Source organism: Winogradskyella sp. (assembly GCF_016744625.1).
In the GTDB taxonomy this organism is placed as follows: domain Bacteria; phylum Bacteroidota; class Bacteroidia; order Flavobacteriales; family Flavobacteriaceae; genus Winogradskyella.
On sequence record NZ_JADGDZ010000001.1, the window covers coordinates 1 to 115,343 of the forward strand.

Genomic DNA, 115,343 nt, shown 5'->3' on the forward strand with positions numbered 1-115,343 from the left:
ATAAATTAACACTTAAAAAAATCAGAGTTTTTATAAATTCTTACTTTTTTAATTAATAGCAGTTAACCTTAAAGACAAGCCCTTAATTTGCCAAGTTTAATTTATCAAATATCCACAGAAAGCATCATACTTTTTGGTCGTAATGTATAACTGGTAAAGAAATATGTATAACTGGATAGTCTAAATTTAGTTTTATTTTTCAGAACACATTATACATAAAACCATGCATTGCACACATAATTATATGCAATACATTCATTATATACATATCTTTATGACTATATATATTTACCATGTTAAAAGCTGTAATTGTTGATGATGAGCCTAAGGCCATTCAAAGTTTAATTTGGGAGCTCAGTAATTTTAGTAAAGAGATTGAGGTTACTGCCTCATTTACAAACCCAGATGAAGCTTTAAAATATTTAGATTCAAATACACCAGACTGTTTGTTCTTAGATGTACAAATGCCAACTATTGGTGGGTTTCAATTTTTAGAACAACTCAAAGACATTAATTTTGCAGTTGTAATTACTACAGCCTATGATGAATATGCGATAAAAGCCTTAAAACATGAAGCTATTGACTACCTCTTAAAGCCTATTGATTCTGACGATTTAAGAGAGTCAATTAATAAGATTCAAAAATATAGTGATCGCACCATTAATTCAATGAAATTTGAGCGCATGCTATCTAACTTTAACTCAAAGTTTGATAAAAAACGAATTACAATTAACACAGATGGCAAGCTTCTCTTTTTAGATTTGGATGATATTATTTATGTAGAATCCGACGGAAATTATAGCACACTTTTTTTACAAAATCAGAAAAAGATAGTAGTAACCAAAAAGTTAAAGGAAGTGGATGCAATTTTACCTGAACATTACTTTTTTAGAATTCATAATTCTTACATTATCAACCTAAATAAAATAAAAGCATTTATAAAAAATGAAGGCTATGTGATTATGGATAGCGATCATAAGATTCCTGTTGCGAGACAACGAAAGTCAGATTTTCTAGAAAAACTTTAACCTATGATTAGTCTGAAAAAAACCTCACATATTTCAAATAGACTTATTCGTTTTCTTATAGTTATTTCTCTATATGCTTCCTATAGCCATGCTCAAGAATCAGATTTTGAAACTGCGCTTACTTTTATAAAAAACACTCAACCTCTTAATCATGTCAGTATTGACTCTGTATTAAAACCATTTGAAAGAGACAGTCTGAAAATGAAACGTGTATTGGATGCCACTAAAGCTATTACATATAACGAAGGCATCACTTATGCACTTAACGCACTTGGCGTTATAAATAGAAATATCTCAAATTACGATGCATCAATAAAGCTTCACCTCGAAGCAAAAAGCTATGCTGATAAGCTTGATAATGACGAATTAAGAATTATAAGTCTAAATATGCTTGGCGTTGTTTACAGACGAATGGATATTATTAAACCAGCACTAGACTATCATACCGAAGCATTAAAAATAGCATATGCTGTCAAAGATCCTTCAGAAATAGTTAGCTATAATATTGCCGTATCGCAAAATAGTATTGGCAATATATACTTGGCTCTAAAGCAATACGATTTAGCCATAACCCAATTTAATAAATCACTTAAAATCGAAGAAAAAGCGGATAATAAATTAGGCCTAGCTATTAATTATCATAACATTGGTTATGCACAAGAATCAAAAGGATATTTAGAAACTGCCTTAATAAATTATAAAAAGTCATTAGCCTATAATGATGCCATTGATTCTGAAATTGGTCGAATGATATGCTATAATAGTATTGGTGGAATTTACCTTAAAAAAGAAAACTATAAAGATGCAGAACCTATTATTAAGGATGCATTAGAAAAAGCTATAGAACTGAAAGATCAATTTTACATAGCCTCTTCTTACATTAATCTAGGTCAATTAGAAATTGAATTAAAAAAACTTCCTTCAGCTGAAAAAAACTTAAAAAAAGCACTCGAAATAGCGGAAACATACAATTTGAGATCTTCGGTTGCCGAATCTAACAAGTTACTTTCTGAAGTAAATCAAAAAAACAAGAATTTTGATATTGCGTTAGACTATTATCAAAAAGCTGTAGAGATAGAGAATACTATACTTACAGAACAAAACCTTCAGTATGTTAATGACATTGCTGTTGAGTACGAAAATGAAAACAAAAATAATCAGATTAAAATATTAGCATCAGAAAATGAAGATGTACGATTGCGTTTAGAAAGAAATCAAAAGATTTTTTGGTATTCTATTTTAGCTCTTTTAATTCTAGGTATTACACTTTTTATTATCAATAGAACTAGAACTCTAAGGCAAGAAAAACAAATCTTAACCTTAGAGCAAGATATGTTGCGGAGTCAAATGAATCCTCATTTCATCTTCAATTCTTTAAATTCTATTAAGCTTTACATTATAAATAACGAAAAAGAAAATGCCGTTTACTATCTCAATAAATTCTCTAAGTTGATTCGCAAATTCCTAATTGCTTCAAAAGAAAAGGAAACGTCTCTAAATGATGAATTAGAAACCATGAGATTGTATATGAATATTGAAAATATTCGTTTTTCTAACGAAATAGACTTTACAATTAATGTAGATGAATCCATAAACACCGAAGTGACCAAAGTACCTTCTTTAATTCTTCAACCGTTTATAGAAAATGCTTTATGGCATGGTTTATCTTCAAAACCTGAAAACAAAAAGATTGAATTAAATGTACTCAAAAATTCTCCAAACTTTATTACATTCGAAATTATTGATAATGGTATTGGCCGTATTGCTTCTAAAAAAATAAAAGACAATAAAAGGTTAAAACGTAAATCTTTAGGCATAGACATTACCAAAGCAAGACTAGCTAATTTCTCTAAAACATTTCCTAATTCTTACACTTTAAAAATTGAGGATTTATACAATCAAGAAACACCTTCTGGTACAAAGGTATTACTTCAAATTCCTACAAATTAAAAGACAATATCGCTTACTTAGTTTAACCACCAAAAGCTCCCATCATAGAACCATATTTTGTGGTATCGATTGAGAAATCTGTTTTTTCAATACTTGTACATTCCATCGTCATATTGTTTTTAGATTTCTTCTTGTCTTCAAAAATCATTTCCATCATCAATCCGTTTTCCTCATACTTTTTCATTATCGCAGGATTGAAACCTTTTGGTAAACTCTTCATGTTAGCACCAAAAATTTGGTTAAAACTTACTGGGACATCATCAGTAATATAGAAAGTGATTTTCATTTTATCATTTTCACTTACAAAGCCTTCACATTCAAATCCGTTTATGGTTTTAGACTCTATCTCGGTAAATTTATAGTCAGACATGTTTTCGTCATCAGAATTAAAATCAGAGGCTTTCAGTTTTGTTTTCTGCACTATTTTTTTACCCATCATTTCCATAAACATTGCAGTAATGTTAAGGTTGTTGTCCATAACCATAAAGATTTTTGTATCTGGACTTGATTTGCTCATTTCGGCAGAATTAAAACCAAAATACTCCGCATTTTCCTTTAGATAATAATCAAACGTCATATCTCCTTTTTTATGAGTCATTTTTAGTTTGTAGATGTAATCGAAATCGTAAGTTGCAGGAAGTTTAACCTTACTTGCTTTTCCTAATTGAGCAGATACACATTGCAGTGTGAAACAACATATTAAAACGAATATTAAATTCTTTGTGTTTAAAATTTTCATAGCTTAAAAGTTAATGGTTAATTATATATTATTATATGTAATACTCTACAAAGCATCAAGAATTTATGTGTGCTTAGAAAGTAAAAATGTGTAATTGGGAATGTCTCGATTTATTTAACAATATGTTTCTTACTTATAATCCCGTTTTTCGTTTTAACCTCAAATTACACGCTTTTTTATTTAAGATCTTTTAAATTGAGTTCTTTAAGAAGATTCCATAACTCATCTGGTGTTACATCTATTGCCTCAGCTTTAATTACAAACCTTTCATTTGCATTATAGTTTAGTGTCGTTTTTACTTCTTTTTCATTAAAATCTATCATTACGCGATTATCATCCATTTTTGTAGCAGTACTATAACCTGTTTCGGTTTCATCTTTCCAATCTCGACTTGCCATATCCTTCATAAGTGTATAAACACCTGCAGCATCTTTATTATCTGCACAATCAACAATGGTAAGTTCTATTTTTTTTGAGCCTTTTTCAAAAAGCAGATATACATTATTAATGGTTGGCATACGCTCTATTGTTTTACCAATTTCATAATCCGTTCTTTTTAATTTCCCTAACTTTTTTGGCAACCAATTTTCGTACTGTTGTTTTGTAATTGGTGTTTGTATTGCAAGCTGATACTCTATTTCTAATAACTCATCATTTGCCCAATATTTTAAATACCAATTAATATTTGGAGGTATTTTCCGAACAATTGCTTTGCTAATTGTTTTAGGTAAACTCCCTTGGTCATTATTATTTTTCCAATCTTCTTTTTCTAATAATGTGTTTTGCACAATGTTCCAGCCCTTATTTAGATGCAGATTGTAGGTTGTTGTTTCTTTAAAGCTATAACTATTCTCCCTCTCCTGGTTTACCGTACAATTTGCGTTAAAAACAACATCACTATCACTATAAATCCATGAAATTGTACTTCCTAAAACCAAACTAGAGCTTCTATTTAAACCACTGTTGTCTTCAATCTCTTTTTGCGTCGCGGGAAACAAGCTACCAACCACTTGTCCATATTTATAAACTGATAACATATCAATTTTTACTGCTTTAGCATTTTCATTGTCTTGCACTATTTCTTTTTGATTACAAAAAGACATTCCTGCAGATTTTTTAATTGAATACATATAATAATTATCTTCATTTATGGTAACAATTGCGTTTTGCCAATTAAAATGGATAGTGCCATCTACCGTAATTTTTCCGACTTCGACTCCATTTTCCGTAGTACCATCTAGAGATGCTTTAATAAGTAATTCACCTTTGGTATAATTTTCAATTTTAGGTAAAGTTGTTGCTTTTTGTTGGGCTTTACAAGATTGTATAGCCAAGCAAAAAAACAGTAAATAAATAGTTGATTTAAAGTGATGCATATTTATTTGGTTTAGAGAATAATACTATTGTAGTATAATCTTTTTGTTTGTAATTCGTCCTTCAATTATTATTTTCAAAAGGTAAATCCCCTGTTCTTGGTTAGATAAATCTATTTCGTTTGTGTTTTTAAATGTTCTAATTTTTTCACCTAAAATGGAAAACACATCAACGCTATCTATTTGTAAATTCGTCTTGATATTGATGATACCATTTGTTGGATTTGGATAAATGCTTAACCTAGAACCAACTTTATGATCTTCGATACTTAACACATCGGGATTTGGAATATATTCTGCAGCTACATCATTATCTATAAGTTTAAATGCGTTTTGAGAAGCGTGTGTCCAAATACTTCCCTCGCTATCAATTGCTATAGCACCAGGTCTGTAATGGTCTAATGATGGCATAATTGCGTTAGTATTCTCTAAGCTAATATTTGTTACTATTGGGTTGGCATCTGTTGGGTTTTCAATGGTAGTGATAGAAGCACTATCATTATTGAGTAAATACGCTTTACCATTTGTATTTACAGCAATATCATATAGGTTATATATCTCGGTATAGTCTGCTGCCATAAAATCATAAAACACATCATTCTCTTGATATACAGCTCCTAATCTACCAAGAAACCAAACACCTCCATTTGGTGCAGAAACTATTTTACGCAATGTACTTAAACTTACATCTTGAACTTCAACATCATAGGTCGTTGTTGTTAATGTAGTAATATCAAATTTTTTAATAATTAAACTACCACTACTATTTTGCATAAACCAAGCATTTCCATCATCATCTACTGCAAAATCAAACACGTATTGATACCAATCTTCATCTAAGTTGTAAGTATGTATTAATGCATCACCTTTGTAAGCATCTATTTTTTTATTTCCACGATCAAAAACCCAAACCTGATCTAAAACTCGCTTCATATCATTAGCTTGATTAACTCCGTTTTGAATAGAATTCGCGTTTGGAAAATCAATTTTCCGCAACTCATTAGGGCTTCCTCCTCTAACAATAGCCTTACTATCATCATCTACTACTCCAGAAAAACCAATATTATCAATCAATATAGATTGATGATTATCATCACTATCTCTATATACTACAATATCATCATGGCCATTAAACCACCAAACACCTCCATTAGAGTCAGGTACATTATCCGTAAATCGCGAATTCATTCTACTAGATAAATTTCCAAGAGCGTTATCATTTCGTCCAGTCCAAACATCATTATCGTTAATAATAACTTCAAAATTATTATTAGACCCACTAGAGAAGTCTGTTGTTGTAAAATAAAATCTGCTGTTTCTGAAGTAAATATTATTTGGGTTGTAGGTTATCGGAACTCCTAATGTTGCTAAATCGGTTAATGGAAGCAATGTCCAAGTAGGTGAAGAGTTATTAAACGTTAATTTAACTAAGCCAGAATAATTATTACCAACTGCCCAAATTAAACCTGTTTCATCTAAAGCAAGTTTATTAAATTTAATAGTGATTGCTGGGTTATCTGGTCTTGGTGTTTGGTAAGAGATATAAGTTTCATTAGTAATATTGAATTTAACAATAGCTCCATCATTAGATCCATTATTTGCAAGCCACAAATCGTTATTAGCATCAAACTGTAAATCACTAACGCTATTAAAAGGTAAACTTGGAGTTGTTGAAGAATCGTAGTGCGTTACTGGAACTGAATTTACATAATCTGTAATATCTATTTTATAAAGCCCTTGGCTGTTTCCTAAGTAAATAAAATCATCATTATAAACTAGATTTATTGAGTTACCACCTATACTAATATTCCCTACATCTGCAACTTCGGTAAGCGCATTGCCTGTATCATTATACTTAAAAAGATAGGTTGTATTTCCGCTAGTGGCAAAAGCCCAAGTTAAGTTTCTATCTTGATCGTAAACCATTTGCTGTGGATACTTGTTATTCGGAAAATTAATAGGTGTAAAGGTTTTTAAATTTCTGTCGTAAATATTAAAAAGGTAACCTGCATTTGTGGCTTGTATAATAACTTTCCCGTTCGGCAATACCAAGCCTGTTCTTATGGTTGGCAGATACTGGTTTCCCCAAAAAGGAATCGCAATATTTGGTATATTTCCCCAAGTACCATCTGTATTTCTAATAGATAAGCCTTTACCTGTTACATAATACTCATCTTCATTAAAATGATTTGGAAGCATACGTTCTGCACGTCTATCATTAAGTCCATAACTACGCTCTACAACGCCTAGATTATTATCCCTATCGCAAAACGCTAATTTTCCGGTCGCTTCCGGAATTACATTTCCACATTGGTCAGGGTAAAATGCCAATTTCGTTCCAATTGTAAAAGCTTCTGTTTTTGTTATCTGAGCTTCTGCTAATATTGAAACAAATAAAGCACATATGAGTAATTTTAATTTCATGATTTTCGTTTTTATGTCTTATAAGATTTTTATTTAAGGTCTTGCTTCCAGTATTAGATTAAATGGTGTTTCTGTAGCACGTTTAAATTTTGAAAAACCTCCATTAGAAATTACCTCTTTTAGTTGTTTTTCTCCAGCTTGAGCTCCTAAAGCCATTCCGACTTCTTGGTTTAAAGAACATGGTGTACAGAGCATTGTTGAGAAGGCATAAAATGCTCTACCAACAGGATTTAAGTTTTCTTCTAAAGTGTCTTTCGCAAATGGCTCAACAATCATACATGTCCCATCTGGTTTTAAGGCTGCTTTTGTATGCGCACAAGCACCAACTGGATCTCCCATATCATGTAAACAATCAAAAAACGTAATAAAATCGTAATCCGTCCCTGGGAAATCTTTTGCTGTGGAGACTTGAAAAGAGACATTAGTCACACCAGCTTCCTTGGCTCTCTCTTTAGCTTGGTCGATTGAGGGTTTATGATAATCAAAACCTATAAATGTAGACTTTGGGAAAGCTTTTGCCATTATAATTGTTGAAGCAGCATGACCACAACCAATATCAGCTACTTTAGCTCCTTTTTCTAATTTTTCAACAACATCATCCAAAGACGGAAGCCAACTAGAAATTAAATTCCCTTCATAAGATGGGCTGAAAAATTTCTCTGTACCACAGAATAAACAAGAATTATGATCGCCCCAAGACACGCCTTCACCTGTTTTAAAAGCATTTTCTATTTTTGGCTCATCGTGATATAATGAAGAAATGGCATAGAATGCACCTGTCATAAATACTGGACTTTTTCTATTTCCAAAAACCATGGATTGCTCTGGCGTCATAAAAAATTTTTGACTTGAAGCGTCATATTCTACATATCCAGATGCTGCTTGAGCAGATAGCCATTCTCTAACATATCGTTCAGCAGTATTCGTTTTTGCCGCCAACTCATGAGAGGTTAAATGTCCAGACTCAGATAAGGTTGTATATAGACCTAGTTTGTCTCCAATTGTTACCAAGGATCCATTCGCCGCTGCTCCCATTTCGGTTACCACTTTTCCTAATAAGTCGTGCAATTTGTCTTCGTTTAACTCCATGATTTTCTATTTTATCGGTTAGTAATCTACTTGTTAGTACTTAATATTTTAAAAGGTAAACATGAACACATTTAATTGTTGAAATAGTTCTTTCGGAGATCCAACACTTCTTGGGCTTTGCTTCTTATAGACTCCTCCTTATTATTGTAAATAAGATGCTTTAAATAATCTAAAACGTCTATACCTTCAATAAGTAATAATGCAGAAATGGCCTCAATCTTAATTTCTATAGATGTTGCTTTAGTATCAAGCAAAGTTTTGATGTGAGAAAAAATTAAAGGCGAACCTGTGTTTCCTAACACCAAAAGAGATTGTATAGTATTTTTTTCGAGTTTCATTTTTTTTATAAGAAAGTGTGTTAACTCATTAGATTTTAATGAGTCTGATTGTCTTAATCTATTTGCCATACCTCCTAAAGCCAATTGTGCTGTAGACTTCGTAAAATAATCTTGAGACGCTTCGTTACTAAACGCAATAGCTTTTAAAACATTAATAGCCTTATCAGTTGGATATTTTGTTGTTGTTAATACAGGAATTAAAGTGCCTACTAAATCTTCATTATTTTTATTCTTTTCAATAACCTTTGCTAAAGCATCCGTTGAACTTGGTGTTTCCGTAATGGATAAAGCTTTGGTTAATACAATAAAGACATTTGAAGTATTTAATTCTTTATCAAGAACAGAAACAGCTTGATTACAATACTCGGAATGCAGGTAAAAAAGTGCTCTAAATTTTAAAATTAAATCATCTATAGCATTTTTAGTTAAGTTATCTGTTTTAGATAAATACCCAATTAGCGACTCCCAATCGTCAGATCCTAAAGTTCCTGAATAGGACATTTGTTTAATTTTTTCTTTCGATAACGGTTCGCTTAGAGTTGTTTTTCGAGAATATCTATTAGATTTCTCTAAGCGCAAAAGGTCTTCAATATCATCATTCTTAATTCGTTTTTCGGAAGTCTTAAAAACCGAAACCTTAGACCCTAATACACTAAGAGTATCATTATTATGAAGCACGATTTGGGCTTCGGAAGTATTTATTTCTTTTACAGACCCATAATTATCTGTTTCAATTGTTGTGTTATTATCTATTTTTATATTCTGATTTTCTTTTCTTGATTTATATGTTAAATACCTTAGGATTTTCTTGTGATAAACTTTACTCTTTTTATTTGTTTTTTTTGTGTCATATTCGGCTATAAAAGATCCAGTTGTATTTTCTTCGGTAGACTGCCATTTTGTGATTTTTTTAATGGGCTCAACAAACTGCATTCTACTTATCATTTCTTTATATAATCCTTTAGCTGTTTCTGTTATTTCAGAATTAAATTTTATATGCTCTATTTCTCCTGAAGTTTTGACTTGAACAAAAACAGGCTTCATCAAATCTTTAATAACTATATCCGATTTAATTGAGTCTTCTCCTCGTTTTATATCGACCATTGGATTTTGTAATTGATAGCTAATTAAAATGCTACCTCTAGTTTGTTTAAGAACTGTTTTTTTTATTTCACTTTGAATTTCCATTTCTATATACTGTAATGTCTCACTTTTAAAAAAGGACTTATTTGCATTTACAGTATCCAGACTATACATTTTTTTAATGTCGCTATACCCAAAGTTTTCTGAACTAAATTTATAAGAAGATTGTTTTGAAACGATAGCCTTTTTACTTCCTACACATCCAATATTTATGGATCCTATAAGAAGTAAAAAGCATAAAGTTCTTATTAACGTTTTCATTAATTTTGACTTAAAACGGGCTGCTCATCATATCTAGCAATGTTTGCTAATGGAATAAGTATATCACCTTCTACTATTGTACCAGAATCCTTAAACCCATCCCATTTAAAAAATTGATGTTCTACAGGACGATAGCATCCAATATATTTTATGCAAGCTTCTAGATAAGCATACATTTCACCACTTAACATTTCTACGTCATATCCGAAATAATATTTAATTCCAAGAACAATTTCTTCCGAATTCTGACTCCAAATACCTGTGTGTGCATTTAAATCAAATTCACCTTTAATGAAGGTTAACTTTCCTCCAACACCGCCACCAAGAAGGTCTAAAAATTCAACACCTGCTTCTGCATAGCCTTTTAAGTCAACTATTGGTTTTGCATGAACTGATGCTACAGTTCTTTCAATTTTCGCTTCATATTCAAACCCAACTTCACCCTTAACTCCAATAAGTCCTTTAAAATCTATACCTGCTATAATTGGTATTTCTATTTCAAACGATTTATCAAAAGTTTTGCCATGTGTTTTAGAAAATGATTTTCTTTGTGGATACGATTTATTTAAGCTAAAAAGAGTTGTTTCCATTGCTTTTACCGAAACTGAAGCTACCATGTTTTTTGAGATATTCGATGGCGCATAAAACATACAACTCGCATTGAGTATATCCATTTCATTACCAAAAAGAGCTCCTTTTGCTTTTCCTTTTGCTGTTACTTTAAACTCAGATTTATTTCTATCAGGATTTTTAGAATCAAACGGATAAATTATTGCAAAGCGATTAATAGAACCTTCTATTTTGGCTTGAAAAGTACTTGGGTTACCAAAACCCCAATCTCTTTTATTAGTTATATCAACTTTATATAGTTTTGAAAGATTTCCTAATTTCTTGAGTTTAAAATCTTTATAATTACGAAGTTTTGTTGTTTTTTGTGCTAAAACGTTTCCAGATGTATTTAAAAAATTATACGTATTTACTAACTTTTTTTCTCTCTCACTATACATACTATATGGTTTTAAGGTAATAGTCTTTCTTCTACCTCTTGGAGATCGTCCTCCAACTTTCACCTTCTTTTCTAAGCTCATAAAGTTTTTTACTTGAGGTTCGTTTTTAAAAGCTCCTATAGATTTTGGAGCTAATGCTTTTCTGTCATCTAAAAACTGCTTCCCAGTTACTGTGGTTGAGATTATTTTTTTTGAATTATTCCTTAAGGAATAGCCTTGTTTATTGAGTTTTCTTTCGAGATCATTAGTTTTATCTATAAGCTCTTGAGCTGTAATAATTTTACCTGTTTTTAACGTTATTTTTTCGTTGGGTGAGATAGGTTTTCCGTTATCATCCTCAAGTTTAAATGGTACAAATTCAATTTCTGTCCTCGATCTTGTTTTCCAGTTTGGGTTATTCGTAGTTATTTTTACCGATTCCATTTTAGACTTTTTAAGGACAGTTTTTTGTGCTTCTTTTTTTAGTCTTGTAAAAGGGTCTGAAATTTTTGTAATACTAGAATTCGTTGATTTTTTGTTATTTATTCTAATATAACCTTCAATTCTAACCTTTCTGTAACCAGCTGCTTCAGCAGCTTTCATTCCTTTAGATGTAGCAATTGTAAAATTATCTTTACGAGAATTATTATAATATAACCAAAGGGGTTTGTACAAATGTTTAAATTTAGAATTAACTGTTTGCAAGACATAACCCTCTAAACCAATTTTCACATATCCTGCTGAATTTGCAGACTTAATACCAACGGTTGTGGCAGTTGTAAAATAATCTCTACGCGTTTTATTATAATACAAATACAACGGAACAGACTTGCCTTCAACATTTGAGGCTTTGCTTAGCACGTAACCATCTTGTCGTACAAATCGATATTTAGCCGCTTTTGCTGCCTTTTTCCCTTTTTCAGATGCCGTAGTTAGATTATCTTTTCTGTCATTACTCCAGTAATGCTCTAGAACTGTGTATTGTTTTTCTTTTCTGTGATCTACTGTTTGCCTTCTTGTTTGTGCATTCATCATTGGTGCTAGAGAAGCATAACTTAAAACCCCAATTACCAATAATGCAATGAATTTTTGTGACATGATTTTCTGATTTATTGGTTAATAATCTACTTGTTAGTACTTAATATTTTAAAAGGTAAACATGCTATGTAAGTTTTTTCTATTTTTACTATTCATGTTTACTTTAAAAAAAAGCCAACACTAATATGACAGACAAAGCTGTTATTGAAGCCTTAAAAAATAGAGATCAAAATGCTCTTAAACAGATCTATTCAAACAATAGATTGGCTTTTATCGGTTTTGCTAAAAAATATCCGATCGCAAGAGAAGATGTTATAGACATCTATCAAGATGCGATTATTGCATTAAGAGATAATGCTGTAAATGGAACTATTGATGACCTGAAAAGTGAATTAAAAACCTACTTGTTTAGCATAGGCAAGTATATGATTTACAACAAAGTAAAGCAACAAAATAAATTGCATTTAGTTGAAGATAGATCTCATTTTATTAATAAGGAAATTGAATTGTCTGTTAATACATATAACAATGAACTAACTGATAAACAAAAGCAATTACAAACCGCTTTTAAGACATTAGGCCAAAAATGCAAAGATGTTTTAACCTTATTTTATTATAGAGGTTTTGATCTTGAAGAGATTATGAAAGAATTAAATTACAACACTAAAGATGTTGTTAAAAGCCAAAAATCACGATGCTTAAAAACCCTAAGAGACCTGATTTTTAAATCCTAATTATGAATAAAGACGAATTAATCGCAAACTATATTTCTAAAACGCTTTCCCTTGAAGCTAAAAAAGAATTTGATCATTTATTGGCTACAGATTCTGAGTTTGCAAAAGAAGTTGCTTTTCAAAACAACTTAAAAGCTGTTATTAAAAAAGAAGAGCGTAAAACTGTAAAACAACAATTGCGAAATTTCGAAGCAGAGGGAAATTCAAGTTTTAATTATAGAAACTGGTTTGTAGCAGCCACTGTAATCGCCCTATTAGGATTAACTAGTTTTTGGTATTTTAATAGTTCTATTGATGCTGAAAAACTCTATGCAGAAAATTTTGAACCTTATAGAAATGTTGTACAACCTATTGTAAGAGGAGAAACAAAAACCGATTTAAAAACAAAAGCTTTTACTGCTTACGAAACAAAAAAATACACTGAAGCACTTCTGTATTTTAATGAATTGCTAAAAGAAAATTCTGATGAAACTATTGCATTTTATAAAGCTAATGTGCTATTAAAATTGAATAAAACAGAGGAAGCAATCACAATTTTAGAAAATAATTTAAAAACTACAGATAGTCTCGATGCTAAAAATAATTGGTATCTCGCTTTAGCACATTTACGTTTAAATGATATTGAAAATTCAAAAATGATTTTAAACGAATTAGATACCTCAACTTTGTTTAAGAATAAAGAAGTAAGACACTTACTTAAACAACTTGATTAATTGTTTTCCAGACATAAACAACGCAAGAACTCCAAATAAAATCAACCCAATTAACCAGGTTTTAGAGTTTGACTCTAACGCAGATACATCTCCAGAAATCACAAATCCAGACCAATAAAAAGGATGTTTTAAAACAGCATCATCTGTTGTTTTTAGATACTCTATTTTTGCTTTCTTAAGCGCTTCATCCTTAGAGTTTCCCTCTTTTAAATACCTATAAAACGACTCCATAAGTTTAGCGGTTTCTTGATCAGGCACTTTCCATAAACTCATTACTGTACTTCTTACTCCAGCATACTGAAATGCTCGAGACATACTCATTACACCTTCACTTTTCTCAAGTTTCCCAAATCCTGTTTCACAAGCACTTAAAACAGTTAATTCGGCATTAATTGGTAACGTGTAAATATCTGAAGCCGTTAATACCGAATCTTGAGCAAAAAACAATTTGCTATATAATGGATTAACCTTGTCTATTTCTGCATGTGTAGCCAAATGCAAAATGGAAGAATTTTGAGCATAATTTTTAAAATTCTCTATTGACGCTTGCTCTCCTAAAAACGTATCTCCGTTCATTAACTTAGCTACAGATTCTATTTCTATTTTACTCGAGGTCAATGCGTTATTTGTTTTAAACTCTGGCGCAAAACCAATCCAATTAGCAGCAAATTTAAAGTCGAAAAAATCTTCTTGCTGCGTTTTTAATAAACTTGCAGAACCCGAATAACATATTATATAATCCTCGACCAAAAAAACATCGTCTTTTATTAAAGCTTCAAATGGTAAATGGTTTAATTCTTTATCAGGAATTATAATCAATCGCTTAGTGACTAAATTTAATTCTTTTACTAATAAATTATATAAGATCTTTGATTGTTGGGTAACATCTTCTCGTATTGCTAATCGCTCCCTATATACTTGTAAAACAGATTGAATGTCTTTTGCTTTTGGAAGTTTTATGAAGTTAATTTTAGATTTAGATATCGTAAATACATATAAATATTTTTCAGTTAGAAAATATTCAATTACAGTTTCATCATCTTTTAGTATAGTGTTTTGAAGCTTCTTGATACCTATTCCTTTCTCACTATATTTTAATTGGTAATACTTTGGATACTCTCTTTCAATTTTTGCGAAAAGGCTGTCTAATTTTGTTCTACATACTATCTGCTTACTTAACAACTCGTCTAAATAATCGCTATCAGGTTCTTCTGCATTTTCCTCGTAATAGGTTTCCTTTTTTAAACTAGCTAACTCATAATTAAGTTTGTTTTCTTCTAGTAATAATAGCTCAGGAACATTTGCCATTTTTTTAAACCGAACGTCTTGTATCCCAGTAACTAAAGCATTACTTCTATTGAGTTCAGACAACTCAAAAGCTCTTTCAACGAAACTAAAGTTTTGAGTTAAATTATATAATATGTAGGATGCTTCTATGGCCTTAGCTACAAAATCATTCATGCTATTATTAACATAGATTCTAGATTTACTGGTTGGGTAATCTTTTTTGATTTTGAATATTAATTGTATAGCGTCATCAATATTCTGAATACTTTCTTCGAGGAGTTTCAAGTCTTCAGTCTCATTATAATAATTTAAAGCAATGTCTAGCTCTAATGTTAAAGCATCTAGACCATAAAACAAATTAGAGTTTGAAGCATTAGTTTTAATATCATCAATAACTTGCAATGCGGTTTCATAATTACCTTTTCTAAAATAATTTTCTGCTTCTATTACCAATACACTTAAATGTGTTTCATGATAATTTCCATAAGAATTTATAAACTTTAGTTTGGCAGCTTTTAATTCAGATTTTGCCAAATCATACTGATTAGTTTCCATGTAAATAGTTCCTAATCCCATCTCTGCATAAGCTTCGATTAAATTATTTTTAATTGACTTTGCAATAGTAATGGCTTCGTTATAATTTTTTTCAGCTTCAGAAAAACGTTTAATCTCTACTTGACTTTCAGAAATAGACAACAAACTTTCTGCAGTCCATCTGTGATTGTTTCCATAGGTTTTTCGTCTTATATCAAGAGCTTTTTTCACATATTCAATACTCTTTTTAAAATCACCTTTTAATTCAAAAATATTTGAATACGCTATATATACAAAACTCGTATTTGGGCTGTTTTCTCCATACCTATTAATAGCGAATTGCAATGCTTTTTCAGCATATTCCTCAGCTTTCTCTAGGTCATTTTTTTTAAAATAAGTATTTGTAAGTGCTACATAAATATCTGACAGAAAACCGACCTCTTCACCTCTATCTAATAAATCGTGCTGTGCTGCTTTATTATAAAATACAATAGCTTCATCATAGTTTCCTAAATCTTCTTGTACAATACCAATATTGTAAGTTGTTATCGCAAGTTGGTAGTTGTCTGCTTTTATAGCTTGCTTTATTTTATAGGATTTATTGTAATAGTAAGATGTACTATCTAACTGATCCTTAAAATAAAAACCAACTCCAATAATATTTAAAAGTGCTGCTTTTCGTTCTTGACTTTCGTCGTTATTGAGTACTAATGCTTTTTTGGCCGAATTAATTGAACTATCATAATTACCTAAATCAATTTCTACACGACTTTTGATTTGGTAAGCATTAGCCAAATATTTTTTTGCTTCTTTATTTATTTTTAAACGGTTGATTAATGAATCGGTAATAGTAAATGCCTTCTGAAACTCGCCTAGAAATTTTAAACTCAAAGTTTTGCCAGACATTAACTCCGCATAAATACTATCATTACTAATCTTGTTATTTCTTAAATAAGACAAAGCCTCATTACTATAACTTAAAGAGGATTTATAATCGCTTTGAAGGCTTTTAATCTTTGAAATATAGGACAGACAGTTAATGACCTTAGGGAAGTCTTTCTGATTTAGAAATTCCTGTTTGGCTAATTGAAAATCATCTAACGATTGTTGATAATTTTTAGCTTCAAATTGAGCTAATGCAGTACTATAATAAGCTATTTCACTTTGTGAGAAACAAGTAAATATTGGGCTTAAAACAAATAAAATTACAAACCTGATTCTCATTTAGTTATAATATTTAATAAATATACTAAATGGAAATCTTTTAGCTAAATAATAATTTAACGATTCATTTTTTCTGCAACTTTCTCTAACTCCATATACCAATCTTCACCAAATTTTCTAATAAGTGCTTCTTTTACAAATTTATAAACAGGGACTTGAAGTTCTTTTCCTAATGAGCATGCATCATCACAAATTTCCCATTTATCATAATTAACACCAGAGAATTCAGTATACTCTCTCACTCTAATTGGATATAAATGGCAAGAAACAGGTTTTTTCCATGAGATTTCCCCTTGATTGTATGCTTCTTCTATAGCGCAAAGTGCAGTTTTTTTATCATCAAAAATAACATAAGCACAATCTGCTCCGTTAATTAATGGCGTTTCTAAATCACCAAGGACTGTAGTTACGGATGTTCCTTGAGTTTCAATGACTTCAATACCTTCTTTTCTCAAAAAAGGTTTTACTTTTGGGTAGATATCCTCAAGAATTTTCACTTCATCTTTTTCTAGAGGAGCACCAGCATCTCCATCAATACAACATGCACCTTTGCAAGCCGAGAGATTGCAGACAAAATCCTTTTCAATAATATCTTCTGAGACTATAGTTTTTCCAAGTTGAAACATGCACCAAAAATAAAGAAACTTAACCGTAATTTAATATTGAAAATCTGCAATAATATCGCACCTTTGCAAAAAATTTGAAAAAACCCAGATTATGCAACTAGATTTTAAACAAATATTTACAGCTTTCATGGTCCTTTTTGCAGTAATAGATATTATTGGAAATATTCCTATTATCATTGATTTGCGTAAAAAAGTTGGCCACATACAAAGTGAAAAAGCATCATTAATTGCAGGTGTAATTATGATTGTATTTTTATTTCTAGGAAAAAGCCTCTTAAATCTCATTGGTATTGACGTCAATTCTTTTGCTGTTGCTGGTGCTTTTATCCTCTTCTTTATCGCATTAGAGATGATACTTGGAATAACACTATACAAACAAGATGATAGTAATTCGCTAACAGCCTCTGTTTTCCCTTTGGCATTTCCACTTATCGCAGGACCTGGCAGTTTAACCACTTTGTTATCCTTACGTGCAGAGTTCGCTATAGAAAACATAATCGTTGCCGTAATTTGTAACGTCATCTTTATTTATATTGTATTAAAAACCTCTGCAAAAATTGAGCGCATCATTGGAGCAAATGGCATTAACATAATAAGAAAAGTTTTTGGTGTAATTTTGTTAGCCATTGCAGTAAAATTATTCGCTCACAACATAAAAGAATTATTAGCTTAAAAATTTGAACTATGAAGATATTCACACTTGCATTAACCGCTATAGCTATTGGTCTTATCATATTTAATGCGACTAAATTAAATTTTGAAGCTCTTTTTGAAGGAGAAAGCTTTATAGCTGTTATTACTATAATTGCTGCCTTGTGTGCTGTCATCTTGTTACAAATTCTTAGAATTTCGAAGAAAATCGAAAAACTACATAAGAAACGTTAATGGCTATTGATGCTTTAATAATTGGAGGTGGAGCTGCAGGTTTATCTTGTGCATTAGTCTTAGGATCTGCAAAAGGCAAAGTCTTTGCAAAAAATAAGCGCATCGCTATTATAACACATCAAAAAACATCACATCTTCAAAACGCTTTATTTAATAATGTGCTTGGATTAAAACCAGGCACTTTAGGTAGTAATATTTTAATAGATGGAAAGCAACAACTTAAAGAACTGTATCCTTATATAACACAAATTGAAACCGAAAAGGTTATTGCTATAAAAAAACATTCTGAAGGATTTACAATTACCACCAATAAAAACACCTACCAATCTAAAATTGTTGTTATTACTGTTGGTTACACGAATCTATTAACCATAAAAGGACTTGAACATTATATAGAACCTCATCCTAGGGCTGTTGAAGAAAAAAATAGAATCTGGTTAAAAAATACAGATCACCTTATTGAAGATAATTTATATGTTGCTGGTACTTTAGCTGGTTGGAGAAGTCAGTTTGCTATCGCTTGTGGTAGTGGATCACATGTTGCCACAGATATTCTCACACTTTGGAATGGTGGTAAGCACACTAAGGTTCACGATAAAGATAATTAAAGGTTACTGCTTAAAATTTGGGTACTCAGCACTTAGAAGTATCACTTCTTGTACCATTACATCTTCTTTGTTAATGATTTCTTCAAAGGCATTATCATCAAACAATTGACGTGCAAGGGTTGCTTTTATTAAGCGTCTTATTTCATCATTATAAGCAACGAAAGTGATATTAGTACGCTCCCGTTTGTTAACATACTCTTGAAAACGAATAACAATATCATCACTAACTTCAAAATTATTGATAAAATCGTATTTAGACACATCTTTGTATACGCTTCTATCTTTATCTAATTCTTCAAAAACGAAATAACCGAAATGACCTCTTCTCCTTAAGTAATTAATAGTTTCGTTATCAAACAAACGATCAACTGGTACAAACACATCTGGTATTATTCCTCCACCTCCATAAACCACTTTCCCTTTTGGTGTTGTAAATTTTAAAGAATCATCAACTTTTATACTCTCTTCATCAGCTAATTCACCTGTTCTTAGGCGCTTATAATAATCATTATAATAACTTGTATTATCACCATTAGTATATGGTCTTTGAATTGAGCGACCTGTAGGTGTATAATATCGAGATACTGTTAAACGTACCGCACTACCATCGCCTAAAGCCATTTCGCGTTGCACTAAACCTTTACCATAAGAGCGTCGTCCAACAATAATACCTTTGTCATTATCTTGTAATGCTCCCGCAATGACTTCACTTGCTGATGCCGAGTTTTCATTAATCAGAATATAAATCTCACCTTCTTCAAAATCTCCTCTATTGGTTGCATAGGTACGTTCTTCTCTTCCTTTTTTATCTTTTGTAAACAAAATAAGTTTGTCGTCTTCTAAAAATTCATCAGCAATTTGTTCTGCTATGCCTAAAAACCCACCAGGATTATCACGTAAATCTAAAGCCAATTTTGTAGCTCCTTGATCTTGAAGCTCGTCTAAAGCCAACTTAAATTCTTTAAACGTAGATTCGGCAAAACGGTTCATTTTAATATAACCCAATTGATCTGTTAACATGTAAGCTGCCTCGACACTTTTAATTGGTATGTCTTTTCGTTTTATATCGAACTCCAATAACTCATCTTCACCTTTTCTATAAACCGTCAGTTTAACCTTAGTGTTTTTATCTCCTTTGAGTTTTTCTGTTATAAAGTCATTAGTGATATTCCCTCCATAAATAGTGTCCCCATCTGCCAATAAGATGCGATCACCACTCATAATACCTGCACGTTCACTTGGTCCACCTTCAGTTGGTTTAACCACAGCTATGCTATCCTTATAAGGATAAAAATTAATACCTATACCAACAAAATCACCTTTCATATTTTCAGTGATACGTTTTAAATCTTCTTTTGGAATATATGTAGAATGTGGATCGAGATTGTCTAAAATACCATTCACTGTAACATCGACGATACTATCTGTGTTAATGTCATCGACATATTCGTAATCGATATAATCGATGAGACGGTTAAGTTTGTCCTTTTTACTATTCGTGGAAAAAAGGTTATCTGAAGTATCTGTAAAATTCAACTTTCCTCCAATAACAACTCCAGCTGCAATAGCAACACCAATAATAAGTGGTATGTATTTGTTTTTTGTTGCCATTAAGCTTTTAAATCTTCAATATACTCCAATTCTATACCAGCTTTTTTCAAGAAATCGATTCCTGAGCAATCTTTGTAGCCTTCAGAATACACAACTCTGACAATACCTGCTTGATGTATTAACTTACTGCACTCTTTACAAGGTGATAATGTAATATACAAGGTTGCCCCTTTACAAGATTGTGTTGATGATGCCACTTTTAAAATCGCATTGGCTTCAGCATGTAAAACGTACCATTTAGTATAACCTTCGTCATCTTCACAATAATTTTCAAAACCAGTTGGAGTACCATTATAACCATCAGAAATTATCATTCGGTCTTTAACAATAAGTGCACCTACTTGTTTGCGTTTACAATGAGATAGTTTTCCCCATTCTTTAGCAATACGTAAATAAGCTTTATCGTAACGTAATTGTTTTGTCTTTGGCATTAAAAATTATTCTTGTACAAACGTACATTGTTAACAACGAATATAAAAGGATAGTATTTTATAACCAATTTACTATCAGTTAAAGTTTTACCAAACTTTAAACTCTAATTTAACAAATCGCTTTGAATTACCATAGGAATGACAAGACCTATAACGATAGCTGATAGCACCATGACCCAATCACGTCGCGAAAACCTGAAAATAGTTTGACATAAGAAGCCTAGAAATAAAACCACGAATACAATAATAACTTGAGCTATTTCTATACCAAGTGCAAATTCTAAAAGAAACACTAAAGAATTATCTGAAATCATATTAAACTCCCTTGCAAAACCAAGGCCATGGATAAGACCAAAGAAAAGGGTTGTAAAAAAAAGTAATCCTATCTTATTTCCTCTATCCTTTTTCCCAGCTGTAAATACATTGTAGATTGCTGCTATTAATATGGTTATTGGTATTAGAAACTCTACAAGTTTTCCATTTACAGTAACAACATCGTAAGCACCTAAAATCAATGATATGGAATGACCAATAGTAAAAATTGATACTAAAACTAGAACACGTTTCCAATCTTTAAAAACATAAGGAACAGCTAATACCATCAGAAAAAGCACATGATCATAGCCATTTATATCTAAAATATGATCAATACCTATCTTAACATTAAACCAGAAGTTTTCTAACATAATTAATTCGTTTGGGATAAATCAAAGTTACAATTAAAAGGCAATATGTTTCTGTTAAAATAAAGTGAATAAAATTTGCTTATTCCTATTTTCTTTCGGAATATTGTGCTTCACAAAGTTCAAATAACTTATTGAAATGTTATCAAGAAAGGTGGAGGGATTAGACCCTGTGAAGCCTTAGCAACCCTTAAACTTATTAAGAAGGTGCTAAATTCTACGTAATTACCGATTCATTTATCGGAAAATTGGATAGATAACCAAACGAAATTACACTATTGTAATTCTTTTTTCTTTTTAATATTTTTCTATTTATACGTCTATTTTGGCGCATTTGTCTTTTGGTTTAACTGAAACTAGTATAACTATGAGTACACCTAAAAGTAAAATTGAAGCCGAACTTCTAAAACGAATTTTAGTTTTAGATGGAGCCATGGGAACCATGCTTCAACAATATAATTTCTCAGAAGAAGATTTTAGAGGAGAACGTTTTAAAGATTATCCGTCACCATTACAGGGAAATAATGACTTACTCTCATTAACACAACCAAAGGCGATTGCAGAAGTACACGCTAAATATTTTGAAGCAGGAGCAGATATTGTAGAAACCAATACTTTTTCTGGTACAACAATAGCAATGGCAGACTATGACATGGAGGATTTGGTTTACGAACTCAATTTTGAATCTGCTAAAATCGCCAAAGAAGTTGCAGATAAATTCACAAAAGCTAATCCTGAACAGCCGCGTTTTGTAGCTGGTAGTATTGGTCCAACAAATAAAACAGCGAGTTTATCACCAGACGTCAACAGACCAGAATATAGAGCCATTACCTTTAACGAACTACGTATTGCATACAAGCTACAAGTTGAAGCACTTATTGATGGTGGAGTTGATGTACTTCTGGTAGAAACTATTTTTGATACTCTAAATGCAAAAGCGGCTTTATTTGCTATTGAAGAAGTAAAAGAAGAAAGAAACATCACAATACCAATTATGGTTTCTGGTACTATTACAGATGCTTCAGGCAGAACATTATCTGGTCAGACGGTTGAAGCTTTCTTAACTTCAATCTCACATATTCCTTTATTGAGCGTAGGTTTTAATTGTGCACTTGGTGCTCAACAACTAAAACCCTATTTACAACGCTTATCTAACGAAACTGAACTTTACACCTCAGCGCATCCTAATGCAGGTTTACCAAATGCTTTTGGAGAATATGACGAATCCCCAAAACAAATGCAACAATATATCGAAGATTATCTAAAAGATGGTCTTATAAATATTATCGGAGGCTGTTGTGGTACAAGTCCAGAGCATATAAATGCTATAGCTGAAGTTTCAGCAAATTACAAACCTAGATTAAATTAAGAATTCGCATAATGGCAGAATCTGACTGTAAGAAATATTTAACCCTATCTGGATTAGAACCTTTGATTGTTACACCAGAAAGTAATTTTATCAACGTTGGCGAACGCACAAACGTTACAGGATCACGAAAGTTTCTTCGACTAATAAAAGAAGATAAATACGATGAAGCATTAGAAGTTGCAAGAAATCAAGTAGATGGTGGTGCACAAATTCTAGACGTTAATATGGACGAAGGAATGTTAGATGGAGTGTATGCCATGACTACCTTTCTAAATTTAATTGCATCAGAACCAGATATTTCTAGAATCCCTTTAATGATTGATAGCTCTAAATGGGAAATCATTGAAGCTGGCTTACAAGTAGCACAAGGAAAATGTGTCGTTAATTCTATAAGTTTAAAAGAAGGTGAAACAGAGTTCAAACGACAAGCAAAACTAGTTAAACGTTATGGAGCTGCAGTTATAGTAATGGCTTCTGATGAAACAGGCCAAGCAGATAATTACGACAGACGAATTGAAATTTGCAAACGCTCGTATGACATTTTAATCAACGAGGTTAATTTTCCTCCACAAGATATTATTTTCGATCCTAATATTTTCCCTGTAGCAACAGGGATGGATGAGCATCGCAGAAATGCACTCGATTTTTTTGAAGCCACTAAATGGATTCGCGAAAATTTACCTTATGCTAATGTTTCTGGTGGAGTGAGTAATGTGTCTTTTTCGTTTAGAGGAAATAACATTGTTCGGGAAGCAATGCATTCATCCTTCTTATATCATGCCATTAAGAACGGAATGAATATGGGTATTGTCAACCCAACGATGCTAGAAGTTTATGACGAAATAGATGAGAATTTATTGGAGTGTGTTGAGGATGTATTGTTCGACAGACGAGATGATGCGACTGAGCGTTTATTAGATTATGCAGAAGCAGTAAAAGGACAGAAAAAGGAACAAGAAAATATCATTCAAGAATGGAGAAGTGATCCTTTACAAGATAGAATTACGTATGCTCTAGTTAAAGGCATCGATGCCTTTATTATTGAAGATGTTGAAGAAGCACGCTTGGCTTCAGATAGACCAATTCATGTTATTGAAAGTCATTTAATGATTGGAATGAATGTCGTTGGAGATTTATTTGGAAGTGGTAAAATGTTCCTGCCACAAGTCGTAAAATCAGCAAGAGTAATGAAAAAAGCTGTGGCACATCTTCAACCCTTTATCGAAGCTGAAAAAGACGGGAAACAAGAATTTGCAGGTCGAATTTTAATGGCAACTGTAAAAGGTGATGTTCATGATATTGGGAAGAATATCGTGAGTGTTGTTTTGGGTTGTAATAATTATGAAATCATTGACCTTGGCGTTATGGTTCCACCAGAAAAAATTATAGAAACAGCAAAGAAAGAAAATGTTGACATTATTGGCTTGAGTGGTTTAATTACACCATCGCTAGATGAAATGGTGTATGTCTCTAAAGCACTTGAAAAAGAACAATTAGACATTCCTCTCATCATCGGAGGAGCAACAACCTCTAGAGCGCATTCAGCAGTAAAAATTGCACCTCATTATAGCAATACGGTTGTTCATATTAATGATGCCTCTAGAGCTGTAACAGTAGTTGGTAATTTACTTAAAAACGATAATAGAATTTACAAGAATCAGATTCGTGAAGAGTATGATTTGTTTAGAGAGCAATTCATGAAACGTGGTAGGAAGAAAGAATATCTTACTATTGAAGATGCACGAAAAAACAAGTTTCAAATTGACTGGAAAACTTCTGAAATTATAAAACCAAAAACCTTAGGTATCCAGATACTAGAAGATTTCGATATCACCAAACTTGAAGATTATATAGATTGGTCGCCGTTTTTTAGGAGTTGGGACTTACATGGTAAATATCCAGATATTTTAAAAGATACTATTGTTGGCGAACAAGCTTCAGATTTATTTTCTGATGCACAAATCTTACTGAAACGTATTTTTGATGAAAAACTACTAAAAGCTAAAGCCATATTTGGCTTGTTTGAAGCGAACACTGTAAATGACGACGATATTGAAATTTCTTCTGTCAGTTCGAGCACAGTCGAGAACGAAGAAGAAACCTATAAATTTTTAACCCTTCGTCAACAATCAAAAAAATCAGAAGGAAAACCAAATATTGCATTAGCAGATTTTATATCACCCAAAGCATCAGGCAAACAAGATCATATGGGTTGTTTCTGTGTTTCAACAGGATTTGGAACCCAAGAATTAGCAGCTCAATTTGAAGCCAATCACGATGATTATAATTCTATAATGATAAAAGCATTGGCTGATCGATTAGCCGAAGCTTTTGCTGAATATTTACATAAAGAAGTAAGAACAAAACATTGGAATTATGCCAAAAACGAAAACCTATCTAACCAAGAGTTAATAAGAGAAAGTTATAAAGGTATTCGTCCAGCACCAGGTTATCCAGCTTGCCCAGATCACTTAGAGAAAAACACAATATGGAAGCTCTTAAATGTTGAAGAAAACATTGGAGTACAGCTTACAGATAGCTTGGCTATGTGGCCAGCTGCAAGTGTAAGTGGTTACTATTTTGGAAATCCGGAAGCTAGGTATTTTGGTTTAGGAAAAATTACTGATGACCAAATAAAGGATTATAGTACGCGTAGAGATATTTCAATTGAAGAAGCCGAAAAATGGCTAAACCCAAACATTGCCCATTAATATGAAAGTTACAGAACATATAAAAAATGCCAACGGAAAAACACAATTTTCGTTTGAAATATTACCACCCTTAAAAGGACAACATATCCAATCTATTTTTGATAATATAGACCCTTTAATGGAGTTTAAACCCCCTTTTATTGATGTTACTTATCACAGAGAAGAATATGTTTTTAAGGAAGTAGAAAATGGACTTCTAAAAAAGCAAGTCGTAAAAAAACGACCAGGAACTGTTGGTATTTGTGCTGCAATTCAAAACAAATATGGTGTTGATGCTATTCCTCATATTTTGTGTGGTGGATTCACCAAAGAGGATACTGAAAACTTCTTAATTGATTTAGACTTCTTAGGTATTGAAAATGTTATGGCTTTACGAGGTGACGCTGTTAAAAGTGAAACCTATTTTAAACCCGAAAAAGAAGGTCATGCTTATGCCAGTGAGTTGGTAGCCCAAATCGCAGAAATGAATAATGGAAAATACTTAGACGAAGAACTACAGAACAGTTCAGCTACAAATTTTTGTATTGGAGGAGCAGCTTATCCAGAAAAACATATGGAAGCACCAAGTTTAGATAGTGATATTCATTTCCTGAAGAAGAAAATAAAAAAAGGTGCCACTTATATTGTAACTCAAATGTTCTTTAATAATCAAAAGTATTTTGATTTTGTTGCTAAGTGCAGAAAAGAAGACATCACTGTCCCAATTATTCCAGGATTAAAACCTATCTCTACCAGAAAGCAACTGAATTTGATACCGCACCGCTTTCATGTAGATCTACCTGAAGAACTCATAATAGACATCGTAAAATGTAAAGACAACAAACAAGTAAGACAAGTTGGAATAGAATGGTGTATTCAACAATCTAAAGAACTTCAAAAAGCAGGAATTCCTGTCTTACATTACTATTCTATGGGAAAAAGTGATAATATAAAAGCTATTGCTTCGGCTTTATTTTAAGTGTTGACAAATTGAAGTAAAGAAGTTGCAAAAATTGGAGTAACTTATCTAACTCTAATTCATTTGATATCAATTCAAAATTATGTGAACTATGCAGTAAAATTCTTATTTTTCTGATGATAGTACTGTAAGAAAGTCATTGTTTCTAACAATTATTATAGCTTTATTTGATTCTTTCCCAAGTGAAATCCGTTTCATTTTTTTCACATCACCATCTAAATAAACACCACTTTCAATTGCTGGAATAGAACTAAGGGTTGAATTTTTATTCCCTTTTAACATTAAGCCAATACTCGCATCATTTCTGGTCGTTTCTATTTCTGATTGGTACAAATTCCCCGCACTAATTACATCTAAAAATCCATCATTATCATAGTCGTCAATGCAGAAATCATTTATTGAAGATACTTGTGCTTGGTTTGGTAACTCAATTATTTTAAACGTATCATTTCCTTGGTTTTCTATGTAGACTGAAGCAAATGTATTTACCTTTAAATACTTAGCATTAGCTAACTTTTCTGCACCATATACATCTGCTAAATTTGCAGAGCCGAATGCATTATAAGTTGGAAATTTTTCCTTTATAAAAGGCATTTGATTGGATGAACATTCGCGTCCGCGAAGTGGAAATAAATCTCCTTGATTATAGTATCCAAGCACAACATCATTTGTTCCGTTATCATCAAAATCAGCACCATATACAGCAAAAGGTTCTAAAATAGATGCCTTATATTTATAATTTAAACCTAGGTTGCCAACTATATAATCCTCATCACCATCATTATCAAAATCTGCAGCCTCAATAGTATTCCACCAACCTGAAGTATTTTCTAAGTTGGTTTCAACTTTATCAAATTTCCCATTAATATTTTGCAAAAATATTATCTCCATCCATTCTCCAACTACTATTAAATCTGTTTGACCATCTAAATCAAAATCTGTCCAGACCGCATCTGTTACCATTCCTAAATCAAAATCATTTTGAGTGCTAATTACGAATTTCCCATCAATATTAGTTAGAATAACACTAGGCTGTGAATGTGGGTATTTTTGAGGGTGTAATCTACTACCAACAAAAAGGTCTAAATCACCATCGTTATCATAGTCAAATTCTCGCACACAGCTTCCACTAATATTGAATTTAGGTAATGCTTGTTTCGATTTTTTGAATACACCATTCTCATTTAGATAAATTCGATCTTGATATATCGAATGATTTACTTCCCATTCATTACCTCCACTCACAACATATAAATCTAAATCGGAATCACCATCTGCATCAAAGAAAATAGCATCAACATCTTCATAACCGCTTTCTTTTTTCCAAAGTGCACTTTGATGTTTTTTGAATTTCATTTCTTCAGTTTGAAGATATAACATTCCTGAATTCCCATTAGATCCTCCGACAAAGAAATCGTCTAGACCATCATTATTAACGTCACCAACTGCTAATGCAGGACCAAATTGAGACATTTTATGAGGTAACAAGCTTTCTAAGGCATAATCGTTATAATCATTTTCTATATGTCTAACATTATGAAGATCTAACTTCTCAGTAACATCTTTAAATATAGTTTTTTGATTCTGTGAGTTGATTGAAACTATTGTTGCAACATTATAATCTAAAACTAATTTGGTGTTAGCCTTAACGCCTTTCAAGAGCTGTTGTTTCCCGTCAGACCAAATCACTTCAACCTGATCAATTTCATTTAATTTCCCAATTCCAAAATGCAATCTAGGATCAACAGAAGACTGATATCCTCTTGTAGGATAGTTTTCTTGAACCTGAATACCCTTTTCAGTTTTAATTTTCACAGTTGCACCTACACCAAATCGATTAAGATTGTTTCCTTTAAAACCTATAGATAAATAGTTGTTTTCAGAATTATTTTTAAGTAAAGTAGCTGGTTCGTCTATATTATTAATAACTAAATCTAGATCTCCATCATTATCAAAATCTGCATAAGCAGATCCATTAGAATATGTAGGAACCTCAATTCCCCAATCTCTATTCGATTTACTAAAACTTAAATCTCCGTTATTTTTATAAATATAATTTATTGTTTTTCTTTGAGGTGTTTTCTTTACTAGTTCTAAAATGACATCAGATATTTTTTCACCATTCTTTTGAGCCTCTTCTAATCGTTTGAGTTTATGCTTTCTGAAGTCATTGTTTCTAAAATCACGTTTTAGTCCATTTGTAATAAATAAATCTTTTAACCCATCATTATCAAAATCTGCGAACAAAGGACTCCAGCTCCAATCTGTATTAGAAATTCCAGACATATGTGCTATATCACTGAACATATTTAGTCCATTATTCATCTGAAGTGTATTGAACATATACTGATAATGAAAACCTCCATCAACAGCTAATTCAAAGACTTCAGGATTCATACCGCTCATACTCGTTTTAATTCCAAAGTTATCTTCAGCAACCATATCTAGAGTCATCACATCTAATAATCCATCATTATTAAAATCTGCAATATCTGTTCCCATTGAGAAATTGGAAACATGTTTAAAAGAATCCTTTAAACCTTCTGTAAAAGTACCATCGTGGTTATTATAATATAAATAATCATGCTCTACATAATCATTAGAAACATAGATATCTGGCCAACCATCTGCATTTAAATCTCCCAAGGACACTCCTAAACCAAAACCTAATGGATTACCAATTATTCCTGCTTGTTTAGAAATATCTACAAATTTTCCGTTATCATTTCGGTATAACTTATCACCAACAAATTCATTCTCTTTATTTTTAAAACTTTCAGGATTATTTGTGTTTACTGGAGTCACATTATGGTTAAGAAGATACATATCTAAATCACCATCTTTATCAAAATCAAAGAAAGAAGCTTGGGTACTATAGCCAGAAAAATTTAATCCATATTGAATTGCAGATTCGGTAAATGTTCCATCCGTATTATTTATAAACAATTCATTTTGTCTATTATCAGCCTTTCCTTTTCCTGATTTACAAACGTAAACATCTAACCAACCATCAGCATTTATATCTACCATTGTAACACCTGTTGTCCATCCAAATGAGCCATTGACTTTGGCGCTTTCTGTGATATCTTTAAATTGAAAGTCTCCTTTATTTAAATACAGTTTATTACTCTTTAGGTTTGAAGTAAAATAAACATCCGCTAATCCATCATTATTAATATCTCCAACGGCAACACCACCACCATTATAAAAATACTCATAAACCATGCTATTCATAGCGCTGCTTTCTGGGATTTCATTTATAAAATTTAAACCACTTTCGTTAGAATTAACTTCGCTGAATAATGTAATACTTGTAGTTTTTGTTTGAAGGTTTTCTTTTTCTACACCTTTATTGCATGAAAATATAATCATGCTCAATATGAAGATTAAAAAAAATTTAGATTGGCAATATTTAATCATTTAATTAATGTTTTAACAAATATAAAAAACACCTAGAAATATTAATCCCTAGGTGAATTCTGCTATTAATCAATTGTAAAACAAACTCAAAAACTTACATAATTACCAACCTGGATTTGGATCTAAATTGGTGTTTATATTTATCTCTTGTAATGGTATAGGGAACACTACATGCTTATCTTGAAAACTCTCTGCAAATGGCTTGCTGTGATTAATTAACGTTGTGCCTATTGCTTCTGTAGCAGTACTACCACGATGCCATCTATACAAATCAAACCAACGAATCCCAAACTCCATAGCTAACTCTACAGGACGCTCATGATGACGTATTTGTGTACGTAGTTCTTCTTTTGTCATAGATCCTAATAGTGCAGCACCACCACGTAATCTTACAATGTTAACTTGCTCTATGGCTAAAGGTGTACTGTTGTTTTCGTTTAAAGCTTCTGCATACATTAATAAAACATCAGCATAACGAATCACAGAAATATTAGAACCATTATAAAAGTTTTCATCTGCATTAAATGCATACTTTTTAAAGTATTTAGGATGATTTAAATTTTCTGCAACACTAGCATATGTTTCATTTTGTTCTGAATCTCTGCTATACATTTCAGAATTAGGATCATCAAAGAAAATACTTTCATAAACTCTATCACTAATTTCACCTCCCACAGCTAAATCTGTTTGCATTTCGTCAACTATCCATTGTGAAGGATAAAATAATTCCCAACCTCCAAAGGCATAAGGTGACACTTGAAAATTAAGAACCTGACGCTCATCATTTCCGTTAGAACGATCACCAGTAAATTGAATTTCAAAAACACTTTCATTTCCGTTTTCAGCTAATCCGTTAAAGTTATCTGCATAATTTGGTAATAAGGAATAACCCATACCTGTAACTTCTTGTAATTTAGTTTCTGCTTCACCCCATTTTTCTTGGAATAAATAGACTTTTCCTAATAATGATTTAGCAGCACCTTTTGTAGCTCTACCGCTCCACTCAGCAGAATAACTTGTTGGTAAATCTACCTCTGCTTCAGAAAGATCTGTTTCTATTTGTGCCCAAACCGCAGATGGTGCAGCTTGATTTGGAAATAAATTTTCTAAATCGCCACTAAACGTAGTTACAAGTGGTACATTTTCAAAACCAGTTACTAACCAAAAATAATAGTATGCTCTTAAGAATTTAGCTTCTGCAACAAGTCCTTTTTTAGTATCGTCAGAAAGTGCTTCCATATTAGGAACTTGTTGTAGCATCTGATTTGCTCTACCAATTCCTGCATAACTAGCTTTCCACACACTAAATGGCCCACTTTCTTCTGTAGTATTAGAAAAACTTGCTAAAGAACGTCCATAGGTTTCTGCTGTATTATTTTCTATATCGTCTGCTCTGTAAGCCATTGACGTATATATCTCTTCAAAAAACTCCCATTTACTGCCACTTGCACTTTGCATTGCAGCATATGTTGCCGTTAGAGCTTGCATCGCATGATCCTCAGTTTGCCAAAAACTTTCTTCGGTCAGCACCTCTTTATTTTCAACATTAATAAAATCATCGCTACATGAATTTAAAAATCCAATAAAGATTACTGTTATAATTAGATATTTAATTTTTTTCATTTTACTTTTTTTAAATTTAATTTACATTGAAATATTTACGCCTAATATAAACGACTTAGATAATGGATAAAATCCTCTATCTACTCCTCTTGTAAAAGTTCCACCGTTTGCAAGTCCTGGATCGAACCCTGAATAATCTGTAATTGTAAACAAATTATTAGCTGTAACATATACTCTAGCATTAGTCATTGATAGTTTAGAAGCTAGAGATTCTGGAAGCGTATAACCTATTTGAATATTTTTTAATCTAAAATAAGATCCATTTTCTAAAAAATAACTCGAAGGACGAATATTATTATTTGGATCTCCAAACACATTTCTTGGTATATTACTTCCTGTGTTTTGAGGTGTCCAAGCGTTTAATAAATCCGACGACATATTATTTCTATCTGTTCTATACAACCACATTTTTACACCATTGTAGATTTTGTTGCCTTGCGTACCTTGAAAGAACATACTCACATCAAAATTTTTGTATTTGGCATTAAAATTTAAGCCATATTCGAAATCTGGAAGACCGCTACCCATATATCTTTTATCTTCATCTCCTAAAGTTCCATTTCCACTTATATCTTTAAATCTAAGGTCTCCAGGTTGTGCATCTGGCTGAGCTCCATGAGCATCAATTTCTGCTTGATTTTGAAAAATCCCATCAGCTTCAAATAAATAAAAACGTCCAATCTCACCACCAACCTCTGTTCTCGTTGTTGGGAAGTTATTAAACTCAATAAAACCATCTGTGAAAGACTCATTTGCTATACCAAGTTTTGTTACCTTATTTTTTGAGCTACTTATATTTGCTGACACATCAAAAATAAAGTCTTTATCCGTATCACTATTATAAGTAAGAGATAAACCCCATCCTTTATTTTCTAAATCACCTCCATTTGTTAATGGAAATGATGTAATACCAGATGAAGCAGGTATTGGCACAGATACTAACATATCTGTTGTTTTAGATGTATAGTAATCAAACGTTGCTGTAATACTATTGTTTAAAAAACCTAAATCTACACCAAAATTAGTAGTTGCTGTTTCTTCCCATTGAATATCTGGAGTTGGCAAAGAGTTGGCAATTGCACCAACCAAAACGTTTTGGCTAACACCTTCTCCAAAAGGGTAATTTAACTGTTGTCCTCCCGAACCAATTCGAGCTAAAAATAAATGCTCACCAATAAGTTGATTACCTAAAGTACCATAACTAAATCTAGGCTTTATTTTACTAAACAAATCTGATTCGAAGAAACCTTCCTTGTGTAATGCCCAACCTAAAGACATAGAATAGAAAGTACCATATTTATTATCTGGTCCAAATCTAGATGACCCATCTCTTCTTATACTAGTTTGTAAATAATACTTTTTATCGAAATCGTAATTTATACGTCCAAAATAAGACTGCAATGTGCTTGTTGAATTAAATCCATAAGATGATTCATCACCAATACCAGCACCTAAAGCCTGTAATTGGTCTGATGCTAAAGTATTGTTTGATCCACCAACTGATCTAAATTGACTTTTTTCTCGTGATATACCTAATAACACATCTACATCATGGTCTCCAAACTGCTTACGATAATTTAAAGTGTTATTCAGAGTCCATTCGTTAGTTCTTGATCTTGACTCATCTAACAATGGATTATCATTTGTAGACTGTGGACCAAAATCATATGTTGGTAAGAAAAATGAAAAATGCGTGTTCTCTACATTTGCTCCAAATTGAAATTGATAGTTTAAACCTTCTATAATTTCTAATTTAGCAGCTACATTAAACTGCATGTAATCATTTTGGTCTGTTCTATCAGTAATTTCAGCTTCACCAATAGGATTCCCAGACCCTAAACCATCTGCTGGAGTAGCATATCCATTAATAGAATTTGAATCATAAATTGCCTTATGTGGTAATTGAGAATAAATATTCAAAAATGGAGAGAAACTCGCATTACCACCTCCAATAGGTTCAAAAATACCACGTGTATTTTCTCTAGTATAACTTAGACCTGGAGAAATTTTCAATCTATCGTTAAATAGTTTGAAATCCATATTAAGACGTGTATTAAGTCTATCAAAATTCGTATTCACTACAGTACCTGAATTATCAAAGTATCCTGCAGAAAAGATATAATTCATTTTTTCCGTACCTCCTGATATTCCAATATCATGTTTTTGCTCAAAAGCGTTGTCTATATATTCCCCAACCCAATCAGAATCAGAATACTGTTCTCCGCTAGTTAAATAAGGGGCTGGTGTAATACCAGCGTTGTTGTATGCATTTAGTTTAATTTGGTCGTGTTGACTTCTATTCGCCACACTTACATTATCACTAACAGACTGCGTACTCATATAAGATCCAATTGTTACTCTTGGCTCACCAGATTTCCCCCTTTTTGTGGTAACAATTACCACACCATTTGAAGCTCTAGAACCATAAATGGTTGCTGCTGAAGCATCTTTTAATACGCTTATATTTGCAATATCTGCTGGATTAACATATGAAAGGTCTCCAGGAATTCCGTCAATAACAAATAATGGGTTGTTATTCCCAATTGTTCCTAAACCTCTAATTCTTATCACAGGATCACTTCCTGGAGCACCAGACGCAGAAGACACATTAACACCTGCTGCCTGTCCTTGTAATGAAGTTGCAACACTAGATGTCGGAATTTTTTGAAGTTCAGCAACATCAACAGTTGAAATTGCAGATGTTACTTCTTCTCTTTTTTGAGTTCCAAAACCAACTAAAACCACTGCATCTAAACTCTCTGCACTTTCTACTAAAGAAACATTTATGGTTGTTTGGTCACCAACTGTAATCTCTTGAGTTAAAAAACCCAAATAACTATATACTAATATAGATTGATTGTTTGGTACTTCAATAGAATAATTTCCCTCAAAGTCAGTTTGCACTCCAACACTTTGATTACTTTTGAGTATGACTGTTGCTCCTGGAAGTGGAGCTCCAGTATTGTCAGTAATAGTTCCGTTTACTATAATACTCTGAGAAAAAGCATTATTAGTAAACCCAAACGTTACAAACATAAAAAGCAATAAAAACAGACCTCTAAAAGTGCCGTTTTGATTTTTTGATTGTTTTTTTTTCATATTGATTAGTTTATTGATTAGTCTTACCTCAACGTTAATTTGAGCATGTGGTTTGTAGTTGTCTCAAATATGAAGTTATTTTAGGGTATTACCTTAAAAACCACCTTTACTTAACCTTTACATTACTCTTAATCCACTCTTTATTAGTGGAATTAAGATTCAATGCAATCCTATATAAAATAATTTATGAATGTGCTAATAAGAACACTATTTAAGCACTTTAGTATAATTAACAACAATTAAAAGAAGATCAAACGTTATTAAAAACTTAGATGTTTTCTAAAAAACTAACTAGATTCACTTTTTTCTCTAAACTTAACTTTTTTCTTAACCTGTGTCTTCCTATTTCTACAGAATTTAAAGAAATATTATTAAGATTTGCAATTTCTTTTGAGCTTAGTTTTAGTTTAACCTGCACTGCTAATTGCACATCTTTATCTGTTAAATGAGGATACTTCTTCTTAATTCTAAATAAAAAATCGCTTTGCAAGGTTTCTACATTTGTATGAAATCTCTGAATATCTTCATTAAAATCAAACTTAAACGTAAACTCTTTTATAAGATCATTAATGTCTTTTTTAAGTTGATTTATATCTGTAAAATTTAAACTCTTAAATGATTTTGTTAGATCTTTATATATTGATGTTCTCTGTGATATAAATAAAGCTAAGTTTGTTAATTCCTTTTTGCGGAACTCTAGTTTGTGTTCAAGGTTTTCTCTTAGTAAAGATTGTGTTTTTAATTTTTCTTTAGACAACCTATTACGTTGTGCATAGAAAGCTTTACGTTTTATCATATTACTCCATAAATATAGGATTATCAAAATTGCTATTACAGCCAATAAAATTGAACCTATTAATATGTATTTTCTCTTTTGCGCCTCTAAATTACGTTGTTGCTCTAATATCTTTATTTCCGATTCTTGGCGTTCTGCTTCATAAAGAATTCTCATTTCGGCCAGCTTCTCACTTTTATTACTTGAGAAAATTTCAGCTTTCCCATCTTCATATTTTTTATAAGATTCAAACGCCTTTTTGTAATTACCTATAGCTAAAAAATATTCAGAATGAATTCTATCATTTTCAACAATCCACTCCTTATTACCTACAAGACTATCTGAAATAAGACGAGCTTCTTCAATAAGTTTAAAACATTTATCATATTCTCCTAGTTCTAAATTAACAATTGCTAGTTCGTTTAATATCACTGCTTTATTTTGAACATCATTGATTTTGTTAGAAATAACTAATGACGAATCTAAAAACTTCTTTGCTGACACCATATCACCAGTTTTCCGGTAACAAAGCCCCATATTTGTCATAGTTTCAGAGATTCTATCCTTATTATTAAACTCTTTTTTTAATTCTAAAGATTTTCTAAAGTAAGACAATGCTAGATGACAATTTTTCTTTTTATCATAGATTAAACCAATACTATTGTAACTGTATGCAATGCGTTGTTTGTCATTTATTTTTTCATGTATACTTAGAGTTTCCATATGATACTCTAAAGCTTTGTCGTAATAACCTATATCATAATACAACCATCCTAATGTCCTTAATGTAAAGGCTAAATCGTAGTCCTCTCCTCTTTCTTTTCGTATTTCAAGCGATTGTAATCCTAATTGCAGTGCTTTATCATAAACATCATTGAATAAATGACCTTGACACAGATTAATAAGCGCAAGTCCTTCCTGATTTTTATTCTTAAACTTTTGAGACAACTGCAAAGCCTCTGTTGCATATACAATAGTGCTGTCTGGATTTATAGACCAATAGATTTCTGCTATCCTATTTAATAAAGGCACTCTTTCTTCACCAAAAGATTTTGGTAAAACTATTAAAAGGCTATCTAATTCGACTTGAGAGTCACTTGGGTTTTCATCCCAAATGTTAGTTTGAGCATAAGTTGAAAAACTAAAAAGGAATATAATAATTAGTGCATTCTTCATAATGATAACAAAAATGATAATTGTTCAATTTTTTAACCTGTAAGGTAAAGTAAAGGTATTTTTTAGAGTAATTATAAATTATTTTCGGAATTTGTTTCTTGAATAATTTAAATCTAAACCTCATATATTTCAAACCATCAAAATGAAAAGAATTTTTCAATACTTAATTGGAGTAATCATACTAACTTGTATAGGGTGTAAACAGCAGGCCAATGGTGAAACTATTACTTCGTTGGCGTATCTAAAGAATAGTGAGAATACTTTAGATTTTGGTATTACACCAAGACACAAATACGACAGAGATGGATTAATGTATTCTGACCAAGGTGCATGGTTTGCCTTTGGCATACAAGATTCTACTCAAGATGTTATTGGGTTTTCAGGTCCATTTTTAATGACTCAACAAAATGGCACTTGGAGTAGTAAAAATTTAACAGGGTTAAAAATCACAAACCAAAAACTAGAATTAAACACCACTCGTTCCTTCAATAGTCATTTAGAACAATCTTTTCAAAACAAAGAAATCAGTGTTACACAATATCTTACTTATATCTCAGGTCATACAGCATTAGTAAAGTCTGAATTTACTAATACTTCCAACACTAATTTAGAATTGCAAATAAATTGGGAAAGTCAATCTATATTAGCTGATAGTCTATCAATGACAAGTAGCAAAAATGAGTTGATAATTACATCAAAATTAAGCACTGCGATAGGACATATTCTTTTTCCTAAAAACATAGTTATTCCTAGTATAGGTAGCACCTATTTTACAAATCAGTATTTAATAAATTTAAAACCGAATGAAACCAAATCAGTTGTAGTTTCTCAATCATTTATTTTCCCAGAATACTCATGGGAGGACGAACTAGAACTCATCAAAAAAACCAATTTCGATTCAATTTTAAAAATTCGAAAAACAGAAAAAAGCAATCAACTCAATGCTTTAATAAAAAAACGGAAAACTCGATTTAAAGACAGCATTTACGCTCAAGTACTAACGAAAGCACATTTAACACTTCAAAATAATTGGCGTATTCCGGCAGGTGAAATAAAACACGAAGGATTATTTCCAAGTTACCATTATGTTTGGTTTAACGGTTTCTGGTCATGGGACTCATGGAAGCATTCAGTAGGACTTTCGCACTTTGATACAAGATTAGCCAAAGAACAAATTAAATTAATGTTTGATTTTCAATTGGACGATGGATTTATCGTTGATTGCGTATATAGAGATACACTAATTGAAGCACATAACTGGCGAGACACAAAACCTCCTTTATCTGCCTGGGCTGTAGCAAAAATTTATGAAAAAGACAAAGATATCGAGTTCATAAAGTATATGTACCCTAAACTAAAAAAGTATCATAATTGGTGGTACAACAAACGTGATCACGATCAAGATGGTATTTGCGAATATGGATCAACTGATGGATCTGCAATTGCTTCAAAATGGGAAAGTGGAATGGACAATGCAATACGTTTTGATAATATTGAAATGCTAAAAAATTCTGAAGGTGCTTATTCTATGAATCAAGAAAGCGTTGATTTAAACGCTTATTTATATGCCGAAAAATTATTCTTGGCAGATTTAGCAGATGCTTTAGAGTTAGATGATTCAAATACATATCGAAAGGATGCTGATGCTTTAAAAATTAAGGTGCAAACCCAATTTTTCGACACAGAAGATGGATGGTTTTACGATACCAACATAGAAGGAAATACATTTATTAAAGGAGAAGGTAGCGAAGGCTGGACAGCACTTTGGGCAAACGCGGCAACACAAGAACAAGCCGAAGCTGTTAAAAACCGCATGATGAATCCAAAAAAATTCTATACACATGTACCTTTTCAAACTATGAGTGCTGACCATCCTAAATTTGACCCATTAAAAGGTTATTGGAGAGGACCTAATTGGTTTGATCAATCTTATTTTGGCACAAAAGGCTTGCGTAATTATGGATTTAAAGAAGAAGCAGATAAAGCTACTATTCAGATATTGAAAGGAGCAGAAGGTTTATTAGACAAAGGAATGTCTATTAGAGAGAATTATCACCCGCTAACAGGAAAAGGTGGCAATGCCAAAAATTTTAGTTGGAGTGCTGCACATATAATAATGATGCTATTAGATGAATAATTATTTAGATATAAAAATATCAAATACACAAGCTGAACAAATATTGTTTAAGCTTTTTGGTTTTTCTGGAAACGCTTCAGAATTACCAGGTGAAGTCGATTTTAATTTTAGGATTAAAGTCGAAAATGGCGATGGTTATATTTTAAAAATATCACGACCTGATGAAGATGATAATTATTTAGATTTCCAACAGAAACTACTTCAATATGTTGAAAATCAAGGAGCAAATTTAATTGCGCCACAAGTTGTAAAAAATCTTAACAATAATGTGATTTCTGAAATTACTGACGATAATGGAACAATAAGAAAAGTACGTTTACTTACTTGGGTTCCAGGTCGAATTTGGAGAAGCGTTAATCCGCAATTAGATAGTCTTCGTTTTAGTTTGGGTGAACAATGCGGACTACTAACAAAAGCTCTTCAAGGTTTTGATCATCAAGAAGCGCATCGCGATTTTGAATGGGATGTTGCACAATCTACATGGACAAAAGATTATTTACATCTTTTTGAAGCTGAAGAAAAAGAGATAATTTCCTATTTCTTAAATCGCTTTGAATCAAATAAAAGTAGTTACAACAAACTTCGAAAAGCTGTGGTTCACAACGATGCTAACGACAACAATGTGATTGTTTCATCAGAATTAATTAATCCAAATGTTAAGGCTGCAATAGATTATGGTGACGCCATAAACACACAGGTTATTAATGATGTTGCCATTGCTTGTGCTTATGCAATAATGAATCACAATGATGCTTTAGATGCAGCATTGCCACTTGTTTCTGGATACCACTCTACCTTCTCATTACAAGAAGAAGAGCTCGTTCATTTATATAATGCTATTGCAATGCGCTTGCTAATTACAGTCACAAAATCTGCAATTAATAAGATTAAAGAACCTGATAACGAATACTTACTAATAAGCGAAAAACCAGCTTGGGAAGTACTAAAAAAATGGTTTGAAGTAAGCACAGATCTTGCTCATTTTAGTTTTCGTTTTGCTTGCGGTTATACAGCACACCCAAATGAAGAAATCTTTAAATCTTGGGCTGCGACACAAAAATTTAAAATAACAGATTTATTACCTTCAGCTTCAAGTGATGATATCAAATCAATCGACTTAAGTGTTTCAAGTACTTGGATAGGGCACGAATTTGAATTCAATGATATTGACTATTTTCAATTTAAAATAGAAAAATTACAGCAACAACATCCTAATAAAGTTCTTTCTGGAGGTTATTCAGAACCACGTCCAATATATACTTCAACTGCTTATGATAAAATTGGTAATAAAGGTCGAGAAAGTAGATCTATCCATTTAGGAATAGATGTTTGGCTTCCTGCTCACACAGCAGTTCATGCCATGTTTGATGGTAAAGTTATAACCGCAGTTAATGATGCTGGTGATAAAGAATATGGAGGATTAGTTATTCTTAAACATAAGACTAATGACTTCACATTCTACACACTTTATGGTCACAATACAGTGGAAAGTGTTACAAAACATAAGATTGGTGACATTATAAATAAAGGTGAAAAAATTGCCGAATTAGGTGATCCAAAGGAAAATGGAAATTGGGCACCTCATCTACATTTTCAAATCATGTTATCTACACTTAATTATAAGATTGATTTCCCAGGAGTTGCATATTTTAATCAAGTTGATGTTTGGAAAAGCATTTGTCCAGATCCAAATTTATTATTTAAATCGGATGCACTTGAAAACAACAACATTACCTCAAATAAAGATTTAATTTCTTATCGTAAACAACATTTAGGAAAAAGCTTGAGTCTTCAATATAACACACCAATTAAAATGGTTCGTGGCGCTGGTCCTTATTTAATAGATCAGTATGCAAGAAAGTATTTAGACACTGTAAACAACGTTGCTCATGTAGGACACGAACATCCTAATGTCGTAAAAGCAGGTCAACAACAAATGGCTTTAATTAATACAAATTCTCGCTATTTACATGATAACATCAACAATTTAGCGAAAGAAATTCTTGAAACACTACCTTCAGAATTAAGCGTATTACATTTTGTGAATTCTGGTAGTGAAGCTAATGAACTGGCAATTAGAATGGTGAAAGCGGTAACAGGTGAGCGAGATATAATAGCATCAGAAGTTGGTTATCATGGTAATACCAATATGTGCGTAGATATTTCTTCCTATAAATTTGATGGCAAAGGCGGTTCTGGTGCACCAGAGCACACTCACATTTTTCCATTACCTGACGCATTTAGAGGAAAATATAAAGGTGAAAATTCAGGCGAAGAATATGCAAAGGAAGTACAGAAATGTATTGATAAAATTCATGAAAAAGGACGTAATGTTGGCGCCTTTATAATTGAACCAATTATTAGTTGCGGTGGACAAATTGAACTTCCTAAGGGATTTCTAACAAAAGCATACAACTATATTCGAAAAGCTGGAGGACTTTGTATTTCTGATGAAGTACAAGTTGGTTGTGGTCGTATGGGTAAAACATTTTGGGGCTTTCAATTGCATGATGTTGTTCCCGATATAATAACTATAGGAAAACCATTAGGAAATGGTCATCCATTAGCTGCGGTGGTTTGCACACAAGATGTAGCAAAGAAATTTGCGAATGGCATGGAGTATTTTAACACCTTTGGAGGCAATCCCGTTTCTTGTGCTATTGGAACAGCTGTTTTAAAAACCGTTAAGAATGAAAAACTTCAAGAAAACGCTCTTGAGGTTGGAAACTTTTTAAAAGAAGAACTACAAAAACTTGCTAAAGATTTTTCAATCATTGGAGATGTTCGAGGTCAAGGTCTCTTTTTAGGAATTGAACTTGTCGATTCTAAAATGAATCCTTTAGCTAAACAAACAGATTATCTTGCTAACAGAATGAAAGATTATGGTATTCTCATGAGTACTGATGGTCCAGATTATAATGTCCTTAAAATTAAACCGCCAATTGTGTTTAATAAGCAACACGCAAAAGATTTATTGCTCTATTTAAAACAGGTCTTGTCTGAAGACTTTATGACAACTTTTAATTAAAAACTACAGAATGAAGTTAAAATATATACTCATACTCACTACCTTGTTTATTGTTACAAGTTGCAATCAAGAGCCTTTACCAGAAGTCGCTGAACAAACTTTTCATTTTAATCATGAAATTTTCGAGGAAAACAAATTAGCACCTAGAGCTACATTTTTTGCTTTTGAAGATGCTAGTTTACAGAATAAAGAAAAATCTAAACGTTATTTAAGTTTAAATGGAGAATGGACTTTTAATTGGGTTAAAAACCCTAAAAAAAGACCTACGACCTTTCAAAATAAAAATTATGATGATAGTGATTGGACATCTATTAAGGTGCCTGCAAACTGGGAAGTTGAAGGGTTTGGAAATCCAATATATTTAGATGAACGTTATCCTTTTACTACAAAATGGCCAGATGTACCAACTGACTATAATCCAGTTGGCACCTATAGAAAAACAATTGAATTAGATGATTCTTTTTTAAATGAGGATATTATTTTACACTTCGCTGGTGCAAAATCAGCTATGTACCTATATATCAATGAACAATATATAGGTTATTCTCAAGGCAGTAAAACACCTGCTGAATTCAATATTTCTAAATTTTTAAATGCAGGTGAAAATCTAATTGCCATGCAAATGTATCGATGGAGTGATGCTAGCTATTTAGAAAGTCAAGACTTTTTACGTTTAAGTGGTATAGAACGCGACGTATATTTATATACAAGACCAAAAACTCACATTGAAGATTATTATACTTACACATCTCTCGATGATTCTTATTCTGACGGAATATTTAATGGAAAAGTAACTCTTCTAAACGAATCAGAACAAAATGCAAAACGACATATTGCTTTAGAAATATTCGACGGTGAAACCAGTATTTATAAAACAAATAGTGATATTGAAATTGAGGCCAATTCATCAATTGAGATTGATGCTAATTATGAGGTTGAAAATGTTAAACAATGGTCTGCAGAAGAGCCTAATCTTTATACAGTAAATATTGTATTAGAAGACACAGAAAATTCTATTAATAATCAATATATAACTAGACATTTAGGATTTAAACGTGTAGAAATTAAAGATAGTCAGGTTCTAATAAATGGTAAGCCTATTTATATTCGAGGAGTAGATCGTCACGAAACTGATCCTTTTACTGGACATGTAGTATCGAAAGAATCTATGGAAAAAGACATTCTATTAATGAAGCAGAACAACATAAATGCAGTACGTTCTTCTCATTATCCTAATGACCCATACTGGCTAGACCTTTGTGACAAATATGGGCTTTATGTTGTCGATGAAGCTAATATAGAAAGTCACCCATTAGCAATAAATAAAGATACACAAATTGGTAATGAAATGTCATGGTTTCCTGCACATATGATGCGTACTCAACGAATGTATTATAGAGACCGAAACCATCCTTCAATATATTCATGGTCTTTAGGAAATGAAGCTGGTGAAGGTGAAATTTTCAAAACAACTTATAAGTGGTTAAAGGAACAGGACAACAATCGAATTGTGCAGTACGAACCTGCACACAAAGACGACTATACAGATATTTATTGTCCAATGTATCCGAAGCCAAAATATCTAATCAATCATGGTAAATCAAAATCTGACAAGCCTTCTATAATGATTGAATATGCTCATGCAATGGGGAATTCTGTAGGTAATCTTCAAGATTATTGGGATATTATAGAAACTTACGACAATCTTCAAGGAGGCTATATTTGGGATTGGGTGGATCAAGCTTTAGAATATAAAGATGATAACGGTAATCCATATCTTGCTTATGGTCATGATTATCATCCAGATTTACCAACAGACGGCAACTTTTTAAATAATGGATTAGTAGATCCTTATCGTAATCCTCATCCGCATTTATCTGAAGTAAAAAAAGTATATGAACCTGTTCAAATAAACTATTTAGGAAATGGTACTATAGAAATTGAAAACAAAAATTTCTTCTCGAACCTTTCAGATAAAACTTTAGAATTAAAACTGCTAGTAGATGGAAAATCACAAAAGTTAAAATCGAATATTGAATTAAATATCAATCCGAGATCTAAATCGGAACTCAGTTTTACTGAAATTCCTGACATATTTATTCCAGAAAGTGAATATATCTTAGAAGTGAGTTTGAAACAAAAGACTGAAACAAAAGCAATTCCCGAAGGACATGAAATTGCATGGGATCAATTTGTTCTTAATAAAGGTAAAAGCTTCAATTATAAAAACATTGGTAATAAACTTGAAATTATTTCTGGAAATCAAATTCAGATAAAAAATAATATTATCGATATAAAATTAAACTCAAAAACTGGAGAAATTGCAAATTGGCAACATAACGGCGCAGAAATAACTTCAAACCCTATTCGTCCAAATTTTTGGAGACCACCAACTGATAATGATTTAGGAAACCGAATGGACAAATGGGCAATAGTATGGCAAAATGCAACCTATAATTATGTTGCAAGTTTGACTAAAGGATCAGTGAAAAACAATAATCACGTTGAATATATTGTTGAGTACAAACTTCCAAATGATGAAGCCAAAGTTGAAGCAAAATATAGCGTATTTCCTTCAGGTCGAATAAATGTTAAACTTAGTGTAAAACCAAATGGTAGCGATTTACCAAATATTCCTCGAATAGGAATGTATATGACGCTTCACAATAAGTTTTCTGAAGTCGCTTGGTATGGAAATGGTCCTGATGAATCTTATTGGGATAGAAAATCGGGTCAAAAAACAGGATTATATTCGGGAATGATTACAGGTCAATTTCATCGTTATCCAAGACCTCAAGAAACTGGAAACAAAACAGATGTTCGTTGGATTAAGCTTGAATCGGATGAAATAAATCTTACTGCAAGTGGTAATGGACTATTAAATTCGAGTGTTTGGCCATTTACAATGAAGGAAATTGATTTTGATAGTTCTGAAGCAGGAGAATCCGCTTCCGGACTTGTACCTGTAACGAAAAGACATGGTGCAGATATTAAAATAGGAAAGACCGTTCAATGGAATATTGATATGCTTCAAATGGGTGTTGGAGGAGACAATTCTTGGGGAAGCCATGTGCATCAAGAATATACGATTCCTGCTAATAAAACTTATGAATACTCGTTTAGTATTGAACCAAATTCAATTCCTAAACAAAACTAAGAGTGCCTTATATTTACTACTCCATAAAAACAAACAAAAAAGCCCAATCGATTAGATTGGGCTTTTTTTCGTACTCAAGGCGGGAATCGAACCCGCACGTCTTGCGACATTGGATTTTGAATCCAACGTGTCTACCAATTCCACCACTTGAGCAATTTTGGACTGCAAAAATAGAAAATAATTTCTGCCAAGCAATTAAATTTAGTGGGTTTTATGCTTTTGCAAGTAAAATAATTCCCTAAATTTGAACTTTGAAATAAATTAAACAATTAGACACTAAACCATTGAAAACAAATGTCATACGAAACTACTGAAGCCAAAATTTTTACATGTAATCAAAGTCGAGATTTAGCAGAACAAATTGCTAAAGCTTATGGAGTTAAATTAGGCAACGTTATTACATCTACTTACAGTGATGGAGAATTTCAACCTTCTTATGAAGAATCTATTCGTGGTACACGTGTTTTCATTATAGGATCTACACATCCTGGCCCTGAGAATTTAATGGAAATGTTATTGATGATTGATGCAGCTAAACGAGCATCTGCAAGACATATTACGGCCGTTATGCCTTATTTTGGTTGGGCTAGACAAGACAGAAAAGACAAACCAAGAGTGCCAATTGCTGCGAAATTAGTAGCAAAAATGTTAGAAGTCGCAGGTGCAACTCGTATTATTACAATGGATTTACACGCAGATCAAATCCAAGGATTCTTCGAAAAACCTGTGGATCATTTATTTGCTTCAACTGTATTTTTACCTTATTTAAAAAGCTTAAACCTAGATAATTTAACTATTGCTTCACCAGATATGGGAGGTTCCAAACGTGCATATGCATACTCTAAAGCCTTAAAAAGTGACGTAGTAATTTGTTACAAACAACGTGCTAAAGCAAATGTGATTTCTCACATGGAACTGATTGGTGATGTTACGGGGAAAAACGTTGTACTCGTTGATGATATGGTAGATACAGCTGGCACATTAACAAAAGCAGCAGATTTAATGATGGAACGTGGTGCAAAAAGTGTTAGGGCAATTTGTACACACCCAATTTTATCTGGTAGTGCTTACGAAAGACTTGAAGCATCTAAACTCGAAGAATTAATTGTAACAGACTCTATTCCTCTTCAAAAAGAAAGTAAAAAATTAAGAGTTATAAGCTGTGCCGATTTATTTGCTGCAGTTATGTATAATGTACATCATAATCAGTCTATTAGTAATAAATTTGTGATGTAAATTACCTCTTATAAACTTCAATCTTCTTACTACTTTGCTCATTTTTATTTTTACGTATTTCTGTGCAAATAAAAAAGACAGCAAAACACTAGTAATTAAGCATAAAATTTATAAATTTGCAGCCCTCAAAATGAGGGAATTAAATATTTATTAAATAAACATTTTAAAAATGAAATCAATTACAATCAATGGATCTCAAAGAGAAAGCGTAGGTAAAAAAGCAACAAAAGCCTTACGTAATGCTGGTCAGGTTCCTTGCGTATTATACGGAGGAGACAAGCCACTACATTTCTCAGCACCAGAATTGGCTTTCTCAAAGTTAGTGTACACTCCAGATGCGCTTACTGTTGTGATTGCATTAGACAGTGGTGAATCACTTAGCGCTATTATGCAAGACATTCAATTTCACCCTGTAACAGACAGAATTCTTCATGTAGATTTCTATCAAACTTTCGAAGATAAAGAAATTATGATGGAGATTCCTGTACACATTATTGGTGCATCTCAAGGTGTTCTAAATGGTGGTGTATTAAGAAGAAACCAACGTAAATTAAGAGTTAAAGCTATTCCAGCTAACTTACCAGATTTTTTAGAAGCAGATATTACTCCCTTAAAAATTGGAAGTAAGCTTTATATTACTGAGTTAGAAAATGACGGTTTTACATTCTTACATCCAGATAACACGGTTGTATGTCAAGTAAGACGTTCTAGAGCTGCACTTGTTGAAGAAGAAGAAGAAGAGGAAGAAGAAGGAGCTGAAGGAGCAACAGCTGAAGGAACTGAAGGAGCAACAGCTGAAGCGGCACAAGAATAGATAAAAACTATTTCAAATATTTAAAAAGCATTCTTTTACAGAATGCTTTTTTTATTTTTACACAAAGTTGACTCAATGTGTAGGTTTTTAAAAAAATGGTTTGGTTTTGGTAATAAGATTGAAAAAGAGGAAATAGATATCATGAAAAAGTTCTTAATCGTTGGCTTAGGAAACATCGGTGCAAAATATGCTGATACCAGACACAATATTGGTTTCAAAATTCTGGATTATCTAGTCAAAGCAGAAGATACCTCGTTCGAAACATTAAAACTTGGTGACGTAGCTACTTTTAAAATAAAAGGACGCATACTTATACTTCTTAAGCCAAGTACTTATATGAACCTTAGTGGTAAGGCTTTAAAATATTGGTTAGAAAAGGAAAAGATTCCATTAGAAAATCTCTTAGTTATTACAGATGATCTTAATTTACCTTTCGGATCTCTTCGTTTAAAGACTAAGGGAAGCGATGGAGGTCATAATGGTTTAAAGGATATTCAAGATAAGTTGCAAACTACAAAATACAACCGTTTTAGATTTGGTATAAACGATACGTTTAGTAAAGGACGACAAGTAGATTATGTGCTTGGCGAATGGAATGAATACGAAAATTCAAAATTAGATGAGCGTTTAAAAATAGCCTCAGATCTTATAAAATCTTTTGCATTAGCTGGTGTAAATAATACCATGAATCAGTTTAATGGAAAATAAAAAGACTGCAATAAGCAGTCTTTTTATTTTAATCTTTCAATTTTACTAATTAGAAGTTTTCCTGTTTTTAAAATTCAATCTCAGTAAGATTTCATGAGTACCATTACTGTTGTTTGAAATTTCATCTCTAGTTGAGCTTTCATATGCATAACCTACATTCATCCAATCAGCAATACTTAACATTACTAATCCACTGATTGCTTCGTCTGTTCTGTAAGCCGCACCAATTTCAAATTTATCAAAAAAACGAAACGCTGCTGTTAGATCTAAAGATATAGGTGAACCACTAACGTACCTTATCATAGTTGAAGGTCTAAACTCGGTACTCTCACTAATATCAAAGTTATAACCTCCAGATAAATATACATGTGCTTCTTGAGTAGCTTGTGTCACCCTGCCTTCGGACTTATCAATTCTTTCACTAGAAAGAATACTTGGTACAGAAAGTGACAAGTAATACTTATCATGCATCAAATATGCTCCTGCTCCAAAATTTGGTCTAAAACCTGTATCTATGTTGTTTAATGCAGGATCAGATGGTAATCCAATATTAATCAGATTTTCTCTATCAATATCATAAGTACGTCCTCCAGCTTTTAATCCTAAGAATAAATTAGCAGTCTCTGACACTTGAAGTCGGTAAGAAAAATCAACATTAAAACTTGTTTGGCTCTCAACAAATACTTGATCGCTTACAAGTGACAACCCTAGACCTATTTTATTTCCAAAAGGTTGGGCATAAAAAAAACTTTGTGTTTCTGGAGCTCCTAGTACACTTATCCATTGACTCCTAAAACTAGAGGTTAAGCTAGTATTTCCGTCTGCACCAGCATAAGCTGGGTTTATAACGTTCATTGTATATCTATACAAGGAATAGTTGGGTTCTTGTTGAGCATATAATGACCCAAACAAAAGAAAAGCGACTATTGTTAAAGTGTTTTTATAAAATTTCATTGTATTCATTTTAAGTTATATGCTTCTATAGAGTTAAATAAATCCATCCTGTTAATATCGTTATACCATCACCAGTTTGGTCTATCTGGTAATAATATGATCCTGTTGGCAAAGTGTCACCACTAAAAGTTCCTCTCCAATCATTATTATATCCCTTGGTGCTAAACACCTCTTTTCCCCATCTATTAAACACTTTAATCTCCATGTTGGGATATCTTTCAGCATTTAAAATAAACCATGTATCATTTATATTATCATCATTTGGAGTTAAAACATCATTTACAATTATGCCATCACAAGCATCACCAATACCGTTGCCATTAACATCTGTTTGATCTGGGTTTGGATCAAATTGACAATTATCTTCAACGTCTAGAACCATATCATTATCATCATCATCATCACAAACATCACCTAAACCATCCATATCATTATCTGCCTGATCTGGATTTGGTGTAGTAGGACAATTATCACTATCATTTAACACTCCATCCCCATCAATATCGTCATCACATAGATCTCCTTGACCATCTCCGTCGATATCAGACTGATCTGTATTTACTGTTAATGGACAATTATCATTCTCATTTAAAATTGTATCACCATCTAAATCATTTGGGTTACGTGTACCACAAATATCTAATGAAACTGAATTGATAGTTCCTCCATCTAAATCACCAAAAGTATCCGTTACGGTTAATATCCATGAGCCACCAGAAATACCTCCATTAAAACCTGTTAAATCCCCTTCTGGAATAAAACTTCCTGTAAAAGGTGCTGTTCCAGATTCGATACCAGCGACAGCGTCTGCGTCAAATACTGTGTTACTATAGTTTTGACCACCGAATCCGCCGTTACCAGATGTTAATTCAACACTTACACCTTCTGGGCTAGTTAAAATAATATCTAAATCTGCAGCCCAAGTATGGGTTATATCAATCGTAACGTTTACATCATTTATAATAAAGCCTTCCATGATATTAATTGTACTCGTATAACTCAAACCATCATCAACAGAATCTGCTATAGTTATTGGAAGATCCATTGATAACCCAAAACCACATTCAATATCACAAGCATCACCAATACCATTACCATTAAAGTCGCCTTGGTCTGTATTTGCTGTTTCAGGACAATTATCATCTTCATTTAAAATGCCATCATTATCCATATCGTCATCACAAACATCGCCTATACCGTCATTATCTATATCTGATTGATCTGTATTCGCTGTCATTGGACAATTGTCTTCTCCATTAGGAATACCATCCTCATCATTATCATCTTGCACAAACCCACAAACTTCTAATGACCAACTATCAATAGTACCTGTATCTTGTCCAGCTCCATCTGCAACATTTAAGGTCCAAATACCTCCAGAATTTTCATCATTAAATACGGCTAATGCTTCTTCTGGCATGAAACTTCCAGTAAATGGTGCTGCTCCAACTTGAATGGATATGCCTGCATCATCATCAAAAACCGTAGTGATAAAATTATCCCCATTACCACCATTTTGAGTTGATAAAATTGCAGATGTTCCTAAAGGACTCGTAAGAATTAATGTTAAATCACCATCAAATGTATGCGTAATATTTACTGTTACATTAACATCTGTTATTATAAATGCTTCAGTAAAATCAATACCAGAATCAATACCATTGTTAAAGTTGTCTGGGATATCAATTGGTGTGTCTGTAGAATCAAATAATCCACATTCCGTATCACATACATCACCAATATTATTGCCGTTTACATCAGATTGATCAGGATTAGCAGTTATTGGACAATTATCATCATCATTCAATATACCATCTCCATCAATATCATCATCACATACATCACCAATACCATCGTTGTCTAAATCTTCTTGATCTGCATTTGCAATATCAGGACAATTATCTGAATCATCTGGCAAACCATCGTTGTCACTATCGGTTTGTGGTATTCCACAAATCTCAATTGACCAACTATCTAAAGTCCCTGAAATAAATAAAAGTGTATCTGATACATTTAAAGTCCAATCACCACCTGAAAAGCCACCATTAAGTTGAGATAAATCTCCATCTGGCTGAAAAGCACCAGTAAATGGTGCAGCACCAGAACCTATTGGTGTAGTTGCATCACTATCAAATACTGTATTAGTATAATTATCTCCATCATCACCATTACTGGCAGAAAGCATAACTTCTGTACCATCTGGTGCAATTAGTTTTATTGTTAAATCTTCCGTCCAATTGTGTGTTAGGTTGACTGTAACATTGACATCGGTTATAACAGTTGTCGTTGGAATATTTATAACAGAGTTGATACCAAATGGGTTTGAATCAGGAACATCTATAGGCGTATCTGTGGAGTCATAAAATGAGCATAAGATATTAGCAGTAGTAAAACTTGCCTGAGAATATACTCCAGTACCACAGTCATTAACTCCTCTAACTCGCCAAAAATATTCAGTTACAATATTTAAAGTAGTTACTGTAAAGTTTGGATTATTTGCTACTGTTCCTGCTACGATATTTGTAAATGCAGCATCAGTGGCAACATCAACTTCATAAGCTGTAGCATTAGGATCAATATCCCAAGTAAGTGTCGCATTATCTGCCTCTACATCTGTTGAACCATCTGTAGGTGTCAATAAATTTAATACTGCTAAATTGGTATCATAAACATTAAAATCTGCATCAGCCGTTTTAGTAATCGAACCAGAAGTTCCTACTAATTGAAAAGGGTAATTTCCTACTGCTAAACTTCCTGTACCAGAAATTGTAACGGTAACATTAGTGTCATCATCAGTTGCTGTGGCTGGCACAAACACAACTGTGGCTCCAGCAGGTAAACCTGTTGCGCTAAATGTAGTAATATCACTAAAGCCTAAGAAAGTATTATAAGTAAAATTATATATCGCATCATCAGGCGAACAAACGTCAACTGAATTATCAGATACATTTAAAACAAATTCTGATTCTTGCAATGAAAAATTCGTTGCGTTAATTGCATAAAAAACATTGTTATTCCCTTCAACTTTAACTCGCACTGTAGATGAATCACCTCCTGTAATAGGAACAGTTACACTATGTGAACCATCATTTGGTACATCTGTTGCCATAACGTAAGGATATGTAAATCCCCCATCAATAGACAACAAAATATTAACCGTTGGAGTATTCACTGCTCCTGTGTCAGTACCTGCAACATCCCAAGTTACAATCTGGGTAGAACCTGCATCCCATGTTTCATTTGTAGTCTGTGATGTCAATGTAAAAGGTCCTGCAGAACCTTCTACAGTAACTGCCATTGTATCGAAATCACTTTGAGGTGTTTGTCCAACACCATTAGCTTCACTTCTATCTCTGACTGTTAAAGCAAAATTTAAAGCTCTACTAACATTTGAAACCGTTTCCCATGAGGAATTATCAGCAGTTACAACAGGATTAGTTTCCGTTAATTGTCCGGAAATAACACGTTCAATAATTGGCATATAGCGATCTGTAACCGTGCTTGGCGGTCTCGATCTCCATACAGATCCAGATATTTTATCTGGTCCAAAATTCCCAGAAGTTGTTGTTCCATCATCTATTTGCTCCCATGTATAGGTTAATACATCTCCTCCATCTGTATCTGTAGCAGCACCTTTTAACACAAAAGCTGTACCTATAGGAATCGTATAATCAGATCCTGCATCTGCAACTGGTGGATTATTGGTTATTGCAGTACCTGTCCAACATGTTCTATTCTCTAAGTTATTTAATATTTGATTAATACTGAAATAATGAAAATAAGGATCTGAATGATTTTGCACATCATTTCCGCCAGTAATACCAGCATATCCCATTATTGTTGTTCCACTACCAGGTTCTAAATTAGCACCTGCTCCTTCATTGTTCATAGAAAAAGTGTGAGTTCCTCCCATTTGGTGACCAATTTCATGTGGTACATAGTCAATATCGAAGAAATCTGACATGTAAGGTCCACCATCGTTATCTGTAAATTGGTGTGCAGAAAAACCACTCCCTTTAGAGCCATCGACACAAACACAACCTATACATCCTGCGTTTCCATTATTACCCGCAAAAGTAAATAGATGTCCTATATCATAATTTGCTTCACCAGTATTAGCTGTTAAAGTACTTTGTAATTCACCATTTAGATTTCCACCATATGGATCACTACCTGCATCTGGAAAAATAATTTCAGTACCTGTTACCAAGGTAAAAGTTACTGCCATATCTACTTCAAAAACTTCGTTAACTCTATTTAATGTAGATACTACCTGTGCTAAAGCATCTTCCTGAGCATCTCCATTGCTACCATCACCATCGTCCCAAAAATTAGTGTACTCACCTGTTGTAGAAATCGCTATTCTAAAGGTTCTTAAAGTTTGGTCGTTAGCATCTCTATTTGCAATTCCATTGGTGTCAATTGGAAAAAACTCATCTTCAGTTAAACATTCAAAATCTTTTAACACCTCTGTTCTCACTTCTCTACTGTAAACAATATATGATGAGCTATCCGTTTTACTTAATGGAACCATAAAATTAATCGGAGCATCCAGATACGAAATCATGGTTTGTAATCCTTGAGGTGTAACGCTAAAACGTGCTCTAGTACCAGAATGTTCTGCACTAAACCCTAAATAAGTTTTAATATTGGGATATAATTCAGATAATTCATCTGATAATATTGGTGCTTCAACCACTATAAATTGTTCTAATTCTCCTTTTACATTTGGAAGATAAACTCTAGAATTAGATAGTGTATTTGTAGAAGAACGCAAAGGTGCGTTTGCAAGTTGCGCTTTAAACGCATCCATATCTAACTGATACGTTTGATAAAATTTTTGATTAAGGGTAGTTTGTTTGCCATTAACATTCAAATCTGTTCTATTAGTTTTCTGCCAATAACTCTGCTGAGCTATTGCGGAAAACACCGTTAAAAACATGGATAATGACAAAACAAAATGTAGCTTTGTTTTCATAAGTTTTTGTGTAGAAAATTAAAATTTTCCGAATTTAAGATTTTTTTAACAAATACGAATTATAATCCTAATAAAATATTGAAAATTAACAAAACACACGATTTAATTGCGAATTCAGCAAAAGTTACAACTATCGGAACCTTTGATGGTGTCCATATTGGTCATCAAAAAATTCTGAAAAAAGTCGTGAAACTTGCTGAAAAACAGGCTTATTTGCCTGTTGTTTTAACTTTATTTCCTCATCCAAGAATGGTCCTTCAAAAAGATGATTCTATAAAGTTGTTAAACACTATAGATGAGCGCATTGACATTTTAAAATCTCTGGGTATTAAAGGTGTCATTGTAAAAGAATTCACAAAAGAATTTGCTAACCTTTCCGCTAAAGATTATGTAAAAAACATCTTAGTAGATGAATTAAACACGAAACAAATTGTAATTGGCTACGATCATCATTTTGGAAAAAACAGAAGTGCTAACATTGAGGATTTAAAAATATTTGCTCAACACTATGATTTTAAGGTTGAAGAAATTTTAGCACAAGATATTAAAGACGTTACTGTAAGTTCTACAAAAATTAGAAATGCACTAGATAAAGGAGAAGTTGCTTTAGCTAATTTATTTTTAGGCTATAACTATTTTATTACTGGTACTGTAATTAAAGGAAAAGGTTTAGGGAGAACAATCGATTTCCCAACAGCGAACATACATATTAAAGAGTCTTATAAATTAATTCCAAATGATGGTGTTTATGTGGTTAAATCTCAAATTAAAAATGAGATTATCTATGGTATGATAAATATCGGAACCAACCCAACAGTTGATGGAAAAACACGTTCTATTGAGGTTCATTTTTTTAATTTTAATGAAGATATATATGATTCTAAATTAAAAATTGAATTTCTTAAACGTCTAAGAAGCGAGGAAAAGTTTAAAAATATTGAAGCTTTAAAGACTCAACTTAAAAGAGATAAAGTGAATGCTTTAGATTATATTAACACTTTAAATGAATAAGCTTCTATTTAAACATATTGACAATTCGGGTCTTATTGTTTTTAGAATCGTCTTTGGGTTACTTTGTTTTTTAGAATCTTTTGGTGCTGTATTTACAGGTTGGATAAGACGCACACTCATTGAACCAGAATTCACATTCTCGTTTATTGGTTTTGAGTGGTTACAACCCTTACCTGGAGATTGGATGTATGCATATTACATTGTCATGGCAATTTTCGGATTGTTCATTATGGTTGGTTATAAATACCGATTTAGCATATTAATGTTTGCTCTTATGTGGACTGCAACATATCTAATGCAAAAATCATCTTACAACAATCATTATTATTTACTCATGTTATTGAGTTTTTTAATGGTGCTGTTACCTGCAAATAAGTATGCATCTTTAGATGTAAAATTCAATTCATCTTTAAAAAGAATATCCATGCCGAGTTGGTGCAAATGGGTTTTTGTGTTACAATTATTTATCCTTTATACTTATGCTTCTATTGCAAAATTATATCCTGACTGGTTAGATACGTCTGTGATTGCCCTACTCCTAAAGAGTAAAGCTAGTTATCCATTAATTGGAGAACTTTTACAACAAAAATCGGTACATTATTTTATTGCTTATGGAGGTATTTTATTCGATGGTCTTATAATCCCGTTACTACTTTTCAAACAGACAAGAAAGTTTGCATTTTTCGCATCCATATTTTTCCATCTTTTTAATTCTATTGTTTTTCAAATTGGTATATTTCCTTATTTGTCTTTAGCGTTTAGTCTGTTCTTTTTTGAACCTAAAACAATTAGAGACTTATTCTTAAAGAAAAAAGAGTTTTATAATGCTGAAAGAATCATTACTCCAAAATATAATACTGTTTTAGTAAGTCTATTCTCAATCTACTTTTTAATTCATATTGCACTTCCGCTACGTCATCATTTTTTTAAAGACGACGTACTTTGGACCGAAGAAGGTCATAGATTATCTTGGAGAATGATGTTACGTGCAAAAAGCGGTAGTGTCAACTACTCAGTAATAGACGCAGAAACTAATAATCCTATCCCTATAAAATTAAACGATTACCTCACTAAAAAACAAAAGCGCGGAGCGAGTACTAAACCAGATATGATTTGGCAATTTGCGCAACATTTAAAACAAGATTTTGCTCAGAAAGGTAAAACAGTAAAGGTATACGTCAGAGCTTATGTAGGCATTAATGGAAAGCCATCAAAACAACTAATAGATCCAAATGTTAATATTGCCAATGAAGAATGGCACCACTTTAAACATCACGATTGGATATTACCTTCAAAATAGAGGTCTTTTTATTTTTATCTGGTTAAAATCTTTTTACATTTGTTTCTTGTTTTTACTGCACTATTTGGTGCAAAATCAAAATCAGAGATATGTTACAAGTTGCATTTATTAGAGAAAATAAAGAAGACATCATTACACGTTTAGCGAAGCGAAACATCGACGCTACAGAAATGATTAATGAGGCTATTAATTTAGATGAAGACCGAAGAGCACTACAAACTAAATTAGACAATACAAAAGCTGATTCAAATACTTTATCTAAAGAGATTGGCAACTTATATAAGTCTGGCGAAGCTCAAAAAGCTAATCTTCTAAAAGAAAAGACCACACAATTAAAAGAAACTACTAAGAGTTTAGAACAAGAGCTTAATGACAAGGTTGATGCATTGACTGAATTATTGTATAAAATTCCTAATGTACCGCACGCATCTGTACCTAGTGGCAATTCAGAAGAAGACAATGAAGAAATCCATAACGAAGGGGATATTCCTACTTTACATAGTGATGCTTTACCACATTGGGAACTTGCCAAAAAATATGACATCATAGATTTTGAACTTGGTAATAAAATTACTGGAGCCGGTTTCCCTGTTTACAAAGGAAAAGGTGCAAGATTGCAACGTGCTCTAATTGCTTACTTTTTAGATAAAAACACAGAAGCCGGCTATACAGAATACCAATTACCGCTTCTAGTAAACGAGGCATCTTGCTATGGTACAGGACAATTACCAGACAAAGAGGGACAGATGTATCACGACTCACGCGACGATCTATACTTAATACCAACCGCAGAAGTACCTGGTACAAATGTATTTAGAGATGTATTACTGAGTGAAACCGATTTACCTATTGGTATTACAGGTTACACACCATGTTTTAGACGTGAAGCAGGAAGTTATGGCGCACATGTTCGTGGACTAAATAGATTGCACCAATTTGACAAAGTAGAAATTATTCGTGTGGAGCATCCTGATAATTCATACAAAGCTTTTGATGGTATGATAGAGCATGTTAAAGATATTTTACGCGAGCTTAAATTACCATTTAGAATATTAAGATTATGTGGTGGAGATACCGGTTTTCCAGCGGCAATGACCTACGATTTTGAGGTCTTTTCAACAGCACAAGATCGTTGGCTCGAAATTTCTTCGGTTTCTAATTTTGAAACTTATCAGGCCAATCGTTTAAAACTACGTTTTAAAAACAGTGAAGGTAAAAATGAATTATGCCATACTTTAAACGGAAGTTCATTGGCTTTACCAAGGGTCTTAGCTGGGATTTTAGAAAATTATCAAACCGAAAATGGTATTGAAATTCCTGAAGCTTTAGTGCCTTACACTGGTTTTAGCACTATTTCATAACAATTGATTTCACTCCTTATTATTTCTATTATGTTAAAAAAATAGGGTTTTTGTCGATTTTATATGTATTTCTTCGTTTATTTTAATTATTTTTATCAAGTTAGTAGTCCCAATCTAGAACTAACCTAATTATGAAAAACATTAAACGCATTGTATTACTCATTGCATTAGTTGTTATGGTAACCAAAGTTTTGTTTTAACTATAAATTAGAAATAGTATAATAGTAAGACACCAAACAAAGTAATTGAATCATATTTATAACGAATAATGGTTAATAGCACATTTATTTTGCTGGTCAAAATGCCTAAACGTAAAGTTTAGGCATTTTTTATAAAGTGATTTAACTAACATTTACAATATCTAGGTTTAGCATTTGTTATATTTACACAAACGCTCACATGCAGAAGACCTTTTTAATCATATTCGCTCTATTCGCACTCAATTTTGGCTTTGCTCAAAATAGTGAAGTCCTTGCTGATAGCTACTACAAAAAAGGAGAGTTTAAAAAAGCACTAATTATTTACGAAAATTTAAATAAAGAAAAACCTTATAGTTATAAATTCATCTATAAATTAGTAGATACTCATCAGCAATTAGAACAATATGACGCAGCTGAAAACATCCTAGTTCAACACTTAGCAAAAAGACGAAATCCAACATTAATTATTGAGTTAGGTTACAATTTTCAACTTAAAGATAGTATAGATAGAGCTTCAATATTATATGATGAAGCGATTGCCTTTATTGACGAAAAGCCAAACTATATTTATAGTATTGCTAAAAAATTTGAAGATCATTCCTTGTCAGAACAAGCCATACGCGTCTATGACAAAGGCAAACTACTGACTCCAGATAAAAATTATAGCATTCAGTTGGCACGTATCTATGGAGACCAAGGTAATATTGAAAAAATGTTTGCCAACTATATTGATTATATCGCATATAAGCCAAATTATCTCAATAATATAAAACGTGCCGTAAGTGATTTTATTTCCGAAAATAGAACTAATGAAAACAACACCTATTTAAGACGTGCATTGTTGAAAAAAATTCAGCAAGAACCAAATGAATATTGGTACGAAATGCTCAGTTGGTTGTATGTACAAGAGAAGGCATATAACAAATCCTTTATTCAAGAAAAAGCACTTTACAAGCGTAATCCAGAAAGTTTAGACCGCATCATAGAATTAGCTGTTACGTCACTTAATGATAATGATGACGAAACTGCTAAAGACATTTTCAATTACATTTTAGAAACTACACAAGATGCTGGTACAGCTTTAACAGCACATCAGTATATTTTAGAGATTGACACTAAAAATGCAAGTGCCAAAGAATTGAAACGTATTGATGAAACCTACAATAGCTTATTAAATGAATTTGGGAAATCAGAATTAACACTTCCTTTGCAATTGGCTTATGGTGAGTTTTTAGCCTTCCATCAAAAAGACACTAAAAGTGCTACTTCATTTCTGAGAAAAAGTTTAAAACTGAATATTTCCGATTTTCAAGAAGCAAAAGTGAAGTTATTGTTGGCTGATATTTTAGTGCTTCAAGAAAAATTCAATGAAGCTTTAATATTCTATTCTCAAATTCAGGCGAATTTAAAGAACAGCACCATTTCTCAAGAAGCACGATTTAAAGTCGCAAAAACAAGTTACTACAAAGGAGATTTTGATTGGGCAGAATCTCAACTAAAGATTCTGAAATCTTCGACATCGCAATTGATTGCAAATGATGCTTTAGATTTAAAGTTGTTGATTTCTGATAATAAATTTGAAGACAGTACACAAACTGCTCTTAAATATTATGCCAAAGCAGATTTGTTTAACTTTCAGAATAAAACAGATGACGCCATTTCTCTTTTAGATAAAATACTAGAAGAACATAAAGGCGAAAGTATCACAGACCAAGCCTTATACCAACAAGCAAAACTTTTTGAGAAAAAAAAACAATACAACAAAGCAGAGGCTAACTATTTGCAAATTATAAAAGACTGGAGAGAGGACATATTAGCTGACGATGCACACTACTATTTAGCTGAACTTTACAACACTCATATAGCAAAGCCAGAAGACGCCAAACAACTCTACGAAAAAATCATCTTTGAGTTCGAAGACAGTATCTATTTTATTGAAGCGCGGAAGAAGTTTAGGATGCTGAGAGGAGATGCCATTAATTAACTTCATATTCTTACTTTTGCCATATTACCAATTCCACACAACATGATCATATACAACGTCACTGTAAACGTAGATAAAACCATAAAAAAAGAATGGTTAAACTGGATAAAAGAGCACATTCCAGAAGTATTAGCTACAGGGAAATTTAAAGAAGCGAAATTGACCAAAGTCTTAGTTGCAGATGATGAAACAGATACGTATTCTATTCAATATAGAGCAAATTCTAGAGAAGCTTTAGATGCATATTACGCAGAAGATGCGGAGCGCTTAAGAGGTGATGGATTAAAACGCTTTGCAGACAAGTCATTGGCATTTAGAACAGAATTAGAAGTTATTGACGAGTATTCCGTTAACTTCAATTAATTTTGTCATTCCTATGCAGGCAGATAACCCTTTAAGTTCAGCGTGGCAAATTCATAATTAAATATCCAAATATTCGTGGCAAACCATAACCAAGTAAAAGCAAAAAAACATCTAGGTCAACATTTTTTAGAAGATGAATCTATTGCACAAGACATTGCGGATAGTTTATCGTTAGAAGGCTATAAGGATGTTTTAGAAATTGGCCCAGGAATGGGAGTATTAACCAAATATTTACTTAAAAAAAACACCACAACATATGTTATTGAAATTGACACAGAATCTGTAGAATACCTAAAAAACAACTATCTCAACCTTGCGGATCGCATCATAGAAAAAGACTTTTTAAAATACGATTTAAATCTAATATTTAAAGACAAGTCTTTCGCCATCATTGGTAACTTTCCTTACAACATATCGTCTCAAATTCTATTTAAAACTTTAGAACTAAGGCATCAAATTCCTGAATTTTCAGGCATGTTTCAAAAAGAAGTTGCTAAACGTATCTGCTCTAAAGAAGGCTCTAAAGTCTATGGAATTTTATCTGTGCTAACTCAGGCATTTTATGATGCCGAATATTTATTTACAGTGCCTCCAACAGTTTTTAATCCACCACCAAAGGTAGATTCTGGTGTATTATTACTAAAAAGAAAAGCCGACTTCAAATTACCATGCGATGAAAAACTATTCTTTAGAGTTGTAAAAACTGGCTTTCAGCAACGTAGAAAAACATTGCGCAATAGTTTAAAAACATTCAATCTGTCGGATAATTTAAAAGCAAATACTATATTTGGGCAGCGACCAGAGCAATTAAGTGTTTCTCAATTTATTGAGCTGACGTCGCTAATTGAAAATGACATTAACTAACAACGTCATTGCGAACGCAGTGTGGCAATCTGTCTCTAATTAAAGAGATTACCACGTCCTTCGTCCTCGCAATGACGGAAAGCATCACGTGGAAGAAACCCAAGATAACATACAATTTCAGCTTACTGATGAACTCATTGATAAAGTAGAGATTCTTGTCGAAAATGAAAACGACCAAGAACTCAAAGTCCTTTTAAATGAATTTCACCATGCTGATATTGCAGAAATTCTAGATGAATTAGATCTCGATGATGCAGTTTATGTTATTAAACTTCTAGATTCTGAATTGACCTCAGACATCCTAATGGAGTTAGATGAAGATGACAGAGAAGACATTCTTAAAAACCTTTCCGCTAAAGAAATTGCTGAAGAAGTTGAAGAGTTAGATACTGATGATGCAACAGATATCATTTCGGAACTTTCTGAAGAGCGTCAGGTAGCTGTAATTTCTCAAATTGAAGACGAAGAGCATAAAGCAGAAATTCAAGAACTTCTTACTTATGATGATGATACAGCTGGTGGTCTTATGGCAAAAGAACTCGTTAAAGTTTACGAAACTTGGACCGTTGCTGGTTGCTTACGTCGTATTAGAGGGCAAGCGAAAGAAGTCACTAGAGTGCATTCTATTTATGTCGTCGATAAAGAAGAAAAATTAATTGGCCGCCTGTCTTTAAAAGATTTAATTGTTGCCAAAAGCGAACAAAAAATTGCTGATATAGCTAAGGACAGTGTCGATTTTGTTAATGTAAATGACGATGCAGAAGGTGTTGCAAAAGTGATGACGAAATATGATTTGGAGGCCATTCCTGTAGTTGATGAGAACCAAACTTTATTAGGTAGAATTACTATTGACGACATTGTAGATGTCCTAAAAGAAGAAGCCGATAAAGATTACCAATTGGCTGCTGGTATTACCCAAGATGTAGAAGCTGATGATAGTATTATAGAATTAACTAGAGCTCGTTTGCCTTGGTTATTTCTCGGATTAATTGGTGGTGTTGGAGCTTTCATTATTATGGAAGGCTTTCAAGAATCATTTAATAAATATGCTGTTTTATTCTTTTTCACACCTCTAATTGCTGCAATGGCTGGTAACGTTGGTGTGCAATCTAGTGCCATTATTGTACAAGGTTTAGCTAATGATGATGTTAAAGGAAGTATTAATAGTAGATTAATAAAAGAGATGTTACTTGCTGCCCTTAATGGAACAATCTTAGCCTTATTCCTATTCTTATTTGTTTGGATCTCTAAAGGTGATTTTTATACAGCCTTGGCGATTTCTGTTTCCTTAATTGCTGTGATTATTGTTGCTGGACTTATTGGCACATTCGTCCCTCTATTTTTAAATAAAAGAGGTATTGATCCCGCTATTGCAACAGGACCTTTTATTACAACAAGTAATGATATCTTCGGAATCTTAATTTACTTCTGGATAGCAAAAATGATTTTAGGAATTTAAGTTTTAGATGCTCGCTCTAATTTGTCATACTGAACTTGTTTCAGTATCTTTTTATACTTAATTTTATATTATGAAAGCATTAAACATTAAAGAAAAATTTACAAAATTTAGTAAAAACTGGCATCCACATCAGATTGCTGTAGTTGATGATATGCAAGTGATTCTCGCTAAATTAAAAGGTGAGTTTGTTTGGCATAGCCATGATAATGAAGACGAGTTATTTCAGGTTATAAAAGGCACTCTTTATATGCAGTTTAGAGATAGAACCGAAATAATTAATGAAGGTGAAATTATTGTTGTACCAAAAGGTGTTGAACATAACCCTACCACCAAAAATGATGAAGAAGTACACGTTCTTTTATTTGAAAAGCTAAACACCGCTCATACAGGAAATGTAAAACACGAGCGCACTCAAACTGAATATCCTAAAATCTAAATAAATTGTCAGGTTGAGCGCGCAGTCGAAACCTAAAAATAGATTATGAAAATCCTTCACCTAGATTCTAATCATCCCTTACTCATAAATCAACTCAACGATTTAGGCTTCACTAATCATGAAGATTATTCCTCTCCTAAATCAGAAATTGAAGCTAAAATTGCTGAATACGATGGTATGATTATTAGAAGTCGTTTTAGCATTGACAAACAATTCCTAGACGCAGCAAAAAACCTAAAATTCATTGGACGTATTGGTGCTGGCTTAGAAAATATCGATTGTGATTACGCAGAAGAAAAAGGCATTTATCTTATCTCTGCACCAGAAGGCAATAGAAATGCTGTTGGAGAACATACTTTAGGAATGTTGTTATCCTTATTCAACAAACTCAATAAAGCTGATAAAGAAGTAATCCAAGGTAAATGGTTGCGAGAAGCTAATCGTGGATTAGAATTAGACGGAAAAACTGTTGGACTTATTGGTTATGGCAATATGGGAAAAGCCTTTGCTAAAAAACTAAGAGGTTTTGATGTCGAAGTGCTTTGTTATGATATTAAGGGCAATGTTGGTGATGAAAATTGTAAGCAAGTCGCATTAGAAGAACTTCAAGAGAAAGCTGATGTTTTGAGTTTACACACACCGCAAACTCCTTTAACTTTAAATATGGTGAATTCAGAATTCATTAATAATTTCAAAAAATCATTTTGGTTGATTAATACTGCTCGTGGAAAAAGTGTTATCACTCAAGATTTAGTTTCTGCTCTAGATTCTGGGAAAATTTTAGGTGCTGGATTAGACGTTTTAGAATATGAGAAATCATCATTCGAGAATTTATTTAAAGTAGAAGAATCTAAATTTAGATGGATGCGAAAAGGCAAAAAATCAAATTTACCAGAAGCATTTCAATATCTTATTAATGCAGATAACGTATTACTGACACCTCATGTTGCTGGTTGGACCATTGAGAGCAATATCAAATTAGCCCAAACCATAGTAGATAAGATTAAAGCAAAATTTTGCTAATTTTATAACATGAAGAAAACCGTTCTTGTTTTTGGATTACTAATATTAGCATTGCTATTATTATTCCAATTTAGTAAGTACACGCTAATAAGTGGAGACTTACAAATCGAATACATTATGGCATTTGTTGCCCTTGCCTTTTTGGGTATAGGACTATTCATAAATAAAAGAACTCAAAAACAAAGACCTCTTCCTAATCGTGAAATTGATTTAAACAAAGTGGAAGAATTAGGTTTAAGCAAACGCGAATATGAAGTCTTAAAAGAAGTCGCTCTTGGATTATCTAATCAAGAGATTGCAGGGAAATTATTTGTTTCAGAAAGCACTATAAAAACACATGTATCTAATCTTCTTGTAAAACTAAATGCTAAACGACGAACTCAAGCAATTCAAATTTCAAAAAACTTAAATATCATTTAAATTCTTAGTTTTACGACTAAAGTATCATCTATTTGGTACTTTAGTATGAGCCTTCCATCTCTCCTTCTTCCTACTTTTGGCAAACTAATCAAAACATAAATAAAAATGAAAAACACAGTAATTAAGTATGGTCTTTATGCACTATTAAGTGGCTTTGTATTATTTGGTTTGCCCTTCATGTTTGGAATGGGTGTTGACTTTGACTACGGAGAACTTATTGGCTATACGTCAATGATAATCTCTCTATTGTTTGTTTATTTCGGCATTAAACATTATCGCGATAAAGTCAATGGAGGAAAAGTATCTTTGGGTAAGGCAATCGGAATTGGTATGCTCATTGCTTTATTTTCTGCGGTTGGTGTTGCTATCTTTGATTATATATACACTACTCAAATAAATCCTGATTTTGCAAGCGAGTATATAGAATATTCAATTAAGAAAATGGAAGCCACTTTATCTCCAGCTGAGTTAAAAGTGAAAAGCGCTGAATTAACACAACAAATGAAAGATTATGGTAGTCCTTGGATTATGGCGCTAATGATGTTTGTAACGGTTGTAATTCTAGGATTTATTATATCTTTAATTTCAGGATTAATTCTACAACGCAAAAACTAAGCATTATGACATCAGCAGCAACAACTCCAGAAGAATACATCGAACAGCTTCCAGAAGATAGAAAAGCACCAATAACTAAATTAAACAACCTTATAAAAAAGCACATGCCAAAAGGCTTAGAAGCTGGTATGGGTTATGGTATGTTAGCTTATTATGTACCAAAATCAATTTATCCAGCTGGCTATCATTGTAAACCGTTTCCGCCTTTACCTTTTATAAATTTAGCATCACAGAAAAACTTTATTGCTTTATACCATTCTGGTATGTATGCAAAAAAAGAATTATATGATTGGTTTGTTTCAGAATATCCTAAACATTGCAAGTACAAATTAGATATGGGTAAAAGCTGTGTGCGTTTTAAAAAAATAGATGATATCCCTTATAATTTAATAGAACAGCTTATGAGTAAAATGTCTGTTGAAGAATGGATAGGTATTTATGAAAACGCATTAAAAAAATAAAGTTTATGAAAAAACGAGTTACAGGAATAGGAGGCTTATTTTTTAAAACCAAAGATCCAAAAGCTTCAAAAGACTGGTATAAAAAACATCTAGGTTTTAACACAGATGATTATGGATGCACCTTTTGGTGGAAAGATAAAGAAGGGAAGGACTGCTCAACACAATGGAGTCCGTTTGCTGAAGATACTAAATATTATGAGCCTTCGAAAAAAGACTTTATGTTTAACTATCGTGTTGAAAACTTAAAGGAATTACTAGTGACTTTAAAAGAAGAAGGTGTCACAATAGTAGGAGAAATGGAAGAATACGATTACGGTAAGTTTGGCTGGATACTCGATAACGATGGCAACAAAATAGAACTTTGGGAACCTATGGACAAGGCCTTTTTATAATACTGTAACTAATTGCACTATTTTTATACATATAATTAAATACTTATTTCATGACTGAAGACAACAATAACTTAGAAGAAGAAACAACAAACGCGGTAGAACACACTGCAGAAGCCGTAACTGATTCTGCAGATGCCATTACAGATAAAGCTGATACCTTAAAAGAAAATGCTTCTGAAGCTTTCGATACCGCAAAAGAGAAAGCTAGTGAATTAGCCAATGACGCTAAAGAAGTTTTAGGTAATGTAAAAGATAAGGCGACAGAGTTTATTAATGAAGATGCTAAAGAAATGTTGGGCAACGCAAAAGAAAAAGCAACTGAATTTGCAGATGCTGCTAAGGAAAAGGCGTCGCATTTAGCAGAAGATGCTAAGGAAACTTATACTGAAGCAAAAGAAAAAGCCCAAGAGTTTGCTGAAGAAGCTAGTGAAAAATTGAGTGAATTTGCAGATGAAGCAAAAGAAAAGGCTTCTGAATTTACTGATGCTGCCGAAGACAAATTAGAGGATTTAGCAGAAGATGCTAAGGAAACTTATACTGAAGCAAAAGAAAAAACTAAAGGCTTTTTTCAAAAGTTATTCGGAAAGAAATAAAAGCATTTCGAGCATTTTTATTAACTTTAAAGTTCTAACCAAAACGACAAAAAGATGTCAGACGACAATAAAGATTTAGGCGATGATCTTAACGATATGTTAGGTGATGCTAAAGAAGGAACAAAAAAAGCAGCAGATAAAGTCAGCGAAAAAGCAAGTGAATTAGCAGATGACGCTAAAGAACTTGCAGGTGAAGCTAAAGAAAAAGCCGCTGAGTTTGCTGAAGATGCTAAAGAAACGGCTACTGAATTTGTAGATAATGCTAAAGAAGCTTTTAACAGTGCTTCTGGTGATAATAAAAAAGTTTTAGCAGGTGTTTTAGGTATTATATTAGGCTGGGCTGGAGTACATAAATTTATTCTAGGTTACAATAAAGAAGGGTTTATTCTTCTTGGAATTTTCCTCTTGTCTATTCCTCTCACATGTGTAATTATCGGTGCTTTTACTATCTACATACCAATGATTATTGGACTTGTTGAAGGCATTATTTATTTAACAAAATCGGATGAAGAATTTTACAATACTTACCAAGCTGGTAAAAAACCTTGGTTCTAAAAAAAATAAAAGATTTTAATTATTAAAACCCAGAACTCACATTCTGGGTTTTTTGTTTTTTACAATTTCATTAATTATTAAGCCCATAATCCGAAGGCAAAGAATCACCAACACGCTGACTTCCCATAGCTCCACTAAAATACACACCTATAATTGGTGTATAATTGCCATAAGTATCCACAAGAAACTCATCAATCTCTAATTGTAATCCCGATTGAAATTTGTTGTTATATAAAATGGCAACCTTATCACTTAAAATTACTTTTTTAAAGTCAGAATCCTTTATGTCTTCTACTGTGAAATGATCCCATTCTTCAACTCTAAATCTCTTATGGTAGATCTCATAGCCTTCATTTCTAATATTTGCATTAAACAATGAACGCATAAAATGTTGTACAGAACCTCTATAAGCTAATTCTCTATTCTCAATAATTTTATTTTTTTCAGATCCTTTTATATTTTTATAGAATGACGTTCCTATATAGGTTACTGAATTTGGTATAAATGTTCTTGTTGCTACATCCACATGACGATAATTGACTTCAAAATCTATCATATTATAAGCAATCTCATACCTCAAAGCTTTATTTTTTACTTTAACAGTTACTTTAGAGCTTACATACAGTGCCTTGTTTTGCTTATCATATTTTAATATTAAATCCTCTTCATTTAATATTTTGCAAGATTTACCAAACTTAGAGATGCCTAAAAACTCTTTTCTAAATAATCGTAGCTTTTGCCTTCGAGTTAGTCCATCATCGTATTCTATATAAACTTCATCTAATGCGACATTTGCTTCAACAAGTTCTATGATGATATTATTTCTAGTCCTATAATCAGGTATTAAAATCACTTGATAACCTAAGTAAGAAATCACTAAAGAAGACTGAACAGCATCTGTATAGGTGATTGCAAATTCGCCTTTTTCGTTTGTTGTGGTTCCTATTGTTGTATTATCAAAATAAACAGCAGCAGTTTCAATTGGTTGCTGTGTCATTTTATCAATTACACGTCCAGAAAAAGTTTGCGAAATACAAAATAAAGGTAAAATTAGACTTAGAATACAAACTCTACTTATCCTCATGATTATCCATGAATTTGCGCTCTAATTCGGCTTGGAATTCTTCCATTACAGGTCTTACTGTACTTTCTGGAAGATCGGCAATTTTAATATACATTAGCCCATCTACCGCATTATTGAATAAAGGATCTACATTAAAACCAATAAGTTTGCAATTTTGCTTAATGTACTTTTTGAGTAAAACAGGAAGACGTAAAGCACCTGGCTCAACTTCATCAATAATCTTGTCAAATTTATTTAGGTCAGCTTCTGTAGCATCGAATACAAAGTCTTTATCTGCATCTTTAAGCTTTACCTTAAACTCCTTTTTAGGATGTACATATTGCGCCACATACGGATCGTAATAATGTGATTTCATAAACTCAATCATCAAACTCTTAGAAAAATTTGAAAACTGATTACTGATACTTACTCCACCTATTAAGAATTTATGCTCAGGATAGCGCAAAGTGGTATGTACAATACCTTTCCAAAGTAAAAAGAGTGGCATTGGTTTTTGCTGATATTCTTTAATAATAAAAGCCCTTCCTAACTCTAAAGATTGACTCATCATTTTATAGAGTTCAGGTTCAAAACGAAACAAGTCTTGAAGATAAAATCCATCGATGCCAAAACGTTCAAAAATTTTAGAACCTAATCCCATCCTGTAAGCGCCAGCCAATACTTTCTTATCGTTATCCCATAAAAACATGTGATGATAATAGGTGTCAAACTTATCTAAATCTATAGCCTCGTTAGTGCCTTCACCAACTTCTCTAAATGTAATCTCTCTAAGCCTACCAACCTCTCGCAAAATATTAGGCATATCTTCAGCAGCAGCTAAATAAACCTCATAATTTTTACTCGTTAAAAGTTTACAGTCTTTTACTTTCAAAGCCTCTACCTCAGCAATCATAACCTCAGGATCAATAGGAGTTACTATACGCTTTGGCGGTTTAGGTACTTTTAATTGAGATTGAAGATTATCTAAAATCTTTGGCTTATCCTCAAAAGTCTTAGATAACATGTACGTTTTTATCCTCAGAAATTCTGAGAAATCTGAAAGACTTGGATGTTCTTTTTGAGCTTTTACAGAGATAGGCTTACCAACTCTAACCTTAATAATGCGACGTTTTTGAGTTAGTAATTCCGACGGTAACTTTGCTGTTCTCAGCGTATCGCTTAATTTAGAGAGTCTGTAAAATAATCGACTGTTTTTGGCATGAAAATAAATAGGAACAACAGGAACATTAGCCTTTTGAATTAGCTTCATAGCGGCTTCTTCCCATTCTTTATCTACAACTAACTTTCCATCTTTATACGTAGAAACTTCACCAGCCGGAAAAACACCCAATGGATGCCCTTCTCTTAAATGTAATATGGCATTTTTAAAACCAGCAATGCTACTTTTCACATCCTTTCTGTCTTCAAAAGGATTCACTGGCATTATATAAGGCTTCAATGGCTCTATACGATGTAATAGGAAATTAGCAATAATTTTAAAATCACTGCGCTGTTCTATCATCAACTTTAATAATAAAATACCATCAATACCACCTAGAGGGTGATTAGAAATCGTAATATAAGGTCCTTCTTTAGGTAAGCGTTTCATATCTGCTTCAGGAATTTCAAATTTAATCTGAAATTCATCCAAAATGCCATCTAAAAACTCAAGATTATTAAGGTGCTTGTTACGATTGTAGATTTTGTTGAGTGTAGAGATTTTAAGGACTTTCATCAATATCCAACCAAAAAAAGTACCTAAGAAACCGTACTTATCAGCATGGATTGCCTTAGCGACTTCTTTAGCGGTTACTAATCCAGTATCAGATGATTTCCCCATAAAACAAATATAACAACTATTTACTCGCTAAGCGAGGTTTGAATATTTCAATGCGACATCAAAATATTAAACATTAATTTAAAATAATACCTTACAAAATTGCTTTTAAGGTTTTTATTTGGTGACAACTTGAACCGTTCCTTGCGTTAACTGCTTCAATAACACAATTTTATCTTTTTCAAGTTCTTTTATTGCAACGTCGTTATAATGCCTAATAGTATAAAGACTCACATTATCGTGACATGTTACATTGAATTTTGCTTTTAAATGCTGTAGCAATTTTTCGAGATTATTATACAAATTATCTATACATACTGAAAAGCTAATTGCAGAATTCTGAATAACATCAACCTTCATTTTATATAAATGTAGTAAGCTAAAAATTTCACTTATATTCTCTTCCATTATATAAGAAAAATCTAAAGATGACAAGGAAATTAAAATCTGATTTTTCTTCACTATAAAACATGGAATTTCTGGCTCTAGAGCTTTACCTTTACTTACACAAGTCCCATCTGCTGTAGGATTTAAAAACGATTTTACATACAAAGGAATTTCTTTTCTCTGCAATGGTTGAAGTGTTTTTGGGTGAATTACAGAAGCTCCATAAAATGCCAACTCAATGGCTTCTCTATATGAAATCTGATGCAACAACTTTGCGTTTTCAAAATAACGTGGATCTGCATTTAGTACTCCTGGTACATCTTTCCAAATAGTAACATTGTTGGCATTTAAACAATAAGCAAAAATAGCAGCTGTATAATCACTACCTTCTCTACCCAAAGTTGTTGTAAAATTATTCGCATCACTGCCTAGAAATCCTTGCGTAATATTAAGAATCGATGTGTTAAAATTTGACGCAATGTTCTCTTGTGTCTGCTCCCAATTAACATTAGAACGTCGATAATAATTATCCGTTTTTATAAATTCCCTTACATCAATCCAATTATTTTTTAATCCTATTTCATTAAGGTAATGACTAATAATTGTAGTCGAAATTAATTCGCCAAAACCAATAGTCTGGTCATAAACAAAGTTATAATCTGGTGATTTGTTACTTTTAAAAAACAAATTAAGCTCATCAAAAAGCAGTTTAACATCTGTAAAAACTTGATGACGCTTATTTTCAAATAAATCTAATAGTATATCATTATGGCATTTTATTACTTCATGAATAGCACTTTGTAACTCAGTTTTATTTTCAAAATAGTTTTTAATCACCAATTCCATTCTGTTAGTGGTTTTTCCCATTGCAGAAGCTATCACTAAGGTATTATCATATCCTGTGGTTTTTAAAACCGTTGCTAAATTTTTTACACCTTCAGCATCTTTTACAGACGCACCACCAAATTTGTAAACTCGCATTATATATTTTTTAAATAATTTTCAATTCCGCTTTCATCTAAGTGTACTACATCCCAATCGCGCATTACATTAGCGCCTTTACTTTCATAGAACTTTATGGCTGGTTCATTCCAATCTAATACTTCCCAACTTACTCGTTTTACTCCTATTTCTTTTCCATAAGAAATAACAGTATCTAAAAGTTTTGTTCCTAATCCTTTGCCTCTAAATTTTTCACTCACAATAAGGTCTTCTAAATGCAAAACTTCACGCTTCCAAGTAGAGTATCTTTTATATACTAGCGCTATTCCTTCTACAAAGTCATCAACTTCTAGTACAAAACAGACAAACTTAGGATTGTTGCAAAAACCGTCTTTTTCTAAATCAGAAAGCGTGACTTCTACAGCATCGGTTTCCTTCTCAAAAGTTGCCAATTCTTGGATAAGTTCTAAAACTCTTGACATATCTTGCTTAACTGCTAATCTTGGTTGATTCATATTCGATTTAAAAAAGAAATCAAATATAATCTAAACTCGCCCTATATAACAACTTATTTAAAGTACGAAAACGTTATAGTTTGTTAAAAAATGCGATATTTGTGCCAACTAATCAATATCGTACTTCATGTCGCAACGCAATCAAACTTTAGGTGAATTTATTATTGAAAATCAATCTTCTTTTAAATACACTTCTGGTGAACTCTCTCGACTTATAAATTCAATCCGTTTAGCTGCTAAAGTGGTCAACCACGAAGTAAACAAAGCCGGATTAGTAGATATTATTGGCGCTGCAGGTGATACTAATATTCAAGGAGAAGATCAGCAAAAATTAGATGTATACGCTAATGATAAGTTTATACAAACCATGACAAAAAGAAATATTGTTTGTGGTATTGCTAGTGAAGAAGAGGATGATTTTATTGCAATTAATAGTCAAGATGAAAATCATCAGAACAAATATGTGGTTTTAATTGATCCCTTAGACGGTTCTTCTAATATCGATGTAAACGTTTCTGTTGGTACAATTTTTTCGGTTTATAGAAGAGTAACTCCTGTAGGAACACCTGTTACAATTGACGATTTTTTACAAAAAGGAAATCAACAAGTTGCTGCTGGTTATGTCGTTTACGGAACCTCCACAATGCTAGTTTATACAACTGGAGATGGCGTTAATGGTTTTACATTAAACCCAGCAATTGGTTCGTTTTATTTATCACATCCTGATATGCAGTTTCCAGAAGATGGAAATATATATTCTGTAAATGAAGGAAATTATATCCATTTTCCTAGAGGTATTAAAGACTATATAAAATACTGTCAAATGGAAGAAGATAATAGACCATATACATCTCGTTATATTGGTTCTTTAGTCTCTGACTTTCATAGAAACATGATTAAAGGAGGTATATACATGTATCCTAAAAGTTCTAAAAATTCTAACGGTAAACTTCGTTTATTATACGAATGTAATCCTATGGCTTTTATTGCAGAACAAGCTAATGGAAGAGCAAGTGACGGATTTATACGCATTATGGATGTAGAACCTACAGAACTGCACCAACGCGTGCCATTTATTTGTGGTAGTAAGAATATGGTAGAAAAAGCCGAAGAGTTTATGCGCAACGCGTAAAAATACTACTTTAAAAAGTCTCTAGTTTGTTATTCTAAATTCATTTCAGAATCTAAAAGTTTTAGAACAGAATGACAAATCTTGTAAAATCTCAAAACATAAAAAAAGCGAACAGAAATGTTCGCTTTTTAATTATAATTTAGAATCTATTACTGATTCATTTTTTTCATTTTATCAGTAAACTCATCTACATCTACTTCATAATGCACTAAAGTCAAAGCTTTATCTGCAATGTATTTTACATTGTCTTGGTTAAAACCTAATCCAATACATAGTTTTTCTAATAAAGTTACTTGCTTAGGCCCCTCAATATGATCTGCCCAAACCATACGCGCTAAATCATATAAACGTTCTAAACGCAAATCGTATGAAATTGGTGCATTTATTGGGTGACCTTTATAATCTTTAAGAATCTCTTTGTACTCGCGTTCTGTAATATCTAATCGTGTTGCTAAACGATCTAAAAACGCCTGTTCAGCTTCATTAATAATTCCGTCGCTCATAGCAATTCTTACTATAGCTGCAAAATGATCTTCATTACGCTTTTTAAATCCGCTTTCGAATAAATCTGAAAATGACATATATATTGTTTTTATGTAGGCACAAATATAAATCTAATAATAGATTATTTCAATTAATAACACTTCAAAAATTATATATTTGCACCTTCAAATAAAGGAACTTGAGTAAAGCCTTCATTTCCCAAACCTATTTACAGACTTTGCAACTGCAAAATCTGAAAAATTCTATTGCCCAAACTGAAACAAACGTCCATTTAAAAGGTCTCGTTGGTTCTTCTTTTTCGATAGTTCTTTCTGAAAGTTTTAAAACAGCTGACAAACCATTTTTAGTCGTTTTTGATGACAAAGAAGAAGCCGCTTATTACCTTAATGATTTAGAACAACTCATCAACGATAAAGATGTATTGTTTTATCCTGGAAGTTATCGCAGACCATATCAAATTGAAGAGACTAATAATGCTAATGTTTTATTGCGTGCCGAAGTTCTAAACCGAATTAACTCTCGTAAAAAGCCATGCATCATTGTTACTTATCCTGATGCTCTTTTTGAAAAAGTAGTTACAAAAAAGGAACTCGAAAAGAATACACTTAAAATTTCTATTGGTAACGAACTCAGCATCGACTTTGTAAATGAAGTGTTGTTTGAATATAAATTTAAACGTGTCGATTTTGTTACAGAACCAGGTGATTTTTCAGTAAGAGGAGGAATCGTAGATGTATTTTCTTTTTCGCACGACGAACCTTACAGAATAGAGTTTTTTGGTGATGAAGTTGATAGTATTAGAACCTTCGATGTAGAAACACAACTATCAACTGAGCGCATTAAAAAGGTTAGCATTATTCCTAATGTAGCCAATAAATTAATTGCTGAACAGCGTGAAAGCTTTTTAAAATATATTTCTAATAAAACTGTTGTCTTTGCTAAAAATACACCGCTTTTATTTTCGAGAATTGATGAGTTTTATGGAAAAGCCGTTGAGGCTTTCAATGCACTATCTAAAGAAATACAACATGCGTCTCCTGATGAGTTGTTTTGTAATTCTGAACTATTAAAACGTCAGTTTTTAGAGTATAGTTTGGTTGAGTTTGGGTCTAATTCTTTATTTGTAAATGTCATTGCGAACGAAGTGAAGCAATCTGTTTCTAACAAAGAGATTGCCATGTCACAAGTTCCTCGCAATGACGTAATAACCTTCAACACTGAACCTCAGCCAGCATTTAATAAGCAATTCAATTTATTAATTGAAGATTTAAATAAAAACCATACAAATGGTATTACCAATTATATTGCATGTGTAAGTGATCAACAAGCCAAACGTTTTCATGATATTTTTGATGATGCCGAACAAGAGGAAATTCATTATAAAACCGTTGTACTTTCGCTTTATCAAGGTTTTATAGATACTGAGCACAAAATTGCCGTTTATACAGATCATCAAATTTTTGATCGTTATCATAAATTCCATCTCAAAAATGGTTATGCTAAAAAGCAAGCCATTACTTTAAAGGAACTGACTAATTTAGAAGTGGGTGATTACGTCACTCATATCGATCATGGTATAGGAAGATTTGGCGGCCTTCAAAAAATTGATGTTGAAGGTAAAAAGCAAGAAGCCATTAAACTCGTTTATGGTGAACGCGATGTCTTGTATTTGAGCATTCATTCATTACATAAAATCACCAAGTTTAATGGTAAAGACGGAAAGCCTCCTAAAGTCTATAAATTAGGAAGTAAAGCTTGGAAAACCTTAAAGCAAAAAACCAAGTCGCGTGTTAAGGAAATTGCTTTTAATCTTATTAAGTTGTACGCAAAGCGTAAGCTTAAAAAAGGCTTTCAATATGCGCCAGACAGTTATATGCAACATGAGTTAGAAGCTTCTTTTGTATATGAAGACACACCAGATCAAATCTCTTCTACTGCAGATATAAAAGCAGATATGGAAAGTGAGCGACCTATGGATCGTTTGGTTTGTGGTGATGTAGGTTTTGGTAAAACAGAAGTTGCCATAAGAGCCGCTTTTAAAGCCGTAGATAACGGTAAACAAGTTGCAGTCTTAGTACCAACAACCATTCTTGCCTATCAACATTCACGTACATTTAAAGAACGTTTAAAAGACTTTCCTGTAACGGTAGATTATGTTAATCGTTTTAGAACTGCAAAGGAGAAGCGCGAAACATTAGAAGGTCTAGAAAAAGGACGAGTAGATATCATTATTGGCACACATCAACTCGCCAATAAAAATGTGAAATTTAAGGATTTAGGTTTGCTTATTGTTGACGAAGAACAAAAATTTGGAGTTGCAGTAAAAGAAAGACTAAAAACTATAAAAGAAAATGTTGATGTATTAACATTAACCGCAACTCCAATACCAAGAACGCTTCAATTTAGTTTAATGGCTGCTAGAGATTTATCAGTCATCACAACTGCTCCACCAAATCGATATCCTATAGAAAGTCATGTCATTCGTTTTAACGAAGAAGCTATTAGAGATGCTGTGAGTTACGAAATTCAACGTGGCGGACAAGTCTTCTTTATTCACAACCGAATTGAAAACATTAAGGAAGTTGCTGGTATGATTCAACGTTTAGTGCCAGATGCAAAAATTGGCATTGGTCATGGACAACTTGATGGCAAAAAACTAGAACATTTAATGCTCGCTTTTATGAATGGTGAGTTTGATGTTTTAGTAAGTACGACCATTGTAGAAAGTGGATTAGATGTCCCAAATGCAAATACCATCTTCATTAATAACGCGAATAATTTTGGGTTAAGTGACTTACATCAAATGCGCGGACGTGTTGGTCGAAGTAACAAGAAGGCTTTTTGTTATTTTATTACTCCAGAGTATTCTGCAATGACAACAGATGCTCGCAAACGTATCACGGCCTTAGAACAATTTACAGAGTTGGGTAGCGGATTTAATATTGCTATGAAAGATTTAGAGATTCGCGGAGCAGGAGATTTGCTTGGTGGAGAACAAAGTGGATTCATAAATGATATTGGTTTCGATACATATCAGAAAATATTAAATGAAGCGATTGAAGAATTGAAGGAATCTGAATTCTCTGATTTATATAAGGACGACGGAAAGCCAAAACAATATGTTAAGGATATTACCATTGATACTGATTTTGAATTACTTTTTCCAGATGATTACGTTAATAATATTACAGAACGTTTGATTCTTTATACCAAATTAAACGAATTAAAAACTGAAGAAGAACTAGCAATATTTGAAACTGAAATTATTGACCGTTTTGGTGAATTACCAACACAAGTTTCAGATTTATTAGATAGTGTAAGACTGAAGTGGATCGCTACTAAAATGGGAGTTGAAAAACTCATTATGAAACAAGGTAAATTGATTGGCTATTTTATTCAAGATCAGCAAAGTGCTTTTTATCAAAGTGATGACTTTTCTAAAGTATTACAATTTGTTCAAATGAATGCTGGTAAATGTAAAATGAAGGAGAAGAAAACCCGAAATGGATTGCGATTACTCATTACATTCGAAAACATTAAATCTACTAAACAAGCATTTGCTGCACTATCTAATATTAAATGAATGAAAAAAGTCATTTAAATCACCTCTTGTGGCTTACAGTAGCTACAATCTTCATTAGTACTTCAGGAGCATTAGGTAAATTTATAGATATGCCAACTCCAGTTATTATTTGGTGGCGTTCTATACTGGCTACTCTATTTTTATTGGTATTCTGTCTTTATAAAGGAATTAATCTCAAAATCAATAGTAATAAAGATCGTTGGACATTCGTTATAGCTGCTGCATTAATTGGAGCCCATTGGATTACTTATTTCTACGCCTTAAAGTTATCTAATGTAGCAATTGGTATGCTTTCGCTTTTTACATTTCCTGTAATTATAGCCTTATTAGAACCTTTATTTTCAAAAACAAAATTTGATCCTATTCATATCGTATTGGGAATTCTGGTCCTTATTGGTATTTATTTTTTAGCTCCGGATTTTGATTTAGAAAGCAGTCAATTGCAAGGAGTTTTGTTTGGTCTACTTTCGGCTTTATGTTATGCTTTAAGAATTCTAATTCTTAAAGGACAAGTAGTACAATACAACGGTACAATGCTCATGTTTTACCAAGTAGCGATATTGTCTGTTATCTTGACACCAATATTATACTTTAAAAGTACATCTAACATTACAACACAATATCCTTATGTAATTTTACTAGCTTTATTCACTACAGCTATTGGACACACCTTGTTTGTAAATAGTCTTAAATATTTTAAAGCAAGTACGGCCAGCATTATAGGAAGTACACAACCCGTTTTCGGAATTATAATTGCGTATTTTTTCTTGAATGAAATACCAACAATACATACATTTGCTGGAGGTGCTTTAATATTGACTACAGTCGTTATTGAAAGTATTAGATCTAAAACAAAATAATGGCTTAATTATTGAAGTCATTGTGCGTATAAAAACATATAAAATGAAAAAAATCATCTTCGTTCTATTCGTAATCCCTTTTCTAGGGTTTTCTCAAACTGTAAAAGGAAACTTTTCACCAGCAGAAGATTTTTCATATGCTTTTCTGTATCAAGCCACACCACAAGGAGCAAACTATGTCAATAGAGGGAAATTAGATAGTTTAGGGAATTTTAAAATTCCTATAGATTCTACAGTAACGCCAGGTATTTATAAGATTGTGTATGCGATTCCTCCAGAGGAAAACAATTTTGATTTTATCTACGACGGAAAAGAAACGGTTGCCTTTAATTTTAATTACGAAAAAGGTGTTGATTTTACTGAATCCGAAGAAAACAAACTTTGGAATTCGTATCTAAAAAGCATGGACATGGTCAACCAAACCATAAGTAATTATTATTCTAAAGAGACGATAGACAAAAAAGGTTTCAACTCTATTTTTAAGGTTTTAAAAGACACCCAATTGGCTTATGAGGAATCCGCTAATGGAAAATTGGTGTCAGCATTTATTACAGCAAATAGACCTTATATTCCAATAGAATATGAAGACATTAGCACGTATTCTAAAAATCTAAAAAAGCAATACCTAAGTCAAATAGATTTTAGTAACTATTTATTACAAAGCTCTTCATTTTTAGTAGATCGTGTAACAGCTTATGTATTTAATATTGTAGAAAACCCAAGTGATGCAACTTATAAAAAACATGTAGATGATATTGCTGCTGCGATTAGCAATGATGACTTAATTATTAAAACCAGTCTTTTAGAAATTGTTTGGCAACGCTTTGTAACTTTAGAGAACCATGATTTAGCAAACTATGTTACAGAAAAGCACTTATTAGACTTAGCGAATGCAACAAATAACAAAGTCTTAGCAGAAACCATTACATCTTATAAAAACACTTCTATTGGGACCAAAGCACCAGATTTTGATATCCTTTTAGAGAACAAAAAAACAAGTTTGCATCAACTAGAAGGAGCAGAGAACTATCTTGTTATTTTTTGGAGCAGCGGTTGTGGACATTGCTTAACTGAACTCCCAAAAGTAAAAGACATGGTAGCTAACAACCCAAATCTAAAAGTGGTCGCTTATGCTTTAGAAAAAGACAATAAAAAATGGTCTGAAGAAATTAAAAACTATCCCAACTTTACACACGTGATTGGTTTAGGTAAATGGGATAACCCAATTGTAAAAACTTATGGAGTAGCTGCGACACCAATGTACTTTCTTTTAAGTACATCTAAAATCATTATGGCTAAACCTTATGATTATGAAGATTTAGAAGTTGTATTGAAGAGCTTATAGCATCCTTAATTAACTAAATATATTCTTCTATAAAGAACAGGATATTAAAAAACAAAAAACCAGCGAAGTTGACTTCGCTGGTTTTTTGTTCTACATCTAAATTAAGTACTTAATCTAAGTGAGGAATACGTAACACTTGCCCTGGATAAATCTTATCAGGATCTGTAAGCATTGGTTTGTTTGCCTCAAAAATTTCAGGATACTTCATCGCGTTTCCGTAGTAGTGCTTTGCGATTTTCCCTAAAGTATCTCCACTAGCCACTGTATGAAATTGTGATTCTGGTACAATATGCTCAACTGTCATTTCATCATCAACAGTTGCAATACCTGCAGTATTACCAACAACTAAGATTACTTTTTCTTTCGTAGCTTGGTCATAAGCCATACCAGAAACTTTTGCCATATCATCATCTACAAATACACATAAGTTTTCTACCTGCAATTGTAAACCGTTAATTGTTTCTTCTAGATTTCTAGCAGCAGCTTCTTCTAGTTTAAGTTCTGCAACCTCAGCTTTTGCTCTTGCTTCTGCTTCTTCTTCTTCTGTTGTTTTTCCGATTCCGAAAACTTTTGCTCCGGCATTTTTAATAAAAGAAAATAGTCCCCTAATTATATATTTGATTTAAAGTTAATCTCTAGTAAAGTTGGCGAAAATTCATCTTTTTTCCTACTAATTTTCAGAATAAAGGCTTATTTCTAACTCTTATTATTTAGACACAATTTATATGTAAAAGTTACATTTATAATTAAAATAGAAAACGCCCAGAAAAGCAAGTGCTTTATCTGAGCGTTTTGAAACTAAATAACCAACCAAAATTTAGCTTCATGTGTTCCTGTTTTATTGTTTTTCAAATGTCACATGGAACACCTAAATTTATATTCTTCCTTATAATTTAAATTAATTATTAGGTGTTTCTCTTATTTTCTCTAGGATTATCTATCCTTTTTGTTTTTTGTTTACGTTTTTTAGGCTTATCCTCTTGCTTAAATACTCTTCCTTCGGTATTAGAAGTTCTGTAATAAGCGATGTAACCTTGTCCTTGAAACTCATATACTGTACCTGAGTCTGCATGGAACAACTCTATCGTTCCATCATCAATAACGCTGAGTTCAAAGAATTCATTGTCAAAGAAATCATAATCTAATGTTAATGTTTTTAGGTACATATTTCCTGTAATATCTCCAACACCATAGACTCCTGTATAATCCCAGTATATATTATTTGGATTGCTTATGTTTCCATCTTGAGAACTTCTAAAAGTAGAATCATTTCCACCAGATAAGAACTGTAAATAGTTTTCGTTATCAAATTCATTTAAGGCACCAAACTCACTAGTATAGGTTTTCTCCCAAGCTTCATATTCTTGTAAAAAATAATGAATGTTATCATAGAATATAAAATCGTAATCAAACGTTGAACGCTGATAACCATCTAAAAAATAAGAGGTATCATTATAAGGGTTGTACAATTCAATTGTGTTATTATCAACTTGGTAAACATCAAAACTATCAAAGCCATCAATTATATGATCTACATCTAATATCATATCATAAGCATCATAGTTTCCAATCTGTACACCATAACCTCCACCTTGGCTTCCAAAGCCAACTAAATTATTATTAGCATACATACGACCATTATCAAAAGTCAGCGTAAACGCAATTTGTAAAAACGGAGTTTCACCATAACCTTGAGTTGCATTAATATCTACATACCACAAATCGTACGATTGTAATAACTGATTTAATGAAATAGATGGTCCATTATCGTTTATATGTTGTTCCTCTACATAACACGAGGTGAATAGTGTTGCACTTATTGCAAATCCTAGTAATAATTTTATCGTCTTCATAATCTAACGGTTTTTAGGGTTAATACTTATAGATATTCAAAACGTATGCCAAAGTCCGAATCGTTTATCATTCTGAACTTGTTTCAGAATCTAAAATAACCTTAAGAATCTTCATTTTATTATACTTTACGTGCATATCATATCATTAGTCATTCCATAAAAGTTTCCTTATTTTTGATATACCTAATTGACAACAATTCTATGAGTGATACTACAAAATATGCTGTGTTTGGAGCCGGAAGTTGGGCCACTGCCATTGTAAAAATGCTTTGCGAAAACTTAAATGAAGTTGGCTGGTATATGCGAAGTGTATATGCTAAAGAACATATCTTAAAAGAACAACATAATCCTAGTTATTTGAGTTCTGTTGAATTTCATACAGAACAGTTAAAACTGAGCAATGACATCAACGAAATTGCAGATTGGGCAGATGTTCTCATTTTTGTAATTCCTTCTGCTTTTATACATGCTGAATTAGAAAAGCTCAATACAGATATTAGTAATAAAACAATTGTATCTGCTGTAAAAGGTATTTTACCAGAAACAGGAAAATTAGTTGGTGAGCATTTTCATGATGAATATAATATCCCGTTTGAAAATATTGCCGTTATTGCTGGTCCTTGCCATGCCGAAGAGGTTGCTTTAGAGCGTTTATCTTACCTAACCATTTCTTGTGCTGATGCTGAAAAAGCACAAGCCATAGCAGATAACTTATCTAGCAATTACATTAAAACAAAAATCAGTGATGATATTATTGGAGTAGAGTATGCTGTAATGTTGAAAAATATTTATGCTATTGCTGCCGGAATTGCACATGGATTAGGATACGGAGACAACTTTCAGAGTGTATTGATGAGTAATGCGATTCGCGAAATGAAACGTTTTATTAAAAAGATGCATAAGATGAAGCGCAACATTAATAACTCAGCTTATTTGGGTGATTTATTAGTAACTGGATATTCGGTGTTTTCCCGAAATAGAATGTTTGGGAACATGATTGGTAAAGGTTATACTGTAAAATCTGCTCAAATGGAAATGAATATGGTTGCTGAAGGCTATTACGCTACTAAAAGTGCGTTTTTACTGAATGAGAAAAACATTAAGAAAACGCAAATGCCTATTATCAATGCGGTTCATTCTATTCTTTATGAGAACAAAAATCCTAAGAAAGTATTTAAGAAGTTGACGGAGAAGCTCGACTAAAAGTTCGAAGTTGGAAGAACGAAGCTTGAAATTTTCCGTCATTGCGAAGTTGACTTTTTTTGTCAACTGTGGTAATCTCATAATCTATAGACAGATTACCACGTCACTGCGTTCCTCGTAATGAAATTTCCATTACTTCACCAAAACTCCTTTGAATTGCATCAAAGGTAGATTCTGTAAAGCCTTTTCATTAATAGTATTCTTTCTAAACAAATACGTTTTGTCAAACATTTGGTTGCCTTCAAAAAACGTAATCTTAAATGAGTTGTTCAGTTCTAATACTTTTTCTTGGATGTATTCAATCTTAGCGTAGCTTCTTGCTGGTAGTTTTGTAATTGTATGACGCATAGGAGGCGTCATTTTTTTATCTGTATAGCCTTGAGAAACTATGAGAACCGTTTCTAAATCTGTTTCACTATTATTAATGATATAGGCATTCCAATCTTGAGTTTTATATTCTGGATGCTCTTCGTGTACCACAGCAACGTGCACATCTTTTACTTCTGGAATTTTTATGTCTTTTTTCAAAGCTTATAATGCTGACTTAAACTGCTCCAAGAAACGCACATCATTCTCACTCAACAAACGAATATCACTAATTTGATTAAGCAACATCGCAATACGATCTATTCCCATACCAAAAGCAAAACCTGAATATTCTTTAGAATCAATTCCGCAGTTTTCTAAAACATTAGGATCTACCATACCACAACCCATAATTTCTAACCAACCTGTTCCTTTTGTAATCTTATAATCAGTTTCAGTCTCAAGTCCCCAATATACATCTACCTCAGCACTTGGTTCTGTAAATGGAAAGTAAGATGGTCGCAATCTGATTTTAGACTTCCCAAACATCTCGGTTGTGAAATATTGAAGTGTTTGCTTTAAATCTGCAAAACTTACATCCTTATCAATGTACAATCCTTCTACTTGGTGGAAGAAACAATGCGAACGTGCGGAAATAGCTTCGTTACGATACACACGGCCTGGTGAAATTGTACGAATTGGTGGTTTATTATTTTCCATATAACGCACTTGTACCGAACTGGTATGTGTACGTAATAAAATATCTGGATTAGTCTGAATAAAGAAGGTATCCTGCATATCTCGTGCTGGATGATATTCTGGTAAATTCAAAGCTGTAAAGTTATGCCAATCATCTTCAATCTCTGGACCTTCACTCACATTAAACCCAATACGAGAAAAGATATCTATAATCTGATTTTTAACAATGGAAATTGGATGACGTGCACCTAAAGCAATAGGTTCGCCAGGACGAGACAAATCACCATAAACTCCTTTATCCTCTTCTTGATTTTCAAAAGTTTCTTTTAGAGTATTAACTTTATCTTCAGCTGTTTTCTTTAACTGATTAATGGTTTGTCCAAATTCCTTCTTCTGATCGTTTGCAACATTTTTAAACTCAGCAAAACACTGCTTTAGTAATCCTTTTGATCCTAAATATTTAATTCTAAAAACTTCAACCTCTTCCTTGGATTGTGCTTTAAAACTTTCTGCTTCTGCTATAAGTTCTTTTATCTTGTCTATCATGATATGCTTAATTCAATCTGCAAATTTATAAAATCTTAATTGATATATTCTGTTTCCACAAAATAGTTCACAATAGCTTCCTTCATTAAAACACTCTGTTCTCCTGCTTTAAGATGTGGTAATTGTGCTAATACTTTATAATGTGGCCAACCATCGTCATCAACAAAATCAAATTCATAAAAACCATAAGGCTCTAATACTTTGCAAATAGCAATATGCATTAAATCTAGTTTGTGATCTTTTTTATACTCGCGGTGTATTTGCCCAAGCTCCTGAACACCAATAAGATAAATAATAGAATCTAAATCTAAACGGTCACCATCAGCGAATTGATTAGAGAGTTTTTCTACTACCAAATCCCATCGCTCTTTTAATTGTTCGTCTCTTGCCATAATTTATCTAACACTTTCTGCGTTATAGAATTGGCAAAGTTAATGTACTTTTGCCTAAACCGCTAGTATTATGAGTATCATTGACATTGTTTTAGGAGCCTTATTGTTATTTGGACTTATTCGTGGAGCCATGAAAGGCCTTTTCGTTGAAGTAGCATCATTAGTTGCCTTAGTTTTGGGTGTTTATGGCGCAATTCATTTTAGTGGTTTTGCTGCTGGATTTTTAGAATCTAAAGTAGATTGGGCCGAAAAAACCATCAATATCGTAGCTTTCGCTATCACCTTTGTGATTATTGTTTTAGCTATTAGTTTAGCAGGGAAAGCATTAACCAAATTGGCAGATTTTGCTGCTCTAGGAATTATAAATAAGCTTGCAGGTGGTGTTTTTGGTGTGCTTAAAATAGGATTGATACTTAGTGTTCTTCTTATTGTTTTCAATAAATTAAATAATACCCTTCCTTTTATGGATAAAGAAGATTTAGAAGAAAGTATTCTTTATAAACCTGTGAAGTCCTTAGCACCAATGATTTTCCCAAATCTCATTAAGAGTGAAACAGAAGAAAATCCTGAGGAAGAGGCATAAAAAAAGCCACTCTAACGAATGGCTTTTCCAATTTATCATTTTTTCAATTATAGCATTTCTACTTTTCCAGTATGAAGGCTATACACTCCTCCAACAATAGAAATTTCTCCATTATCTTCCATCTCTGTTAAGATCTGGCTTTTCTCTCTGATACGATCTATAGTCATTCGTACATTATTCTCAACAGTTTTAGCTACAAATTCTTTATTAGAAGAATTGGCTTCACCATCAACCTCATCTGCAGATTTTCTAACTGCAGGCATAATGTTATTTAGCATTGCTGTAATATTGCCTAACTCTACTCCATCACAAGCTGCTTTAACAGCTCCACAACTTTCGTGACCTAACACAAGAATTAATTTACTACCAGCAACATTACATGAGTATTCTAAGCTTCCTAGAATATCTATATTTTCAAAATTGCCTGCTACTCTTGCAACAAAAATATCGCCAATAGCTTGGTCTAAAACTGTTTCTACTGGTACGCGAGAATCTATACAAGATAAAACCACTGCTTTTGGGAATTGCCCCTCTATTGTTTGGTTTACTAATGCAGCATTATCCGCACCTTGTAAACTTCCATTTACAAAGCGGTTATTCCCTTTTAATAAATCTTGTAATACATCATTTGGTGTTAATGCTCCTTGTACGTCTTTTGTTATTGCTATATTTTTCATGTTTGTTTTTGTTTTATTCTCAATACTGAGAGTTTGTTAATATTTGTCTTCTACATTTGTTTTAATCCACTGTAGACAGGATTTGAAATCTTCAAAAATGTGTTCATTCGGAATAAAATCTGGAATAATATCAATACGCTCCATCATATAACGCGGTTGTTTTAAAAGGCCAACGAATAAAACTTCAACATCATTCTTTTTAAGATCTTGAAGCATATCTTCCATAGCATATAAACCAGATTGATCCATATACTGCATACGTCCTAGTCTTAGAATAACCGTTCTTGCTGTTTTTGGAATCTGTTCTGTTAACGCTTGAAAATCGCTTGTTGATCCAAAAAATAAAGGCCCTTTAAGATGTTTAATAAAAACTTCTTCTTTTAAATTCTTAGGAAAATTCCCTTCATCTGGCCAAGCTTCTTCTTTTAACGATTTCACATCAGAACGTTCTGCAGTTAAGTCACCTATTTTCTTCATGAACATTAAAGACGCTATCACTAAACCGATACCAACTGCATAAATTAAATCCCAAAAAGTTGATAACACTAATACAACAAGCATTATTAATACTTCTGAGCTAAATTTAAATGGTAAAAATTTAAATTTAATGTCTCTTGGTAAACTTGGAATTGCTTTTAGCCCTTTATAATCCATAACACCTATTCCAACTGTTATTAAAATACCTGCTAAAACTGCTGCGGGAATTTTAGATGCTATAGGTCCTAATGCAAGCATAATAACTAATAACATAATACCGGCAATCATACCAGATAACTTTGTCTTACCACCAGCATTAATATTTACAACCGTTCTAATTGTAGCTCCTGCTCCAGGAATACCACCAAAAACAGCTGCAATACTATTACCTATACCTTGACCAATTAACTCCTTATTTGGCTTGTGCTTGGTTTTAGTCATATTATCGGCAACCACACTTGTCAATAAAGAATCTATTGCCCCTAATAATGACAATGCAAGTGCTGTAAAAATATATGGTGTAATACTCCCTAAACTAAAGCTTGTAAACATTTCTAGTTTTGGAATTGGAATACCTCCAGGAATTTCAGAAATTGGTTCATATCCTAAGTTAAAACCATAGGCTATCCCAGACATAACGACCAATGCAACTAAAGTACTTGGAACCACTTTAGTAATCCGCTTAAAACCGTAAATAATAAATATGGTACCTAATGCTAAAAACAATTCTAACCACTTAATATTCTTTAAAGCTCTTGGCAATACTTTAAGTGCGCCAAGAGTACCAGACGCTTCTTTTGCTGCCAGAGTTTTAGATTCATTTAAAATTTGTTCTGGTGAAATTTTATGAGCTCTATCAATGGTTTCTTTAAAGTTTTCAAGGACTAAAATTCCTTCACCAGCTTCTTCTTTTAAAATATTTTCAAGAATTACCTCTTCTGCTTGTGGTTTAAACTGCTCTACATATGCTTGGTCTTCTTTTGGGTAATAACCTACAGATGGTAATATTTGAGTTAAAAGAATTATTAAACCAATAGCAGTCATAAATCCAGAAACTACTGGATAAGGGATATACCTAATATATTTACCTATACCAATTAGTCCTAATCCAATTTGTATTAAACCTGCTAGTAAGAATACAGTTAATATGGCTGGTAATGCTTTTTCTACACTACCATCATTTGCTGCTACGATACCTGCAATAATGACCATACTTACTGCAGTCATTGGTGCGGTTGGTCCAGAAATTTGAGTTGCTGTTCCACCAAATAATGCTGCGAAAAAACTTATGAATATTGCGCCATATAATCCAGCTTCAGGTCCTAAACCAGAAGACACTCCAAATGCTAAAGCTAAAGGTAATGCGACAATTCCTGCAGTAATGCCGCCAAATGCATCGCCTTTGATATTTGAAAATAAGTTCTTCATAGTTTAGTTTTTAGTGGTTTTTATTAATTAACTTAAATTTAAAAAAATTAACCTTTTTAAATTCATCTTTAGCTTAGAAATTAACGAACGCAATCAGATTAATTTGATCTCTTCCTGAGGTTTCAAAAAACTGATTCATATAACCTAGTTCTAGCCTAAGGTTTTCTGAGAACTTATATCCCAAACCACCATAGACTCTATTTCTATCAAATACAAATGATCTCGTATTTAAAAATATCTCATTATAAATTGAAAGATACAAAGGATTTTTTCTCTCTTCTTTATATTGCAATGGGATATTAATTCCTAGAAAATAACGCAAACGCATTTTAAAATCATCTTCTACAAAACGCTGTTCAAAACGGTAACGATGGCTTAAACCTACTTTACCTAGACTTTGCTTTGTTGCAAATTGCTGAAAAATACGATGTTCATTTACAGTTACTTTATCATCAGTTTCACTTATATAATTTTTAGATAAAATATAGCCATAACCTAGTAATAGGTTACTATTATCAGTAATGTTATAACCTAATCCTGTGCGCAATAGCAACTGCTCTAAATCACCAGCAGCATTGTAATTTCTGTATTGCACTTCGTTGTGGATATTCCATTTTTTATTGAGCTTTTTATTACCAATATAAATGAGCCAATTGCCCAGATTATTATCTTGAGCCTCTATCTTATTTGGGTGAAAAAACATCAAAAGCATTATTGACAGAATACCTAACTTTAAAGATTTCATAGTTTTGATATTATGCGATTTTTGGTCTTAGTTTAAAAAATTCAATAAAACTATCTGGGTTTTCAACAATTCCTCTTTCTGAAATTAAATTTATATCAATATTTCGTTCTTTAGCTTTAAAAGCAAAATCATCTAAAATTTCAATAATATCATTATCTAAATATCTTGTTTTAGTAACATCGAGTTCTAAATAGGAATCTTTAGGTAATGCATCTAATTCTTTAAGAATTGCTCCTTTATTAAAAAATGTTACTTCTTCAGCCAAGGTCATTTTTATTTTTCCATCATCAATATCTTCTCCTTCTTTATGCAAGAAGTGTGAGTTTTGAAAACTTTTAATCAAAATCACAACAACTCCAACAGTTAAACCTAAACCAATTCCCCATAATAAATCGATAAAAACAATCCCAAAAACTGTAACTGTAAACGGAATTGACTGTTTCCAACCTAAGTCGTACATCTTTTTAAATAATGATGGCTTTGCTAATTTATAACCGACGATTAAAAGTACTGCCGCTAATACAGACAATGGAATCATATTTAATAACCTAGGAATTAATATCACAGAAATTAATAATAAAAACCCATGAATAATAGCAGACATTTTACCTCTACCACCAGATTGTATGTTAGCAGAGCTCCTCACAATAACTTGTGTAATTGGTAGTCCTCCAATTAAGCCCGATAAGACATTTCCTGTTCCTTGAGCCAATAACTCTCGGTTGGTTGGTGTTACGTTTTTATGAGGATCTAATTTATCTGTAGCCTCAACACACAATAGCGTCTCTAAACTAGCAACTAATGCAATAGTAAAAGCCACAATCCAAACTTCAGGATTGGTAATAGCTGAGAAATTTGGAAAACTAAATTGCCCAATAAAAGAATCAAAACCATCTGGTACTGGTACGCTAACTAAATGTGATTCTGCGATGGCTAAGCTTTCATTAGATTGTGTTACAACAAAGAAAATAATTCCTAAAACAACTGCTACTAATGGTCCTTGTACTATTTGAAAAATTTTCCCCTTTTCAGAAAGCACATTACTCCACAACAACAAAATTCCCAATGCTATTAATCCTATCAATGCCGAACCTGGTTGAATATGATTTATTGTATTTAGTATTTGAGATAGCGTACTTTCTCCACTCCCTTTAAAAAGTGTGAATGCTTTATCATAACCGAAAAAGTGAGGTATTTGCTTTAGGATTATAATAATTCCGATACCTGTAAGCATCCCTTTAATTACTGATGACGGAAAATAATACCCAATGATTCCAGCCTTCAAGACACCAAAAAGCAATTGAATAATTCCACCTAAAACAACAGCAACCAAGAAATTTTCATAACTCCCTAAAGTGCCTATTGCTGTTAATACGATGGCTGCTAAACCGGCAGCTGGACCACTTACACCTATTTTAGAACCACTTAAAGATCCAACTACAACACCTCCAATAATTCCGGCTATTAAACCCGAAAATAGTGGAGCTCCACTGGCTAATGCAATCCCTAAACATAAGGGTAATGCAACAAAGAATACGACAATGCTCGCTGGCATGTCATTTTTTAAAGTTTTAAACATTTATAAATTCATTTAAGCTAAAGAGTAATCTCAATAGCAAATTTTCAATAATTTTTTTTAGACAGATTTTGTCCGATTTCTAAAAATTATGAAATGAATTCGGGAGGTGGTGAAATTAAATTAAGATGTGGTTTAGGATAAGTTTTAAAGGTATATCCTATAAGATTACCATTTGTTTTAATAACAAAATGATTATCGGAAAGCTCTAAGTTGTTTTCGAAAAGAAGTTTTAGATTTTCACTTTCTTCCTCTTCTTCACCTATGCCAAAAAAACAAGAAATATCTACAGAGTCATCAATAGATGTAATGACTGTAGGAGCTGAAATTATTGCCATAAATAATATGGTAAAAAAAATAGCTGCTCTATATTTGGTGCTTTTCTGCATAAGCGGCAAATATAGTATTAAGAAATTAACAAACTGTTAAATAATTTCTAAAAATCCCTCAACAATTTAATGTCTTTTGAAGCTATCCATCCTGTAGAATTATCTGGTAACTGTATCTTTTTCCAATCGTCATAAGTTTCTAAAACCTGAATTTTAGTGCCTTCATGAAGCCTAAATATTTCTTCTGAAGTCTTATTAGCTTCAGATTTTACTCTGCTTTCTTGAACAAATACTATTGCAGGATTGTCTTTCTTATCCAAGTGCTCCTTTTGAAATGCCATTGCAACAGAAAAGCATGCGATTAATAAACTTAAAACGCTAGTTACAAATGCAATTCGCTTTTTTGATGTTGCATAAGAGAAATGGTACATTAAAAAAAGTAACACAAACAAAATGACTCCGCCAATTGCAATTTTTGCCCAAGTATCTTTTTTGAAGGTCTTAACTACATTATTTATAATTCTTGCAAAACCAACTTTTGGCACTTTATCAATAGCATCAATCGTCATGTTTTGCGCAAAGACCAAGTTGTTTTCTATTTCTGTATCGTTTGGATTGAGCTGCAACGCTTTTTCATAATAATAGATGCTTGGCGCAATATTATTAAGCTTGTAGTTAGCATTAGCAAGATTGAAATACAACTCTGAAGAATGCATATCTGATTCTAAAATAGATTCATACTTATCTATTGCTTCAGCATATTTGCCTTCATTATACAACCCATTAGCTTGCTCAAAAACCTGATCATTTTGAGCGAATCCCAATAGACTAACACAACATATCAAAAGACCTATAATCGTTCTCATATTATCTTAATTGTTTATCTATTAATGAGATTGTTGTTGCAGATTTCTCATAATCATTCTGCATAGTTACTTGCGTTATTGGTGTATAACGTGCCAATTCGCAATTCTCTAAAATTGAAATAAACTCTAAAATTACATTACTTTCAACATTACGCTCTGTGAGTAGTTTTTCAATCTTTTCTTTATTAAAATCGCTAGTCTCAATATTTAATTTGGCTTTTAAATAATTATGCAATGCTTTTTCTAAAGCAATATAAAAAGCTTCTTTTTTTCCTAGTGCTTTTTTGGCTGCACTTAAATATTTTTTAGCCAATCGATCTGCTTTTCTAAGACGATTTCCTTGTACATCTGCATTGCGCTCATCTAGTTTCTTTCTAATTATAATAGCTAAAGGAATTGCTAAAAATGGAAATAACAACAACGACCAAAATTTTGTTGATTTAAAGAACGGTTGACTAGTAATATTAGACCAATTTGATGATGTTTTTATAAAGGCAAATGCATTTGTGTTTGGTCTAACTATTTGTTTGGTACCTGATGATGGTTCATCATTAGCTGCGGTAGGACCTTCTAAAACATTGATAATAATTTCATCGGAAGAGATACGCTTATAACTTTCAGTCTTTATATCAAAATAAGAGAAAGAAATTGTTGGCACAGGATATTTCCCTCTGTATTGTGGAACAATGGTATATGTATCTGAAATAGTCCCTTGCATTCCGGCTAAGTTGGTGCGTACATTTTCTTTATGCTCAGGCTCATAGACTTCTAGAGAACTTGGCACTGTTAACTTTGGCAACTCAAATAGTTTAAGATTTCCTTTTCCTGCGACTTGTATCTTTGCTTGAAGTGATTCTGTTGCATTCAATTGGCTCTTGGTTGTATTTACTCTAAAAGAAAAATCACCAACTGCGCCCTTAAAGTCTGAAGGCTTACCTTCTTCAGGTAATGCTTTCACATGTATTGTTCTACTACCAGCTGTTACCGTTTTAGGTACTTTTGTCATTAATTGACGACCAAAGATATCTGCTCTGCCAGATGGCACTTCTACTGTAATATCTAAAACTAGAGGTTCTAATTTTAGTTTACCTGTTTTTTGAGGATATAATACCGTTTTACGGAGCACTACATAGCGGTAATCTTCGCCTTTATATTTCCCTTTCTGAATATTATGTCCCCTAATTTCTATATTCTGACTCCAAAAATCATTATATCTTGGATTGTCCTTTTCTCTCCAATTACTCACACCTGTTTCTGCCGAAACATATAACTTATAAACAACCGTTAAAGCTTCATTTAAATACGGATTTGTTTTAGATACTTCAGCAACCAAATGAATGTTTTCTGATGCGACATCTGAAGCATCTGGAGGACCATTAGGTCTGTCAACAGCAGCCGTAACATTGATTGTTATCGGAAAGGTCTTATACGTTTCTCCACCAATCTCAATTGTAGCTTGTTTAATTGTGAATTTTCCACGCTTTTTAGGTGCTAAAAAATAACTGTAGGTTTTAGCATAAGATCGTTTTCCGTTTGCCCAAGAATTACTCACTGACGTATTTGGACCTCCAACAACTGTAAAACCTTTAAAGCTAGGCGGTACAAAGTTGTCTCCATCTTGGTTCATTTCAAAATCTATTCGCAAACGTTCGTTTACTCCTAATTTCTTCTTACTCACTTTAGCTTCAAACTTAACTTGTGCTGAAGCTATACTTGTTGCAAGTATTAGGAATAGAATTGATATGTGTTTTGTGAATTTCATTACATAAAATAATTTTCAATAATCAAATAACATTAATTATGACATTTTCTGTTTTAATTGTTTTAATCACTTTTTCCATTATACGACGACCAAATTCATCTTTTCTATGAGAAGGAATTTCTGCTTTGATTTTGAGAACATATGGTGGGATTACAAATTTTCCCTTTTGCTTTGCCTTTAATATCAGTTTTTTTATAACGGTTGATCTATACCTTGCTTTTTTATAAATTTTATTTTTTATTTTAACTTCATGAGACTTAATATACTCAATATCAAAATCCTTATTTTTAGATTCTTTTTTTTCTTGAAAACCAGAAATACCAATTTCTGGAGATACATAAAGCTTATAAACAATAATGCATGAATCTTTTACTTTTATCATTGATTCTGATGCTTCTGCTACTATATGAATTCCTTTATTAAATTTTGAATCTACTGTTTCTTCATCTTTTGTTTCCTCGACTTCTACTTCTGAGTAATAGAAATCCTCTTCTATTACCTCAATTTCTATAGTCTTGGTCTTGTATAAGTTTTTATTAAAAATTAAACAAGCTTCACCAATTAAAAACTTGCCTGCTCTCTTAGGAACAACCCGATAATAAATAGCTTTTTCATATCCATTTATTATTGCTTTTATAGAATCATTTGCGACAGCTATCCTTTTATTCATTATTATAAACTCCTTGAAATCTGGAGGAGTAAATTTGGCTGAATCAATATTAGTTACAAAATAAACATCGAAATACTCATTCATACCAACTTTTTCCTTACTCACTTTAGCTTCAAACTTAACTTGTGCTGAAGCTATACTTGTTGTAAGTATTAGGAATAAAATTAATATGTGTTTAATAACTTTCATTTTTATTTAATGCCTATAAAATTTAAAGAATATAGTAACTGAATAACTACAAGCTGAACACTAAACTGTAACTGATTTTACCAGTCTTTCTCTGTTTTTATTTTAGTCCCTTTTTGTTTTTCGGCATTTATCTTTTGCTGAACTTTTTGTTCTTGATTTTGCATAGCATCTAAAATATTCTTTATCTGCTGAGGAGACATTTGCCCAGGTTTTGGTTTGGGTTTTTGATTCTTATCTTTTTTCTTGTCATCTCCTTTACCATCATCTTTTTTATCATCCTTAGGCTTCCCTTTTTCATCTTCTTCGTCTTCACCTTCCTTCTTATCCTTATCTCCTTCGTCCTTTTTATCTTTTTCGTCTTCTTTCTCGTCTTCTTTCTTTTGCTCCTCTTCCTTATCCTTTTCTTCTTCTTTATCCTTGTCTTTTTTATCGTCTTCACCACCACCATCTTCTTGTTGGTTGGCACATTCTTTTGCTAAGGCATAATTATAGCGTGACTCTTCATCATTTGGATTATTCCTAAGTGCATTTTTAAAAGCTTCTACAGCTTCTTTACATTTTTTGTTCTGCATTAGAATGTTACCTATGTTATGAAAAGCTCTGTGTTTTTCATCTTTAGTTACTGCATTTTTTGCAGCCTCTTGACTTCTAAATAAAGATTCATTAAAGCTTCCTTTTCTAAAATAAGAATGCGCCAAATTATACGCTCCAACAGCTTTACTTGGGGCTTCAGAAATGGCTTTTCTATATTCCATTTCTGCCTCAACGTAATTGTCTTCTTCAACCAATTCATTAGCTTTGTAAACCAAATTAGTTGCTTTTTTTTCTGCTTTTAATTGTGCTTTCTCATCTTGTGAGAATCCCGAAAACCCAATTAAAAATGCAATAAGTAGTGTGTAAATTTTCATCTTACTCATTTTTTAATTTAAACACCGTTTGTAGATAAATCGCCTCCCATTTATCATTAATATAACTGCCTACAGTGAATTTATATTTGGAATCATCCATGTACTCCCAACAATCTGTAACTGTTGCGTCTCCATACTTATATTGATACCATATATTTCTATCTTTTATTTGAACTGTGCCTTTGGTCACTCCTCCAAATACATCAAATTCCCAAAATTCAATTTTGTCTTCTACAGAGTTATATTGTCTAATTCCATGATTTCTATTACCATACTCCGTTTGCTCTTTGTTGATATACCCTTTGGAATCTGCTACAACAATAGATTTATTTAAGTTAAACGTATAACTTACTTCTTGTTTAAACTTACTTCCATTAGACCATTCTCCTTCAGCAATCCATGTCTTGTTCACTAAATTTTCAAAATCCAGTAATTGATTGTTTTGACCAACTCCTAAAAGTGGTATTAAAACCATTAAAAACCAGCATTTCTTTATTTCAATCATTATTCATTTTAAAATTAGCAAACGCCTTTGTTAATTAGCGTTAAAGAAAATCTAAAACTTAAAAGTTTTAATTCGTACGACAATAATCTTTATATATATGTTTCATTAAAAAGGTTCAACTTCTTAAGCCATTCTGTTTTTCTTTCTAAAAAGAATATATCTATAAACAGCAACAGAATTCCCAACCCTAAAAACCATTGAAACTGATCTTTAAAATCTGCAATTTGTTTAGATTCAAATTCTTTTTTGTCCATTTTAGCTAACACATCTTTAATTGTATCAACTACTTCTGCAGTATTGCTTCCATTAATATAAACTCCATCGGTTTCTTCTGCTATCTCTTTTAAAGTCGTTTCGTCTAAACGTGTAATTACAGTTTCACCTTTATTGTCCTTCTTATAATTTAATACAACTCCATTTCGTTTTATTGGGATTGGACCACCTTTAATATTACCAACTCCAATAGTCAATATTCTAATCCCTTCATCATTAGCTTCTTCTGCGATATCTACGGCTTCACCACCATGATCTTCACCATCTGAGATAATAATTAGGATTCTATTGGTTTGCTCTTCGTCATCATAATACGTTTTTGCTAATTGAATCGCTTCATGAATTGCTGTACCTTGTGAAGACAACATATCTGTATTCATGTTTTGTAAAAACATTTTAGCAGACGCATAATCCGTTGTAATTGGTAACTGCGGAAATGCTTTACCTGCATAAGCAATAATACCAACGCGATCGCTAGCTAAACTATTAATAATTTGAGTAACAAGTTGTTTTGATTTTTCTAATCGATTTGGTGCAATATCTTCCGCAAGCATACTTTTAGAAACATCAACCGCAAAAACAATATCTACTCCTTGACTTCGAACAGTTTCTAGTTTGGTTCCTATTTTAGGATTTACCAATGCCAATGACAAACATGCAAATGCACCACACAATACTAAAACCTTTAAGACACTTTTAAAAAAAGACTGATTAGGACTTAAACGTTTCAATAATCCACTATCTGCAAACTTTTTTTGTGCAGAACGCCTCCATATCTGAAGAAATATAAACAACAAAATAATCACTGGAATAACCAGTAATGTCCAAAACCATATTTTTTCGTCGAGTCTAAACAAAGCTTCTAAATATTGTATTTCTTAATAGTAATTCAATTAATAAAAGTAAACCAGCTAAAAGTACTAGAGATCTATATTTCTCATCGTAGTTGTAATACTTCTTTTCTTCTATTTCTGTTTTTTCTAGCTTATTTATTTCGTCATAAATCTCAGCTAACTTCTTGTTGTTCGTTGCTCTAAAATACTTTCCACCTGTAACCTCGGCAATTTCTTTTAGCAGCTTCTCATCAATTTCTACTTGCTGACGACCATATCTAAATGATCCGTTTGGGTTTATCGCAATTGGAGATAATGCCATTCCATTAGTTCCTAATCCTATCGTGTAAACCTTGATTCCATATTCCACAGCAAGTTCACTTGCAATTTTCGGGTCAATAAATCCAGAATTATTAACTCCATCAGTAAGAAGGATAATCACCTTACTCTTAGCTCTACTGTCTTTTAAACGGTTTACCGAAGTTGCTAATCCCATACCAATGGCTGTTCCTCCTTCAATTATAGTATTGTATTTTATGTCTCTGAGCGATCGTTGTACAATAGATTTATCGCTTGTAATTGGTGTTTTTGTATAAGCTTCACCTGCATATTCAACCAAACCAATTCTATCATTTGGACGACCATCTATAAAATCTGCGGCGACTTCTTTTAAAGCCTCAAGTCTATTTGGTCGTAAATCCTTGGCTAACATACTTGCTGAAACATCAATAGACATCACAATATCTATTCCTCGAGTTGTTTTGGTTTTTGTAGACACATCAACTGTTCTTGGTCTTGCCAAAGCTGTTATTAATAATCCCAAAGCAATTAAACGTAATGCAAAAAGCAAATGCCTAAGTTTTGACCATATTGATGATGATATCTTAAATCCTTTAATACTCGATATTCTTAACTCAGCGGTTTGCTTGTTATGCTTAAAAACGTACCAAACTACTGCTATTGGCAAAAGCAATAACAACCAGAATAACTCTTTATTTAAAAATTCTATATTCTCAAACATCATTCTTCACCTTCGTTAGCTACTTGTTCATCTGACTTAAGTTCTATTGAATCTATAATACGCTGTACCATTTCATCTGCATAAGTATCGTCTGCAGGCCATGTTAAGATAATCTGTTGAAGTACATTTTCATTTGAAAACATAAATAATGCATATTCAGCATTCATCACGTAATCCGTATTTGGTACTTTAATATTTAATGTTCCATAAGTCTTTAAGCCTTCGGCTGCATTTGGTGTATTAAACTTTTCTCTTTTTACGGTTATATCAGTTGCTCCTTTAGACTCAAATCCTTTAATGCTTAATTCTGAAACTTTTAATAAATCGAATGTTGGGTTTTTGGTCTCCTTGGTTTGAGCTTCTTGCTTAGGTACATTAAGTGTTGTAGTATTAATGGCTACACTAAAAACATCTAATAAGGTTCCATAAACAAATGTTGTCATTGTCATTTGTTCTTTTGCTTCTTCTGGAACTGGCGAATCCACACGTTTTAAAACTTTTGGCGTTTCTATCCAAACTGGCGGAAATCCATAAGCACTTTCTACCCAATTACCTTCTAAAAGCTCTTTACTTTCGTGGCCTATAATTGTATCTTTTACATAACTAAATCCGTACTTGATTCCGAAACCAACGAAAGTTGCAATAAGGAGGAAAACAGAAATAGCAACCGTTAAAATGACTTTTCGACGCTTCTTTTTACGCTCTTGATCTTCTTTGTATTGTTGATTTAATAATTTTTCTTCTTCTGTTGGCTCTGGTAAACTTTCCTTTACATGATCTATTTCTTTATTAATAGTCGCTTTATCCATTTCAGCAAGTGCTGTGTCTGGTGCTGACTTCGCAAATTTTACCAAATCGGCACGCTTTAAAATAGATTCGAGGTTTTTAATTGTATCTTTTGACAATGGAATCTGGTTACCATCTTTTAACAAAATCAATCTACTTATTAATTCGTCTGTAGTACTTTCTAAAGCGCGATCATAAACTTTTTCGTCTAAATATTTTCTTATTATAAAAGTCAATTCAGAATAATAGTCTTTTACTTCTGAACGGATTAGATATTGACTTTCATCTAATTTTTGTAAGGCTAATTTTGCTCTGTCGTAAGGTGGTAATAAGGCTATCTCTTCTTCCTCAGTTAAAGGTTTTTTTCGCCATATAAACCAATACAATAAGAAAGCAACTAAAGCTATTGCTAACAATATACCAAGCAACCATTTCCACCAATTGCTTCCAGTTTTTTCAACTTCAATGATAGGCTTAATGTCGTATAGCTTCTGCTTTGTGGTATCAACTACAATGGTATTAACATCTATACGGAGAGAATCTGTAAAAAATGATTTCTCGTCAATGATGATTTTTTGTCTTGGAATAATATATGAACCAGAATCAAATTGCGTGAGTTTATATATTCTCGATAATAAAAACTTAGCGTCCTTTTTAGTAGTATCTATTTTTAAGGCTTCAACGGCTTCTAGTGGCATAAAGGTTTGCCCTTCGGGAAAGACAACTAAGGCAGATGAATCTGCTTCAACTTTTATTTTATAGTTGATTTGCTCACCGATTCGTATTTTGGTCGTGTCAATTTCGGTTTTTACTTGAGCAAATGCTGAAAAAGAAAGGAAAAAAAAGAAAAGAGAGAATAAACCAAAGACGGATGACCGAAGACGGATGACCAAAATTCTATTATTATATCTAAAATCGTATTTCATTAACCTAAAACCGTTTATCCTCTTCCTTTAAAATATCCTAATAACTTCTTTACGTAGCTTTCATCTACACGACAATCAATTGTACCTGCGCCAGATTTTGTAAATGTATCTTTAAAGTAATTCACTTTATCAGCATAAAACTTACCATAATTCTGTCTCACTTTTTTAGAACTTGTATTTACTAACATTAACTCACCACTTTCTTCATCTTCCATCTGTACCATTCCAAGATTTGGAATTGCTTCTTCGTGCTTATCGTAAACTCTTATTCCTGTAATATCGTGTCTGCCTGCAGCAATTTTTAGATTCTGCTTATAATCGTCTGCAATAAAATCTGATAACACAAAAACAATCGCTTTCTTTTTCATCACATTAGATAAAAACTTAAAGGCTTCAGCTACATTAGTGTTTTTGCTTTTTGGCTTGAACTCTAATAACTCTCTAATAATTCTGAGTACATGAGAGCGTCCTTTCTTTGGTGGAATATATAATTCAATCTCGTCTGAAAATAAAATCAATCCGATTTTATCATTATTCTGAGTCGCAGAAAACGCTAAAGTTGCAGCAATTTCTGTAACAATCTCATCTTTAAACTGATTCTTGGTTCCGAATAACTTACTACCAGAAACATCTGCCATCAACATCATCGTCAGCTCGCGTTCTTCCTCAAAGACTTTGATGTATGGTTCTCTAAAACGTGCAGTGACATTCCAATCTATATTTCTTACATCATCACCATATTGATATTGACGGACTTCAGAAAAAGTCATACCACGACCTTTGAAGGTTGAGTGGTATTCGCCTCCAAATATATGATCAGACAAACGACGTGTCTTAATCTCTATTTTTCGTACTTTTTTTAGAAGTTCTTTAGTATCCATTTTCTGTTTCGTCATTCCGCAATTGATGCGGAATCTATCAAATTAAACTTTTGACAAATAATAATGAGATTCCTGCCTGCGCAGGAATGACAATACTATGGTACTTCGATTTCGTTTACAATCTTGTTGATAATGTCTTCTGAAGTAACATTTTCAGCTTCGGCTTCATAGGTAATACCTATTCTGTGACGCAATACATCGTGCACTACAGCACGAACGTCTTCTGGAATTACATAACCTCTTCTTTTAATGAAGGCATAACATTTTGCAGCAGTCGCTAAATTGATACTACCACGAGGAGATGCTCCAAAAGAGATTAAAGCTTTTAAATCACCTAGTTTATATTTTTCAGGATAACGTGTGGCAAAAATGATATCTAGAATATATTTTTCAATCTTTTCATCCATATAAACTTCGCGAACTGCTTCTTGAGCACTCAAAATCTGAGCTACTGAAACTACAGGATTCACTTTATCATATGACCCTTTTAGGTTCGCTCTTACTATTTGCTGCTCATCATCTATTGTCGGATAATCAATAACAGTTTTCAACATAAAACGATCTATCTGAGCTTCTGGCAAAGGATAAGTTCCTTCTTGTTCAATAGGATTTTGCGTTGCCATTACTAAGAAAGGCTTATCTAAAATGAACGTTTCATCTCCAATAGTCACTTGCTTCTCTTGCATCGCTTCTAGTAAAGCCGACTGCACCTTGGCTGGTGCTCTGTTAATCTCATCTGCTAAAACGAAATTAGCGAAAATCGGACCTTTCTTAATCGTAAAGTCATTCTCTTTTATATTATATATCAGTGTACCAACAACATCAGCAGGCAATAAATCTGGTGTAAACTGTATTCTACTAAAACTTGCGTCTATGGCTTTAGAAAGTGTATTAATTGCTAAAGTTTTTGCTAATCCAGGTACACCTTCTAATAAAATATGACCTTGACCAAGCAATCCAATTAGCAAACGTTCTATCATGTGTTTTTGCCCTACAATAACCTTATTCATTTCCAAGGTTAATAAGTCTACAAATGCACTTTCTTTTTCTATCTTTTCGTTAATTGACTTTATATCAATTGTACTCGTTGCTTCCATTATTTTAAGGGTTTATGAACGAAACTATTTTTAGTAACTTTTTCGAGGATGCAAAATGTTAAAATTATTCGTTAGTTGCTGTTAACAATTGGTTAAAAAAAAGAGTAATACCGAAGTATTACTCTTTTATCTTTCAGAACTCGCCTAAGCGAGTTCTATTAATCATGGATTAGGATAATTAATATTGAATTTGTCTTATTTCTGTATAAAGTTTTGGGTTTAAAATCATCATACTTTCATCTTCATTATAACTTACCGATTTATCGATATCAATGTCAATAATAAAGTCATAAAAACGATTCTTAACCAATTCTGTTCTTACCAAATTTGAAGGTGTTGCATTCCCTAAATTTGAAACATCTAAACTATGTAGTGTATTATTTAAATCTATAAAATTATTATCACCAAGTACTAATCTAATTTCGTAGATGTAAGTTGATTCTATTTCAAAATTATCGGCTAATAGTAATTCTGAATCTTCTATTAAATCATAAACGTTATAAGTTCCACTATTAATAGCATTTAAGCTTACCCAAGCATTAGATGTACTACCGTTTTCTTTTACTCTTAACTGAACATCTTCTATTTCTACATAGACTTTGTCTAGCTCGCCAGTTGTACTTTTCAATTTCACAGTAATCGCTGTCAAATTATTGTCTGCATTGACATTGTCTTTAGTACAGCTTGTAAAACAAACTAAAATAATAAGGGTAAAAACCAGTGATTTTATAGGTTGTAAATGCTTCATGATTTGGGATATGGAATAATTACAGATCAATGATACTGTAATCCTTAGGTTTTGAGTATTTTTATACACCAATTGCAAAAAAATCCATATAAACAGAAAAAAAAGTGACATATTCTCGATTAATTGCAGGTACGATGACCTGGGGAAGTTGGGGCAAACAGCTCTCAAAAAAAGAAATGGCAGCTTTAATGCACCATTGCATATCTAATAACATCACAACCTTTGACCATGCGGATATTTATGGCGCTTATACCACAGAAATTGATTTCGGAAAGTCTTTTATCGAATCTGGTATAAAACGTGAAGACGTTCAGCTAATTTCAAAATGTGGTATTCAATATGTTTGTGATAATCGCGACAATAAAGTAAAACACTATAACTATAGTAAAGATTACATTATTTGGTCCGTAGAGGAATCTTTAAAGAATCTAAACACGGAGTATCTAGATTTATTGTTGTTACACAGACCTAGTCCATTGATGGTTGCCGAAGAAATTGCTGAAGCTATTACCATTTTAAAAAAAGACGGAAAAATTAGAGACTTTGGTGTATCTAATTTCACACCTTCGCAAATGGAAATGATTAGTTTGCGAATGGATATTGATGTCAATCAGATTGAATTTTCACTCACACAACATTCTGCAATGCATGATGGCACTTTAGATTATATGATGACTAGTGGCATAAAACCAATGGCTTGGTCTCCTTTGGGATCTGTATTTAAAGAAGATAACGAACAAACCAGACGCATCCATAAGCAACTCGGAGAATTAATGGATAAATACAATGCTACTGAAGACCAGTTATTATTAGCTTGGACTTTAAAACATCCATCTGGTATTCATCCTGTGGTTGGTACTACAAATAAAGATAGATTAAAATTAGCAGTCGAAGCGCAAAAAATTGATTTAGAATTAGAAGATTGGTTTTTAATTTCAGTCGCTTGTCAAGGACATAAAGTGCCTTGATTTGGTTTGTCGTTGTTTATTAAATTGATTGCATTAAAGATTTCAAAATAATAAAACTCCTGCTTTCGCAAGAAGTGTCATGATTAACAAAAGGCTTCTCATAAAACATCTACTAGCTCACAACGATGAGAACAGTTTCTACGACAAAAAACGAAAAATAGATATTGGTTTTAAAGAAGGAAAAGCTAAGTTCTTAAAACATATTTGTGCGCTCTCAAATAGCAACCCTAAAAACAACTCATATATTGTTATTGGAGTGCAAGACGAGGATAACAAAATAATTGGTGTCGATTTTTTTGACGACAGTAAAATTCAGAATCTTATCAATGCATATCTCTCTAATCCACCAATAGTACAATACGAAAATATTCCGTTTCCACATTTACCAGATGATAAAGTCGTTGGCTTAGTCACCATAAGACCTATTGATCAAATTACCTCACTAAGAAAAAACATTTGGAAATATTTCGGAGGCTCAGTATTCTTTAGAGACGGCAGTATGAGTATGCCAAAGGTTTTTGATATCGAAATTAAAGACGTTAACTCTAAGATTGTTTCAGCTATTGAAAATCATGCACAGAATAATATTAAACTCACTTTAGATGGTGTCTTTGATTTTATGAATAAGCGGCAAGATTTTAATCCACAATACAAAGTATTTAAAGAATATTTTGTATTGTGTTGGTCTGGAGATAAAAAGCACATTAAAGATGAAACCTTCTTTTCTAGAGTAGATATAGAATTAATTAATGAACAAGTGCGTCTATTTTATTCAGCATTAGATGAAGTCGCAATTTCCTATACAGAAGATTCCTTTAAGATTGTTGAATATGTGAGACTTGGCCTTCAGCAATCCTATAAATATTATAAGTTAGAAGAAAAAACGATTCACTTTGATAATAATGCTAATTATTCTATTGAAGCACATTTAATTTTTGAACCACCTCAATTTGATAAAAAGGTGTTGCATCACATTTATAATAGCAATAATGCAATTCTAGAAAAGCTTGAAAAAAATAGCTCTCTTGCAGAACATGAGATTAATGATTTACAAAATCTAGCTGCAAGTTATTTAATATGCTATCTCAATGGTTTTGAAGATGCTTTACCAAAACTCGAATATGCTAAACCGTATATTAAAAAGCGAGGTTCTAGTCTTTACAACTCTTATAAAGAGACTATTAGAATTTTAAGAAAAGTGAAGTATAGCTAGTTTATCGGAATTTGATGAGATTTTACCCTTGTTTTTTGCATCTTACCGAAGGTTGTATCAAAACACTACAGATTATACATTTTTTTTGACCATTCATCATAAATTTTGTGGACGATAGAATTTATTCTAGATATTTGTAGTGCTATTAATCAATTATATAACCTTGTTTCACTCGATTTAACTTCGAATCTGAAACAAGGTTTATTATTTCAATTAGGTTACGTTATATAAAATTAAGCTTGTCAAAAGAATTATTTAAAATCGTAATGTCATCTGCTTTTAGCCATTCACTTAAAATAGTAGCATAAATAGTTCTAAAATCAATTTCGTACTTTAAATCTCCATTATCATCTAAATCATTAAGACTTGTCAGATTATTATAGAAACCAGCTTTCTTTAGGTTTTTACCCATAATAAATACATTGTTTGCTGCTCCATGATCAGTACCAGTAGCTGCGTTTTGTTTAACACGTCTTCCAAATTCAGAGAAGGTTAAAATCAAAGTATCTTCAAAAGTGTCATTACGTTTTAAATCTTTTACAAAAGCTGAAACGCTATTAGCATACTGAGATAATAGTCGCTTTTGCCTGTTAGGTTGATTTGCATGCGTATCAAAACCACCTAATGATGTATAAAAAACTTTCGTTTCTAAACCAGAATTAATGAACTGCCCAACATTTTTAAGCTGCTTAGCAAATTTGTTTTGTGGATATTCTTCTTGAGATAATTTTACCTTGGTATTCTCATAAATATAGTTGGCAGAAGACTTTGCTTCTATCATCGTTTGGTATAAATAACCTAAATTATGCTCACTCAAATGTGCATCGTTATAACGATTGAGTACATTTTTAAAATATGGATCTTTAGAGGTATTGTATAATACTTTATAATCGCTAGTTGCGATGCCATTAAAGTGCTCTCCCTTCATGGCTAAGCTTAATTGCTCATCCATTTCTATGGCGTTGTATGGGTTTTCTCCATTCGCATCTAAATAACGTCCTAACCAGCCACTTTGAAGATATTCGTCCGAACCACTAGCAGTTTGCCAAATATCCATAGATCTAAAATGTGATCGAACAGGATTTGGATAACCCACATTATTTATAATAGACATTTCACCATTATCAAATAATGATCGTAAAGGTGCTAAACTTGGATGAAATCCTAAATCGTCATTTAGTTTTATAATATCTTTTGTAATCGCTAAACGTGGTCTAGCATTATAATAAATATCATTATTATGCGGAATTATAGTATTTAATCCATCATTACCTCCTGCGAGTTGAATGATGACGAGTCGCTTATAACCTAAGCGTTCTGCTGCAACAGATTCGAATGCCTTTACAAAACTAGGAACAAAAAATAAGCTACTAGCTAATGTCGAATTTTTTAAAAATTTACGTCTATCCATAATTAACACATTTGATATTCTGGTAATGACATTAACTGAATACAATAATCTTGTTTCGATTTTTTATTCAACGTTTCTAGATAGTCTGCTGTACCTTTGTTTATGGTTCCCTGAATAACATAAGTGTCAAGATCTTCTGTTTTTACCGACTTAAAGTTTTTAGAAAATGTATCCCAATCTGGCAACACTTTAAAGGGTAGTTTCCTTTTATTTCGCTTAAAATACTTCTCTCTAAAACTATCGCTAAAATCGCCATGTTCTTTTAAAGAAATTATCGCATTATTAAGCATTAGCGAAGGCAATTTTAATCTTACCATAATAGTATTTGCATCAATCCATCCTTTGTCACCTTTCCAGCCGGCAACATTTGGTGGATCTAATAACGTTTGTCCTAATAACTTCTGAATTTTAAGAATATCCTTTTTTCTTTCAAACTTAATAGGCACTGTCTTTGCCATTCCTACCAAGTACTCAACAGGAGATTTTATCTTAGCACCAATATTTTTTTCATCATAAAACCAATCCGATAGCAAAACATATCGCATCAAGCTTTCTATATTATAGTCTTTAAAAAACACATTTGTCATGGCTTCGACATGCTTTTTATTTGGAATAGGATTCACAAAATAGCGATATATTTTTTCAGAAATGAAACGTGCGCATTGCTTATTTTCTAGTATAATATCAATGATATCATCACCTGAAAAATCACCTGTTTTACCAAAAAACGTTTTTTGGCCACTATGGTGCTGACGTTCTCTCATCACAAAATTGCCTGTAAAATTGTGACTATAACCTGAAAATGCTTTTGCACTTTCTTTAATATCTGTTTCAGAATAATGACCTTCTCCCAAAGTAAATAACTCCATTAACTCACGTGCAAAATTTTCATTAGGCTTATTCTTTCTGTTTTGCTTCCCATTTAAGTATCTAAGCATTGCCGTTTCCTTAGAAATGGCTTTTACAAACGTTCTAAAATCTCCTAAAGCATGCTTTCTTAAGGTATTATTATAATTCTGAATATATACAATATTGTTGTCTTTGCAGACAAAATGATTGGCCCAAAACAAGGTTATACGCTCTCTTAGCAATGTTTTTGATGTTACCAATTGGTATATCCAAGCGTAGTTGAGCTCCTTAATCTTTTTGGTATTCTGTTCGCGGACTTCTTTGGCTAACTTCGGATTATCTTTTATTTTTTTATAAGTAATATCATTGAAATATGAAACATTAACGTTTAAAGTAGAAATAGACTCGGAGTCTTTAAAAAGTGTATTGACAACATTTTTTCTGCTTCTATTAATAGACTTATATTCTGCAGGATTTAGTCCAAACCCGACACGCCAATATAAATGCTGAAGTTCTTTATGGTTCATAATCTATTAGACTTATTTCATTGCTGAAGGTTTAATAAATCTTATAAAATTACTTTATAGATTTGGTGCTATCAGTAACAATGTAGGCAAAAAACCGAATAATGCAATTAAAAACCGCTGCTTATTTTTTTTGAAAACGAAAAACAAAATAATTGGACGTACTGAAGACAATATGGTATAGATGATTGTGGCGAACCAATATCCTGATAGAATGAGGTAATAAAAAGTTCTTATGTCTTCATCAAAATAGGCTACAAAATTAGTAATTATAAAGCTAATTGCTAATAAACCAAAACCTTGTTTTCATTGCATAAAAAAACCGTTTCAAATTGAAACGGTTTTAAAAGTATTATATTTTACAATCTTATAAATCAAATTTAATCCCTTGTGCTAAAGGTAATTCGTCTGAATAGTTAACTGTGTTAGTCTGTCTTCTCATGTATACTTTCCAGGCATCAGATCCAGACTCTCGTCCACCACCAGTTTCTTTCTCACCACCAAAAGCTCCACCAATTTCAGCACCAGATGTTCCGATATTTACGTTAGCAATTCCACAGTCAGAACCAGCATACGATAAGAATTTTTCAGCTTCTTTCATTTCGTTTGTCATAATAGCAGAAGACAAACCTTGCGCAACACCATTTTGTTTGTCAATAGCATTTTCAACGTCTCCTGAATATTTCATTAAATATAAAATAGGAGCAAAAGTTTCATGTTGTACAATTTCAAAATGATTTTCAGCTTCAATAATCGCTGGTTTTACGTAGCATCCAGATTCGTATCCTTCACCTTCTAAAACACCACCTTCAACCAATACGTTTCCGCCTTCAGCTTTTGCTTTTTCAATTGCAGCTAAATAGGTATTTACAGCATCATGATCAATTAATGGACCAATATGATTCTTTTCATCTAATGGATTACCAATCGTTAATTGACCATAAGCACCAACAATTGCATCTCTTACTTTATCGTAAACAGATTCGTGAATAATTAAACGACGTGTAGATGTACAGCGTTGACCACAAGTACCAACAGCACCAAACACAGCACCAGGAACTACTACTTTTAAATCGGCAGTTGGTGTAATAATAATAGCATTGTTTCCACCTAATTCTAATAAAGACTTACCAAAACGTTCAGCAACTGTTGCTCCAACGATTCTTCCCATTCGAGTAGAACCTGTAGCAGAAATTAGAGGAATTCTAGAATCTGTAGTCATCATTTCTCCAACCTTATAATCTCCATTAATAATACAAGAAATACCTTCTGGTAAATTGTTTTCTTTTAAAATTCCAGCAATAATATTTTGACAAGCAACAGAGCATAAAGGTGCTTTTTCAGATGCTTTCCAAACACAAACATCACCACAAATCCATGCTAAAGCTGTATTCCAAGCCCAAACAGCAACAGGGAAATTAAATGCTGAGATAATACCAACTACACCAATTGGGTGCCATTGTTCTCTCATAACGTGTCCTGGACGTTCAGATGGAATTGTTTGACCATTTAACTGTCTAGATAAGCCAACTGCAAAATCACAGATGTCAATCATTTCTTGTACTTCGCCATAGCCTTCTTGCAAAGATTTGCCCATTTCGTAAGAAACAAGTTTTCCTAAAGGTTCTTTTAAGTCTCTTAATTTGTTTCCAAATTGACGAACAATTTCTCCACGTTGAGGTGCAGGCATATCTCTAAAAGATAAAAATGCTTTAGTTGCAGCATCCATTACTTTATCGTAATCTGCTCTTGTGGTCGTTTTTACCTTACCAATTAATTTACCATCTACAGGAGAATACGATTCAATTATATCCCCATTTGAAAAGTTATTTGAACCTGTAGAAGTCCCATCATTTAAGTCTTTAACACCTAACTGTTGTAAAGCTTCTTTTATTCCGAAATCGGTAGCGACTGCTTCCATATATGCTTGTTTTTTATGAATTATTAAATTTCGATGCGAAGTTACTAATAAAAAGCCAATATTTCTTGAAGTGACAGTTGTAAAAATGTAACTTTAAAGCACTTATAAATTCCATCTAATCATGAAAAATTTCATTCCTTGTATTTTACTTGTTTTAATCTGTTTTACTTGTAAAAACAATGAAGCTTATGAAGCTGAAACTAAAGTTGAAAAACCAGAATTTGCCATAGTAATCCACGGTGGAGCAGGCACGATTTTAAAAAAGAACATGACACCTGAGCGCGAAGCAGCTTACAAAGCAAAACTAAAAGAAGCTATTAGTGTAGGTTATGAGATTTTAAAAAATGGAGGAAGCAGCTTAGATGCCGTTGAAAAAACGATCAATGTTATGGAAGATTCACCACTTTTTAATGCAGGTAAAGGAGCAGTTTTTACCAATGCCGAGACTAACGAATTAGATGCATCTATAATGGACGGAAAAACACTTAATGCTGGTGCTTCGGCTGGTACAACAACTGTTAGAAATCCGATTAATCTGGCCAGAACAGTTATGGAAAAATCAAAACACGTAATGCTTTCTGGTAAAGGAGCTGAAATCTTTGCGCAAGAGCAAGGCTTAGAAATTGTTACGTCAGATTATTTTTTTACAGAAAACCGCTTTAAGTCTCTAAAACGTGTTAAAGAACGTGAAGCTAAAAAAGAAGGTAAAATTGATACAGAATCTGCCTATTTAAATTTCTATGATGCAGATATCAAAGATTCTAAATTCGGTACCGTTGGTTGTGCGGCTTTAGACAAAAATGGCAATTTGGCTGCTGGCACATCAACAGGAGGTATGACAAATAAACGTTGGGGACGTGTTGGAGATGCGCCAATTATTGGCTCAGGCACTTATGCTAACAATGCAACTTGTGCAGTATCCAGCACAGGTTGGGGAGAATATTTTATAAGAGCTCAAGTAGCACATGATATTTCTGCACTGATGGATTACAAAGGTTTGTCATTACAAGAAGCTGCAAGACTTGTTATCCAAGAAAAAGTGCCAAATTTAGGTGGTGATGGAGGCATTGTTGCTGTAGATAAAAACGGTAATATGGTTGCAGAGTTTAATACAGCCGGTATGTATCGTGCTACTATGAATGATAAAGGTGAATTAACTATTGGTATTTATGAGAAATAATTGCTTGTAGTGACTTTTTGAAACATATTACTATCTTTAAACATATATAGTTAACCAACCTCAACTACAACCATAAACCTAATTTGCTTTCAACCTAAAGAAAGTAAATGATTAAATTTTTTAGGCGATTTCGCCAGCAACTTCTTTCCGATAACAAATTTTCGAAATACTTTATCTATGCCATTGGCGAAATTGTCCTTGTGGTTATTGGTATTCTTATTGCATTACAATTGAATAACTACAACGAAATTCTAAATGAAAATAATTTAGAAAAGAAAGCAATTAATAATCTAAAATTAGATTTTCACTATAATCAAGCCGAACTCGAAAAATCAATAGGGGAACTTAAGGAAACTAGAAAAGCTTGTTATTTAATACTTGACCAAACTGGCAACAAACACCAAGACTCATTTATTATAGATAGTTTACTGCAATTGGTGCCAAGTATTCCTCAATACTTCCCACAAAACGGATTTTTAATGGATCTCATAAGCTCAGGCAAACTTGGTATAATTGAAAATGATAATCTACGAAATAAGCTATCTTCTTGGCTGCCCACTCTAGAGACTATAAAAGATAGAGAAAAATCTGCAGAAAGATTTTCTAATGATATTGTTAGATATATAATTAAAAAAGGTAGTTGGTTAAATTCGGATGAAGTAGGTTCTGATGAAGAGATAACAGTATTAAAAATGCCAAAATCTGGATTCGAAATTGACAACAATAATTTATTGAAGAATATTGAGTTTGAAAATATGATTGAAAATCAAATTGTCTACTTATCCTTATTATTCAACAGACAAGGAATATGTCTAGAACTGAATAAAGAAATAATTAAACTTTTAGAAACTGAAATAACAAAAGACGAACCCTAAATAATGATTAAATTCTTCAGGAAAATTAGATACAACCTCATGGAAACAGGAAAAATAGGCAAATACTTTAAATACGCCATTGGCGAAATTATTCTAGTGGTGATTGGGATTCTCATTGCACTTCAAATTAGTGATTGGAATGTCAATCGCCTAAATGACAATTTAGAATCACAATATTATATACGGCTTTTAGAAGATTTAAAGGAAGAATCAGCAATTATTCAAGCGACTTTAAATTACTCAACTCAAGTTAGTTTACACGCCAAAAATGCCATTGCGGTTTTTGAGAATTCCGAAGAAATGAATTCTAATCCTGTTGATAATTTAGTCGATATGTATCAAGCAAGTCAAATGCAAGATCCAAATTCTGCAACATCAACCTACAGAGAGCTAATAGCTACAGGTCAAATTAATCTTATTCAGAATGAAAGCTTAAAGACAGCCTTAATACGTTATTATGAAGTTGCCTGGCCTGAAACTGCTGTATTTAAATTACCAAACAGATATAGAGAAAATTTAAGAGGTAAAATGCTCGATGGTATTCAGACAGAAATAAGATCGAAGTGCGGAGATGTTTATATAAAAATAAGAAAAGGTTATGAAGTCGCTTTGCCAAAAATATGTGAGGTCGATATTGATGTTATTTTAGCTCAGTCTGTTGTTGATCTTCTGCGGAAAGATGAGAGTTTAATAAAGGATTTACGATATTTAAAAGGCAATGAAGATGCTAAAATATTACATATGAATTCAACAAATAGGCAGCTCGAAAATCTCATTGCTCAATTAGAAAATATAACCAATGATTAAATTCTTCAGAAAAAGAAGGTACGACCTCATGGAAAAAAACAAAACAGGTAAATACTTTAAATACGCCATTGGTGAAATCGTACTTGTAGTTATAGGTATTCTCATTGCTTTGAGCATTAATAATTGGAATGAAAATAATAAGTTAGATACCAAAAAACAAAGCTATTATCAACAATTGTTAGAAGACTTAAAAAAGGATAAAGAATTTTCAGAAAATACAATTGCTAAGTTTCGTACTCAAAGAAAAACATACGAAGATTATCGTCAAGAATTCTATAAAACTAAATTATCACCTCAAGACGTCAACAAAAATCTTTTTGATTTACATATGGAAGCTTATGGTATATTTTTTAACTCTAGTACGATAGAGACGCTTCAAAATAGTGGGGAAATAGCACTTATTCCTGCCGTATTAAGGAATAAACTAATCGATTTAAAACGTTTTCAAGAACGTATTTCACAAGGTTCTCAAAATAGCAACAGAAGCAAAAACAATGTAACAGAAAGCATATTTATACTTCTTGGACAACTCGATTTAGAAGAACGAATAGAAAAACAAGGAGAGTTAAAAACATTTTTAAACATAGAGGAAAATAGAAAAGAAATAATTTTAGGAATGGAATCTATTCAAGGTTGGAAAAATCATTCCGAAACAACTACAATAAGAGAATTAGAAGAATTACTAAAAGACATAACTATTATTGAAGAACTTATACAAAAAGAAATTAAAGACTAATGATCAAATTCTTTCGGAAAATACGCTACAATCTCATGGAAACAGGAAAAACAGGCAAATACTTTAAATACGCTATTGGCGAAATTATTCTTGTGATGATAGGCATTCTACTTGCATTACAAGTGAGCAATTGGAATGACAAACGCTTAGAAAAGCAAACTTTAAAAAACACGTATGCAATTATTGCTGAAGATTTAAAAAATGATATAGCCGATATCGATCTTATATTAAAAGGGAAAAAAGAAGCTGAGCCAGTTTTCTATAAAATACTGGATGGTTTAATGACCAAAGAAGATTATGACAATTGTAATGGATGTGAATGGCTTATAATTGGTAGTCCAGACCTAACAATTGAAAAGCGAGGCTATAATCTCTTGAATAATTTGAACTCTTCTAAAACTAGTGCAGACAGTTTAACAATTAAAATTGTACAATTTTACACAAAACAACTTACCAAACTTTCTGTCGATGATGATTTGAGAGAAAGAGATATTGCAAACAATGTTAATGATTGGAAGAACAATTATAAATGGTATTCAAACTATATAACCGATCGAAATAATGATGGATTTATAGAATATGCTTTAAATAATCCTGACTATACGAATAGAGTGGCAAATTATTATTTGATTAATTATACGATTTACATTCCAAAACTAGAAGTCTTTAATACTAAAGCACGTGCTATTTTAAAACAATTAGAAGAAAAACTGAAATGATTAAATTCTTTAGACAAATATGCAAATCTTTTGTCATTCCTGCTTAGGCAGGAATGACAAAAACACGCCCAACTTTCTTCACTTAGTGAGCTATAATTCTTAATTTTAAGAACAATTTAACAACAGCCCAAAGTCTAAACACTAAAATATCAGCGTACTTAATTAACAAGAAAGTACCTACCCTTCTTTTTAATCGAAGTATCACACTAAATCCATCAACAATTATGCACATCAAAAAGCACGTCCTCCTACTCCTTATTGTAACGCTTGTATTTTCTTGTAAAAAAAAGCCAGTTGAGACAGATAACATATTTAAGTATAGAGATTACATCAGTTATACAACATCAGGAGTCGTTTCTGTAACAGCGCCAATCAAAATTAATCTTGCAGAAGCCGTTGAAGGTTGGGAAGCAGAGCAAGAGTTAGATACTGGTTTAATTTCTACACAACCTCATATTCAAGGGACTTTAAAAGCACTCAACAAACACACCTTACTATTTACACCAGACGAAGTTTTAGAGCCAGCAACGGCTTATGGAGTTACAGTGCAGTTAGGAGATATTTATAAAACAATTCCTGCAGAGTTTAAAAACTACACTTTTGAGTTTAAAACCATTACTCCAAGTTTTAGCATCATGACTAACAATCTACAATCCTATAGCAAGGAATGGCAATATGTATTGGGTCAATTACGCTCTTCGGATGTGATTTCTTTAGAAGATGCCAAACAATTAGTATCAGCAAAACAGAACAAAAAAGACTTAAATTTAGTTTGGCTCGAAGTGCCAGAACCTTCTAAGTATTTCGAATTTAGAATAGACAGCATCAAACGTCAAGTAGAAGACAGTAAAATTGATGTGTATTGGGATGGTAAAGCCATTAAAGCCGAAAACAAAGGAGATAACTTCATCAATATTCCTGGTAAAAATAACTTCAGTATTGTAGAAACAAACGTTATTCAAAATCCAGAACAGTATTTATCACTTAACTTTTCCGACCCTTTAAAAAAGCAACAAAACTTTGCAGGTTTAGTAACTATTCAAAATGTAAAAAACCCAAAATATATTGTAGATGGTAATGTTTTAAAAGTCTATCCTGACACCAAATTGGTTGGAGATATTAGAGTCGATGTCTTTACAGGAATTAAAAATACAGATGGTTTTAAACTAAAGACTGCATTTGTACAAACCTTAACCTTTGAAGAATTAAAACCACAAGTACGATTGGTTAGTAATGGTTCTATTTTACCAAATTCCAAAGACTTAAAATTCAATTTCGAAGCGGTAAACCTAAGTAAAGTTGACGTCAGAATTATAAAACTTTTTGAAGACAATGTACTTCAGTTTTTACAAACAAATAACTTAAACAGTAATAATGAATATGGCATAAAAAATGTCGGAAGACGTATTGCAAAAGAAACCATTACTTTAATACAAGATGGATCTCAAAACACAGGCAAATGGAAAGCCTATAGCATCGATTTGTCAAAATATATACAAGCAGATCCTGGAGCGATTTACAGAGTTGAAGTCGGATTTAAAAAAGCATATTCATTATACGATTGTACTTCGAATTCTGAAACTACTGACGTTGAAGAAGACGATTACTACGATGACTATTATGAGGAAGATTTCTATGCGTCAGATGACACCTCTGAAGAAGAACAAGAACTTAGAGAGGAACGCTATTGGGATAATTTAAGCTACAACTACAGAAACACCAATTACAGATATAGAGACAGAGATAATCCTTGTACAGATTCGTACTTTAATTATGGTAATAGAACGGTGTCGCTAAACTTAATCGGTTCTGATCTTGGAGTGATTGCAAAGCAAGGCAACGACAATACGTATTTCTTTGCTGTGACAAATATTCTATCCACAGATCCTGAAGCAAGTGCTAAAGTAACCTTATACAATTATCAGCAACAAGAACTAGCAAATGGTAACACCAACAATGAAGGAATTATAGAAATCGATGCTAAAAAACGAGCTGCTTTTGCTATTGTTTCAAAAGGAAAAAGTGTGAGCTACGTTAAGCTCTTTGATGGCAATTCTTTATCGCTAAGTAAGTTTGACGTTTCTGGAAATAGATTGCAACGTGGACTAAAAGGCTACATCTATGGCGAACGTGGTGTTTGGAGACCAGGTGATAGTTTGTTCTTAACATTTGTATTAAATGACAAGGCAAATAAGTTACCAAAAAGACATCCTGTTAAACTCGAAATTACAGACCCTGTTGGCAAGTTAGTTTACAGAAAAGTCTCAGTAGATAACATCAATAATTTCTTTGATTTTACCGTTCCAACATCTTCAGATTACAAAACCGGAAGCTACAATGCAAAGGTCTCTGTTGGTGGAGCTAACTTTACTAAAAACTTAAAAATTGAAACCGTTAAACCAAACCGATTAAAAATTAAAATAGATTTTAAAGATGAAGTTTTAACCAACAATAAACCATTACAAGGCGACTTAAACGTAGCATGGTTACATGGTGCACCAGCAAAAAATTTAAAAGCTGAAATCAAAGCAAAATTTATGACGTCGCATACTAGTTTTAAAAGCTATAAAAACTATGTGTTTAATGACCCAACTAAGAAATTCAGCACAGAAGAAACCAATGTTTTTGAAGGCTATTTAGATGCAGACGGAAAAGCTAAAGTCAATTCAGAATTAAATATTGGCAAAAATGCTCCAGGCATGTTAACGGCTCAATTTTTAGTGAGAGCGTTCGAAAATGGTGGTGACTTTTCACTCGATGCATTCACCATGCCTTATGCTCCTTATGAAAGTTTTGTAGGCTTGCAAT

The 115,343-nt window shown here is 32.5% G+C and carries 91 protein-coding genes, 1 tRNA gene and 1 riboswitch (1 of these 93 running past the window's edge); of the genes, 45 read left to right on the top strand and 47 right to left on the bottom strand.

What is annotated here, in order from left to right; genetic code table 11:
* Nucleotides 1-293 precede the first annotated feature (293 nt).
* On the top strand, nt 294-1,028 hold the full coding sequence (locus tag QZZ53_RS00005; protein ID WP_296380130.1) for a LytTR family DNA-binding domain-containing protein: 735 nt from the start codon (nt 294-296) through the stop codon (nt 1,026-1,028).
* 3 nt (nt 1,029-1,031) lie between these two features.
* A complete protein-coding gene (locus QZZ53_RS00010; RefSeq protein ID WP_296380132.1) occupies nt 1,032-2,978 on the top strand; it encodes a tetratricopeptide repeat protein in 1,947 nt (648 codons plus the stop codon).
* A gap of 22 nt (nt 2,979-3,000) precedes the next feature.
* Here QZZ53_RS00010 and QZZ53_RS00015 read toward each other — a convergent pair whose 3' ends face one another.
* The 6 genes from QZZ53_RS00015 to QZZ53_RS00040 form a co-directional block, all read right to left on the bottom strand.
* Nucleotides 3,001-3,717, bottom strand: a complete 717-nt coding sequence (locus QZZ53_RS00015; RefSeq protein ID WP_296380135.1) for a DUF4412 domain-containing protein — start codon at nt 3,715-3,717, stop codon at nt 3,001-3,003.
* Between the two features lie 176 nt (nt 3,718-3,893).
* Entirely contained in the window at nt 3,894-5,093 is a 1,200-nt protein-coding gene (locus QZZ53_RS00020; protein WP_296380138.1) for a hypothetical protein, read from the bottom strand.
* 24 nt (nt 5,094-5,117) lie between these two features.
* Nucleotides 5,118-7,514: a T9SS type A sorting domain-containing protein gene (locus QZZ53_RS00025; protein WP_296380140.1), complete on the bottom strand. Its 2,397-nt coding sequence runs from the start codon at nt 7,512-7,514 to the stop codon at nt 5,118-5,120.
* A 33-nt stretch (nt 7,515-7,547) separates the two neighbouring features.
* The gene (locus QZZ53_RS00030) at nt 7,548-8,603 is read right to left on the bottom strand and encodes a class I SAM-dependent methyltransferase (protein WP_296380142.1); all 1,056 of its coding nucleotides are present in this window, start codon (nt 8,601-8,603) and stop codon (nt 7,548-7,550) included.
* Nucleotides 8,604-8,674: 71 nt separating this feature from the next.
* Entirely contained in the window at nt 8,675-10,345 is a 1,671-nt protein-coding gene (locus QZZ53_RS00035; protein ID WP_296380145.1) for a hypothetical protein, read from the bottom strand.
* Entirely contained in the window at nt 10,345-12,429 is a 2,085-nt protein-coding gene (locus tag QZZ53_RS00040; protein WP_296380147.1) for a hypothetical protein, read from the bottom strand. The genes QZZ53_RS00035 and QZZ53_RS00040 overlap by 1 nt, the downstream gene beginning before the upstream one ends.
* Nucleotides 12,430-12,554: 125 nt before the next feature.
* Between QZZ53_RS00040 and QZZ53_RS00045 the strand changes: the two genes are divergently transcribed.
* Both QZZ53_RS00045 and QZZ53_RS00050 read left to right on the top strand, forming a co-directional pair.
* Nucleotides 12,555-13,103, top strand: a complete 549-nt coding sequence (locus QZZ53_RS00045; protein ID WP_296380149.1) for a sigma-70 family RNA polymerase sigma factor — start codon at nt 12,555-12,557, stop codon at nt 13,101-13,103.
* Nucleotides 13,104-13,105: 2 nt separating this feature from the next.
* The gene (locus tag QZZ53_RS00050; protein WP_296380151.1) at nt 13,106-13,816 is read left to right on the top strand and encodes a CDC27 family protein; all 711 of its coding nucleotides are present in this window, start codon (nt 13,106-13,108) and stop codon (nt 13,814-13,816) included.
* Here QZZ53_RS00050 and QZZ53_RS00055 read toward each other — a convergent pair.
* Nucleotides 13,796-16,861, bottom strand: a complete 3,066-nt coding sequence (locus QZZ53_RS00055; protein ID WP_296380154.1) for a CHAT domain-containing protein — start codon at nt 16,859-16,861, stop codon at nt 13,796-13,798. The two genes, QZZ53_RS00050 and QZZ53_RS00055, sit on opposite strands and share 21 nt — an antisense overlap.
* Before the next feature lie 56 nt (nt 16,862-16,917).
* The gene (locus QZZ53_RS00060) at nt 16,918-17,487 is read right to left on the bottom strand and encodes a DUF3109 family protein (RefSeq protein ID WP_296380156.1); all 570 of its coding nucleotides are present in this window, start codon (nt 17,485-17,487) and stop codon (nt 16,918-16,920) included.
* A 91-nt stretch (nt 17,488-17,578) separates the two neighbouring features.
* On the opposite strand from QZZ53_RS00060, the gene QZZ53_RS00065 reads away from it, so the two are divergent.
* From QZZ53_RS00065 to QZZ53_RS00075, 3 genes are read left to right on the top strand one after another with little or no spacing between them, the layout of a single operon-like run.
* Nucleotides 17,579-18,160, top strand: a complete 582-nt coding sequence (locus QZZ53_RS00065) for a MarC family protein (RefSeq protein WP_296380158.1) — start codon at nt 17,579-17,581, stop codon at nt 18,158-18,160.
* Nucleotides 18,161-18,171: 11 nt separating this feature from the next.
* The gene (locus tag QZZ53_RS00070) at nt 18,172-18,372 is read left to right on the top strand and encodes a hypothetical protein (protein ID WP_296380160.1); all 201 of its coding nucleotides are present in this window, start codon (nt 18,172-18,174) and stop codon (nt 18,370-18,372) included.
* The gene (locus QZZ53_RS00075) at nt 18,372-18,980 is read left to right on the top strand and encodes an FAD-dependent oxidoreductase (RefSeq protein WP_296380161.1); all 609 of its coding nucleotides are present in this window, start codon (nt 18,372-18,374) and stop codon (nt 18,978-18,980) included. The genes QZZ53_RS00070 and QZZ53_RS00075 overlap by 1 nt, the downstream gene beginning before the upstream one ends.
* 3 nt (nt 18,981-18,983) lie before the next feature.
* On the opposite strand, the gene QZZ53_RS00080 is transcribed toward QZZ53_RS00075, so the two are convergent.
* From QZZ53_RS00080 to QZZ53_RS00090, 3 genes are all read right to left on the bottom strand, one after another.
* The gene (locus tag QZZ53_RS00080; RefSeq protein ID WP_296380163.1) at nt 18,984-20,591 is read right to left on the bottom strand and encodes a S41 family peptidase; all 1,608 of its coding nucleotides are present in this window, start codon (nt 20,589-20,591) and stop codon (nt 18,984-18,986) included.
* Nucleotides 20,591-21,022, bottom strand: a complete 432-nt coding sequence (locus QZZ53_RS00085; RefSeq protein ID WP_296380164.1) for a dCMP deaminase family protein — start codon at nt 21,020-21,022, stop codon at nt 20,591-20,593. Before QZZ53_RS00085 ends, QZZ53_RS00080 begins: the two co-directional genes overlap by 1 nt.
* A 104-nt stretch (nt 21,023-21,126) precedes the next feature.
* Nucleotides 21,127-21,708 (bottom strand): HupE/UreJ family protein, encoded by a 582-nt coding sequence (locus QZZ53_RS00090; RefSeq protein WP_296380166.1) that lies wholly within the window; start codon nt 21,706-21,708, stop codon nt 21,127-21,129.
* Nucleotides 21,709-21,844: 136 nt separating this feature from the next.
* Nucleotides 21,845-21,968: riboswitch (SAM riboswitch) on the top strand.
* Nucleotides 21,969-22,072: 104 nt separating this feature from the next.
* Between QZZ53_RS00090 and QZZ53_RS00095 the strand changes: the two genes are divergently transcribed.
* From QZZ53_RS00095 to metF, 3 genes are read left to right on the top strand one after another with little or no spacing between them, the layout of a single operon-like run.
* Nucleotides 22,073-23,074: a homocysteine S-methyltransferase family protein gene (locus QZZ53_RS00095; RefSeq protein WP_296380167.1), complete on the top strand. Its 1,002-nt coding sequence runs from the start codon at nt 22,073-22,075 to the stop codon at nt 23,072-23,074.
* Nucleotides 23,075-23,085: 11 nt separating this feature from the next.
* On the top strand, nt 23,086-25,785 hold the full coding sequence (gene metH, locus QZZ53_RS00100) for a methionine synthase (RefSeq protein ID WP_296380170.1): 2,700 nt from the start codon (nt 23,086-23,088) through the stop codon (nt 25,783-25,785).
* Nucleotide 25,786: 1 nt separating this feature from the next.
* Nucleotides 25,787-26,743, top strand: coding sequence for a methylenetetrahydrofolate reductase [NAD(P)H] (gene metF, locus QZZ53_RS00105; protein WP_296380172.1), 957 nt, complete (start codon nt 25,787-25,789; stop codon nt 26,741-26,743).
* Nucleotides 26,744-26,848: 105 nt separating this feature from the next.
* Here the strand turns inward: metF and QZZ53_RS00110 are convergent, their stop codons facing one another.
* The 4 genes from QZZ53_RS00110 to QZZ53_RS00125 all read right to left on the bottom strand — a co-directional run bounded on the left by QZZ53_RS00110 (nt 26,849) and on the right by QZZ53_RS00125 (nt 36,836).
* Nucleotides 26,849-30,115, bottom strand: a complete 3,267-nt coding sequence (locus QZZ53_RS00110; RefSeq protein WP_296380174.1) for a VCBS repeat-containing protein — start codon at nt 30,113-30,115, stop codon at nt 26,849-26,851.
* Between the two features lie 150 nt (nt 30,116-30,265).
* On the bottom strand, nt 30,266-31,786 hold the full coding sequence (locus QZZ53_RS00115; protein ID WP_296380176.1) for a RagB/SusD family nutrient uptake outer membrane protein: 1,521 nt from the start codon (nt 31,784-31,786) through the stop codon (nt 30,266-30,268).
* Nucleotides 31,787-31,807: 21 nt separating this feature from the next.
* Nucleotides 31,808-34,885, bottom strand: coding sequence for a TonB-dependent receptor (locus tag QZZ53_RS00120; RefSeq protein WP_296380178.1), 3,078 nt, complete (start codon nt 34,883-34,885; stop codon nt 31,808-31,810).
* Nucleotides 34,886-35,153: 268 nt separating this feature from the next.
* On the bottom strand, nt 35,154-36,836 hold the full coding sequence (locus QZZ53_RS00125; RefSeq protein WP_296380180.1) for a tetratricopeptide repeat protein: 1,683 nt from the start codon (nt 36,834-36,836) through the stop codon (nt 35,154-35,156).
* 142 nt (nt 36,837-36,978) lie between these two features.
* Between QZZ53_RS00125 and QZZ53_RS00130 the strand changes: the two genes are divergently transcribed.
* The 3 genes from QZZ53_RS00130 to QZZ53_RS00140 are packed head-to-tail and all read left to right on the top strand — an operon-like array spanning nt 36,979 to nt 45,158.
* Nucleotides 36,979-38,973, top strand: coding sequence for a trehalase family glycosidase (locus QZZ53_RS00130; RefSeq protein ID WP_296380182.1), 1,995 nt, complete (start codon nt 36,979-36,981; stop codon nt 38,971-38,973).
* Nucleotides 38,966-42,001 carry an aminotransferase class III-fold pyridoxal phosphate-dependent enzyme gene (locus tag QZZ53_RS00135; protein ID WP_296380184.1) on the top strand — a complete coding sequence of 1,012 codons (3,036 nt, stop codon included), beginning with the start codon at nt 38,966-38,968 and terminating at the stop codon, nt 41,999-42,001. Before QZZ53_RS00130 ends, QZZ53_RS00135 begins: the two co-directional genes overlap by 8 nt.
* A 10-nt stretch (nt 42,002-42,011) precedes the next feature.
* Nucleotides 42,012-45,158 (top strand): glycoside hydrolase family 2 TIM barrel-domain containing protein, encoded by a 3,147-nt coding sequence (locus QZZ53_RS00140; RefSeq protein WP_296380187.1) that lies wholly within the window; start codon nt 42,012-42,014, stop codon nt 45,156-45,158.
* 71 nt (nt 45,159-45,229) lie between these two features.
* On the opposite strand, the gene QZZ53_RS00145 is transcribed toward QZZ53_RS00140, so the two are convergent.
* Nucleotides 45,230-45,311, bottom strand: a tRNA-Leu gene (locus tag QZZ53_RS00145).
* A 141-nt stretch (nt 45,312-45,452) separates the two neighbouring features.
* Here QZZ53_RS00145 and QZZ53_RS00150 point away from each other — a divergent pair.
* The 3 genes from QZZ53_RS00150 (at nt 45,453) to pth (ending at nt 47,916) form a co-directional block, all read left to right on the top strand.
* Entirely contained in the window at nt 45,453-46,394 is a 942-nt protein-coding gene (locus tag QZZ53_RS00150) for a ribose-phosphate pyrophosphokinase (protein ID WP_296380189.1), read from the top strand.
* Between the two features lie 169 nt (nt 46,395-46,563).
* Nucleotides 46,564-47,208 (top strand): 50S ribosomal protein L25/general stress protein Ctc, encoded by a 645-nt coding sequence (locus tag QZZ53_RS00155; RefSeq protein ID WP_296380190.1) that lies wholly within the window; start codon nt 46,564-46,566, stop codon nt 47,206-47,208.
* 75 nt (nt 47,209-47,283) lie between these two features.
* Nucleotides 47,284-47,916 carry an aminoacyl-tRNA hydrolase gene (pth, locus tag QZZ53_RS00160; protein ID WP_296380192.1) on the top strand — a complete coding sequence of 211 codons (633 nt, stop codon included), beginning with the start codon at nt 47,284-47,286 and terminating at the stop codon, nt 47,914-47,916.
* Nucleotides 47,917-47,961: 45 nt separating this feature from the next.
* On the opposite strand, the gene QZZ53_RS00165 is transcribed toward pth, so the two are convergent.
* Nucleotides 47,962-48,870: a type IX secretion system membrane protein PorP/SprF gene (locus QZZ53_RS00165; protein ID WP_296380194.1), complete on the bottom strand. Its 909-nt coding sequence runs from the start codon at nt 48,868-48,870 to the stop codon at nt 47,962-47,964.
* Between the two features lie 25 nt (nt 48,871-48,895).
* Nucleotides 48,896-53,848 carry a thrombospondin type 3 repeat-containing protein gene (locus QZZ53_RS17110; protein WP_365940141.1) on the bottom strand — a complete coding sequence of 1,651 codons (4,953 nt, stop codon included), beginning with the start codon at nt 53,846-53,848 and terminating at the stop codon, nt 48,896-48,898.
* Between the two features lie 78 nt (nt 53,849-53,926).
* On the opposite strand from QZZ53_RS17110, the gene QZZ53_RS00185 reads away from it, so the two are divergent.
* From QZZ53_RS00185 to QZZ53_RS00255, 15 genes are all read left to right on the top strand, one after another.
* Nucleotides 53,927-54,859, top strand: a complete 933-nt coding sequence (locus QZZ53_RS00185; RefSeq protein WP_296380198.1) for a bifunctional riboflavin kinase/FAD synthetase — start codon at nt 53,927-53,929, stop codon at nt 54,857-54,859.
* A complete protein-coding gene (locus tag QZZ53_RS00190; RefSeq protein WP_296380201.1) occupies nt 54,852-56,159 on the top strand; it encodes an HTTM domain-containing protein in 1,308 nt (435 codons plus the stop codon). Before QZZ53_RS00185 ends, QZZ53_RS00190 begins: the two co-directional genes overlap by 8 nt.
* An 89-nt stretch (nt 56,160-56,248) precedes the next feature.
* A complete protein-coding gene (gene serS, locus QZZ53_RS00195; RefSeq protein ID WP_296380203.1) occupies nt 56,249-57,520 on the top strand; it encodes a serine--tRNA ligase in 1,272 nt (423 codons plus the stop codon).
* A gap of 399 nt (nt 57,521-57,919) precedes the next feature.
* Nucleotides 57,920-59,704 carry a tetratricopeptide repeat protein gene (locus QZZ53_RS00200; protein WP_296380205.1) on the top strand — a complete coding sequence of 595 codons (1,785 nt, stop codon included), beginning with the start codon at nt 57,920-57,922 and terminating at the stop codon, nt 59,702-59,704.
* Nucleotides 59,705-59,746: 42 nt separating this feature from the next.
* Complete coding sequence (locus QZZ53_RS00205) at nt 59,747-60,067, top strand: DUF4286 family protein (protein WP_296380208.1); 321 nt, start codon at nt 59,747-59,749, stop codon at nt 60,065-60,067.
* A 75-nt stretch (nt 60,068-60,142) separates the two neighbouring features.
* A complete protein-coding gene (gene rsmA, locus QZZ53_RS00210; RefSeq protein WP_296380210.1) occupies nt 60,143-60,931 on the top strand; it encodes a 16S rRNA (adenine(1518)-N(6)/adenine(1519)-N(6))-dimethyltransferase RsmA in 789 nt (262 codons plus the stop codon).
* A gap of 88 nt (nt 60,932-61,019) precedes the next feature.
* Nucleotides 61,020-62,390, top strand: a complete 1,371-nt coding sequence (mgtE, locus tag QZZ53_RS00215; protein WP_296380212.1) for a magnesium transporter — start codon at nt 61,020-61,022, stop codon at nt 62,388-62,390.
* 70 nt (nt 62,391-62,460) lie between these two features.
* Entirely contained in the window at nt 62,461-62,826 is a 366-nt protein-coding gene (locus QZZ53_RS00220; protein WP_296380214.1) for a cupin domain-containing protein, read from the top strand.
* A 45-nt stretch (nt 62,827-62,871) separates the two neighbouring features.
* Nucleotides 62,872-63,849, top strand: coding sequence for a 2-hydroxyacid dehydrogenase (locus tag QZZ53_RS00225; RefSeq protein WP_296380216.1), 978 nt, complete (start codon nt 62,872-62,874; stop codon nt 63,847-63,849).
* Between the two features lie 9 nt (nt 63,850-63,858).
* Entirely contained in the window at nt 63,859-64,269 is a 411-nt protein-coding gene (locus tag QZZ53_RS00230; protein ID WP_296380218.1) for a response regulator transcription factor, read from the top strand.
* 105 nt (nt 64,270-64,374) lie between these two features.
* Nucleotides 64,375-64,884: a DUF4199 domain-containing protein gene (locus QZZ53_RS00235; RefSeq protein ID WP_296380219.1), complete on the top strand. Its 510-nt coding sequence runs from the start codon at nt 64,375-64,377 to the stop codon at nt 64,882-64,884.
* 5 nt (nt 64,885-64,889) lie between these two features.
* A complete protein-coding gene (locus QZZ53_RS00240; protein WP_296380220.1) occupies nt 64,890-65,345 on the top strand; it encodes a DUF1801 domain-containing protein in 456 nt (151 codons plus the stop codon).
* Between the two features lie 5 nt (nt 65,346-65,350).
* Nucleotides 65,351-65,737, top strand: coding sequence for a VOC family protein (locus QZZ53_RS00245; RefSeq protein WP_296380222.1), 387 nt, complete (start codon nt 65,351-65,353; stop codon nt 65,735-65,737).
* A 50-nt stretch (nt 65,738-65,787) separates the two neighbouring features.
* Nucleotides 65,788-66,330, top strand: a complete 543-nt coding sequence (locus QZZ53_RS00250; RefSeq protein WP_296380224.1) for a hypothetical protein — start codon at nt 65,788-65,790, stop codon at nt 66,328-66,330.
* Between the two features lie 54 nt (nt 66,331-66,384).
* On the top strand, nt 66,385-66,885 hold the full coding sequence (locus tag QZZ53_RS00255; RefSeq protein ID WP_296380226.1) for an NINE protein: 501 nt from the start codon (nt 66,385-66,387) through the stop codon (nt 66,883-66,885).
* A 70-nt stretch (nt 66,886-66,955) separates the two neighbouring features.
* Here the strand turns inward: QZZ53_RS00255 and QZZ53_RS00260 are convergent, their stop codons facing one another.
* The 4 genes from QZZ53_RS00260 to QZZ53_RS00275 all read right to left on the bottom strand — a co-directional run bounded on the left by QZZ53_RS00260 (nt 66,956) and on the right by QZZ53_RS00275 (nt 71,629).
* Nucleotides 66,956-67,969 carry a carboxypeptidase-like regulatory domain-containing protein gene (locus QZZ53_RS00260; RefSeq protein WP_296380228.1) on the bottom strand — a complete coding sequence of 338 codons (1,014 nt, stop codon included), beginning with the start codon at nt 67,967-67,969 and terminating at the stop codon, nt 66,956-66,958.
* Nucleotides 67,956-69,788 carry a lysophospholipid acyltransferase family protein gene (locus tag QZZ53_RS00265; RefSeq protein WP_296380230.1) on the bottom strand — a complete coding sequence of 611 codons (1,833 nt, stop codon included), beginning with the start codon at nt 69,786-69,788 and terminating at the stop codon, nt 67,956-67,958. Before QZZ53_RS00265 ends, QZZ53_RS00260 begins: the two co-directional genes overlap by 14 nt.
* Before the next feature lie 114 nt (nt 69,789-69,902).
* The gene (locus QZZ53_RS00270; protein WP_296380233.1) at nt 69,903-71,153 is read right to left on the bottom strand and encodes an aspartate kinase; all 1,251 of its coding nucleotides are present in this window, start codon (nt 71,151-71,153) and stop codon (nt 69,903-69,905) included.
* A complete protein-coding gene (locus tag QZZ53_RS00275; RefSeq protein ID WP_296380235.1) occupies nt 71,153-71,629 on the bottom strand; it encodes a GNAT family N-acetyltransferase in 477 nt (158 codons plus the stop codon). The genes QZZ53_RS00270 and QZZ53_RS00275 overlap by 1 nt, the downstream gene beginning before the upstream one ends.
* Nucleotides 71,630-71,756: 127 nt before the next feature.
* Here QZZ53_RS00275 and fbp point away from each other — a divergent pair, with 127 nt between their 5' ends.
* Nucleotides 71,757-72,761, top strand: coding sequence for a class 1 fructose-bisphosphatase (fbp, locus tag QZZ53_RS00280; protein ID WP_296380237.1), 1,005 nt, complete (start codon nt 71,757-71,759; stop codon nt 72,759-72,761).
* Between the two features lie 149 nt (nt 72,762-72,910).
* On the opposite strand, the gene QZZ53_RS00285 is transcribed toward fbp, so the two are convergent.
* Nucleotides 72,911-73,342, bottom strand: a complete 432-nt coding sequence (locus QZZ53_RS00285; RefSeq protein WP_296380240.1) for a TerB family tellurite resistance protein — start codon at nt 73,340-73,342, stop codon at nt 72,911-72,913.
* A 101-nt stretch (nt 73,343-73,443) separates the two neighbouring features.
* On the opposite strand from QZZ53_RS00285, the gene mfd reads away from it, so the two are divergent.
* From mfd to QZZ53_RS00300, 3 genes are read left to right on the top strand one after another with little or no spacing between them, the layout of a single operon-like run.
* Entirely contained in the window at nt 73,444-76,848 is a 3,405-nt protein-coding gene (mfd, locus tag QZZ53_RS00290) for a transcription-repair coupling factor (RefSeq protein WP_296380242.1), read from the top strand.
* Nucleotides 76,845-77,708 carry a DMT family transporter gene (locus QZZ53_RS00295; protein ID WP_296380244.1) on the top strand — a complete coding sequence of 288 codons (864 nt, stop codon included), beginning with the start codon at nt 76,845-76,847 and terminating at the stop codon, nt 77,706-77,708. Before mfd ends, QZZ53_RS00295 begins: the two co-directional genes overlap by 4 nt.
* A 43-nt stretch (nt 77,709-77,751) precedes the next feature.
* Nucleotides 77,752-79,053, top strand: coding sequence for a thioredoxin-like domain-containing protein (locus QZZ53_RS00300; RefSeq protein ID WP_296380246.1), 1,302 nt, complete (start codon nt 77,752-77,754; stop codon nt 79,051-79,053).
* Between the two features lie 109 nt (nt 79,054-79,162).
* Here the strand turns inward: QZZ53_RS00300 and lysM are convergent, their stop codons facing one another.
* Together lysM and QZZ53_RS00310 are read right to left on the bottom strand one after the other, a co-directional pair.
* Nucleotides 79,163-79,663, bottom strand: coding sequence for a peptidoglycan-binding protein LysM (gene lysM / locus QZZ53_RS00305; protein WP_296380334.1), 501 nt, complete (start codon nt 79,661-79,663; stop codon nt 79,163-79,165).
* Nucleotides 79,664-79,958: 295 nt separating this feature from the next.
* Entirely contained in the window at nt 79,959-80,906 is a 948-nt protein-coding gene (locus QZZ53_RS00310; protein ID WP_296380248.1) for a nicotinic acid mononucleotide adenyltransferase, read from the bottom strand.
* A gap of 201 nt (nt 80,907-81,107) precedes the next feature.
* On the opposite strand from QZZ53_RS00310, the gene QZZ53_RS00315 reads away from it, so the two are divergent.
* A complete protein-coding gene (locus QZZ53_RS00315) occupies nt 81,108-82,109 on the top strand; it encodes an NAD(P)H-dependent glycerol-3-phosphate dehydrogenase (RefSeq protein WP_296380250.1) in 1,002 nt (333 codons plus the stop codon).
* 132 nt (nt 82,110-82,241) lie between these two features.
* On the opposite strand, the gene QZZ53_RS00320 is transcribed toward QZZ53_RS00315, so the two are convergent.
* Genes QZZ53_RS00320 through QZZ53_RS00330 form a run of 3 tightly spaced genes read right to left on the bottom strand, consistent with a single transcriptional unit; the run spans nt 82,242 to nt 84,052 of the window.
* Complete coding sequence (locus QZZ53_RS00320; protein WP_296380252.1) at nt 82,242-82,637, bottom strand: hypothetical protein; 396 nt, start codon at nt 82,635-82,637, stop codon at nt 82,242-82,244.
* A gap of 3 nt (nt 82,638-82,640) precedes the next feature.
* Nucleotides 82,641-83,660, bottom strand: a complete 1,020-nt coding sequence (gene pheS / locus QZZ53_RS00325; protein ID WP_296380253.1) for a phenylalanine--tRNA ligase subunit alpha — start codon at nt 83,658-83,660, stop codon at nt 82,641-82,643.
* A gap of 35 nt (nt 83,661-83,695) precedes the next feature.
* Complete coding sequence (locus QZZ53_RS00330) at nt 83,696-84,052, bottom strand: hypothetical protein (protein ID WP_296380255.1); 357 nt, start codon at nt 84,050-84,052, stop codon at nt 83,696-83,698.
* 70 nt (nt 84,053-84,122) lie between these two features.
* Here QZZ53_RS00330 and QZZ53_RS00335 point away from each other — a divergent pair, with 70 nt between their 5' ends.
* Nucleotides 84,123-84,635 (top strand): CvpA family protein, encoded by a 513-nt coding sequence (locus QZZ53_RS00335; protein WP_296380258.1) that lies wholly within the window; start codon nt 84,123-84,125, stop codon nt 84,633-84,635.
* A gap of 47 nt (nt 84,636-84,682) precedes the next feature.
* Here the strand turns inward: QZZ53_RS00335 and QZZ53_RS00340 are convergent, their stop codons facing one another.
* From QZZ53_RS00340 to QZZ53_RS00415, 16 genes are all read right to left on the bottom strand, one after another.
* Nucleotides 84,683-85,312 (bottom strand): carbonic anhydrase family protein, encoded by a 630-nt coding sequence (locus QZZ53_RS00340; RefSeq protein ID WP_296380260.1) that lies wholly within the window; start codon nt 85,310-85,312, stop codon nt 84,683-84,685.
* Between the two features lie 36 nt (nt 85,313-85,348).
* A complete protein-coding gene (locus QZZ53_RS00345) occupies nt 85,349-87,217 on the bottom strand; it encodes a SulP family inorganic anion transporter (protein ID WP_296380262.1) in 1,869 nt (622 codons plus the stop codon).
* A gap of 73 nt (nt 87,218-87,290) precedes the next feature.
* Nucleotides 87,291-87,929: a DUF2490 domain-containing protein gene (locus QZZ53_RS00350; RefSeq protein ID WP_296380336.1), complete on the bottom strand. Its 639-nt coding sequence runs from the start codon at nt 87,927-87,929 to the stop codon at nt 87,291-87,293.
* A 43-nt stretch (nt 87,930-87,972) separates the two neighbouring features.
* Nucleotides 87,973-89,541, bottom strand: a complete 1,569-nt coding sequence (locus QZZ53_RS00355) for a SulP family inorganic anion transporter (protein WP_296380265.1) — start codon at nt 89,539-89,541, stop codon at nt 87,973-87,975.
* A gap of 86 nt (nt 89,542-89,627) precedes the next feature.
* Nucleotides 89,628-89,876, bottom strand: coding sequence for a hypothetical protein (locus tag QZZ53_RS00360; RefSeq protein WP_296380267.1), 249 nt, complete (start codon nt 89,874-89,876; stop codon nt 89,628-89,630).
* A 98-nt stretch (nt 89,877-89,974) separates the two neighbouring features.
* Complete coding sequence (locus tag QZZ53_RS00365; RefSeq protein WP_296380269.1) at nt 89,975-90,733, bottom strand: tetratricopeptide repeat protein; 759 nt, start codon at nt 90,731-90,733, stop codon at nt 89,975-89,977.
* A 1-nt stretch (nt 90,734) separates the two neighbouring features.
* A complete protein-coding gene (locus tag QZZ53_RS00370; RefSeq protein ID WP_296380271.1) occupies nt 90,735-92,495 on the bottom strand; it encodes a BatD family protein in 1,761 nt (586 codons plus the stop codon).
* A gap of 22 nt (nt 92,496-92,517) precedes the next feature.
* Complete coding sequence (locus tag QZZ53_RS00375; RefSeq protein WP_296380273.1) at nt 92,518-93,354, bottom strand: BatD family protein; 837 nt, start codon at nt 93,352-93,354, stop codon at nt 92,518-92,520.
* 77 nt (nt 93,355-93,431) lie between these two features.
* A complete protein-coding gene (locus QZZ53_RS00380; protein ID WP_296380276.1) occupies nt 93,432-94,262 on the bottom strand; it encodes an aerotolerance regulator BatC in 831 nt (276 codons plus the stop codon).
* A 1-nt stretch (nt 94,263) separates the two neighbouring features.
* Nucleotides 94,264-94,767 carry a hypothetical protein gene (locus tag QZZ53_RS00385; protein ID WP_296380278.1) on the bottom strand — a complete coding sequence of 168 codons (504 nt, stop codon included), beginning with the start codon at nt 94,765-94,767 and terminating at the stop codon, nt 94,264-94,266.
* 89 nt (nt 94,768-94,856) lie between these two features.
* Complete coding sequence (locus tag QZZ53_RS00390) at nt 94,857-95,897, bottom strand: VWA domain-containing protein (RefSeq protein WP_296380279.1); 1,041 nt, start codon at nt 95,895-95,897, stop codon at nt 94,857-94,859.
* Entirely contained in the window at nt 95,890-96,894 is a 1,005-nt protein-coding gene (locus QZZ53_RS00395) for a VWA domain-containing protein (protein ID WP_296380339.1), read from the bottom strand. The genes QZZ53_RS00390 and QZZ53_RS00395 overlap by 8 nt, the downstream gene beginning before the upstream one ends.
* Nucleotides 96,894-98,606, bottom strand: a complete 1,713-nt coding sequence (locus tag QZZ53_RS00400) for a hypothetical protein (RefSeq protein ID WP_296380280.1) — start codon at nt 98,604-98,606, stop codon at nt 96,894-96,896. The genes QZZ53_RS00395 and QZZ53_RS00400 overlap by 1 nt, the downstream gene beginning before the upstream one ends.
* A 14-nt stretch (nt 98,607-98,620) precedes the next feature.
* Nucleotides 98,621-99,487 (bottom strand): DUF58 domain-containing protein, encoded by an 867-nt coding sequence (locus QZZ53_RS00405; protein ID WP_296380341.1) that lies wholly within the window; start codon nt 99,485-99,487, stop codon nt 98,621-98,623.
* 95 nt (nt 99,488-99,582) lie between these two features.
* Nucleotides 99,583-100,584, bottom strand: a complete 1,002-nt coding sequence (locus QZZ53_RS00410) for a MoxR family ATPase (RefSeq protein ID WP_296380282.1) — start codon at nt 100,582-100,584, stop codon at nt 99,583-99,585.
* 178 nt (nt 100,585-100,762) lie between these two features.
* The gene (locus QZZ53_RS00415; protein WP_296380284.1) at nt 100,763-101,332 is read right to left on the bottom strand and encodes a DUF4382 domain-containing protein; all 570 of its coding nucleotides are present in this window, start codon (nt 101,330-101,332) and stop codon (nt 100,763-100,765) included.
* A gap of 104 nt (nt 101,333-101,436) precedes the next feature.
* Here QZZ53_RS00415 and QZZ53_RS00420 point away from each other — a divergent pair, with 104 nt between their 5' ends.
* Nucleotides 101,437-102,300: an aldo/keto reductase gene (locus QZZ53_RS00420; protein WP_296380286.1), complete on the top strand. Its 864-nt coding sequence runs from the start codon at nt 101,437-101,439 to the stop codon at nt 102,298-102,300.
* Between the two features lie 79 nt (nt 102,301-102,379).
* Nucleotides 102,380-103,513, top strand: a complete 1,134-nt coding sequence (locus QZZ53_RS00425) for an ATP-binding protein (RefSeq protein ID WP_296380288.1) — start codon at nt 102,380-102,382, stop codon at nt 103,511-103,513.
* Nucleotides 103,514-103,736: 223 nt separating this feature from the next.
* Here QZZ53_RS00425 and QZZ53_RS00430 read toward each other — a convergent pair whose 3' ends face one another.
* The 3 genes from QZZ53_RS00430 to QZZ53_RS00440 form a co-directional block, all read right to left on the bottom strand.
* Complete coding sequence (locus tag QZZ53_RS00430; protein ID WP_296380290.1) at nt 103,737-104,924, bottom strand: DUF1501 domain-containing protein; 1,188 nt, start codon at nt 104,922-104,924, stop codon at nt 103,737-103,739.
* A gap of 2 nt (nt 104,925-104,926) precedes the next feature.
* Nucleotides 104,927-106,300, bottom strand: a complete 1,374-nt coding sequence (locus QZZ53_RS00435) for a DUF1800 domain-containing protein (RefSeq protein ID WP_296380292.1) — start codon at nt 106,298-106,300, stop codon at nt 104,927-104,929.
* A 364-nt stretch (nt 106,301-106,664) separates the two neighbouring features.
* A complete protein-coding gene (locus tag QZZ53_RS00440; RefSeq protein WP_296380294.1) occupies nt 106,665-108,218 on the bottom strand; it encodes an aldehyde dehydrogenase family protein in 1,554 nt (517 codons plus the stop codon).
* A gap of 121 nt (nt 108,219-108,339) precedes the next feature.
* Here QZZ53_RS00440 and QZZ53_RS00445 point away from each other — a divergent pair, with 121 nt between their 5' ends.
* The 6 genes from QZZ53_RS00445 to QZZ53_RS00470 all read left to right on the top strand — a co-directional run.
* A complete protein-coding gene (locus QZZ53_RS00445; RefSeq protein ID WP_296380296.1) occupies nt 108,340-109,398 on the top strand; it encodes an isoaspartyl peptidase/L-asparaginase in 1,059 nt (352 codons plus the stop codon).
* A 107-nt stretch (nt 109,399-109,505) separates the two neighbouring features.
* The gene (locus QZZ53_RS00450; RefSeq protein WP_296380298.1) at nt 109,506-110,273 is read left to right on the top strand and encodes a DUF6090 family protein; all 768 of its coding nucleotides are present in this window, start codon (nt 109,506-109,508) and stop codon (nt 110,271-110,273) included.
* 39 nt (nt 110,274-110,312) lie between these two features.
* A complete protein-coding gene (locus QZZ53_RS00455; protein WP_296380301.1) occupies nt 110,313-111,080 on the top strand; it encodes a hypothetical protein in 768 nt (255 codons plus the stop codon).
* A gap of 28 nt (nt 111,081-111,108) precedes the next feature.
* Nucleotides 111,109-111,816: a DUF6090 family protein gene (locus QZZ53_RS00460; protein ID WP_296380303.1), complete on the top strand. Its 708-nt coding sequence runs from the start codon at nt 111,109-111,111 to the stop codon at nt 111,814-111,816.
* A gap of 35 nt (nt 111,817-111,851) precedes the next feature.
* Nucleotides 111,852-112,535 (top strand): DUF6090 family protein, encoded by a 684-nt coding sequence (locus QZZ53_RS00465; protein WP_296380305.1) that lies wholly within the window; start codon nt 111,852-111,854, stop codon nt 112,533-112,535.
* 224 nt (nt 112,536-112,759) lie between these two features.
* A protein-coding gene (locus tag QZZ53_RS00470) for an MG2 domain-containing protein (RefSeq protein WP_296380306.1) crosses the window boundary here: on the top strand, nt 112,760-115,343 show its start. Its footprint extends 2,993 nt past the window's final position; only the first 2,584 of its 5,577 coding nucleotides appear in the window; it begins with the start codon at nt 112,760-112,762; the stop codon falls past the right edge of the window.

Excerpts from the sequence above, each read along its gene's own strand:
- QZZ53_RS00085 (WP_296380164.1), bottom strand. The coding sequence starts at position 21,022 with ATGCCAAAGACAAAACAATTACGTTACGATAAAGCTTATTTACGTATT.
- QZZ53_RS00415 (WP_296380284.1), bottom strand. The coding sequence starts at position 101,332 with ATGAAGCATTTACAACCTATAAAATCACTGGTTTTTACCCTTATTATT.
- QZZ53_RS00360 (WP_296380267.1), bottom strand. The coding sequence starts at position 89,876 with ATGGCAATAATTTCAGCTCCTACAGTCATTACATCTATTGATGACTCT.
- QZZ53_RS00455 (WP_296380301.1), top strand. The coding sequence starts at position 110,313 with ATGGAAACAGGAAAAATAGGCAAATACTTTAAATACGCCATTGGCGAA.
- QZZ53_RS00130 (WP_296380182.1), top strand. The coding sequence starts at position 36,979 with ATGAAAAGAATTTTTCAATACTTAATTGGAGTAATCATACTAACTTGT.
- QZZ53_RS00110 (WP_296380174.1), bottom strand. The coding sequence starts at position 30,115 with ATGATTATATTTTCATGCAATAAAGGTGTAGAAAAAGAAAACCTTCAA.
- QZZ53_RS00240 (WP_296380220.1), top strand. The coding sequence starts at position 64,890 with ATGACATCAGCAGCAACAACTCCAGAAGAATACATCGAACAGCTTCCA.
- QZZ53_RS00440 (WP_296380294.1), bottom strand. The coding sequence starts at position 108,218 with ATGGAAGCAGTCGCTACCGATTTCGGAATAAAAGAAGCTTTACAACAG.
- QZZ53_RS00090 (WP_296380166.1), bottom strand. The coding sequence starts at position 21,708 with ATGTTAGAAAACTTCTGGTTTAATGTTAAGATAGGTATTGATCATATT.
- QZZ53_RS00140 (WP_296380187.1), top strand. The coding sequence starts at position 42,012 with ATGAAGTTAAAATATATACTCATACTCACTACCTTGTTTATTGTTACA.
- QZZ53_RS00065 (WP_296380158.1), top strand. The coding sequence starts at position 17,579 with ATGCAACTAGATTTTAAACAAATATTTACAGCTTTCATGGTCCTTTTT.
- QZZ53_RS00125 (WP_296380180.1), bottom strand. The coding sequence starts at position 36,836 with ATGAAGAATGCACTAATTATTATATTCCTTTTTAGTTTTTCAACTTAT.
- QZZ53_RS00315 (WP_296380250.1), top strand. The coding sequence starts at position 81,108 with ATGAGTGATACTACAAAATATGCTGTGTTTGGAGCCGGAAGTTGGGCC.
- QZZ53_RS00045 (WP_296380149.1), top strand. The coding sequence starts at position 12,555 with ATGACAGACAAAGCTGTTATTGAAGCCTTAAAAAATAGAGATCAAAAT.
- QZZ53_RS00095 (WP_296380167.1), top strand. The coding sequence starts at position 22,073 with ATGAGTACACCTAAAAGTAAAATTGAAGCCGAACTTCTAAAACGAATT.
- QZZ53_RS00075 (WP_296380161.1), top strand. The coding sequence starts at position 18,372 with ATGGCTATTGATGCTTTAATAATTGGAGGTGGAGCTGCAGGTTTATCT.
- QZZ53_RS00060 (WP_296380156.1), bottom strand. The coding sequence starts at position 17,487 with ATGTTTCAACTTGGAAAAACTATAGTCTCAGAAGATATTATTGAAAAG.
- QZZ53_RS00070 (WP_296380160.1), top strand. The coding sequence starts at position 18,172 with ATGAAGATATTCACACTTGCATTAACCGCTATAGCTATTGGTCTTATC.
- metH (WP_296380170.1), top strand. The coding sequence starts at position 23,086 with ATGGCAGAATCTGACTGTAAGAAATATTTAACCCTATCTGGATTAGAA.
- QZZ53_RS00270 (WP_296380233.1), bottom strand. The coding sequence starts at position 71,153 with ATGCGAGTTTACAAATTTGGTGGTGCGTCTGTAAAAGATGCTGAAGGT.
- QZZ53_RS00370 (WP_296380271.1), bottom strand. The coding sequence starts at position 92,495 with ATGAAATTCACAAAACACATATCAATTCTATTCCTAATACTTGCAACA.
- QZZ53_RS00220 (WP_296380214.1), top strand. The coding sequence starts at position 62,461 with ATGAAAGCATTAAACATTAAAGAAAAATTTACAAAATTTAGTAAAAAC.
- QZZ53_RS00250 (WP_296380224.1), top strand. The coding sequence starts at position 65,788 with ATGACTGAAGACAACAATAACTTAGAAGAAGAAACAACAAACGCGGTA.
- QZZ53_RS00015 (WP_296380135.1), bottom strand. The coding sequence starts at position 3,717 with ATGAAAATTTTAAACACAAAGAATTTAATATTCGTTTTAATATGTTGT.
- QZZ53_RS00245 (WP_296380222.1), top strand. The coding sequence starts at position 65,351 with ATGAAAAAACGAGTTACAGGAATAGGAGGCTTATTTTTTAAAACCAAA.
- QZZ53_RS00020 (WP_296380138.1), bottom strand. The coding sequence starts at position 5,093 with ATGCATCACTTTAAATCAACTATTTATTTACTGTTTTTTTGCTTGGCT.
- QZZ53_RS00375 (WP_296380273.1), bottom strand. The coding sequence starts at position 93,354 with ATGAAAGTTATTAAACACATATTAATTTTATTCCTAATACTTACAACA.
- QZZ53_RS00235 (WP_296380219.1), top strand. The coding sequence starts at position 64,375 with ATGAAAAACACAGTAATTAAGTATGGTCTTTATGCACTATTAAGTGGC.
- QZZ53_RS00190 (WP_296380201.1), top strand. The coding sequence starts at position 54,852 with ATGAATAAGCTTCTATTTAAACATATTGACAATTCGGGTCTTATTGTT.
- QZZ53_RS00120 (WP_296380178.1), bottom strand. The coding sequence starts at position 34,885 with ATGAAAAAAAAACAATCAAAAAATCAAAACGGCACTTTTAGAGGTCTG.
- serS (WP_296380203.1), top strand. The coding sequence starts at position 56,249 with ATGTTACAAGTTGCATTTATTAGAGAAAATAAAGAAGACATCATTACA.
- QZZ53_RS00310 (WP_296380248.1), bottom strand. The coding sequence starts at position 80,906 with ATGAAGACGATAAAATTATTACTAGGATTTGCAATAAGTGCAACACTA.
- QZZ53_RS00230 (WP_296380218.1), top strand. The coding sequence starts at position 63,859 with ATGAAGAAAACCGTTCTTGTTTTTGGATTACTAATATTAGCATTGCTA.
- pheS (WP_296380253.1), bottom strand. The coding sequence starts at position 83,660 with ATGATAGACAAGATAAAAGAACTTATAGCAGAAGCAGAAAGTTTTAAA.
- QZZ53_RS00340 (WP_296380260.1), bottom strand. The coding sequence starts at position 85,312 with ATGAAAAATATAGCAATAACAAAAGACGTACAAGGAGCATTAACACCA.
- QZZ53_RS00155 (WP_296380190.1), top strand. The coding sequence starts at position 46,564 with ATGAAATCAATTACAATCAATGGATCTCAAAGAGAAAGCGTAGGTAAA.
- QZZ53_RS00295 (WP_296380244.1), top strand. The coding sequence starts at position 76,845 with ATGAATGAAAAAAGTCATTTAAATCACCTCTTGTGGCTTACAGTAGCT.
- QZZ53_RS00355 (WP_296380265.1), bottom strand. The coding sequence starts at position 89,541 with ATGTTTAAAACTTTAAAAAATGACATGCCAGCGAGCATTGTCGTATTC.
- QZZ53_RS00035 (WP_296380145.1), bottom strand. The coding sequence starts at position 10,345 with ATGAAAACGTTAATAAGAACTTTATGCTTTTTACTTCTTATAGGATCC.
- QZZ53_RS00080 (WP_296380163.1), bottom strand. The coding sequence starts at position 20,591 with ATGGCAACAAAAAACAAATACATACCACTTATTATTGGTGTTGCTATT.
- QZZ53_RS00465 (WP_296380305.1), top strand. The coding sequence starts at position 111,852 with ATGGAAACAGGAAAAACAGGCAAATACTTTAAATACGCTATTGGCGAA.
- QZZ53_RS00395 (WP_296380339.1), bottom strand. The coding sequence starts at position 96,894 with ATGTTTGAGAATATAGAATTTTTAAATAAAGAGTTATTCTGGTTGTTA.
- QZZ53_RS00430 (WP_296380290.1), bottom strand. The coding sequence starts at position 104,924 with ATGGATAGACGTAAATTTTTAAAAAATTCGACATTAGCTAGTAGCTTA.
- QZZ53_RS00200 (WP_296380205.1), top strand. The coding sequence starts at position 57,920 with ATGCAGAAGACCTTTTTAATCATATTCGCTCTATTCGCACTCAATTTT.
- QZZ53_RS00010 (WP_296380132.1), top strand. The coding sequence starts at position 1,032 with ATGATTAGTCTGAAAAAAACCTCACATATTTCAAATAGACTTATTCGT.
- metF (WP_296380172.1), top strand. The coding sequence starts at position 25,787 with ATGAAAGTTACAGAACATATAAAAAATGCCAACGGAAAAACACAATTT.
- QZZ53_RS00405 (WP_296380341.1), bottom strand. The coding sequence starts at position 99,487 with ATGGATACTAAAGAACTTCTAAAAAAAGTACGAAAAATAGAGATTAAG.
- QZZ53_RS00385 (WP_296380278.1), bottom strand. The coding sequence starts at position 94,767 with ATGATTGAAATAAAGAAATGCTGGTTTTTAATGGTTTTAATACCACTT.
- QZZ53_RS00265 (WP_296380230.1), bottom strand. The coding sequence starts at position 69,788 with ATGGGGAAATCATCTGATACTGGATTAGTAACCGCTAAAGAAGTCGCT.
- QZZ53_RS00135 (WP_296380184.1), top strand. The coding sequence starts at position 38,966 with ATGAATAATTATTTAGATATAAAAATATCAAATACACAAGCTGAACAA.
- QZZ53_RS00255 (WP_296380226.1), top strand. The coding sequence starts at position 66,385 with ATGTCAGACGACAATAAAGATTTAGGCGATGATCTTAACGATATGTTA.
- QZZ53_RS00150 (WP_296380189.1), top strand. The coding sequence starts at position 45,453 with ATGTCATACGAAACTACTGAAGCCAAAATTTTTACATGTAATCAAAGT.
- QZZ53_RS00380 (WP_296380276.1), bottom strand. The coding sequence starts at position 94,262 with ATGAAAATTTACACACTACTTATTGCATTTTTAATTGGGTTTTCGGGA.
- QZZ53_RS00450 (WP_296380298.1), top strand. The coding sequence starts at position 109,506 with ATGATTAAATTTTTTAGGCGATTTCGCCAGCAACTTCTTTCCGATAAC.
- QZZ53_RS00275 (WP_296380235.1), bottom strand. The coding sequence starts at position 71,629 with ATGAATCAACCAAGATTAGCAGTTAAGCAAGATATGTCAAGAGTTTTA.
- QZZ53_RS00005 (WP_296380130.1), top strand. The coding sequence starts at position 294 with ATGTTAAAAGCTGTAATTGTTGATGATGAGCCTAAGGCCATTCAAAGT.
- QZZ53_RS00050 (WP_296380151.1), top strand. The coding sequence starts at position 13,106 with ATGAATAAAGACGAATTAATCGCAAACTATATTTCTAAAACGCTTTCC.
- fbp (WP_296380237.1), top strand. The coding sequence starts at position 71,757 with ATGTCGCAACGCAATCAAACTTTAGGTGAATTTATTATTGAAAATCAA.
- QZZ53_RS00165 (WP_296380194.1), bottom strand. The coding sequence starts at position 48,870 with ATGAAATTTTATAAAAACACTTTAACAATAGTCGCTTTTCTTTTGTTT.
- QZZ53_RS00225 (WP_296380216.1), top strand. The coding sequence starts at position 62,872 with ATGAAAATCCTTCACCTAGATTCTAATCATCCCTTACTCATAAATCAA.
- QZZ53_RS00115 (WP_296380176.1), bottom strand. The coding sequence starts at position 31,786 with ATGAAAAAAATTAAATATCTAATTATAACAGTAATCTTTATTGGATTT.
- QZZ53_RS00025 (WP_296380140.1), bottom strand. The coding sequence starts at position 7,514 with ATGAAATTAAAATTACTCATATGTGCTTTATTTGTTTCAATATTAGCA.
- QZZ53_RS00040 (WP_296380147.1), bottom strand. The coding sequence starts at position 12,429 with ATGTCACAAAAATTCATTGCATTATTGGTAATTGGGGTTTTAAGTTAT.
- QZZ53_RS00350 (WP_296380336.1), bottom strand. The coding sequence starts at position 87,929 with ATGCTTTTGATGTTTTTTCACCCAAATAAGATAGAGGCTCAAGATAAT.
- QZZ53_RS00330 (WP_296380255.1), bottom strand. The coding sequence starts at position 84,052 with ATGGCAAGAGACGAACAATTAAAAGAGCGATGGGATTTGGTAGTAGAA.
- pth (WP_296380192.1), top strand. The coding sequence starts at position 47,284 with ATGTGTAGGTTTTTAAAAAAATGGTTTGGTTTTGGTAATAAGATTGAA.
- QZZ53_RS00425 (WP_296380288.1), top strand. The coding sequence starts at position 102,380 with ATGATTAACAAAAGGCTTCTCATAAAACATCTACTAGCTCACAACGAT.
- QZZ53_RS00365 (WP_296380269.1), bottom strand. The coding sequence starts at position 90,733 with ATGAGAACGATTATAGGTCTTTTGATATGTTGTGTTAGTCTATTGGGA.
- QZZ53_RS00300 (WP_296380246.1), top strand. The coding sequence starts at position 77,752 with ATGAAAAAAATCATCTTCGTTCTATTCGTAATCCCTTTTCTAGGGTTT.
- QZZ53_RS00445 (WP_296380296.1), top strand. The coding sequence starts at position 108,340 with ATGAAAAATTTCATTCCTTGTATTTTACTTGTTTTAATCTGTTTTACT.
- QZZ53_RS00030 (WP_296380142.1), bottom strand. The coding sequence starts at position 8,603 with ATGGAGTTAAACGAAGACAAATTGCACGACTTATTAGGAAAAGTGGTA.
- QZZ53_RS00285 (WP_296380240.1), bottom strand. The coding sequence starts at position 73,342 with ATGTCATTTTCAGATTTATTCGAAAGCGGATTTAAAAAGCGTAATGAA.
- QZZ53_RS17110 (WP_365940141.1), bottom strand. The coding sequence starts at position 53,848 with ATGAAAACAAAGCTACATTTTGTTTTGTCATTATCCATGTTTTTAACG.
- QZZ53_RS00435 (WP_296380292.1), bottom strand. The coding sequence starts at position 106,300 with ATGAACCATAAAGAACTTCAGCATTTATATTGGCGTGTCGGGTTTGGA.
- QZZ53_RS00260 (WP_296380228.1), bottom strand. The coding sequence starts at position 67,969 with ATGAGGATAAGTAGAGTTTGTATTCTAAGTCTAATTTTACCTTTATTT.
- QZZ53_RS00055 (WP_296380154.1), bottom strand. The coding sequence starts at position 16,861 with ATGAGAATCAGGTTTGTAATTTTATTTGTTTTAAGCCCAATATTTACT.
- QZZ53_RS00205 (WP_296380208.1), top strand. The coding sequence starts at position 59,747 with ATGATCATATACAACGTCACTGTAAACGTAGATAAAACCATAAAAAAA.
- QZZ53_RS00345 (WP_296380262.1), bottom strand. The coding sequence starts at position 87,217 with ATGAAGAACTTATTTTCAAATATCAAAGGCGATGCATTTGGCGGCATT.
- QZZ53_RS00410 (WP_296380282.1), bottom strand. The coding sequence starts at position 100,584 with ATGGAAGCAACGAGTACAATTGATATAAAGTCAATTAACGAAAAGATA.
- QZZ53_RS00460 (WP_296380303.1), top strand. The coding sequence starts at position 111,109 with ATGGAAAAAAACAAAACAGGTAAATACTTTAAATACGCCATTGGTGAA.
- QZZ53_RS00400 (WP_296380280.1), bottom strand. The coding sequence starts at position 98,606 with ATGAAATACGATTTTAGATATAATAATAGAATTTTGGTCATCCGTCTT.
- QZZ53_RS00335 (WP_296380258.1), top strand. The coding sequence starts at position 84,123 with ATGAGTATCATTGACATTGTTTTAGGAGCCTTATTGTTATTTGGACTT.